The 115343-nt window shown below is 34.5% G+C and carries 101 protein-coding genes and 2 pseudogenes (1 of these 103 only partly in view); 21 read left to right on the top strand and 82 right to left on the bottom strand.

What is annotated here, in order from left to right:
- Positions 1-75: 75 nt before the first annotated feature.
- The 22 genes and pseudogenes from ACSVH9_RS12160 to ACSVH9_RS12055 form a co-directional block, all read right to left on the bottom strand.
- Positions 76-381: a hypothetical protein gene (locus tag ACSVH9_RS12160; protein WP_438063939.1), complete on the bottom strand. Its 306-nt coding sequence runs from the start codon at positions 379-381 to the stop codon at positions 76-78.
- Positions 382-487: 106 nt separating this feature from the next.
- A complete protein-coding gene (locus tag ACSVH9_RS12155; protein WP_438063938.1) occupies positions 488-1663 on the bottom strand; it encodes a molybdopterin molybdotransferase MoeA in 1176 nt (391 codons plus the stop codon).
- A 77-nt stretch (positions 1664-1740) separates the two neighbouring features.
- Positions 1741-1989: a DUF6755 family protein gene (locus ACSVH9_RS12150; protein WP_024980153.1), complete on the bottom strand. Its 249-nt coding sequence runs from the start codon at positions 1987-1989 to the stop codon at positions 1741-1743.
- A 15-nt stretch (positions 1990-2004) separates the two neighbouring features.
- Positions 2005-2520 carry a ubiquinol-cytochrome c reductase iron-sulfur subunit gene (locus tag ACSVH9_RS12145; RefSeq protein ID WP_438063937.1) on the bottom strand — a complete coding sequence of 172 codons (516 nt, stop codon included), beginning with the start codon at positions 2518-2520 and terminating at the stop codon, positions 2005-2007.
- A gap of 210 nt (positions 2521-2730) precedes the next feature.
- Complete coding sequence (locus ACSVH9_RS12140) at positions 2731-3300, bottom strand: 4Fe-4S dicluster domain-containing protein (protein WP_438063936.1); 570 nt, start codon at positions 3298-3300, stop codon at positions 2731-2733.
- Positions 3301-3316: 16 nt separating this feature from the next.
- On the bottom strand, positions 3317-5533 hold the full coding sequence (locus ACSVH9_RS12135; protein ID WP_438063935.1) for a molybdopterin oxidoreductase family protein: 2217 nt from the start codon (positions 5531-5533) through the stop codon (positions 3317-3319).
- Between the two features lie 115 nt (positions 5534-5648).
- A complete protein-coding gene (locus ACSVH9_RS12130) occupies positions 5649-6698 on the bottom strand; it encodes an MFS transporter (protein WP_438063934.1) in 1050 nt (349 codons plus the stop codon).
- Between the two features lie 37 nt (positions 6699-6735).
- Positions 6736-8328 (bottom strand): MFS transporter, encoded by a 1593-nt coding sequence (locus tag ACSVH9_RS12125; protein WP_438063933.1) that lies wholly within the window; start codon positions 8326-8328, stop codon positions 6736-6738.
- Positions 8329-8405: 77 nt separating this feature from the next.
- Positions 8406-9875 (bottom strand): MFS transporter, encoded by a 1470-nt coding sequence (locus ACSVH9_RS12120; RefSeq protein WP_438063932.1) that lies wholly within the window; start codon positions 9873-9875, stop codon positions 8406-8408.
- Positions 9876-9982: 107 nt separating this feature from the next.
- Complete coding sequence (locus ACSVH9_RS12115; RefSeq protein WP_438063931.1) at positions 9983-11251, bottom strand: alginate export family protein; 1269 nt, start codon at positions 11249-11251, stop codon at positions 9983-9985.
- Between the two features lie 140 nt (positions 11252-11391).
- Positions 11392-11683 (bottom strand): annotated as a pseudogene (gene ccsA, locus ACSVH9_RS12110) (cytochrome c biogenesis protein CcsA); the annotation flags it as partial.
- Between the two features lie 420 nt (positions 11684-12103).
- Positions 12104-12643 carry an SCO family protein gene (locus ACSVH9_RS12105; RefSeq protein WP_438063961.1) on the bottom strand — a complete coding sequence of 180 codons (540 nt, stop codon included), beginning with the start codon at positions 12641-12643 and terminating at the stop codon, positions 12104-12106.
- Positions 12644-12765: 122 nt separating this feature from the next.
- On the bottom strand, positions 12766-13536 hold the full coding sequence (locus ACSVH9_RS12100; protein ID WP_438063930.1) for a formylglycine-generating enzyme family protein: 771 nt from the start codon (positions 13534-13536) through the stop codon (positions 12766-12768).
- Positions 13537-13565: 29 nt separating this feature from the next.
- Positions 13566-13886, bottom strand: a pseudogene (locus ACSVH9_RS12095) (c-type cytochrome); the annotation flags it as partial.
- 92 nt (positions 13887-13978) lie between these two features.
- A complete protein-coding gene (gene nirK / locus ACSVH9_RS12090) occupies positions 13979-15463 on the bottom strand; it encodes a copper-containing nitrite reductase (RefSeq protein ID WP_438063929.1) in 1485 nt (494 codons plus the stop codon).
- A 121-nt stretch (positions 15464-15584) separates the two neighbouring features.
- Positions 15585-15833, bottom strand: coding sequence for a cytochrome C oxidase subunit IV family protein (locus ACSVH9_RS12085; protein ID WP_438063960.1), 249 nt, complete (start codon positions 15831-15833; stop codon positions 15585-15587).
- Positions 15834-15835: 2 nt separating this feature from the next.
- Positions 15836-16417 (bottom strand): cytochrome c oxidase subunit 3, encoded by a 582-nt coding sequence (locus tag ACSVH9_RS12080; RefSeq protein ID WP_438063928.1) that lies wholly within the window; start codon positions 16415-16417, stop codon positions 15836-15838.
- 74 nt (positions 16418-16491) lie between these two features.
- On the bottom strand, positions 16492-17457 hold the full coding sequence (locus ACSVH9_RS12075) for a DUF438 domain-containing protein (RefSeq protein ID WP_438063927.1): 966 nt from the start codon (positions 17455-17457) through the stop codon (positions 16492-16494).
- A 143-nt stretch (positions 17458-17600) separates the two neighbouring features.
- Positions 17601-19376: a nitric oxide reductase activation protein NorD gene (locus ACSVH9_RS12070; RefSeq protein WP_438063926.1), complete on the bottom strand. Its 1776-nt coding sequence runs from the start codon at positions 19374-19376 to the stop codon at positions 17601-17603.
- A gap of 182 nt (positions 19377-19558) precedes the next feature.
- Positions 19559-20350, bottom strand: a complete 792-nt coding sequence (locus ACSVH9_RS12065) for a CbbQ/NirQ/NorQ/GpvN family protein (protein WP_438063925.1) — start codon at positions 20348-20350, stop codon at positions 19559-19561.
- Positions 20351-20724: 374 nt separating this feature from the next.
- Positions 20725-22059: a cbb3-type cytochrome c oxidase subunit I gene (locus ACSVH9_RS12060; protein ID WP_438063924.1), complete on the bottom strand. Its 1335-nt coding sequence runs from the start codon at positions 22057-22059 to the stop codon at positions 20725-20727.
- A 104-nt stretch (positions 22060-22163) separates the two neighbouring features.
- The gene (locus tag ACSVH9_RS12055) at positions 22164-22598 is read right to left on the bottom strand and encodes a c-type cytochrome (protein ID WP_438063923.1); all 435 of its coding nucleotides are present in this window, start codon (positions 22596-22598) and stop codon (positions 22164-22166) included.
- Between the two features lie 419 nt (positions 22599-23017).
- On the opposite strand from ACSVH9_RS12055, the gene ric reads away from it, so the two are divergent.
- The 12 genes from ric to ACSVH9_RS11995 all read left to right on the top strand — a co-directional run bounded on the left by ric (position 23018) and on the right by ACSVH9_RS11995 (position 34571).
- On the top strand, positions 23018-23746 hold the full coding sequence (ric, locus tag ACSVH9_RS12050) for an iron-sulfur cluster repair di-iron protein (protein WP_438063922.1): 729 nt from the start codon (positions 23018-23020) through the stop codon (positions 23744-23746).
- Positions 23747-23775: 29 nt separating this feature from the next.
- Complete coding sequence (locus ACSVH9_RS12045) at positions 23776-23916, top strand: hypothetical protein (RefSeq protein ID WP_438063921.1); 141 nt, start codon at positions 23776-23778, stop codon at positions 23914-23916.
- A complete protein-coding gene (locus tag ACSVH9_RS12040) occupies positions 23907-24110 on the top strand; it encodes a hypothetical protein (RefSeq protein WP_438063920.1) in 204 nt (67 codons plus the stop codon). Before ACSVH9_RS12045 ends, ACSVH9_RS12040 begins: the two co-directional genes overlap by 10 nt.
- Positions 24111-24399: 289 nt before the next feature.
- Positions 24400-25557 carry a hypothetical protein gene (locus tag ACSVH9_RS12035; RefSeq protein ID WP_438063919.1) on the top strand — a complete coding sequence of 386 codons (1158 nt, stop codon included), beginning with the start codon at positions 24400-24402 and terminating at the stop codon, positions 25555-25557.
- On the top strand, positions 25554-26003 hold the full coding sequence (locus ACSVH9_RS12030) for a CopD family protein (protein WP_438063918.1): 450 nt from the start codon (positions 25554-25556) through the stop codon (positions 26001-26003). Before ACSVH9_RS12035 ends, ACSVH9_RS12030 begins: the two co-directional genes overlap by 4 nt.
- A 27-nt stretch (positions 26004-26030) precedes the next feature.
- Positions 26031-26465 (top strand): RrF2 family transcriptional regulator, encoded by a 435-nt coding sequence (locus tag ACSVH9_RS12025; protein ID WP_438063917.1) that lies wholly within the window; start codon positions 26031-26033, stop codon positions 26463-26465.
- A 163-nt stretch (positions 26466-26628) separates the two neighbouring features.
- Positions 26629-29136, top strand: coding sequence for a nitrite reductase large subunit NirB (gene nirB, locus ACSVH9_RS12020; protein WP_438063916.1), 2508 nt, complete (start codon positions 26629-26631; stop codon positions 29134-29136).
- A gap of 93 nt (positions 29137-29229) precedes the next feature.
- Positions 29230-29607: a nitrite reductase small subunit NirD gene (nirD, locus tag ACSVH9_RS12015; protein ID WP_438063915.1), complete on the top strand. Its 378-nt coding sequence runs from the start codon at positions 29230-29232 to the stop codon at positions 29605-29607.
- 80 nt (positions 29608-29687) lie between these two features.
- Positions 29688-30275 carry a DUF4202 domain-containing protein gene (locus ACSVH9_RS12010; protein WP_438063959.1) on the top strand — a complete coding sequence of 196 codons (588 nt, stop codon included), beginning with the start codon at positions 29688-29690 and terminating at the stop codon, positions 30273-30275.
- Between the two features lie 6 nt (positions 30276-30281).
- The gene (locus ACSVH9_RS12005; protein ID WP_438063914.1) at positions 30282-32093 is read left to right on the top strand and encodes an ATP-binding protein; all 1812 of its coding nucleotides are present in this window, start codon (positions 30282-30284) and stop codon (positions 32091-32093) included.
- A gap of 102 nt (positions 32094-32195) precedes the next feature.
- The gene (locus tag ACSVH9_RS12000) at positions 32196-32861 is read left to right on the top strand and encodes a response regulator (RefSeq protein WP_438063913.1); all 666 of its coding nucleotides are present in this window, start codon (positions 32196-32198) and stop codon (positions 32859-32861) included.
- Between the two features lie 372 nt (positions 32862-33233).
- Positions 33234-34571: an MFS transporter gene (locus ACSVH9_RS11995; RefSeq protein WP_438063912.1), complete on the top strand. Its 1338-nt coding sequence runs from the start codon at positions 33234-33236 to the stop codon at positions 34569-34571.
- Between the two features lie 575 nt (positions 34572-35146).
- Here ACSVH9_RS11995 and ACSVH9_RS11990 read toward each other — a convergent pair.
- From ACSVH9_RS11990 to ACSVH9_RS11970, 5 genes are all read right to left on the bottom strand, one after another.
- The gene (locus ACSVH9_RS11990) at positions 35147-35953 is read right to left on the bottom strand and encodes an ABC transporter ATP-binding protein (protein WP_438063911.1); all 807 of its coding nucleotides are present in this window, start codon (positions 35951-35953) and stop codon (positions 35147-35149) included.
- 296 nt (positions 35954-36249) lie between these two features.
- On the bottom strand, positions 36250-37137 hold the full coding sequence (gene ntrB, locus ACSVH9_RS11985; protein WP_438063910.1) for a nitrate ABC transporter permease: 888 nt from the start codon (positions 37135-37137) through the stop codon (positions 36250-36252).
- Between the two features lie 360 nt (positions 37138-37497).
- On the bottom strand, positions 37498-38709 hold the full coding sequence (locus ACSVH9_RS11980) for a CmpA/NrtA family ABC transporter substrate-binding protein (RefSeq protein WP_438063909.1): 1212 nt from the start codon (positions 38707-38709) through the stop codon (positions 37498-37500).
- A 137-nt stretch (positions 38710-38846) separates the two neighbouring features.
- Positions 38847-40274 carry an alginate export family protein gene (locus tag ACSVH9_RS11975; protein WP_438063908.1) on the bottom strand — a complete coding sequence of 476 codons (1428 nt, stop codon included), beginning with the start codon at positions 40272-40274 and terminating at the stop codon, positions 38847-38849.
- A 308-nt stretch (positions 40275-40582) separates the two neighbouring features.
- Positions 40583-41287 (bottom strand): Crp/Fnr family transcriptional regulator, encoded by a 705-nt coding sequence (locus ACSVH9_RS11970; protein WP_438063907.1) that lies wholly within the window; start codon positions 41285-41287, stop codon positions 40583-40585.
- 272 nt (positions 41288-41559) lie between these two features.
- On the opposite strand from ACSVH9_RS11970, the gene ACSVH9_RS11965 reads away from it, so the two are divergent.
- From ACSVH9_RS11965 to ACSVH9_RS11955, 3 genes are all read left to right on the top strand, one after another.
- Positions 41560-45072, top strand: a complete 3513-nt coding sequence (locus ACSVH9_RS11965) for a molybdopterin-dependent oxidoreductase (RefSeq protein WP_438063906.1) — start codon at positions 41560-41562, stop codon at positions 45070-45072.
- Positions 45073-45122: 50 nt separating this feature from the next.
- Positions 45123-46562 (top strand): rubredoxin, encoded by a 1440-nt coding sequence (locus ACSVH9_RS11960; RefSeq protein WP_438063905.1) that lies wholly within the window; start codon positions 45123-45125, stop codon positions 46560-46562.
- A gap of 160 nt (positions 46563-46722) precedes the next feature.
- The gene (locus ACSVH9_RS11955; protein WP_438063904.1) at positions 46723-47271 is read left to right on the top strand and encodes an acyl-CoA thioesterase; all 549 of its coding nucleotides are present in this window, start codon (positions 46723-46725) and stop codon (positions 47269-47271) included.
- A gap of 236 nt (positions 47272-47507) precedes the next feature.
- Here the strand turns inward: ACSVH9_RS11955 and cobA are convergent, their stop codons facing one another.
- Positions 47508-48281, bottom strand: a complete 774-nt coding sequence (cobA, locus tag ACSVH9_RS11950; protein ID WP_438063903.1) for a uroporphyrinogen-III C-methyltransferase — start codon at positions 48279-48281, stop codon at positions 47508-47510.
- Positions 48282-48515: 234 nt separating this feature from the next.
- A complete protein-coding gene (locus ACSVH9_RS11945; protein ID WP_438063902.1) occupies positions 48516-49778 on the bottom strand; it encodes an asparagine synthetase B in 1263 nt (420 codons plus the stop codon).
- 280 nt (positions 49779-50058) lie between these two features.
- On the opposite strand from ACSVH9_RS11945, the gene ACSVH9_RS11940 reads away from it, so the two are divergent.
- Entirely contained in the window at positions 50059-50199 is a 141-nt protein-coding gene (locus tag ACSVH9_RS11940; protein ID WP_438063901.1) for a hypothetical protein, read from the top strand.
- 10 nt (positions 50200-50209) lie between these two features.
- Here the strand turns inward: ACSVH9_RS11940 and ACSVH9_RS11935 are convergent, their stop codons facing one another.
- The 9 genes from ACSVH9_RS11935 to tgt form a co-directional block, all read right to left on the bottom strand.
- Positions 50210-50872, bottom strand: a complete 663-nt coding sequence (locus ACSVH9_RS11935; protein WP_438063900.1) for a response regulator transcription factor — start codon at positions 50870-50872, stop codon at positions 50210-50212.
- 2 nt (positions 50873-50874) lie between these two features.
- Complete coding sequence (locus ACSVH9_RS11930) at positions 50875-51666, bottom strand: sensor histidine kinase (RefSeq protein ID WP_438063899.1); 792 nt, start codon at positions 51664-51666, stop codon at positions 50875-50877.
- A 92-nt stretch (positions 51667-51758) separates the two neighbouring features.
- Positions 51759-52247 (bottom strand): hypothetical protein, encoded by a 489-nt coding sequence (locus tag ACSVH9_RS11925; RefSeq protein ID WP_438063898.1) that lies wholly within the window; start codon positions 52245-52247, stop codon positions 51759-51761.
- A gap of 143 nt (positions 52248-52390) precedes the next feature.
- Complete coding sequence (locus ACSVH9_RS11920) at positions 52391-52768, bottom strand: hypothetical protein (protein WP_438063897.1); 378 nt, start codon at positions 52766-52768, stop codon at positions 52391-52393.
- A 121-nt stretch (positions 52769-52889) separates the two neighbouring features.
- Positions 52890-54428: a replicative DNA helicase gene (gene dnaB / locus ACSVH9_RS11915; RefSeq protein ID WP_438063896.1), complete on the bottom strand. Its 1539-nt coding sequence runs from the start codon at positions 54426-54428 to the stop codon at positions 52890-52892.
- Positions 54429-54569: 141 nt separating this feature from the next.
- Complete coding sequence (locus ACSVH9_RS11910) at positions 54570-55523, bottom strand: acetyl-CoA carboxylase carboxyltransferase subunit alpha (RefSeq protein ID WP_159686588.1); 954 nt, start codon at positions 55521-55523, stop codon at positions 54570-54572.
- Positions 55524-55632: 109 nt separating this feature from the next.
- Positions 55633-56523 (bottom strand): DMT family transporter, encoded by an 891-nt coding sequence (locus ACSVH9_RS11905; RefSeq protein WP_438063895.1) that lies wholly within the window; start codon positions 56521-56523, stop codon positions 55633-55635.
- Positions 56510-57601: an LptF/LptG family permease gene (locus ACSVH9_RS11900; protein WP_438063894.1), complete on the bottom strand. Its 1092-nt coding sequence runs from the start codon at positions 57599-57601 to the stop codon at positions 56510-56512. Before ACSVH9_RS11900 ends, ACSVH9_RS11905 begins: the two co-directional genes overlap by 14 nt.
- 93 nt (positions 57602-57694) lie before the next feature.
- Positions 57695-58825 (bottom strand): tRNA guanosine(34) transglycosylase Tgt, encoded by a 1131-nt coding sequence (gene tgt, locus ACSVH9_RS11895; RefSeq protein ID WP_438063893.1) that lies wholly within the window; start codon positions 58823-58825, stop codon positions 57695-57697.
- 380 nt (positions 58826-59205) lie between these two features.
- Here tgt and ACSVH9_RS11890 point away from each other — a divergent pair, with 380 nt between their 5' ends.
- From ACSVH9_RS11890 to ACSVH9_RS11880, 3 genes are all read left to right on the top strand, one after another.
- Entirely contained in the window at positions 59206-59499 is a 294-nt protein-coding gene (locus tag ACSVH9_RS11890) for a rhodanese-like domain-containing protein (protein ID WP_438063892.1), read from the top strand.
- A gap of 1 nt (position 59500) precedes the next feature.
- Positions 59501-59818 carry a rhodanese-like domain-containing protein gene (locus ACSVH9_RS11885; RefSeq protein WP_438063891.1) on the top strand — a complete coding sequence of 106 codons (318 nt, stop codon included), beginning with the start codon at positions 59501-59503 and terminating at the stop codon, positions 59816-59818.
- Positions 59819-60115: 297 nt separating this feature from the next.
- Positions 60116-61246 carry a lipoprotein N-acyltransferase Lnb domain-containing protein gene (locus tag ACSVH9_RS11880; RefSeq protein WP_438063890.1) on the top strand — a complete coding sequence of 377 codons (1131 nt, stop codon included), beginning with the start codon at positions 60116-60118 and terminating at the stop codon, positions 61244-61246.
- Positions 61247-61319: 73 nt separating this feature from the next.
- On the opposite strand, the gene ACSVH9_RS11875 is transcribed toward ACSVH9_RS11880, so the two are convergent.
- The 38 genes from ACSVH9_RS11875 to rfbC form a co-directional block, all read right to left on the bottom strand.
- Complete coding sequence (locus ACSVH9_RS11875; RefSeq protein ID WP_438063889.1) at positions 61320-62711, bottom strand: sugar transferase; 1392 nt, start codon at positions 62709-62711, stop codon at positions 61320-61322.
- 43 nt (positions 62712-62754) lie between these two features.
- Positions 62755-63771 carry a glycosyltransferase family 4 protein gene (locus ACSVH9_RS11870; RefSeq protein WP_438063888.1) on the bottom strand — a complete coding sequence of 339 codons (1017 nt, stop codon included), beginning with the start codon at positions 63769-63771 and terminating at the stop codon, positions 62755-62757.
- On the bottom strand, positions 63743-65083 hold the full coding sequence (locus tag ACSVH9_RS11865; protein ID WP_438063887.1) for an O-antigen ligase family protein: 1341 nt from the start codon (positions 65081-65083) through the stop codon (positions 63743-63745). The genes ACSVH9_RS11870 and ACSVH9_RS11865 overlap by 29 nt, the downstream gene beginning before the upstream one ends.
- A 1-nt stretch (position 65084) precedes the next feature.
- Entirely contained in the window at positions 65085-66155 is a 1071-nt protein-coding gene (locus tag ACSVH9_RS11860; RefSeq protein WP_438063886.1) for a glycosyltransferase, read from the bottom strand.
- Positions 66156-66195: 40 nt separating this feature from the next.
- Positions 66196-67320, bottom strand: a complete 1125-nt coding sequence (locus ACSVH9_RS11855; RefSeq protein WP_438063885.1) for a glycosyltransferase — start codon at positions 67318-67320, stop codon at positions 66196-66198.
- Positions 67320-67874, bottom strand: coding sequence for a serine O-acetyltransferase (locus tag ACSVH9_RS11850; RefSeq protein WP_438063884.1), 555 nt, complete (start codon positions 67872-67874; stop codon positions 67320-67322). Before ACSVH9_RS11850 ends, ACSVH9_RS11855 begins: the two co-directional genes overlap by 1 nt.
- A 6-nt stretch (positions 67875-67880) precedes the next feature.
- Positions 67881-68687 (bottom strand): class I SAM-dependent methyltransferase, encoded by an 807-nt coding sequence (locus ACSVH9_RS11845; protein ID WP_438063883.1) that lies wholly within the window; start codon positions 68685-68687, stop codon positions 67881-67883.
- Positions 68688-68860: 173 nt separating this feature from the next.
- Positions 68861-70030 (bottom strand): glycosyltransferase family 4 protein, encoded by a 1170-nt coding sequence (locus ACSVH9_RS11840; RefSeq protein ID WP_438063882.1) that lies wholly within the window; start codon positions 70028-70030, stop codon positions 68861-68863.
- A complete protein-coding gene (locus tag ACSVH9_RS11835) occupies positions 70031-70681 on the bottom strand; it encodes a CatB-related O-acetyltransferase (protein ID WP_438063881.1) in 651 nt (216 codons plus the stop codon).
- A 5-nt stretch (positions 70682-70686) separates the two neighbouring features.
- Positions 70687-72093, bottom strand: coding sequence for a hypothetical protein (locus ACSVH9_RS11830; RefSeq protein WP_438063880.1), 1407 nt, complete (start codon positions 72091-72093; stop codon positions 70687-70689).
- A 28-nt stretch (positions 72094-72121) separates the two neighbouring features.
- On the bottom strand, positions 72122-72997 hold the full coding sequence (locus tag ACSVH9_RS11825) for a hypothetical protein (RefSeq protein WP_438063879.1): 876 nt from the start codon (positions 72995-72997) through the stop codon (positions 72122-72124).
- A 290-nt stretch (positions 72998-73287) separates the two neighbouring features.
- Positions 73288-74721 carry an MBOAT family O-acyltransferase gene (locus ACSVH9_RS11820; protein WP_438063878.1) on the bottom strand — a complete coding sequence of 478 codons (1434 nt, stop codon included), beginning with the start codon at positions 74719-74721 and terminating at the stop codon, positions 73288-73290.
- 183 nt (positions 74722-74904) lie between these two features.
- Entirely contained in the window at positions 74905-76614 is a 1710-nt protein-coding gene (gene asnB, locus ACSVH9_RS11815; RefSeq protein WP_438063877.1) for an asparagine synthase (glutamine-hydrolyzing), read from the bottom strand.
- Positions 76602-77564 carry an NAD(P)-dependent oxidoreductase gene (locus ACSVH9_RS11810; RefSeq protein WP_438063876.1) on the bottom strand — a complete coding sequence of 321 codons (963 nt, stop codon included), beginning with the start codon at positions 77562-77564 and terminating at the stop codon, positions 76602-76604. The genes asnB and ACSVH9_RS11810 overlap by 13 nt, the downstream gene beginning before the upstream one ends.
- The gene (locus ACSVH9_RS11805) at positions 77546-78235 is read right to left on the bottom strand and encodes a cytidylyltransferase domain-containing protein (RefSeq protein WP_438063875.1); all 690 of its coding nucleotides are present in this window, start codon (positions 78233-78235) and stop codon (positions 77546-77548) included. The genes ACSVH9_RS11810 and ACSVH9_RS11805 overlap by 19 nt, the downstream gene beginning before the upstream one ends.
- The gene (locus tag ACSVH9_RS11800) at positions 78236-79042 is read right to left on the bottom strand and encodes a glycosyltransferase family 2 protein (RefSeq protein ID WP_438063874.1); all 807 of its coding nucleotides are present in this window, start codon (positions 79040-79042) and stop codon (positions 78236-78238) included. It abuts the gene before it with no gap.
- A gap of 12 nt (positions 79043-79054) precedes the next feature.
- The gene (gene neuC / locus ACSVH9_RS11795) at positions 79055-80212 is read right to left on the bottom strand and encodes a UDP-N-acetylglucosamine 2-epimerase (protein WP_438063873.1); all 1158 of its coding nucleotides are present in this window, start codon (positions 80210-80212) and stop codon (positions 79055-79057) included.
- A complete protein-coding gene (locus ACSVH9_RS11790; protein ID WP_438063872.1) occupies positions 80209-81216 on the bottom strand; it encodes an N-acetylneuraminate synthase family protein in 1008 nt (335 codons plus the stop codon). The genes neuC and ACSVH9_RS11790 overlap by 4 nt, the downstream gene beginning before the upstream one ends.
- A complete protein-coding gene (locus ACSVH9_RS11785; protein ID WP_438063871.1) occupies positions 81209-81841 on the bottom strand; it encodes a CatB-related O-acetyltransferase in 633 nt (210 codons plus the stop codon). Before ACSVH9_RS11785 ends, ACSVH9_RS11790 begins: the two co-directional genes overlap by 8 nt.
- Position 81842: 1 nt before the next feature.
- Positions 81843-82862, bottom strand: a complete 1020-nt coding sequence (locus ACSVH9_RS11780; RefSeq protein WP_438063870.1) for a glycosyltransferase family A protein — start codon at positions 82860-82862, stop codon at positions 81843-81845.
- 2 nt (positions 82863-82864) lie between these two features.
- Positions 82865-83767, bottom strand: a complete 903-nt coding sequence (locus ACSVH9_RS11775) for a glycosyltransferase family 2 protein (protein WP_438063869.1) — start codon at positions 83765-83767, stop codon at positions 82865-82867.
- Entirely contained in the window at positions 83758-84687 is a 930-nt protein-coding gene (locus ACSVH9_RS11770) for a glycosyltransferase family 2 protein (protein ID WP_438063868.1), read from the bottom strand. The genes ACSVH9_RS11775 and ACSVH9_RS11770 overlap by 10 nt, the downstream gene beginning before the upstream one ends.
- 19 nt (positions 84688-84706) lie before the next feature.
- A complete protein-coding gene (locus ACSVH9_RS11765; RefSeq protein ID WP_438063867.1) occupies positions 84707-85621 on the bottom strand; it encodes a glycosyltransferase family 2 protein in 915 nt (304 codons plus the stop codon).
- Positions 85622-85636: 15 nt separating this feature from the next.
- A complete protein-coding gene (locus tag ACSVH9_RS11760) occupies positions 85637-86683 on the bottom strand; it encodes a glycosyltransferase family 2 protein (protein ID WP_438063866.1) in 1047 nt (348 codons plus the stop codon).
- A gap of 105 nt (positions 86684-86788) precedes the next feature.
- Positions 86789-87574, bottom strand: coding sequence for a glycosyltransferase family 32 protein (locus ACSVH9_RS11755; RefSeq protein WP_438063865.1), 786 nt, complete (start codon positions 87572-87574; stop codon positions 86789-86791).
- Positions 87571-88512 carry a glycosyltransferase family 2 protein gene (locus ACSVH9_RS11750; RefSeq protein ID WP_438063864.1) on the bottom strand — a complete coding sequence of 314 codons (942 nt, stop codon included), beginning with the start codon at positions 88510-88512 and terminating at the stop codon, positions 87571-87573. The genes ACSVH9_RS11755 and ACSVH9_RS11750 overlap by 4 nt, the downstream gene beginning before the upstream one ends.
- Positions 88512-89645, bottom strand: a complete 1134-nt coding sequence (locus ACSVH9_RS11745) for a glycosyltransferase family 4 protein (protein WP_438063863.1) — start codon at positions 89643-89645, stop codon at positions 88512-88514. The genes ACSVH9_RS11750 and ACSVH9_RS11745 overlap by 1 nt, the downstream gene beginning before the upstream one ends.
- On the bottom strand, positions 89642-90520 hold the full coding sequence (locus ACSVH9_RS11740) for a glycosyltransferase family 2 protein (RefSeq protein WP_438063862.1): 879 nt from the start codon (positions 90518-90520) through the stop codon (positions 89642-89644). Before ACSVH9_RS11740 ends, ACSVH9_RS11745 begins: the two co-directional genes overlap by 4 nt.
- A gap of 30 nt (positions 90521-90550) precedes the next feature.
- Entirely contained in the window at positions 90551-91198 is a 648-nt protein-coding gene (locus ACSVH9_RS11735) for an acetyltransferase (RefSeq protein WP_438063861.1), read from the bottom strand.
- On the bottom strand, positions 91192-92271 hold the full coding sequence (locus ACSVH9_RS11730; protein WP_438063860.1) for a DegT/DnrJ/EryC1/StrS family aminotransferase: 1080 nt from the start codon (positions 92269-92271) through the stop codon (positions 91192-91194). The genes ACSVH9_RS11735 and ACSVH9_RS11730 overlap by 7 nt, the downstream gene beginning before the upstream one ends.
- 5 nt (positions 92272-92276) lie before the next feature.
- A complete protein-coding gene (locus ACSVH9_RS11725; protein WP_438063859.1) occupies positions 92277-93491 on the bottom strand; it encodes a glycosyltransferase family 4 protein in 1215 nt (404 codons plus the stop codon).
- A 7-nt stretch (positions 93492-93498) separates the two neighbouring features.
- Positions 93499-94764: an ABC transporter ATP-binding protein gene (locus ACSVH9_RS11720; protein WP_438063858.1), complete on the bottom strand. Its 1266-nt coding sequence runs from the start codon at positions 94762-94764 to the stop codon at positions 93499-93501.
- A gap of 55 nt (positions 94765-94819) precedes the next feature.
- Positions 94820-95689 carry an ABC transporter permease gene (locus ACSVH9_RS11715; RefSeq protein WP_438063857.1) on the bottom strand — a complete coding sequence of 290 codons (870 nt, stop codon included), beginning with the start codon at positions 95687-95689 and terminating at the stop codon, positions 94820-94822.
- 1460 nt (positions 95690-97149) lie between these two features.
- Complete coding sequence (locus ACSVH9_RS11710) at positions 97150-99000, bottom strand: polysaccharide biosynthesis protein (RefSeq protein WP_438063958.1); 1851 nt, start codon at positions 98998-99000, stop codon at positions 97150-97152.
- 528 nt (positions 99001-99528) lie between these two features.
- Entirely contained in the window at positions 99529-100398 is an 870-nt protein-coding gene (rfbA, locus tag ACSVH9_RS11705) for a glucose-1-phosphate thymidylyltransferase RfbA (protein WP_438063856.1), read from the bottom strand.
- Positions 100399-100600: 202 nt separating this feature from the next.
- Positions 100601-101650 (bottom strand): dTDP-glucose 4,6-dehydratase, encoded by a 1050-nt coding sequence (gene rfbB, locus ACSVH9_RS11700; RefSeq protein WP_438063855.1) that lies wholly within the window; start codon positions 101648-101650, stop codon positions 100601-100603.
- A 224-nt stretch (positions 101651-101874) separates the two neighbouring features.
- Positions 101875-102729: a dTDP-4-dehydrorhamnose reductase gene (rfbD, locus tag ACSVH9_RS11695; protein WP_438063854.1), complete on the bottom strand. Its 855-nt coding sequence runs from the start codon at positions 102727-102729 to the stop codon at positions 101875-101877.
- Between the two features lie 220 nt (positions 102730-102949).
- Positions 102950-103501 carry a dTDP-4-dehydrorhamnose 3,5-epimerase gene (gene rfbC / locus ACSVH9_RS11690; RefSeq protein ID WP_438063853.1) on the bottom strand — a complete coding sequence of 184 codons (552 nt, stop codon included), beginning with the start codon at positions 103499-103501 and terminating at the stop codon, positions 102950-102952.
- Between the two features lie 1213 nt (positions 103502-104714).
- On the opposite strand from rfbC, the gene ACSVH9_RS11685 reads away from it, so the two are divergent.
- Both ACSVH9_RS11685 and ACSVH9_RS11680 read left to right on the top strand, forming a co-directional pair.
- Entirely contained in the window at positions 104715-105470 is a 756-nt protein-coding gene (locus tag ACSVH9_RS11685) for a hypothetical protein (RefSeq protein ID WP_438063852.1), read from the top strand.
- A gap of 1358 nt (positions 105471-106828) precedes the next feature.
- Positions 106829-107563 (top strand): tyrosine-protein phosphatase, encoded by a 735-nt coding sequence (locus ACSVH9_RS11680; RefSeq protein WP_438063851.1) that lies wholly within the window; start codon positions 106829-106831, stop codon positions 107561-107563.
- A 282-nt stretch (positions 107564-107845) separates the two neighbouring features.
- On the opposite strand, the gene ACSVH9_RS11675 is transcribed toward ACSVH9_RS11680, so the two are convergent.
- From ACSVH9_RS11675 to ACSVH9_RS11650, 6 genes are all read right to left on the bottom strand, one after another.
- Positions 107846-110233 (bottom strand): GumC family protein, encoded by a 2388-nt coding sequence (locus ACSVH9_RS11675; protein WP_438063850.1) that lies wholly within the window; start codon positions 110231-110233, stop codon positions 107846-107848.
- 25 nt (positions 110234-110258) lie between these two features.
- Positions 110259-111041, bottom strand: coding sequence for a polysaccharide biosynthesis/export family protein (locus ACSVH9_RS11670; RefSeq protein ID WP_438063849.1), 783 nt, complete (start codon positions 111039-111041; stop codon positions 110259-110261).
- A gap of 598 nt (positions 111042-111639) precedes the next feature.
- Positions 111640-112524: an MraY family glycosyltransferase gene (locus ACSVH9_RS11665; protein ID WP_438063848.1), complete on the bottom strand. Its 885-nt coding sequence runs from the start codon at positions 112522-112524 to the stop codon at positions 111640-111642.
- A gap of 371 nt (positions 112525-112895) precedes the next feature.
- Positions 112896-114020 carry a glycosyltransferase family 4 protein gene (locus ACSVH9_RS11660; protein WP_438063847.1) on the bottom strand — a complete coding sequence of 375 codons (1125 nt, stop codon included), beginning with the start codon at positions 114018-114020 and terminating at the stop codon, positions 112896-112898.
- 54 nt (positions 114021-114074) lie between these two features.
- On the bottom strand, positions 114075-115118 hold the full coding sequence (locus tag ACSVH9_RS11655; RefSeq protein ID WP_438063846.1) for a glycosyltransferase: 1044 nt from the start codon (positions 115116-115118) through the stop codon (positions 114075-114077).
- On the bottom strand, positions 115105-115343 hold the 3' end of the coding sequence (locus tag ACSVH9_RS11650; protein WP_438063845.1) for a glycosyltransferase family 4 protein. The gene runs 841 nt beyond the window's last position; the window shows 239 of its 1080 coding nt (coding positions 842-1080); its start codon lies beyond the right edge, outside the window — the gene reads right to left on this strand; it ends in the stop codon at positions 115105-115107. Before ACSVH9_RS11650 ends, ACSVH9_RS11655 begins: the two co-directional genes overlap by 14 nt.

The raw sequence follows: 115343 nt of genomic DNA, 5'->3' as shown, positions 1-115343 counted from the left end.
TAACTGAAATTTTTTCTCCAATATCCGCATAAAAAAAGCTGCCCTTTTGGACAGCTTTTCATTTAAACTTGAGAACTAAGCCCTAAAAATCATCCCCTTATGATAGTTATACAATACCTTATCGTAAGGCACATACAGTGAAAGAATCTTTTCAGAATCACTATCAAAAGTCATTTGATTGTGCTTTCTAAATAAATAAATCTCTTTTAAGCAATTGGACAAACTTTGATGGATAAAGGTTGTAAACATTGGCAATTGTTTATCCCCTACATACAAATCCAATTGATAATTGGAACTGCTTTTTGATAAATTGTTTCCAACAATTCGTATGGTGAATTTTGTTGGAACACCCTTGTAAGTACCTTGGTATTCTAAAATCATATCGGCTATTTTTTCGGTTATTATTAAACTAACTAATCAATAGTTGTATTGTATTATATTTTACATAAAAGTATAAAAATAGTATCGTTTTTTTGCTAATAAAATACTAATTCTTTAACCAATAAACCGTAACCAATTCATTTTCTTTCAGTTCATAATCACCTTCACCGACATAGACTAAGGCATTGGCCGTTGAAAACGTATTCAACATAGAAGAAGCCTGATGTGATAGAATCGTCACTTTACCATTCGTGACTTTTGCTTTTAAAAATTGAGAGCGACTGTTGTTGACCGAAAAACAATGTCCTAATGGCAAACTATTTATTGCTTCATATTGAGTAAGCTGTCCAGAAATCCGTTGTAAAGTAGGTAGCACATACACATAAAAACAGGTCAAACAAGCAGCTGGATTTCCAGGCAATGCAAAAATCATCTTTTCATTGACTTTTCCAGCAAAAAGAGGTTTCCCTGGTTTTTGATTGACTTTATGAAACAAAGTTATTACTTGTAATTTTTGAAGGGCTTGGGCAACAAAATCATAATCTCCAACCGAAATTCCTCCAGAAACCAAAACCACCTCGTGTTGACTTATTGCGGTTTGAAGGGTGCTTTTTGTGCTTTCAAAATCGTCTTTTACTGAATATAGCGTCACTTCTTGATAAAAAGCATCTAATAAGGCGGCTTCCAACATCACGCCATTACTTTCATACACTTTCCCGTAAGTCAAAGGCAAACCAGGAGCAAGCAATTCGTTGCCTGTTACCACTATACCTACACTTGGCTTTTTATACAATGGTACCCTAGTTATTCCCAAAGCAGCCAAAAAACCTATAGCTGCAGCATCCAACTGAGTGCCTTTTTGTAAGGCCAATTCTCCTTTCTTGATTTGCTCACCAATTGGTCGAATGTTATCCCCAATCCGAGGCTTACTTTGTAGTAGCAGTTCTGATTGCTGTACTGCTACTCTCTCAATTGGAATCATCGCTTGGGCGGTATCTGGTACGGGTGCTCCAGTAAAAATTTTCACGGCTTGACCGGGTTGCAATACAAAAGATTCGGCATCACCCGCTTTGATTTCACCAATAATTTGATAGGTCAAGCTTTCATGTAAACACACCACATAACCATCCATAGCCGATTGTCGGAAAGGAGGCATATTGATTGGTGAAAAGATTGATTGTGAAAGTATTTTTTTTCTCGCCTCCCTTAAAGAGCAAATCTCTTCTTGAGGAGTTGGTATATTATTTTGTAAGATTGAGAAGGCTTCTGAAACGGTAATCATAAAAATAAGTTTTTGATGCTTTCAAAAATACAATTCCGAATTGATTTTGCTGCGTCAGAATGTAACATAAATCGCATTTATTGTTGTTGCTTATTTCCAGACGGTAAATAATACAACCACCCAAAACCGATTAAAAAAAGAATCAATGAGGCAATAAATGCAGGAATTAAAATCTCTCTATTATTTTCTAAGGCATTGTTCAAAGCCGCATACAACAACCATATCTGTATGGTGACATTCAATATCAAAATGAATATCAGCGTAGAAAGAATGTTATTCAGTTTGTTAGGATTGGCTTGATTCTGACTGGTTCTAAAAGTGCTCATATTATTTTTGTTAGTTTAAACTACTTTAGTTTCCTGTTGTCCTGCTTTTACGTAGATATCGTTTCCTTTTAGAAAAACTTCTAGGTTTGGCAATGCTCTTGGCGGCGGACCTGCTAGTACTTCGCCTGTATTGGCATCAAAGGAGCCGTTGTGACACGGACAATAAATGATATCAGTACCGGGTTTATAAAAAACAGAGCAAGACAAATGAGTACACTTTTGTTCATAGGCTTTGAAGTCACCCGATTCTAAATGAATCAAAATATAAGGAATGGTGCTTCCTTCAATCACAAATGCGCGAGTACCTCCTACAGGAATTTCGCCTTTTTTACATACAAAATGTTCGCCTTCTACTTCTTCTTTTGGGAGTATATAAGCCTTAGCAGCTACCAATCCACTGCCTACCATTAGTCCGCCAGAAACCAGCGTAAGAAATTTGGCAAAATCGCGGCGACTCACATTACTCGCTTGTTGTTTGAGAATTGGAAAATCTTTCTTCCAATTTTTATTTAGGTTATCTTCTTTTGACATAAGACGGTTATCTGTTTTCGGTTATCTGTTATCAGTTATGGGTTGTCGGTTATGAGTTATCAGTTATGAGTTGTCAGTTATGAGTTGTCAGTTATGGGTTTTCTGTTTTGCGTTTTCTGTTTTGCGTTGTCGGTTATGAGTTGTCGGTTATGGGTTATCGGTTATGGGGGTTCAACGTGCTTTGAAGTTACCCTTTGGACTTGGGAATTTCTAATAAATGATTAATTCTGTACTTCCTTTAGGCATCATAATATTAACTTTGGTATTGACCACTTCTTTTCCAAATACAAACGTATTAATGGGTGTACTATTGGGTCGCATTTCTTTAATTTCGGCTTTAGTACCATAAAATAATGCTCCACTAGGGCAAACGGTTGCACACATGGGTTTTTTACCAATACTTGTTCGGTCATAACACATGGTACACTTCATCATCAAATCGTAGGATTCCTCTTTTTTGGGCACGCCAAACGGACAAGCCATCACACAATTGGAACAACCTATACAACGTTCAGTATTGGCGGTATGCACGATACCAAACTCGTCTTTTGAGATGGCATCGGCTGGGCAAACATTGGCACACACTGGATCATCGCAATGCATACAAACCTGAACTGTGGTTTGGATTGTCGACGCTCTATCTACATAATTGACATGAATCATAGAGTCCTGTCCATTGGTCTCGCATTCGGCACAAGCCATCTCACAAGCCTTGCAACCAATGCATCGCTGCATATCTACAAAAAACTCCTCATTTGTATTGAAACTGGTGTAATTCATATTTCTTTTTTATAGATTAGACACTAGCATAAGCAGTTGATTCTTTGGGCGATCCGGCTATCTCTCGAAGCGGTTCCAACTGACAAGCACTCACTTTAAACTCGGGTATTTTAGAAACGGGATCCAAAGTTCCTGGCGTTAACTGATTCGCTGATTTTTTTCCTGACCAATGATAGGGTATAAAAACTGTATCCTCTCTGATGGTTTCAACAATATTCGCAGGAAAAATTCCTTCACCCCTTCGAGTAGATACTTTTACTAGTTCTCTTTGTTGGATACCATATTGCTGCGCTAATTTGGGATGAATTTCTAGCAACGGTTCTGGAAATTGGTCTACCAATTTCCCTATACGTCGAGTTTGCGTTCCACTTAAATACTGAGAAACAACTCTTCCCGTTGTCAAAACCACTGGATAATCTGCATCAACTACTTCACCTGGTAATTTATATGGTGCAGGATTAAAATGCGCTTTTCCGTCGGGTGTTTTAAATTTTTTATCTTCCCAAAGTCTTGGAGTCCCGGGATGATCCTCGGTGGGACATGGCCAAAAAATCCCCATATTATCTTCTATTCTTTTATAGGTAATTCCGTTATAATCGGCTGTTCCTCCTTTAGACGCTACTCGTAATTCGTTAAAAATTGCCTCACTATTTTCATAAGTAAATTTATCCTTAGCTCCCAAGCGATCCGCCAACTCTAATAAGATAAAAGTATCCGTTCTCGCATCACCAGGAGGCGTTACTGCTTGACGAATACGGATGACGCGACCTTCTGCCGAAGTAGTAGTACCTTCCTCTTCTTCTTGTAAGGAACCCGCTAAAATCATATCGGCATGACGAGCCGTTTCATTCAAGAAAAAGTCAATACAAACGTAGTATTCTAATTTCTCTAATGCTTCACGTACGTAATTACTGTTTGGTAATGACACTAGAGGGTTGAAACAAATCGAAAGCAATCCTTTAATTTCACCTCGATGAATGGCTTCGATAATTTCATAAGCAGACAAGCCTTTTCCGGGTAAGTCTTTTTCATTGATTCCCCATACTTCAGATATATACTTACGGTGTTCAGGGTTTTCAATATCTCGATTCCCAGGTAATTGATCGCATTTATGACCGTGCTCTCTTCCTCCCTGACCATTTCCCTGCCCTGTTATCGTTCCGTAACCACAATAAGGTTTTCCGATTCTACCTGTTGCCAATACTAAATTAATACAGCCTACAACATTGTCTACTCCTTTGGAATGGTGTTCAATTCCTCGTGCGTGTAATAAAAAACTAGTTTTTGCTTTGCCCCATAATTCCGCTGCAGCTTTTATTTTATTTCGATCAATTCCGGTCACTTCCTCTGCCCATTCTAGAGTATACTCATTAACCGCATCAATGGTTTCTTGAAAGCCAGAAGTATAATTATCAATAAAATCGTGATCCAAAAGATCGTTTGTAACTAAATAGTTTAGCATCGCCCCATATAAAGCAGAATCCGTTCCTGGACGAACATCTAAATGAATATCGGCTGTTCTTGCTAAAGGAATCATCCTTGGATCGACAACAATTATCTTAGCACCACGGTCACGTGCTTTCCAAATCCAATGGGTTAGCGTAGGAAACGTTTCACTAATATTGGCTCCAGCCACAATAATGACTTCGGCATATTCTAAATCAGAATAGTTATTTGAAGCTCTGTCCAAACCAAAGGCCTTCTTATTACCCGCTCCTGCACTCACCATGCACAAACGACCGTTATAATCTAAGTTTTTGGTCTTTAAGGCCACCCTTGCAAATTTTCCAACCAAATAACTTTTTTCGTTGGTCAATGAAACACCTGAGAGCATCGAAAAAGCATCTTTACCATATTTTTCCTGAATACGTTGTATTTCAGAAACCGTTTTACTCATGGCTTCGTCCCAAGAAGTTGGAACAAATCCCTGACCTTCTACTCGTTTAAGTGGCGAAAGTAATCGGTCTGGGTGATTATTTTGCAAATAGCGCTGTACTCCTTTGGGGCACAATCTCCCTTCGTTAAAAGGAAATTCCATCCAAGGTTCAAACCCAACTACTTTATTGTCTTTGACCAACAACTCTATGCCACATTGCATGCCACAAAAGCAGCAATGGGTTTTTACGTTTTTATCGGGTTCATCTCTTCCTGCATAACCATCTTTGGGGGCATAATTCAAATGTGGACCAAACTTGGCGATGATGTTTTCTTCTACTGTAGGTAATTTTGCCATTTTATATATTTTTAGCCCCCTAACCCCCAAAGGGGGAATTAGTGATTGGGATTTTTTTATTTTCTTAAATTCCTTATTTTATCTTCAACAATTCCCCCTTTGGGGGTTGGGGGCTTTATCCAAACAAATTCCCTCCAGCTTGTCTTGCTTTCAAATGAGCTTGTGCCAATCGGGATCTCTTTCCTTCAGGACTCAAGTCCAAGTGAGAAGTACCATCATCATGAGAAAAATCAAAACCTAACTCCTCTGTTACCGTTTTCAAATCTTGAATGTGCAATTTGGTAGCAAATTCTTCCCCTGTATGGGGACAAACCGCCATCCCCATCTTCATACCTTGTTTTTTATAGATATGAGCCCCAATTTGAGCGGGTCTTTGAATGATGTGGAAAAATTTTCCAAACGGAATCCAAATCAAAAACAAAATCACAGTAACAGCATGTAAAACCGCCAAGAAATCAAAGGCAAAACCTTTCATAAATTGATAAGAATACGTCAATCCAAGTCCGGTCACTGAAATAGCTATCAACAAAATTAGCGGTAACAAATCCCCTTCAAAAGACTGTGTTGCAATTAATCCTGGATTGGTTAAACGTCTTCTCAAATAATATAAAGATCCAAAAATCACCAAATACGAAGACCAATTCAAAGCATGAAAAGTTAGAAAAGCCATAATAGAATCTAACTCAAAAGCCATGACTTTAAATCCAAAAAAATAGGCCTCATAGGTAGAAATGGTATTGGGTGCCATAGCAAAGTGAATCCAACCGAAAGTAAGTGGAATCGTAATCAAAAAAGCTGAAGTACATCCTACTGCTATCATAAAATGCGCCACCCAACGGTATTTCCCTCTAGGATATATAAATTTCTGAAAAGCAATATTTTCAACCGACTCTTTGGTCGCAAACCAAAAATGAGAAAACACTTTACCTGTGACCAAATAGGTAATACCTCTTTTGAAATAAATCCATGTGGGTGGGCGTTGCAACCATACAGAGTAACGGTAAACAATTCCAAAAAAAGCAAAAACGGTTCCAAACAAATAGGTAATGAGAGCAGCATCAAAATTTTGCAGCTTTCTAGAGCCAAAAAATACCAAGACAATCATCACTATGGAAAGTGCTGTTGCAATTAGTAATGCTTTAGTATTAAGATTTTTATTTTTCATTGTCTAACATAACAAATTAGTACTTTAGATTTTTTCGCTAACTTGGTTTCTCACATCCTTTTCTATTGTAAAACCACCAATTGATGATAGTAGCTAAGATACAAAAAAGAACAAGCCCTATAAAAAATTGATTTACAGTACCATTGGCTGTTAAGTTACCCCCAATAAGTTTAGAAAAAATGAATGGTCCAAAAGCAGCTATTGCGGCAGTCCACCCGATTACACCAGCAGCTTGGCGTTGATTATCTGCAAAGATGATAGGGTATTGTCTGAAGGTTCCAGCATTACCCACACCAGTGAAAAAGAACATCATAAAAATTACACCAACAAACATTGGGAATTGGTCTAAACTAGTTGGTGCTACCAAACCTTGAGTAATTAAAACAATAGCTCCTCCAATAATACCTAATCCTGTCAGCGTCGTCAATATAGCTCCTCCCACTTTATCGGCTACAAAACCAAAAGCAACACGGCTTGCGGAACCAATTAATGGTCCATAAAAAGCATATACTAGAGGATCGGGAGCATTAGGAAAATCGCCATATAAGAACTTAATCATTAGAGGGAAAGCTGCTGATAGTCCAGCAAAAGTTCCAAAAGTCATCACATAGGTAATCGTGCAATACCAAGTATGTTTGTTTCCGAAAATATCCATTTGTTCTTTTATGGAGGAATGCATCGGGATGCTTCTTAGATAAAACCAACTAACAATTGATAAAATGATTAGAAATGGAACATACCAAAAAGCTGCCGATTGAATGTAAATGGGTTTATTTACCACAGCTTTTGTGGCAGGACTCATTTCATTCATAATTTTTTCAGCCAATTTTGGGTTGGCATTAGCCATTACTTTAGCTTTAGCTTTAGCTGGCAAGGCAACAAATAGGGTAGCATTATCGGTTGTAGCAATTGTTGCTTTTACAGAATCTAAAACAGTAGGTTTTACAGAGGTCAATAAGGCGGTCTGCACTTGTGGTTCAAGTGCGCTAAATACTTCTTTTTGTTTAGCCACCTCAATAGTTTTAAACACTGCTAAAGCTTCTTTAGCATCAATACTAGTAAAAATTGCACTTGCCCCATAAAGGCTAACACCTAAAATAAGTGGAGTAACAAATTGCGCTAAAGACACCCCGAAATTCCCAATTCCTGCTTGGATTCCCAATGCCGTTCCTTTTAACCTTTTTGGAAAAAACAGACTGGTACTTGGCATATAGGAAGAGAAATCACCTCCACCAAATCCACAGGTAAAAGCTAAAATTGCAAATACCCAAAAAGGAGTACTGGTATCCATGACAGCAAAACCAATACCTATTACAGGAATTAACTTAATTAAAGTTGCCCAAGCAACTACGTGTCTTGTACCAAAAATAGGCAAAATAAACGTGTGAATAATTCTAAGAAAACCAGCAGCTAAACCAGGGATAGCTACCAACCAAAAGAGTTCATCTTTTGAAAATTCAAATCCAAGTCCGGGCAATTTAACTGCAATTACACTCATCATAAACCATGAGGCAAAAGACAATATTAATGAAAGTGTTGTTATTGTGAGTGTTTTCCAAGCTATTGCACTACCTGTTGTTTCCCAAAATTCATTATCTTCTGGTTCCCACTTATCTAGCCATGTTTTCATATGATGTTTATTTTATGTTAGTAGTAATTCTAAAATGAATATTTTGATTTGTCTGTTCGGAACTCGCAAAGACATTCTTAATGTTCAATGTGTTTTGAAAATTGAGGGATTTGAACACGAATGGCTTTGATAATCGTTTTATGCATCCAAATCAGGCAAATTGTTGAAATAGCAAAAATGAAAATCCATGAACTTGTCCACAAACCAGTGGTGCTGAGCAAATACCCAAAAATAATAGGCCCAAAAAAACCACCCAAACCACCTATTAATCCTACCATTCCACCTACTACACCCACTTCATTTGGAAAATACTCGGGTATGTGTTTGTAAACTGCTGCTTTACCAATTCCCCAAGAGATTCCAATTAAAACAACCAAAACTACATATACCCACATATTGGCTTCAAACTTAATTTGTGTAATTCCTTTAGCAATGAGCTCCTTCTTTTTAACTGTTTGATTTTGTTGCACTACTATTTCCTGCCACGAAGCTTTTTCTGGCAAAATAGCTGTTTTTTCGTGTTCAATAGTTTTTCGAGGAATTACGGTATGGACTTTATCATCAATTTTGATAGCATTAGAGCTGATTTGGGTAACTACACCATTTTCAGTAGCCAAAACTCCGGGTCCTGCAGTAAAAATTTCCATTTTGGGAAACATCAACAAAAAGCTAATTACAATGGAGGAACCCAATACCCAATACATTACTTTTCGAGCTCCAAATTTATCGGATAGGTATCCCCCAAAAGCTCTAATTACCCCTGAAGGCAAGCTAAAAAGTGTAGCAAACATTCCGCCCATCACTAATGAAGTTTGGTAAACGTTCATAAAATTGGGTAATAACCACTGGGAATAGGCTACAAAGCATCCAAATACCAAAAAATAATAAGCACCAAAGCGCCAAACACGCATGGATTGTAAAGGTTTTAGAAGATTTTTAAGCTCTTTAGCTTCTACTGCAGGTTTTTTATTTTTAGCCAAAAAGATGAAGAGCAATCCCATAATTACCAAAACAATACCATAGGTTATGGGCAACATTTTCCAACCCTCTGTAGGATTATCTTGAGAAAAATTTGTAAGTAAAGTGGGAGCTACAAAAGTTGTGATAGCGGCACCGGCATTTCCCATTCCAAAAATCCCTAAGGCCCTACCTTGCCAATGTTGCGGATACCAAACCGAGGTGAATCCTATTCCTACTGCAAAACTGGTACCCACCATTCCAAAAAGAAAACTCAAAACGGCAAAACTCCAAAAACTAGTAGCAAAAGGCAGCAAAAACAACGGAATTGCACAGAGTACTAACAAAGTAGAAAAAACAATTTTCCCACCAAATTTATCTGTTAAAATTCCGATAGGTAATCTAAATATTGACCCTGAAAGAATTGGAATTCCGAGAAGCCAACCCACTTCAACTACACTCCAGTTGAATATCCCAGAATCAACCAAAAAAGTAACTAATACACCATTGAGCGTCCAACAGGCAAAGCAAATGGTAAAAGCTAATGTATTTAGGAAAAGAATTTTGTGAGATTGCAGCAAATTATTCATAAAAACTTTATTATTAGAGTAGAAAACTAGAATTTTTAGAATCAAAAGAAAAGTGGATTACAACTCTCTAATTTAATCAAAAATTCTGAAAATCAACTATTTGATACTTATTTATTCGTTGTACTAAATAATTTAGGACTAAATGATACCATTAGCCAAGCCCAATTGTTGGCATCTGCTGCATTGGTTACATTCTTGACACGTTCTAGGGTCGAAGAGGTAAAAATTTGCGAAAAACCACCACTCAAAACGATGTCTTTTTGCAAGGCATAAGAGGCGGTAAAGTCAATTTCTGTCCCTAAATAGCTATCCATTTTTTTGCCTTGAGCATCAAATACTTTATTGGGAGCATTAAAAACATGAGGTGTTAAGGTAAATTGCCACTGTTTATTTTTGTAATTCAACTTCAAATAAGCGTCTTGTAGTCCCACATTATTTTGGTGGTTACCTACATAAAAATAATCCATCAGACCGTTGAAAGCGTGATTCGTTCCAAATAAAGGTGTAAAGGATTTTAACTTCGTGTCAGTATCGTTTTGGTCCTTGCCAGAAAGGAATTCATACCCTAAGCCTGTTGAAAAAGTAGCAGTAGCATTGTACCCGATATAGCCTCCTGCATACCAAGCTCCTACTTTTTTATCAGCAGACTGACCAGTTTGCCCATACAAACCTAAATTCATGTCCCATTTTGTATCTTTAAAAGTGATGTAAGTTCCAAAAGTTTGCTTATAATCTGTTTCTAAATTGGTTGCTGTTTTTTGAAATTCATAACCAGTATTTAAAAATAACAAACTCAAATTAAGTTTTGTCCAATTACGATGAAACCATGCATATTGCATAGCTTTATAATTGGTAGTATAAGGCGTTTTAGGTTCCACCAAATTCTCTGCATTCGCATTTAAAGCAAAACCTATATCCAAAAGGGTATTTCCTTTATTATAACTAATTAATGCGGCATCATGACTTTGTCCTTGTTGCAACCAGTCAATTCCTCCCATGATTCTTTCATTATCATACGAAAGTACTTGTCGTCCTACTCGGGTCGACCAATTGTCATTAAAATTATATTTTGCCCAAGCTTCAAAAACAGCCAAACCATTTTTACCAGCAGTAGCAGTTGTGGCAGCATCTCCCCAAGTACGAATATCTTGAACACTTAGTTTAGCCGTTAATTTATCTTGATGAAAAGCAAAATTTAAGCGAGAACGTTGTGCAATAAAAGAAGTAGCATCATCAGAATTGAGTAACGGACTTCTAACCCCATTTCGAAATTCAAAACGAGGTCGTAGTTGAAGGTCTACGTCAAAATTTTGCGCTATTGTACTACCACTAATTCCTAAAACAACAGTTAGCACTATCTTTTTTATGGTTTTCATATCATTCCCTTTTTCGATTATTAAATAATGATTCAAAGATAAAAGACACTTATTTCCTTTATTATGATAAAAATCATTTTATGTTAAATTTATTAAAAAAAAGTAAAGAAAAATATTTTTAGCAGTAATAAAGTGCTCGATTAAGAATTAGTATAAGTATGCACACTATTTTGAACTGTAGGTAGGTAGTTCACTCCAAATCTACAAACTAAGAGAATCAGAAAAGCAATAGCTAAAAAAACATGACTTTTTTTCTTCCCTAGGATGATAAAATCGATAATGTATATAAAGAATATAGCCATTCCATGTTAAAAAAGCCCAAGTTTCTTTAGGATCCCATGTCCAATAATGTCCCCAAGCTTCTTTGGCCCATAAAGCTCCAAATAACAGTCCTAATGTCAAGAATGCAGTACCGATGTAAACTAAATTATCCTTCATCTTATTCTTATTCTCACTAACTACTATAATTTCTCTAATCCTAATGATTTTTTACTACAAATAAAAATAAGGAATAGGAAAAACAATAATATAATCCAAGTGGTGGATACATTCGTCTAATCCATCTTGCTTTCATAATGAGTTATTTCTATAGATGTTCTATGCAACAAATATAATTAGGACACAAATGTCTTTTAATGATAAATATCATAAAAAACAAAAAACTAGAATCCAAACAATTTAAAAATTGTAGATTCTAGTTCCCTAAAATGAATTAATAACTCTAATGAAAAATACTTAGGATGAATATGAAATCAAATCTAAATTAAAAGTGCAAAATAAATAGAACAAACTATTTTACTCTTATCTATTTACGTTTTTAATACCCAAGTAGAAAAATTGATTCTAATCTTACTATTTTGCTTCATCAATTATTTTGTTTACCGTGGCATCTGAATTGACTCCAAGACCTTCCTGTTGAAAAACTAGTTCTCCTTGGGTATTGAATACGCTAATTATATTAGAATGCGAAAAATCAAGTGGTGCAATCTTCTTATAATTCACAGCTAAAACAGCAGCAAATTCTCTTGTATTATCTTGGGTCGATCTTAAAAATTCCCATTGTGGTGCATCCATTTTATTTTCAATTGCAAAAGCTTTTAGGCGTTTTGGAGTATCTACTTCTGGGTCTATACTAATGAGTACCAGTTTTACTCTATCTTTAATTTCCTCGGGCAAACGAGATTCGATATTACGCATATCGGCAACCAATCTTGGACAAGCGGCTTTACAAGAGGTATAAATCATTACCATTACTAAAACCTTTCCTTTTAAATCCTTCATAACAATATTTTTGCCGTCTTGATTTGTCCATTGTGAGGGCAGATTATAGATAGACAAATCTGAAATAGGCCCATCATTGGTCACTTTTTCAGTCTTTACACAGCTTTGCATACTAGCAAAAAGCAATAACAAAACGAAAATAAAAGCCCTTAATTTAGGTTGCCATTTAAAATTCTGTTTCTTATGAGGTATACTATTCATAAATTATGGTTAAATTAATTCTTCAAAACTTTTTAAAAGTCTTTTGCACATCGAAATCCTAGATTTTTTGTAGTATAATTAGCTTTGAGACTTCCTCTAAAAGCATAGCGCATAAAGGCGGCATAATTCATCAAATCGGTGGCATTTACAGAACCACTTCCGCAAAAGAGATTTTTATCGGTTGCTTTGTCTTTTCTGGATTCGCCCGAGAGAAAAATGCTATTGAAATCCGAAGTCCATTCCCAAACTAAACCATGCATATCATAAACTCCCCAAAAATTCTTGAACGTTTTTCCTACTGGATTTAAGTACGTTTTAGGCTTTTCATACCATGTCAAAATGTATTTATTAAACGATTCTTTGGTTCGAGCATCTGAACGATTTTGATCGGCCATAGCTACATACTCCCATTCATCCATAGTAGGCAATCGCTTTCCTTGGCATTCACAGTATTTCTTGGCGGCAAACCAAGAGATATTGGTTACAGGAGCATTACTCTTATTTTGAGAACCGTAATCATCCTCCGCTGCCCAATGATTCAAATAACTTTTATCAGCAAATAATCCTTTTATTTTAGAACGACTATACGTTTTATTCTGCTTAATAAATACTAAATACTGAGCATTTGTTACTGGATAAACATCTAGAGAAAAGGAAGCAATTTTTATTGGTTGCTTTTTGGTAGCCCCATAAAGAGGGACAAAACTTCCCTCTTCGATGGTTACCATTCTTGTTTCTTGGGCAAAAAGAGTACTACTTATACACACGAGAATAAGTCCTTTTATTTGGTTTAGATGAAACATTGCTACTCTTTTTTTCAAATTAAAACGTTCTATTTACGTTGTGCTTTGACCATAGCTGGGGTTACAACGGTTTTATTATTTCCCCAACTGGCATAAACATAAGTCAAAGCATCAGCAATTTGTTGGTCGCTTAAGGCTTGTGCAGGCATTGCCCCAGTATATTTTTTTCCATTTACCGTAATTGGACCTGAGAGTCCTTTAACTACTCCTTTAATTGCGCGACTTACATCTTTGTTCAAATAATCTGATTTTGCCAAAGGAGGAAAAGCCCCTGGAATACCTTGTCCGGTGGGTTGATGACAAGCCACACAAACTTTATCATACACTCCTTTTCCCTTAGCAGCATTTTGGCCAAAGCCATAAGCGCTTAACACTAGCATGAAGCCAGATAATACATACTTTTTCATTGATTGTTTTTTAAGTTATAATTGATTGTAAAATTTTAATGAGATGCCGCTGGTTTTGGCGCTGGTTTAGCTCGAACCGCTTTTACTTTCGCTGGGGTTACCACCGTTTTATTATTCCCCCAACTGTTGTATACGTAAGTCAAAACATCGGCTACTTCTTCGTCTGTTAAGTTTTGACTGGTCATGACATTATTAAATTTTTTACCATTTACCGTTATTTCGCCACTCAATCCGTGTAGTACGGCGCCGATTGCTCTTTCGGGATTGGCGTTTAAGAAATCTGATTTTGCCAACGGAGGAAAAGCATTAGGAACACCCTGTCCTTCTGATTGATGGCAAGCAAAACAAGTTCTTCCGTATAATTCTTTACCTGATTGAATTTGCTCAGGAACGGTCTTAGCTATATTTTTTTTAGTAGTTCCATTTTCTTTTGGCATGTTTTGAATTGTGCCTCCTTCGGGCAAATAAATTCCCTCTTGCGTAGTCCCTGAATAAATGGATTTATTTTCTTCGCCTTCTACTTTCAACATACCTAGAGCGCCTTTATTGAAAGCTCTGAAAATGGAATGATCTACTAAAATAAAAGTCCCTGGTACATCAACTTTAAACTCTACAATGGCTGAACCTCCTGCTGGAATTAGGGTGGTTTGCACGTTTGTATTTATTTTGTCTCCCCCTTCAATATGCACTTTGTCAAATATCTCTCCGATAACATGGAAAGATGATACCAAATTAGGCCCTCCATTGCCCATAAAAATACGCACAGTTTCGCCAACTTTGGCTGTTATTGCTTTGTCACCAGCAACTGCTCCAACTTTTCCGTTAAAAACTACATAATCTGGCTGTTCTTTGATCGCTTTGTTCATATCGAACGGTTGAACACCTTGTTCTCCATAAGCGCCTTTGGTATAAAAATCGCCTTGCATGATGTAATATTCTTTATCCACAGGAGGTAACCCTCCTTCTGGTTCCACTAAAATCAATCCATACATTCCGTTAGCAATATGCATTCCAACGGGCGCAGTAGCGCAGTGGTACACATATAAACCGGGATTAATGGTTTTAAAGTTGAATACTTTTTCATGCCCTGGAGCCACTAATGATGAAGTAGCACCTCCACCAGGACCGGTTACCGCATGTAAATCTATGTTATGTGGCATTTTGTTATCTGGATGATTCTTAAGGTGAAATTCTACCTCATCACCTACGCGGGTTCTAATAAAACTTCCCGGAACAGATCCTCCAAATGTCCAATAGTTATATTTTACACCATCAACCATCTCGCCTTCTTCCTCTTTGATTTCCATATTAACAATCAGTTTGGTAGCGGCTCGATCCCCAATAGGTTTTGGCACAAAAGGTGGTGCTGTTAATTCGGCTTCTTTTTGTCCTTCGATTTTAATTTCTTTATAATCACTCATAGCCTCTCCTTTTTTGGAACAAGAAGAATAAAAGAATAATACTAATAAGAAAAAGGGGAGCCACAAGAATGGTTTTCGACTATCCAATTTTGTTTTCATAATGTTTTTTAAGTTAGGGTTAGACCTTAATAAAAGATATGTTTGTCTTTTATTAAGATCTAAAAGTAAAACAGATAATCGAATTAAAAACTGACATATATCATATTATAAATCTTTTTTTTTAAAGATTTTTTATACAAATAATGATTCCGATGATTAAAAATAATAAAATAATTAAGGCTCGTTTCCAAAAGATATTAGCTTTTTTTAATTCCATAAATTGAAAAGCAATTAACCAAAATTTACAAACACTACTAAACATTAACAGTACTACTTTTGGCTCTATAGTAGAAAAAGAAGTTGCAACGAATCCAGAAAAAAAAGTCAGTAAAATCAAAAAAATATAAGTTACAATTAAATCTGTTTTCATCATTAAAAAAGTAAATAAAGTATTGGAAATAATAACAACCAGATCAAATCGCAAAGATGCCAAAATGCTGCACTTGCCTCTACATCTTCAACAGTAGTAGAAGAATACTTCTTGGTCATACTGTAATTCGTCCAACACAAAATTACTAATCCAACAATCACATGAATAACATGGAATCCTGTCAATAACCAATAAAAAGTATAAAATATATTGGTGTCTAATGAAATACCACTTTCAATTTTTTGATAATACTCTATACTTTTTAGTGCTAGGAAAAAAATACCTCCCAGCATAGCCAACTTAAATAATACCGAAGATTTTTTAATTTCTTTGTACTTATATTGATGCACGCCATTAGCAAGACAAAATCCACTTGTAAGTAAGAAAACAGTATTTAAGCCTCCCAAAAGAGGGTTCAATTCCATTCGTGATTGATGAAAAACAGTCTTGTTTTCAGTTCCATAGTATACAAACGCCACTAAGGCCATACCGAAAGTGAGGAGTTCGAGAAAAATGATTATCCACATTAGAATTCCCCCGGGAGGATAATAGAAATTTTTGTAATTGATTTTTAAACTCTCCATATATTACTTTTTTAATACATCTCAATGTAAAGGTTTCAATTTTTCTGCTCTAAATTCTGCAATCTTAATTCTTTTTACTCCCAATCCAATAATCTTTTTTCTCCTTCAATTTTTTTAATATCAGTAATATCCTGAGACATTTCAATCACACCTTTATAGTTTTTTTGGGCATCTCTAACTGCAAAATAACGGATGTAAATAAGACGGTCTTTATAGTTAATCCAAAAGGAGGATTCGTTTTGAGTTCCTTTTCTGAATTCGTCTAAGATTTTGAGTACGGTGCCCACGCTTTTTGGAGGATGACAAAACTTTACTTCTCGACCAATTATACCAGCACTCCTAGGAAAAACACGCTCTTCGCCTCTATTGTAAAAAATCACTTTGTCATTTTCGTCCACGTAAGTTAAATCCAAAGGCATCGTTTTGAAAAGCAAATTGACTTGCTCCACTGTCATATATCCTTCATCATAATGAGAAGTGTTTTCCAATGAAAAAGACAAATCCCTTTGTGTAAAATCCTGACTTGGATGTATGTATTCCACTTTTGGGAAAGATGGCGGTGTTTCGGCTAACATCCATCCTATTTCTTCTTCGCCTTTGCGCATTTCAATCCAATCGTTTTTGGTTAAGATTTCTAATGCGTTTGGGAATAGTACGTCCTCTTCAACTCCCATTAATCGAGAAATTCCTTCTGTCAAAAAAGGCGTATTGGTTTTAATTTTTTCCGGATTATTCATTTTTAGATAATACTGAATCAATCGGAATTGCTCTCTCAAATTATCATGAAACGACCACATTCCCTGCGATGGCCCCACCCAGCCTTTCTTTTCCAAAAACGGAAAAAGCTGATTCTCTTTGCGGGCAAACCGTTTTTCTATAGTCAGTAATTGATGAAATATGTTGGTGTATTTTGGCAAATCTACCAATGGATTTACGGCTTTAAGTTCTTCCAAAAGGCTATTGATAATTTCTTTTTCCTGAAAGTAAATCCAAACGGGATGTCCTTCTTGTAATTCGGGTATTTGAACTGTTTTTGTCATTTCAATTAAATTTTAAACCATTTAGGTAGTTTTTAATTTAACCCTGTAAGAAATATAAGAACATTTAAGCTTTACTTATATTGACTTATATTTTTTATAAGGTTAAAATTTCCATTTCAAAATTGATTCCTTTATGGTCATTCTTATTTCTGGTGTTTTATCTTTTCGTATAATTTGACTAACGATTGCAGTAACTCAACGGGAGTCGTTAGGATTTGATAGTGGTTTTGCCCAAACATTTGGGGCAGATAATATTTGGCTTCGGCTTCGATGGCTAATGCGTACGAGTTTATATTTTTCGAATTGAGTTCTCGAAGGGCTTGTTTTACGTCATTGATTCCATATTTGCCTTCGTATTTATCGTAATCGTTGGGCTTTCCGTCAGAAATCAGGATTACCCATTTGTTTTTAGTACTTCGTCTGTCAAGGCGAACACCTGCGTGCCGTAAAGCGGCACCAATCCGGGTATAACCGCTGGGTTCCACAGCTCCCACTTTGTGTTTGGCGGCATTCCAATTTTCGTCAAAATCCTTAATTGTCAAATAAGTGGAGTAATTTCTGGTTTTGGAATAAAAACTGTCTATCGAAAAATCGATATTGAACTCGTTTAGAATTTCACCAAACAAAATAGAAACTTCTTTTTCTACATCAATCACTCTATTTCCGGCTGCGTAGCCATCGCTTGAAAGACTGATATCCAGCAGCATCAGAATAGACAAATCCTTTTCTTTTTTCCGATTCGAAATATAAATTTTATCCGAAGGCGTTCTTTGGGAATGCACATCGACATACAAATCGGTGATGGCATCTATATCAAATTCATCGCCTTGGGTTTGCCTTTTTTGCTGTTGCATTTTGTTATTGACATTCGTCAGCATTTTTCGCAAGCCCATTAATGTTGATGCATTTTTTACTAATGTCTTTTTGTAATAATAGCTATCTGTTTGTAGCTGTGATTTTGGATATACTTTACAAAAATTTTCTTTGTAACTATTTTTGCTACAATCCCATTCATCGTAAGAAAGATGAAAACCTTTTTCATCCACGGCAGCACTCTCGGAAATGGTAGTGTTTTCCATAAAATCCGCTTGGTAAACCGAATGTGCTGTATCATCCACACGAACGGTGTATTTCATATTCAATTCTTCCAAGGCGTCTTGATGGTCTTCCAATTCATCCGAACCATCAAAATCGCGCCAGTTTCCGTTAAAATCCTCGGCGGTTTCTACCTTTTCAAAATTATGAAGTAAGACGTAATCTTCTTGCTGCTTTTTATCGAGTTCGACCATAATCACTTCCTCTACCGCTTTTGCTTTGAGGGTGGTTAACGGCTGCATTTCATTCGGTTTTTTAGTTTTATCCGAGAAGTTTTTCAGTTCTGCATCTTTATCGACTTCTACTTCATTTTTCATCCATTTGCCAAACAGCCAAGAAAAGTCAGGTTCCTTTTTAGCAACAGATTTTTGGATAAAATGATTCTTGGCATTGGCCAAAAACGCTCTGTCAATCGAAAATTCTTCAAACAAAACCGAAAGAATTTCATCAGAGGTATCCAATGCTTTTTGTTGGGAAAGAATTAAAGTCGGTTCTGTTTCTTCAGAAGTCCAATTGTAATTCAAGCGCTGTTGCACGCTTAGATACAAAATTCTAAAATGATAAAAAGTAAGATTCTCTTCCAGCGTTGGGAATTCAGCAAAGGAAATTGGGAGGAAAAAGTTATTATTTTTGTATCCTCCTTCCCTTTCGGCAGGAAATATTTCGATGGGCTTTCCTGTTATGGCTCTAGCCAAAATAGTCACGCGGGATTTAATTTCGCTCAAAAGAACCGTTCTGGCCTCTATTTCTGGATTAGTTTTTTTTCTGCTTTTTAAATGCTTGAAAAACTTCCCAACTAAGTATTCATCTATCTCGAAACCCATAATAAGCCCCCTAACCCCCGAAGGGGGAACTCCTATTAGGGGTCAATAGGAATTTACATTACTAAAAACTTTATCAATTCAACTAATCTATACCAGACTTTCTTTCCTTTATTGGATTAAAAGGCATGGAATTAATAATTTATTTCTCGCTCTCTTAATCCCCCCTTCGGGGGTTAGGGGGCTTATATCATCAAATTACACAAATCCTTCAGAGCTTCCAATGTTTGCAAATCATCCGTCAATGGTTCCACTACGGCGACATGCACAGATAATCGTTTTGGCAATCCGCTGTGAATGATTTTGGCAGCATCGACCAACAATCGTGTCGAAACCGTTTCGGTCAACCCTAATTCGGTAAGATTTCGTATTTTGTTACCAATAGCGACTAGTTTTTTGGCAGTGTCATTGTCAATATTGGTTTCGTTAACCAAAATTTCAGTTTCAATTTTCGGCTCCGGATAGTCAAAAGAAACTGCAATAAATCGTTGGCGCGTTGAGGGTTTCAGTTCTTTGAATCCTCTTTGATAACCGGGATTAAAAGAGGCTACTAACATAAAATCATCATGTGCTTTTATAGTTTCTCCCAATTTGTCAATAAAAAGAACACGTCGATGATCTGTTAAGGAATGTATCGCTACAATTACATCAGGTCGTGCTTCTGCAATCTCGTCCAAATAAATTATTGCTCCTTCTTTTACGGCAGTGGTCAAAGGCCCGTCCAACCAAACCGTTTCGGCTCCTTTGATGATGAATCGGCCGATTAAATCGGTTGAAGAAGTTTCTTCGTGGCAACTGATGGTAATGAGTTTTTTATCCAATTGATGCGCCATATATTCAACAAAACGGGATTTCCCTGTTCCAGTAGGCCCTTTTAATAAAAAAGGAATTTTATTTTTATAGGAATGCTCAAAAACTTCGACTTCTTTGCCTACGGTTTGGTAATAAGGAGCTTTTATTAAAGTATCTACTAACATATTTTTTATTTTTTAAAAAAAACCGAAACGCAAAACAATTGTTTTTATGGAAATGGAGGTTAAAACTATTGCCTAAAACGTTCCGGTTAAAAAGGCTCGGTTAGTTATTTTTCTGTTTTCCTGTAAGGACTTTTTTGGAACTTGCAGGTATCATATATTTGGTAATCATCCCTAAAAGGTTTGGAATAAAAACTTGCAGGACAACAAATAACAGAATGTTCTTGAAATTTGTGAAGCTGCGTGAGGGATAGAAACTAGCTACCGAAGTAGCGTGGATAGCCCGACCGCATTGAGCAAAGGGGGCAAATAAGCGGTTGCTAAAGTGGCCCCCTTTGCTCAATGTGGTCACGCCCAAATAATTTGAACTGAATGCATTATTTTGTTTCCAAAGCTTCATCTGTTGGCCTACCGTATTTTACGAAATCATAAATAAACAGACCAATACCTGTGGTGAACATCGTAGCGCAAATTAACAATACCACAAAGTGGATACTTATCTCGTTTTGCACAACCATAAATTCCATTTTTAGTTTTCTTTCTAAATACACTTGTACCACACCCGCTACACCAAAGGCTACCGTCATTCCTAGCATACCAATATTGGATAACCAAAAAGCTGCCATTCCAGTAGGACTTTGGTATCGTTTTCGGCCTGTTACGTTTGGCAAGGCATAGCTGATAATCGCCAAAACAATCATTGCATAGGCACCCCAAAAGGCATAATGTCCGTGCATAGCGGTAACCAAAGTTCCGTGAGTGTATAGATTGGTTTGTGGCAAAGTGTGAGCAAATCCAAGCAATCCAGCACCTACAAAAGATACTATTGCAGAACCAATGGTCCAAAACAAGGCAATTTTATTCGGATGACTTTTTTCTCCTTTTCGATACATATTGACCGCAAATAAAGCCATCGCTAAAAAAGCCAAAGGTTCTAATGCCGAGAAAATACCACCTACAATCAACCAAATTTTGTTTACCCCGATATAATAATAGTGATGACCCGTTCCTAAAACACCTGAAAGAAATGTTAAACCAACAATGACATACAACCATTTTTCAATGACCTCTCTATCCACACCAGTTAGTTTGATTAATAAATAAGAAAGAATACCTCCCATTATCAATTCCCAAACACCCTCAACCCACAAATGAACTACCCACCAACGGAAGAATGAATCCATAACCTGGCTATCAAACCAAATCATTCCTGGTAAATACAATAAAGCAGCAAACAATAACCCCATAGACAAGACCAATGCGGTCGTTGTTCTTCGCTTGGCTTTAAATAAGGTCCCCAAAATCAACCCTAAAAACAGTAATACATCTATTACCACCAGAAAATCCAGTTCTCTAGGTATTTCCAAAAATTTTCTTCCTTCCCAATGATTCAAGTGAAATCCGACAATCGCTACGACCCCAACAAGGGCTAGTGAAATTAATTGAACATAGGCCCATTTAACACTGATGAGTTCTCGTTGCGCTTCTTCGGGAATAATATAATAAGCTGCGCCCATAAAACCAGTTAATAACCAAACAACTAGCAAATTAGTATGCACGGCACGAGCAACATTAAATGGTATAATATCATGCAAACCTTGAATACCGATACGATCAAAGCCCATGATAAAACCATAGACAATCTGCAGTGAAAACAATAGCATACATAATGCAAAAAACCAGTAGGCTACTTTTTGTGATTTATATTTCATAATTCGTAAAATTTAATTATTTGAGGTCAAATATGTTATCGCTTTATGGTCAAGTAGAGTAAACAAATACAATCTTTTAGTAATGCGATTTCATTTTTTATTTTTTAATTATTCTCTTTGGCTAAAGGGGATACCACTCTATCAAACCCATTCAAATCAATTTTTCCAATCCATTTAAAATAAGCTACCATTGCGTTGGCATCTTGTTCGCTCATATTATAAGCAACCATTTTTCTACCATTAGGAGACCAAGGCACTGGTGACATTAAGGCTGCTTTAACGTATCCTTCTCCTCTACGTTCTAATACCTTGGTTAGTTCTGGAGCATAATAACCTCCTTCACCCATAATGGAATGACAGCCCATACAATTGTTTTGTTCCCATAGTTCTTTTCCTCTCACCACTTGTTTGTCTATAGACTTGTAGTTGGTTTGATCATTTCTGGGCATGAATGAATAAATAGTCAATCCGATAAAGATTAAAAAAGTGACTAAAGTACCTCCCAGAAAAAATGCTCGTGCTTGAGATTTTGAAAGCATAATAATCTGTTTTTTGTTAGTTAATAAATATTATTTTAAATAAAAGATATTTTTGTCTTTTATTGAAACGCAAATATAAAAGATAAATTTGTCTTTTATCAAATTAATAGTGATTTATTTTCAAGTAAATATTTTTTGTTTAAAATCGTAACTCAAAACTCCCTAATATATTAATCAATCTTTTACCAATTTTTATGAAAAAATACACTAAACAAATTGTGGAACAATTCATAAAACCCTTGTTTTGACATAAAAAGAATGATATAGTAACTTATCCCCTCTAAAAACGAGTAGTATTGCATTACTTTAATTTCCAAACACTTGAACAAAACAAAAAAGCAATTTTAATTAAGGATATATTTGTCTTTTATTTAAATAATACCTATTTTTGCACTATTATAAAATGAAAAAAAAATATTATGGAAACTTTAAAGCAAACAACAATAGGGCAATATGTAGCACAAGATTTTAGAACAGCAGCATTATTTTCAAAATATGGCATTGACTTTTGTTGCAATGGTAATAGAAGTGTAGAGGAAGCCTGTCAAAAAAAAGCAGTGAATCCTACTGATTTATTGCAAGAAATTGAAGCTGTTTTATCATCAAAAAGTGATGCTGGAATTGATTTTAATTCATGGCCAATCGATTTATTAGCCGATTATATCGAAAAAACACATCACCGTTATGTTGCTAAAAAAACACCAGTTTTGCTACAATTCTTGGATAAATTAAGTAGAGTACATGGAGCCAATCATCCAGAACTGCTGGAAATAAATGAATTGTTCAAAGGATGTGCTGGAGAATTGGCACAACACATGAAAAAAGAAGAGCTGATATTATTTCCTTTTATCAAAAAAATGGTTGATGCCACGATTACTGATAAATTAATTGAGCAGCCTCATTTTGGAACAGTCGAAAATCCTATTGCTATGATGATGCATGAACACGATGCTGAAGGAGAACGTTTCAGAAAAATAGCGGAGTTAACGGCTAATTATACCCCGCCTGCAGATGCCTGTAATACGTACAAAGTAGCCTTTGCGATGCTACAAGAATTTGAACAAGACTTACACAAGCACATCCATTTAGAAAATAATATTTTGTTCCCAAAAGCTGCCAAACTCGAAAAGGAATTTTCGGCGCAATGATAACAAAATAACTACTTAAATCAACTACTATGGATAACTACGTTTTCAAAAGGAATGGAAAATACAAACCATTTGAAAGTTTTAAAGTTAAAGATGCTATCGAAAAAAGTTTTAAAAGTGTAGCCATAGCAGTTGATAAAAGTGTTGTTGAAAGTGTAACTTGCAACTGAAAAATAAACTCGTTTGGGCAGTAGAAGAGATTAAAGATTTAATAGAAAAAACGCTTTATAACGAGGAATATTCTGATGTAATTCACTCGTTTATATACTTTAGGCTTACTCCAAAATTACAAAAAGAACATGTTGCAGGTTTGAATGATGCTGCTACTATGTTGACTGTACATAAAAAAAAGTTGAATATATAGAACAAACGAATTGTAACATCAATACCAACACCAATACTTCTTGCTCTAACAATTTATTAATCAATTTTAGACCTGAAAAAGCCTACAAGGCGAGGAATTTCGAATTAAGAAAAAAAAGGTAAATCTAGGAAATCCACTTTTCAAAAATTTGCTGCCATGTCGCAAAAAAAATGTAAGATGTTAATAAAAGAAATAGCGCAACCTTGATAATTAAAGTAAATAGAGAAGAATATTCATGAGGAGAAGTTGGATTTTGGTCTGTTTTTTTAATTTTTTCATAGCTTCACTGATGGGGTTATTGCTTCGTTGGATGTATGTTGCTCCAATATCAGGAGTCAATTTTCAGTTTTTGATGCACGGGCATTCACATGTTGCCATGTTGGGCTGGGTGTATTTGATGTTGTACTGTTTGATTTTTCATTTTTTTGTTCCAAAACAAGCGCAAGAAAAACCGGCTTACAACCGATTATTTTGGGTAACAGAAGTAGCCGTATTGGGTATGATGATTGATTTTCCAGCTCAGGGATATGCGTTTGCTTCTATTCTCTTTTCAACTGCCCATATTTTTTGCAGTTACTTTTTTTGTTATTTAATTTGGAAAGATGCTCAACCCAGCACGCTTCCTGAAAAGAAAATGTTGCATACGGCTTTGTTTTTTATGATTTTCTCTACATTGGGCGTCTGGTGTCTCGGTCCTGCAGTAGGATTGATGGGAAAAGCTAGTGCTTTTTACCAAATTGCAATTCAGTTCTTCCTGCATTTCCAATTTAATGGTTGGTATCTTTTTGCGGTTTTGGCACTATTTTTCAAACAGTTCCATTTAAAAATCGACAAGGTAAAATTTAACACTTTTTATCATTTGTTTGTTAGCGCTACACTTTTGACATTAGCTTTACCTATTAGCTGGTCACTTGCAAACCCAATTTTCTATTGGATTAATGCAATTGGAATTGTCATTCAATTGATTACAGCATTGGCTTTTATACATATTATTCGCCCGCAATGGCAAGCGTTCTTCGACTCAATGTCATGGCCAGAAAAAACAATTTACTTTTTAACCTTATTTTCATTAGCACTAAAAATTATTATTCAATTAGTAGTTTTAGTACCCGAACTAGCGCAAATTTCTCACAATATTAGAAATTTTGTCCTTGGATACGTTCATTTAACTATGTTGGGAATTATAACCGGTTTTTTGTTTGGATTAGCCTTTCAAAATCATTTTTTAAATGCTAAAAAATCAATTCTTAAATGGGGAACTTTTCTTTTTTTCTCAGGTTTTTTGATCACTGAATTTCTTTTATTCCATCAAGGCATTTGGTTTTTTATGCATAAAGGAATAGCTACAAATTACTATCTGAATTTATTTTTATCAAGTATGCTATTGCCTGCTGGCCTTTTGCTAATAATCATTGCTATTTTTAAACAAAAATCAAAATTGATATGAATCATCATTTATTATTAATCATTCATCTATTGTCTGCCGCGATTTGGGTTGGTGGTCATTTATTGCTGGTTTTTGGTTATTTACCTACAGCTCTCAGAAGCAAAAATCAACATATAATTCTCGACTATGAGCGAAAATACGAACCAATCGGAATGACTGCATTGATTTTACTTGTAATCACAGGTGTTTTAATGGCATATAAATATGGTGTAAGCATAGAACATTGGTTTGATTTTACAAGCTCGATAGAGAAAGTAGTTTCCATAAAATTACTTTTACTATTGATTACAGTACTTTTTGCATTAAGTGCCCAATTTAGAGTTTTACCAAAACTAAAAACCAATCCCAACAAATTACCTGAAATGACCTTCCATATTGTTGTCGTGACCGTAATCGGAGTTTTGATGCTTATTTTAGGTTCTTTTATTCGATTTGGTGGCTATTAAATTATAAATTTGCAAAAACCCATTATTATGTTTTCTAAAACCTGTGAATACGGTATTCGAGCCGCCATTTTCATTGCATCAGAATCCTACCAAAATAAACGTTCAGGATTAAAAGATATCGCTAACAAGATTGATTCTCCTGAAGCTTTTACAGCCAAGATTATGCAAACTTTGACTAAGAACAAACTTATAGACTCTGTTAAAGGAGTTGGTGGCGGTTTTGAAATTCCAAAAGAAAGAATGGCAAGCATCAAACTTTCTGAACTCGTAGATGCCTTAGAAGGCGACCGTGTCTTTAGGGGTTGCGGATTGGGACTTGCCAATTGTTCCGAAGAACATCCTTGCCCTATGCACGATAAATTCAAATCTATCCGAAACGAACTCACACACATGCTAGAAACCACCACTTTAGAAGAATTAGCTCTTGGTATAAAATCAGGAGACACCTTTTTGAGGTATTAGACCCTATTGTTTTTTTTTGTAAAACTGTTGTTTTAGGGTGTCCAAAAACAAATACAATACAACCAAGTATATTTCAAAAAAACTACGTAAAAAAAATTAAGTATTTTATTTTTAATTAAGTATTAATACTTATATTTGCTTTGTAATACTTAATTCTAAAGTTATGATCAAAGTAATTGTAGTCGGGAACGGCATGGTAGGATATAAATTTTGCGAAAAATTTGTGTCGAAATCAGGAAGCGAAAATTATGCCATCACAGTATTTGGAGAAGAACCAAGAAGGGCTTATGATCGCGTCCACTTGAGCGAATATTTCAATGGAAAAAGTGCTGATGAACTATCATTATCCACAACGGATTGGTACAAAGAACACAACATTACTTTAAACACTTCAGAGTTAGTTACTGCTATCGATACGTCTAATCGTAACATTACCACCCATAACGGGAAATCTTATACGTATGATTACTTAGTATTAGCAACAGGTTCTGCTGCATTTGTCCCTCCCATTAAAGGAGTAGAAAAAGAAGGTGTATTTGTATATAGAACCATTGAAGATTTAGACGCCATAATGGCCTATGCCAAAAAAATAAAAGCCAAAGGAGCTACAGAAGCCGCCGTTCTTGGCGGTGGACTATTGGGACTAGAAGCGGCTAAAGCAGTGCGAGATTTGGGACTCAACCCACATGTTGTTGAGTTTGCACCACGCTTAATGCCAAGACAATTAGATCAAGGTGCTAGCGATATGCTACAAGCTAAAATAGAAGCACTCAATATAGGAATTCACCTTAACAAAGCAACCCAATACATAGATGGAGATGACAGCATCAAAGGGATGATGTTTGCCAATGATGAACTACTTAAAGTAGACATGCTTGTCATATCTGCTGGTATTAAACCTCGTGACGAACTCGCAAGAGTTGCTGGATTAGTTGTTGGTGATCGTGGTGGAATAGTAGTCAACAATCAAATGCAAACATCCAATCCTTTTGTGTATGCCATTGGTGAAGCTGCTTTATACAACAACATGATTTATGGCTTGGTTGCACCCGGCTATGAAATGGCCGATGTGGCAGCCGAACAAATCTTAAATGGTTCAAAAACCATGAGGGAAACCATCGATATGTCAACACAATTAAAGCTAATTGGTGTTGAAGTTGCGAGTTTTGGTGATCCGTTTATAGAAAACGACAGTGTAACCGCTATTGTTTATGAAAATAAATTTAATGGTATCTACAAAAGAATCAATGTTACCAAAGACGGCAAGACCTTACTTGGTGGCATACTTGTAGGTGATTCCTCTGATTACAATAGCTTATTCCAAATTTACAACAATGCCCTAGCCTTACCTACTAATCCAGAAGAGTTGATTTTGGGCTCTCGTGGAGGAGAAAGCAGTGGTATGGGTAATGTTATGGATTTGCCCGATACTGCAGTTATTTGTTCTTGTGAAAATGTCACCAAAGGTACTATATGCTGCTCCATCACCGAAGGAAGTTGTGAAACACTGTCGGACGTAGTCAAACTCACCAAAGCCACTTCTGGTTGTGGTGGTTGTAAACCTATGGTAGTAGATTTGGTAAAGGCCGCTCAAAAATCTATTGGCAAAGAAGTAAAAGAAAACCTTTGCGAGCATTTTCATTACACTAGACAAGAACTATTTGACTTGGTGAAAATCAATAAATATGTTAATTTCTACGATGTAATCGATCATCATGGTACTGGAGATGGGTGTGAGATTTGCAAACCCGTGATTGCCTCTATATTCTCGAGTATTTATAATGATACAGCTAACAAACATGTCACTACACAAGACACTAATGATCGCTTTTTGGCTAATATTCAACGTAACGGCACTTACTCTGTTGTACCCCGTGTCGCAGGAGGCGAAATAACACCCGAAAAACTAATAGTTATTGGTGAAGTCGCCAAACAATTCAACTTATACACCAAAATTACTGGGGCGCAACGAGTAGACTTATTTGGCGCCCACGTAGGCGATTTACCCGAAATATGGAGAATTTTAATAGAAAATGGTTTTGAAAGTGGTCATGCATATGGCAAATCCTTAAGAGCAGTTAAAAGCTGTGTAGGCAATGCTTGGTGTCGCTACGGTATGGACGATAGCGCTGGCTTTGCTATTGAACTCGAAAACCGATACAAAGGCATTCGTGCACCGCACAAACTCAAAGGAGGCGTTTCGGCATGTATTAGAGAATGTGCTGAAGCTAGAGGCAAAGACTTTGGAGTCATTGCAGTAGAAGGAGGTTGGAATCTCTATATCTGTGGCAATGGAGGTGCCAATCCTAAACATGCTGTATTACTAGCCGAACAAATAGATAAAGCAACAGTCATAAAATACTTAGACCGTTTCTTGATGTACTACATCCGCACCGCTGGCCCACTAGTACGAACTGCTACCTGGCTAGATAAGTTGGATGGAGGTTTGGATTACTTAAAAGAAATCATCATTCACGATCGTATTGGAATTTGCGAAACCTTAGAAAGCGAAATGGAAGAACTGGTAGGCACCTTTGAATGCGAATGGAAACAAGTACTTGAAAAACCAAGACTTTTAAAGCGTTTTAGTCATTTTGTGAATACTGACGAGAAAGATGATGCCATAGAATTTGTTCCTTTAAGAGATCAAAAAATGCCAAGACCTTGGTAAAAAACATAAAAAATAACGTTTCCCTTTAACGCTACCTCTTTCCTCCCTCCTTTCAACTAGGAAAGAGTATAGCGTTATTTAAATCAAAAAAATATGGAAGAATTATTAAATCAATACGAAACAGTAGCTACCGAAAATGTAAAAATTTGGTTCAAAGCAGGAAACACTAAAGATTTTCCAAGTAATAGAGGTGGCTGTATTAAATACAAAAACAAACAAATTGCTGTTTTCAATTTTGAAAGAAGAAATGCTTGGTATGCTTGCCAAAATGCTTGTCCACACAAAATGGAAATGGTCTTATCGAGAGGAATGACCGGGTCTGCTGACGGCGTTCCAAAAATAGCCTGTCCAATGCACAAAAAAACCTTTTCTCTTATTGACGGGAGCAACCTAAACGGAGACGATTACAAAATTGCCACATACCCAGTAAAGATTGAAGGTGACGAAGTATTCGTTGGCTTTTTGGATTAAATACGTATATTTGGTTGATAAAAAATAATGCTTTTTCTTATTTTAAGCCGATTAAAAAAGCGTCTGTAACTTCCTTTTCAATGAATGTGAATCGTTTTCAAAATGCCCTACAGCGCATTGATGCTGCCAATGCAAAAGACCCTAATAAAGTTGTAATTGATGATGCCATAGTTGCAAAAGAATTATTGTATTCTGATAGAATGCTAAACCGCTTGATGGATTTTGCTCCCGATGCATCTGAAGCCATTCAAATTGCCGCCAAAGGGCAGCATATTTGCCGTTGGGAAATTGCTAGAAACACCTATCCGATGGATCGTGTGGGCTACTTAAAATGGAGAGAAGCACTCAAAAAATTTCATGCTTCGAAAACTACTTCAATCCTTGAAGAAGTGGGTTATGAATCTTCGTTCATTGAACGCGTTTGCTTTTTGATTGAAAAAAAATTACTCAAAAAAGATGCTGAAACCCAATTACTCGAAGACGTAATTTGTTTGGTCTTCCTTGAATATTATTTAGAAGAGTTTATCCTAAAACACGACACTGAGAAGCTCAAAAATATTATTGTAAAAACCTGGAATAAAATGTCTGAAAAAGGGCAACAAACAGCCTTGACCTTATCTTTTTCAACGGCAAGTTTACAACTCATAAAAGAGGCGTTAGACTTATAATTAACTATGAGTAGTTCAAAAAACGACACCACAATAGACTCCATTTCCTTCAAAAATTTAAGGAGATTGTATCTCTTTGCACTATTAACAATTGCATTGACTGTTTTGGTAAGTCAGTTTATTCTACAATACAATCTCAACCGTCAATTAAGTGATTCCAAAATCATCAACACTTCTGGAAAACAAAGAATGTTAAGCCAAAAGTTGACTAAAGAACTTTTAATCCTTCATTCTGCAACAGATCCCTCCAAAGTTGAAATGGAAAAAAAAAGAATTGATTCTATTCTAAATAAATGGAAATTTAATCATAATGCTTTAGTGTATGGCAATGAAAAACTAGGTTTTCCTAAAGAAAAAAGCGCGCTATTGAACAAATTGTATCAATCGATTCAACCCAATTTCGAAGCCATAATAGCCGCGAGCCATCAGTATTTACAAATTAAAATAAACGAGAAAAATCCTGAGAAGCTACAGCAATTGATAACTATTATTTTGGACAATGAACGTATTTTTTTGACCAAAATGAATCAAATTGTTGAACAATATGATCAAGAAGCTTTAGAAAAAGTAACGTTACAAAGCAAAACAGAATATGGCATACTGCTTTTTACCCTGCTGGTATTGGTTTTAGAATTCCTTTTTATCTTTAAACCAACTAATAAAAAGATTGAGATACTAATTTCAAAACTGTTAACCTCAGAAAGAAAAGCACTTAAATTAGCCTACAATACCGAAGTTTTGAGTGAAATAAAAGAAAACTCTGTAAAAGAACTCAAATCTTTAAATTATGCTATGGAAAACACACTACTTTACTGTAGAGTAGCACCTAACGGAACTTTAATTCACATAGGAGAAAAATTTTCCAAATTATTGCACTATAATAAATCCACCACTGAACAACGTTTTTCACAAGTACTTACCGCTTCAGAAAAAGAACAGCACGGCATTGACCGTATCATTGCAGAAAAACATAGAAGCGGTTGGCAAGGAGAAATTACCTTTACAAGTAAAGAAGACACTACCATTTGGCTAGACTTATCTATGGTTCCTGTAACTATAAAAAAAGGAGCATCTGAGCTGTTGATTATCTGCTTTGATATAACGGAAAGAAAAAAAGCACAACAAGAAGTGGAGCGCCTTAACATTGAAAGCAGTGAGGCAAAAATCAATCAGCAAAAAATAATTTCGAGTAAAATTATCGAAAATCAAGAAAACGAACAAAATCGCATTGCCAAGGAAATTCATGACGGAATAGGCCAAATGCTAACGGGCCTTAAGTTTAGTCTTGAGAGTATCAATCTAGATGATAAAGAAAAGACCTCCCAAAAAATGGAATACCTCAAACAACTTTCTTTAGACATCATAAAAGGTGTTCGAACAGCTACTTTCAACTTAATGCCTCCCGAATTGAGCGATCATGGCATCGTTTCATCTTTGTCTAAGTTATGCCAGGAACTATCCAAATTAACTGGAAAAAATATTGTTTTTTATAATAAAAGTCAGTTTGAACAGCGTTTGGACTCACTAACGGAAATTAATATATATAGACTTTCGCAAGAAGCCATAAATAATGCTATCAAATATGCTGATTCAACACACATTATTGTTCAATTATCGCATAGCACTAGCATTTTAAGTATCACGATTGATGATAATGGCAAAGGATTTGACCTACAATCTGTAGAAAAAAAGCGCAATAGCACATCTGGAATGGGGCTTGTTTTTATGCAAGAACGAATACAATACATCAACGGGCGTATTTTTATTAACTCAATTCCTGGTGAAGGTACTCGAATTACCTTCAATATTCCTATATAGGAATTCGCTCTTTATAGTTTTGATATATGTATTTCACATAATTACAAAATACGTATCTTAGCCCCAAGATTAGTTAATTTTACTTAAAAAAAATCAATACTTATGAATCATCCCATTCGAGTAGTATTAGCAGATGATCACGTGTTCGTTCGTGATGGTATCAAATCACTGTTAGAGAATGAAAATAACATCATAGTTGTTGGGGAAGCTACAGATGGACAAGAAGCCTTAACTATAGTAGCCTCTGAAAAACCTGATTTACTTATCGTAGACATTAGAATGCCTCACTTTACTGGCATTGAAGTGGTTGAAAAAATACGTCAAGAGAACACCCCACTCAAGATTGTAGTACTATCCATGCACGAATCTGAAGAATATGTATTAAAATCTATAAAAGCAGGCGCGGATGGTTACTTGCTTAAAGGATCTAGTAAAGAAGAATTCTTAAAAGCATTGCACACTGTTGCTAATGGTGGTAAATATTTTAGCGGCGATATTTCCTCTATTTTAATTAACCAACTTACTAATGGCAACGCACCACTCACTACTGAAAAAAAACGACAACTAGACGAAGAGCTAGTTATAACCAAAAGAGAAAAAGAAATTTTGCAGCTTTTATTATCAGGAAAAGGCAATAAAGAAATTGCAGAAGCCCTTGAAATTAGTAAACGAACAGCAGAAGTGCATCGCTTTAACTTGATGAAAAAACTTAAGGTTAAAAATTTAATTGAATTAGCAAATAAAGCAAAAGAGTATTCGCTGCTCTAGTGTTTATTCAAAAACTTATTGATTCAATGCGTTCAAGTGGTAATTTTACCACTTTTTTTTTGCTTTATAAAATCCTAAATGAGCTATCCCTCCTACATTCCCTACAGTTTACACCAAATGCAACGCTACCATAAAAACGATTAAAAAAGTCTTTTTTAAACTATTAGTTAGTTCTTCAGCTACCGAAACAACACTTTAAGCAAAATACTTATAAAAATTAAGTATAAATACTTAATTATTTTTCAAAAACTGCGTTTTGGCAGGTTTTACTCCGTCATTCGTCATTATTTTTGCCATAAAAGTACATGAAATACTTAAAAAAAGGATTTCATCTACGTATTAAAATAATGTAAAATAACTAACCTATCGAACATGAGCTCAATTTCAACCCATCAACCGCTTACTAGTTTAAACATTTTCAGCTTTAAAGGCGTTCAAATGCGAACTTTCCATATTACATGGCTTACCTTTTTCTTTAGTTTTTTTGCCTGGTTTGGTATGGCGTCACTGATGCCATTGGCAAAAGAACAGTTACACCTTACCAAAGATCAATTGGGTAATATTCAAATTGCCTCTGTTTCTGCAACAATAATAGCTCGATTACTAATCGGTCGACTAGTAGATGCCTACGGCCCACGATTAGTGTACACTTGGCTACTAGTACTATGTGCTGTACCGGTTTTGTTAATAGGAACTTCACAATCGTATGAAAGCTTTTTACTGTTTCGATTAGCCATAGGTGTAATTGGAGCTTCTTTTGTTATTACACAATTTCATACTTCTGTAATGTTTGCACCTTCAATAAAAGGAACAGCAAATGCTACAGCTGGAGGGTTTGGAAATGCTGGTGCTGGCTTAGCAAATAGCACAATGCCATTAATTGCTGCTGGCTTTGTAGGATTAGGATTTTGCACACACGAAGATAGTTGGAGATACGCAATGATAGTTCCTGGAGTTATACTATTAATTTGCGCCTTTGTCTATGTTAGATATACAAAAGATTTACCCAACGGGAATTACAAAGAATTAGGAATTGCTAACGAAAACAAAGAAAACACCTTTATGTTAGCCGTAAAAGACTACCGCACTTGGGTCTTAACGGTTGCCTATGCAGCTTGTTTTGGAGTTGAAATTACTATTGATAATTTCGCCCCAATTTATTTTACAGATACTTTTGGTGCCAGTCTAAAAACAGCTGGATTATGCGCAGGAATCTTTGGCATGATTAATATTTTTGCTCGACCCTTAGGAGGAATTGTAGCCGATAAAGTGGGCAAGATATATGGTTTTTCTGGAAAAAACGTATTGCTTGCTTTGCTATTAATTGTAGAAGGAATTGGAATCATTTTCTTTGGTTTGACAGAGCAGCTGGGGCTTGCTATCTTTTTAATGTTTCTTTTTGGAATGAGTTTAAAGATGGCAAACGGAGCCACTTATAGCCTTGTTCCTTTTATCAATCCAAAGGCTGTTGGTAGTGTGGCAGGGATTGTTGGAGCCGGAGGAAACATAGGTGCTATGCTAATTGCGTTTTTATTTAAAGCAAAAGCAGTTAAAGTAACAAAAGACGTAATCGATACTAATGGCCTTTCTCAGACAAAAGAATTAATTGATTATACTGATGCTTTTTACACACTGGGAATCATCATCTTTATTACAGGAATCATTGTTTTGGCAGTAAAATATGCAATCAAAACAAAGGATAGTGAATAAGTACTTCCGCTTTGGGTAACTAGCACTTAAATAAAGAGGGAATGAAATTATACCAGCAGTTTTGGATATACTTTCATTCCTTTTTGTACTTGTTTACGTTCCTGTATAGCTCGGGAATGATGCAAAGCAGTTTCGTAAATCAAGAATTGAAGTAAACAATTATATCTAACAGTGGTGGGGATAATTATTAAATAGGCTTTAATCGAAATTAGGGGAGATTTTGACTAAAGCCTTTTTTGAATCTCATTTTAAAGAATGGGCTAAAGCCCATCCCTATTCAAACTTCACAAAAAAAGAGCGTGCCAAACATTGCTGTTCAAATACCACATTAAAAACAACAAAAGAATAAGCTAAACTCATCCCTATTCAAACTTTACAAAAAAGAACAGGCTAAACATTGCTATTCAAATACCACATTAAAAACAACATTAGAATGAGCTAAAGACCATTTCTATTGAAACTTTACAAAATAGAACGATACACTCATTCCTATTGAAAAGCTACTTTAATTCAAAAAAAATCCTTGCAAATTGCCGAAACAACGCAAGGATTCTTTCCACCAAATTGAATTGAAATTAATTCTTATAGGTCATTCCCATATCTTCAATAGAAAATGCATCGGTCAATAAGTGGAGCAAACGATCTCTTAACTCAATATATTCGGGCATTTTTACTATTTCTATTTTGTTTCTCGGTCTTGGCAAATGCACTTCTTCAATTTCTCTGATAGTAGCCGAAGGACCATCTTTTAAAACCACAATTCTGTCCGATAGAAACAACGCTTCTTCAATATCGTGTGTAATCATAATGATGGTTTTATCGCGATTATTGAGATTCCAAAGTTTCAACACTTCCAACTGCATAGAACTCTTGGTAAAGGCATCTAAAGCTCCAAAAGGTTCGTCCAAAAGTAGTACTCCAGGATTGATGGCGAAAGCTCTTGCAATGGCAACTCTTTGTTTCATTCCTCCAGATAACTGGCCTGGCAATTTGTCTCGATGTTCTAACAAGTTGACCATTTTAAGGTTGGCATCTACAATCTCGTGTTTTTCTTTTTTGGAACAATTCATTACTGAATCTACGGCTTGAAAAATATTTTCGTGAACCGTTAACCAAGGCAATAAGGAGTAGTTTTGAAACACTATTCCTCTGTCTGGCCCTGGTCCTTTGATGGTATTTCCATCTAACTCAACTGTTCCTCCTGAGGGTGTTAGCATTCCAGCGATGGCATTCATAATTGTTGATTTTCCACAACCTGAATGGCCAATGATAGAAATGATTTCGCCTTTTTTTATGGATAAATTGATGTCACGAACAGCTGTATATTTTCCTTTAGGGGTTGGAAAGGAAATTTCTAAATTTTTGATTTCTAAATAGCTCATAAGATGTTGGGTTTAGGGTTGTGAGTTGTTTAAAGTTTAACCGCAAGGTTCGCAAAGGGTTACGCTAAGTTCGCAAAGGTTGATGGTTTGTGGTTAACAGTTAAAAAATTAACCATAGGATTAACGAAGGGTGATGATGTACAACAAAATCCATCTTTGCGTAACGTGTTTTTTGCATGAGGGATGGTAGTGGAGCTCTTTTTGAGCATTTTTCTTGCTCAAAAAAGCGGGAACGTACAGCCCGACCCGACCTACTGAGCCTGTCGAAGTATCGGGAGGGACATGCCCAAATGCTACTACCCCTTGTAAGCAACTTTGTGCTCGATGTAAGTAAAAATCCTATCGAAAAGTAGTCCTACCAATCCAATGATAATGATGGCCGATATTACTTTTTCGAGGCTCAAGGCATTCCAACTGTCCCAAACAAAGAACCCAATTCCGGCACCTCCAGAAAGCATTTCACCTGCTACTATTACCAGCCAAGCCACGCTGATACTGAGTCGCAATCCAGTTATGATGTGTGGTAAGCTGTACGGAATTAGGATTTTTGTCAGGTAACGCTTTTTCGAAAAACCAAAGGCTTTGGCTACATTTTTATGGTCTTGAGGAATTGATGCTACTCCAAAAGAAGTATTGATGAGTGTGGACCACAATGAGGTAATGAAAACAATAAATATGGTGGCCATTCCAGTGTCTTTAAAAACCACCAAACCTATAGGAAACCAAGCCAAAGGCGATACTGGTTTTAATAATTGCACAATAGGATAAAAGATTTGTTTGCAAATGGTACTAGCTCCCATTAGTATTCCGATAGGAATGGCAAACAACGAACCAATCAAAAATCCAGAAAGTACTGTTTTAATTGAAGTGAATAGCTGTAACCCGATTCCTTTGTCATTAGGACCATAATCATAAAAGGGATCACTTAGCATTTCTTTAAGAACGGTAAGTGTGGCTACTGGACCTGGCAAGGCTTGTTCTGTAAAATAACTTATGAGGCTCCAAAATCCCGAAAATAAAAGTATTCCAACTAACGCGAATAGCGTCGATTTTGATTTTCTTAGGAGTGAATTGAATAGTAGCTTCAACCTTGGATTTCCGAAATCACTACTTGAAGCGATGCTAAGCTCTTGACTACTTTCTGTATTCAAAGCGTCTATTGTAAGGGTGTTTTTATCTGACATGGTATGCTTATTTAAATTGCTATTTTTTTTATTATTTTAAACATATAAGTCATAAAAGTATTAGAGTAAAATTGTGTGTGTTTTTGAACCATATAAGGAATTGAAGGACATGTAAGATTTAGCAAAATCCGTTTAATCCGTAAAATCCGTGGCTAAATTCAACCACACAGGAAGCATTGAAGATTTAATTTAAACAAACATTTAATTGTTTGTCTTTTTTTACTTTCAAAAGACTAACACTTGTACTTTTACTTTCTAATATGACTTAAATGTTAATATTATTTTTTTAAACATGTAAGTCATGTAAGTTGTCTATTGCAATGCTATGCTGATTTCTAAAATGACTTAATATGTTTATTATTACTTTTTAACCACCTTTAGGTAAGCCGCAGGATTGGAAGGATCAAATACGGTTTTATCCATCGTTAATGCAAAAGGTTTCATATCGTCGTTGGGTACTTTTACATTCATACTTTTGGCAACTTCTTTGTATAAATCATCCAGAATAAGTTTATCAGCAATGGCGGTATAATTGGGCGCTTCCTTTAAGTAGCCAAAACGAACAAACTGTGCCATGGCCCAAATAGCATGCGATTTTCTAGGATAATTGACCATTCCGCCTTTATGAAATAGCATGTAATCCTTATCATAGATTTCTACTCCTTGGTTACAACCTAAATTGTAATCTCCCATAAGTCTTGCCTCGATAACATCAGCTGGTGCATTTACATAAGGTGCTTTACCAATAATGGCGGCGGCTTTTTTTCTGTTGGATGGGACGTCAAGCCATTTGCAAGCTTCCATAACGGCTTTCATTACTTTAACTAAGTCACTTCTACGTTTGGCACTGAATTCTTTATTAACTACTAAAGCTTTCTCAGGATGGTCTTTCCAGATGTCTTGAGAGGCTACTTGAGTAAAACCTATTCCTTGTTTTACGGCTACTCCACCCCATGGCTCTCCTACACAAAAGCCGTCCATATTCCCTACTTTCATATTTGCAACCATTTGTGGTGGTGGAATTGTGATGATTTTAACCGCTTTTTGATTCAAGCCCGCTACAGACATCCAGTTGCGCAACCATAAATCGTGTGTTCCTCCTGGAAATGTCATAGCAAAAGTGACTTCTTTCTCAGCTTTCAATTTGGCCGCAACTACTGGGGTCACTTTGTTCATTTGTTTAAAACCAACTTTGCCACAAAAATCATTGGATAAAGTAACGGCTTGACCGTTTACGTTAAGCATCATAGCAATCATCATTTCTGAACCTGCTTTTCCTCCTACCCCTGTGTAAACAGAGAAAGGCATAGAATATAAGCAATGAGCACCATCGAGTTCGCCTGTTAAAATCTTATCACGAACATTGGCCCAAGAAGATTCTTTGGTCACTACTACCTCAACACCATACTTTTTAAAAAGTCCCAATTCTTTGGCCATTACGATTGGAGAACAATCGGTTAAGGGAATAAATCCTAATCGTACAGGATCATTTTGTGCCGCAATGGATTGAAAAAAAGCGACAGCTACAATCATAAAAATAGATTGTATTGCTTTGTTTATTGATGTTTTCATATTCTTTGTTTTATCGTTTATAGTTTAATGTTCGTGGTTTATGGTTTGTGGTTTATAGTTTATAGTTTGTGGTTCGTGGTTTGAAATAACACAATTATCAAATCACTAATACACAACACCTACTACCCACCATTGAATTACTTTTTAGCTAAAAAATTAGGGGTAATATTGAGCATAATATATCCAAAGTGAGGCGTTAAGTCAGCATTAGCAACGTTTTTTACAGCTGCAGAAGCCATAGTATTGGTAGCTTGCATATAAGAATAACCGGCCTCTAAATTGATCATTTTAGTCAAACCATATTTTACAGTAACATCTAATTCGGTACCAAGATATTTGTTAAGGTTCCCTGCTAAGGTATTGGCCGATTCAAATCCGTGAAGATCAAAAGTGAAACTCAAATTATCTTTAGCATTGTATTTCGCTTTTAAGAAATAATTCAACAACCCTTGGCTTCCAAAACCGCTAGCTACATAAAAATAGTCCATGTATCCCCAAAATTTGTGTGGTGTTCCATACAAAGGATCAAAGCGATTGCTCTTACTTGTTGCAGTCACTGCTTTAGTTCCGTCATTTCCAGAAAGGTAATCGATCCCTGGACCTACAAACCATTTGCGCCCCATTTGATAAGTAGCAGTAACAGACGCTAAATTTGCATAAATAGAGCGACCGTCTTTGTCTTTACCTCCTTGGTGATAGACGCTTCCTGTAAGGTTCAATTTTCGAGTAAAAAAAGTATTGAAGAAAAACCCAGTGGTGTTTCGGCTCCAAACGCCTTCTGTATTCACTTTTGTAACCACTGCTGGTGTTCCACTAGTTACAGTGGTATACTTATTAAAGTCGTCTTTAAAGAATAAAAAGGAAATGTCTCCAAATGAAAACTTTTTGTCAACATATAAGTACTGAAACGATTTGTACATCGTCCCAATTCCATTAGTACCAGCACCATAAGCAGGATTAGTACCATTATAAATTGTTCCTGAACTAAGTTCTTTGTTTTGATTAAAAGCTACCCCTACATCGGCAATCCATCCTTTGTTGGCATATTTAAAAACAATGGCATCGTGGCGACGTCCTTGTTGCAACCAATCCAACCCCCCTAATACTTTTTGATCATCATAAGAAATTTGTTGACGACCAATCTTTACTGACATATTTTGAATAGTGCTTAGTGTATCTATCAAACTTATTTCTCCCCAAGCTTCGTGTAACAAAACACCATTATTCACTTCGGTAGTGGTTCTATTGATTGAGGAAGCATCCTGCCCCCAAACTCTCACGTCTTGTAGTGCCGTAAAAACTTTGAAACGGTATCCAGAATAACCCAAATTTAATCTGGCTCTTTGTGAATTGAACAAGGCCGTCTTCTCTCCCTTCTTTTGTAAAGTTCCAAATCCTGCTCTAATTTCTGTCCTTTCTCTGATTTGTCCTGTTGCCGTTAATTGTGCTTTAGTGGTGTTTACAGAAAAAAGAGTAATCACTCCGGCTAGTAAAGCGATTTTGCTTCCTTTTGTTGATGAACTTACTACTTCTTTTTTAAATGAATGTTTTTTGTTGGTTAACATAGTTTTCGGTTTTGATTAGTACACTACAAACTTAATTAAGTATTTATACTTACGTATTGTAATTTTACAAACAAAAAACTCTTTTTACCCCTTCTTTTATAGTACTAAAAAGCGGGCTATTTTATGCGTTTTCGCAATAAAAAAAGTAGAATCCCAATAAAAACAGCCCTTTAGCACAATACCAATACTTAGATAATTACCACTAGTTCACAACAAAACAACGCTATAGTATACAAATGCATAAAAAAAGCCTCATTAAAGAGGCTTTGCGTGCTACATTTCAAATAAATATGGTATACTATCTAAATTTAAATATATTTATGATCCATAATTTCGGTTCTTAGCTTAGCTATATTTAACAATCCTATTCTTTTTCCAGTAGTTTCTATTAATTGTTCTTTTTTCAAACTAGAGATCATTCTGGTCACTTGTTCCTCTGTGGTACCAGCAAAATCTGCTATCTCTTTACGGGATAACGCTATATCTATAGTGCCATCTGTTTGACCAAATTTTCTATGGATGTACAATAAAGAGTCAATCACACGTTCGCGAACATTCATGTGTGCAATTTTCCGAATATTATTTTCACTTTTATTGAGTTCCTCTGCATAGAACAACATTAAATCATAGGTAAATTCTGGAACAGTATGCAAAATTTCGAGCATGACTTCATTACTAAAATTACACAAAACAGTATCCTCTAAGGCGTAAGCCCCAATCAAATAGCGTTTACTGGTACCAAATCCTCGAAAACCTATGGTATCACCGTCTTTGGTAAAGCGAACAATTTGCTCTCTACCATTAATACCCGTTTTTATGGTTTTAACTTTCCCTTTTTTTATGAAATACAACCCTTGCATGGGAGCACCCTCAATTATAAATTGATGACTTTTTTTGCATACAAAGCTATTTTTTTTATCCAAAAAAGGTTTCATCTTATCCAAATGCAAATGCTTTTTTATAAAACAGTTTTCATTGTTACAACTATTGCAATGTACTAAGGCTTCCTTCATAATTGTATCTTTTTAAAATTAAATTCAAACTTTACATAAACAATTAACTGTCACGATTTCCTGCATTATTTTGCTTTTACCACGCTATAAATTGTAGTATTCTAAAAAATGAGCTTGGGATTTATCGTATCTCGAATTTTTATTCAAACTTAAGAAAAAAAATAAATTACATACGTATTTTTACGTAAAAATACTTATTTTTACAACTGAATTATCGAAATACAATTTTAGATAATCATTATAAAGAAAAGTGTAAATAAAGAAGTGTAATAATGCAAAATTCTGAAATCAAAACTACATGCTCCTACTGCGGTGTGGGTTGCGGCATCATCGTTACCAATGATTCCAAAAAAGGAGTAAGCGTAAAAGGAGACCCTAATCACCCCGTAAACAAAGGAATGCTTTGTTCCAAGGGCATGAATCTTCATTATGTAGCCAATGATACATCAGATCGTATTCTCTATCCAGAAATGCGTTGGAGCAAAGAACAGCCACTAGAACGAGTTAACTGGGACCAAGCCATTGAGCGAGCTGCAGCGGTTTTTTCTACAATTATAAAAAAATATGGCCCTGATAGTGTCGGTTTTTATATCTCGGGACAATGCCTAACAGAGGAATATTACTTGATTAACAAATTGGTAAAAGGCTTTTTAAAAACAAATAATATAGACACCAATTCTAGATTGTGCATGAGCTCAGCAGTAGTGGGCTACAAAAAAACATTTGGAGAAGATAGTGTTCCTGTTGCCTATGATGATATTGAACTCGCTGACACCTTTTTGATAACGGGTGCTAACCCTGCTTGGTGTCATCCAATTCTTTTCAGACGAATTGAATTGCACAAAGAGAAGAACCCAAAAGTTAAAATAATTGTTATTGACCCTCGCAAAACCGATTCTGCATTGAATGCTGATTTGCATTTACAAATTATACCCGGAACCGATATCATTTTGTACCATGCCTTAGCCAAAAGAATCATAGAAAAAGGGTATGTCGATCACGATTTTATAAAAAATCACACCGAGAATTTTCAAGCCTATAAAACATTAGTGGGAGCGAGTTCTTTGGAAAAAGCTTCAAAACTATGTGGCATTTCTGTTAATGACATAAAACTTGCTGCAGACATGATTGGCAAGGCCAAAGGATTTCTTTCACTTTGGGCTATGGGATTGAACCAAAGTGCAATTGGTGTCGATAAAAACACTGCCTTACTAAATCTTTCATTGCTCACTGGACAAATCGGAAAACCTGGTTCAGGACCTTTTTCCTTAACGGGTCAACCCAATGCAATGGGAGGAAGGGAAGTTGGCGGTATGGCCAATCTATTGGCTGCCCATAAAGAGTTAAGTAACCCAATCCATCGCAAAGAAGTAGCTGACTATTGGGGGGTAACAGAAATCAAAGAACAACCTGGACTCACAGCAACTGAAATGTTTGACGCATTGGCCTCAGGTTCTATGAAAGCCATTTGGATAGTTTGCACGAATCCCTTAGTTAGTTTACCCGAATCTCGAAAAATAGAAAAGGCTTTGCAAAATGCCAAGTTTGTGGTAGTTCAAGATATTTCGCACCGCTCCGACACAACTAAATATGCCGATCTCCTTCTTCCAGCTGCTGGCTGGCTTGAAAAAGAGGGGACTATGACCAATTCAGAACGAAGAATTACTTATTTATCAAAAGGAATTAACCCACCAGGCGAGGCGCTGTCTGATATCGAAATCATCACACGATTTGCAAAAAAAATGAACTTTAGCGGGTTCGATTATGCTTCTACGGAAGAAATTTACAGAGAACATGCTTTGCTGACCAAAAACACGACTATAGATATCTCATTTTTAAACTACAATCGATTACAAAATGAAGGTTCCTTTCAATGGCCAGTTCCTGATTACGGTCATCCAGGAACACCTAGATTATTTACCGATAAAAAGTTTTATACTCCTTCACAAAAGGCGATTTTCAATCTGCCAACTACTATAGAAAACACATCAGAAGCTCCTGATGCTAAATACCCTTTCATCCTTACCACAGGACGCATAAGAGACCAATGGCATACTATGACCAAAACAGGTAAAGTGTCACGATTGATGACTCATATCCCTAGCCCCGTTTTGGAAATGAACCCGATTGATGCTTACAAGGCAGAAATAGAAACGGGCGATATTGTTACTGTAAGCAGCAAAAACGGTGCTGTAAGAGTCAAAACAAAAGTAACCAATGCTACCCGAGAATCTGTTGTTTTTTTACCCATGCATTGGGGCAAACAATTGGATAATGATTTGAATCGTACCAATAACTTAACCAATACATTGGTAGATCCGCTTTCTAAGGAACCTGATTTTAAATACACTAGTGTTGCTATTGAAAAATACAAAAAACCAACCGAAAAAATTGTCTTGGTAGGTGCAGGAGCAGCTGCATTTCGATTCATACAAAACTACAGAGAAATCAATACGCAAGATGAAATAGTAGTCTTTTCAAATGAAAAAAATCCATTTTATAACAGAGTTTTACTTCCTGAATACGTTACCGCCGAACTCTCTTGGGAGCAACTTTTAAAAATAAAAGAAGAAGCCTTAGCCAAACTGAATATCACCTTACAATCTGAAGTTGCTATCAACCATATTAGTACAGACGAAAAAAAGATAACAGATAGTAATGGTGTTATTCATCATTATGACACGCTAATTCTTGCTACTGGGAGCCGTCCTTTTGTCCCCGAAAACGCACAGCTGCATCTACCTGGCCGATTTACTATAAGAAAAAAAGATGATGCTGATCGATTGCGTAACTATTTAGAGCAAACACAATTGCCTCCAGAAGAACAACACGTTGTGATAGTAGGTGGCGGATTGTTAGGGCTTGAATTGGCCGCAGCACTTAAACATAAAAAAGTAAAAATCACCATTATCCAAAGAGCATCCCGTTTGATGGAACGCCAATTGGACCGTATTTCGAGCAAATTACTAGCTGAGGAAGTACAGCAAAGAGATATTCAAATTTATTTTGACAATGAAGTAAGTACTGTTTTTAGTACCAATCGAGCCCATGAATTAGAAATAGCTTTAAAAAGTGGTAGAACCCTAACTGCCAACGCCATAGTTTACACAATAGGAACAATACCGAATATTGAGGTCGCCAAAGAAGCTGGGCTTACTTGTGCCCGTGGTGTAAAGGTGAATCAGTATTTGCAATCCTCTAATCCTTCCATATTTGCTATTGGCGAAATAGCCGAATTTAATAATCAACTTTTTGGTATTACTTCAGCAGCAGAGGAACAAGCCGATATTCTTGCTAATTATCTGGCAGGCGATATTAGTAGCCATTACAAAGGTTCTGTTTTAATGAATATTTTAAAGCTAGAAGATATCAATTTATGCAGCATTGGCGAGATTGAAGTACCAGAAAACGATGACTCGTATGAAGAAATTGTTTTTTCTGATTTAGGCAAACGCTATTACAAAAAGTGTATCGTTAAAAACGACTTGTTGATTGGCGCTATTTTGATGGGGGATAAAAATGAATTTGCCGAATTCAAAACCATGATTGAAAGTAAAATCGAACTTTCTGATAAACGAAATACATTATTAAGAGGAAGCGCTACTGCAAAACCTATTCTTGGTAAACTCGTATGTTCTTGTAGCCAAGTTGGAAGCGGGAACATAGAAGCCACCATCAAAAGCGGCGTTACGGACTTTACCACTCTATGCAAAACCACTGGAGCAGGTTTAGGCTGTGGAAGTTGCAAAACAGAGGTAAAAGAACTATTAGCAAAAACAAAATAACGATTCACAACAGCCCAAGGTGCTACCACAAGGCTACAAAACTCATATCGATGGATTTAACACGTTTGATTATTAAGGGCGGAGTGCTTTCTCCAGGAGAATTAAAAGAAATTGTAACAATGGCGTTAGAACAAGGTCTAAAAGCTATTTCATTTGGTTCGAGACAAGATATTATTTTTCCAGTAGGATTTAGTCCACTTCATTTAGAAAACAATAAATTGTTTCATTTTGTATATCCCAATGAAAAAAGCGGAAACAATATCGTCTCTTCTTATGTTTCAACAGATATTTTTAGAAATACGCCTTGGGTTACTGGTAATAAATTCTTGTACATACTAGAGCAATTTAAAGAAAATCCGAGATTAAAAATAAACATAACCGATCCCAAACAACAACTTGTTCCTTTATTTACTGGTCAAATCAACTTTGTAGCATCTGAACATGAGGACTATTGGTTTTTATACGTTCGATTGCCTCAATGGGATAAAATGGAAATGTATCCTGTACTCATTTATAGTTGGAATATTGCAGCAGTTTATTATGCAATTGAGTCTATACTAACTGAAGAGCCAACAAATGCAGAAATGATTTTTCAGTTAGTCAATGATAAACTAGATACAAACAATCGTACAATAGACAAACCATTGCATGTTCCGTTTTATCCTTTCCCATATTATGAGGGAATGAATAGACTAGGAATTGACCAATATTGGCTAGGTTTATACTGGAGAAATAACTTGTATGATTTGGCATTTTTAAAAGAAATGTGTGACCTATGCTTTGATTGTAAAATTGGAAAAATTTGTATTACGCCATGGAAATCATTTATTGTAAAGGGAATACCTAAAGAGCGAAAACTCGATTGGGAAAAATTCTTAGGAAAGAAAGGAATTAATGTTAGGCACTCACTTTTAGAACTGAATTGGCATTTACCCGTAGCTGTAGAATGGGCGCTAAATCTGAAAACCTTTTTGGTAAGAACTTTGGACCAGTTTGACATTAGCACTTACGGCCTTACCTTCGGATTGTCCGACTACAACAGGGAAGGTCATTACTTTACCTCTATAGTGATTGAAAGAAATGATATTCCAAAAGACCTTGAGTCGATAAAAATACGAGCTACTTTTAATGTCTTGTATGCCAAAAATTTTGACCCGAATACTAAGGAATATATCGTACACACACAAGACGTAGACAAATTAGAACTCCCCACTATATTGATTGAATTAAGTAAGAAATACTTTGAAGAGCTTGGCAATTCTATCCTAGAAATTAGCACCAATACCTCTGAAAAGGAACCTGTCATAGAAGAATTGTACCAGTGCCAGGATTGTTTAACACTATACAACCCTTTGTATGGTGACCGTTCACAAGGAATTCAAGAGGGAGTTCACTTTACTGCATTGCCTGAGCACTATTGTTGTTCTCTATGCGATGCTCCTAAAGAACGCTTTAAGCAAATCTCTTCCAAAAAAATAGTAGTAAAATAACAAGCCCATTTATACAATAAAAAAACAGGCTGCACTCCGCTTTACTTGAGAGATTGCATCGCTCTTTCAATGGAAAATGAGAACGTACAGCAGGCACCAGATGGTATGGAGGCATGACCTAGACTTAGGCATATCCAAAAACAAAAACAGCATTATCTTTATGGAAACTACTTTTAAAACAGTGAGTTCATCACATGTTATCATTTCGGAACTAATGCTTCCGTCCCACACTAATTTTAGTGGCAAAATTCATGGTGGTTATATTTTGTCTTTATTAGATCAAATTGCGTTTGCTTGTGCCTCTAAGTTTTCGGGGAATTATTGTGTCACCGCTTCTGTTGATACCGTCAATTTTTTGATGCCAATTGAAGTGGGTGAATTGGTAACAATGAAGGCCAGTGTCAATTATGTAGGCAACAGTTCTATGATTATAGGCATTAGAGTTGAGGCCGAAAATATACAAACTGGCGTTATTAAACATTGCAACTCTTCTTATTTTACAATGGTTTCCAAAGATAAAGAAGGAAAAAACGCGCCTGTTCCTGGTTTATTACTAACCACACTAAAAGAAGTTAGCAGGTTTGAAAACGGTGTGCGACAAATTGCCTTAAAAAAAGAAAGAGACTATCAAAAAAGCATTGCCACTTTCGGCACGATTGAATCAATTTTGAAATCCAATCAATACAAAGTTAAGGTAGCTTTGGAGTAGGAAATAGTTTAGTACTTAGTGGGTAGCCCTTAGTAGTTAGTTCATTAAAAAGACATAAAGCGTTTGAATATAAAAACTTCAAATGCTTTATAAAATTCACAGATCTATTACTAAGAACCAATTACTAGGAACTAAAGACAAGAAACTAAAGACAAGAAACTAAAGACAAGAAACTAAAGACAAGAAACTAAAGACAAGAAACTAAAGACTATGGACTATGGACTATGGACTAAAAACTATGAACCGCTCTCTTTTATACCTATGGCCTTCAAATAGTGTTTATCAAGACTAGCATGTCTAACGGTTTCACCAATAATGATGATGGCGGGAGAGGAAAGTTGGTTTTGTTCTACTAACTGACTTATGGAAGAAAGGGTGCCGATTACTTTTTTTTGATCGCTTTTGGTTCCGTTTTGAATGATAGCAATAGGTAAATCGTCATCCCTATGACTTTTATAAATACTAAGAATTTGTTCCAATTTATTCATCCCCATCAAAATAACAACTGTAGCAGCAGATTGTGAGGCCAAAGTAACATCTTTAGATAATTCATGATTGGATGTTGTACCAGTAATTACCCAAAAACTCTCGGCAATATGACGCTGTGTTAAACTAATTCCATTGGCAGCAGGAACTCCCAAAGCTGAAGAAATTCCGGGCACTATAGCTGTAGCAATACCGTGTTGTTCTGCATAATCAATTTCCTCTATTCCTCGTCCAAAAACAAATGGATCACCACCTTTTAAGCGGACTACGTGTCCATATTTTTGAGCCATTACCACTATTAACTCATTGATTAGATCTTGAGTATAGGCATGGCATCCAAAACGCTTACCAACAAAAATCACTTCGGATGCAGTTGTATATTGCAATAAATGCTCATTTACTAAAGCATCATACAAAACAACATTTGCATTTTGTAATGCTTTGATGGCTTTTAAAGTAATTAACTCTTCGTCTCCTGGACCAGCACCTACGATGGTTAACAGAGGTTGTACTGTTTGGTTCATTTGCTATAATTTTTAAAATAAGAAAAAATACTTATTTCAAATATAAGTATTTATACTTAAATCAAAAACAATGTTCTTCATTTTATTTTATCAAACAAGAAAATCATTTTAAGTTAACAAATAATATCGACCCTTTTCATTTACTACTTAGTAACCTATCCTTAATTGAAACCCCAAATAGTAACACAGAGGAAAAATAAACAAAAGCCCTAAATACAAAAAATATTTTGTTCTTTATGTCTTCAACTTTTTCTTTTTAGCCGCAGGAAACAAGACATTGTTCAAAATTAAACGATAGCCAGGCGAATTAGGATGAAGGTCCAATACTGTGGCGGGATCACCTACTTGGTGTTGAAAATCTTCGGGATCATGTCCGCCATAGAAGGTAAACATTCCTTTGCCTTTTTGACCATGAATGTAACGCGCCTCTCCATTGAGTTCACAACTTCCCAACAGCAGTATATTGGATTTTACTAATTCCGCGTCAAAAGCAGTGGTTTGTCCCATAAAACCTTTGATTAACTGGGTGTGATTTTGACACAGCATACTGGGAATAGGGTCCCATTTGGCTGAGAATTCCATCAAGGTAAAGTAATCTTTCTCCATAGGAATTTTTCTTCTTCCTGTCATGTCGATATTGGAGAATTCATATTGTTCGGGGCGACGTTCCAGGGTAAAATTTTTGAAGGCAAACGATTTTGAATAATCCAATTGTGCTTGGTAATTGGGACTACTTGCATCACCATCAAACATGGTCTCACAGATGTCGATTCCTTGAGCAGCCAAGGCGATGTCAAAACTATCGGTCGCAGAACACATGGCAAACATGAATCCACCACCAATTACAAAATGACTAATTTTCTGTGCTACAGCCCCTTTCTCATCGGATACTTTGGCAAAACCAAGCTTCTTTGCAAGAAGCTCAGCCTCTTTTTTTTGTTCAATATACCAAGGAGTATTTTTATAAGTACCATAAAATTTGCCATACTGTCCCGTAAAATCTTCGTGATGCAAATGCAACCAATCATAAAGCAGCAATTGATCAGACAAGACTTCTTCGTCATAGACAGCTGTAAAAGGAATCTCAGCGTAGGTTAAAACAAGGGTGACTGCATCGTCCCAAGGTTGTTTCCCTTTAGGAGTATACACCGCAATCTTAGGCGCTTTCTCTAACAAAACCGATTCCATATTTTGAGAAGGACTTGCTATAAGGTTTAACAACTCCGCTTCTTCACTATCCGATACAATCTCAAAACTTACGCCCCGAATCTGACACTCTTTTCTAATTTCTGGAGCATCGGGCAACAAAAAAGAACCTCCTCTGTAATTGAGCAACCAACTGGCTTTATACTTTTTATCTAAACACCAATAGGTAATTCCATAGGCCTTTAAATGGTTTTGCTGGGAAGTTTCATCCATAGGCAACAAAATAAATCCAGCCTTTGCAATAGTCGACACAAAAAATAGGAAAAGGACACAAAGATTTTTTGGTTTCATATATGTAAATTATATTTTTTATAGGTCATATATGGTATCGCCTTTTACTTATTGTTTTTTGTTTGCAACAGACCTATTGTTAATGGCGATTTCATAGCATCACTTATTGTAGCTCAAAGATAATTGTTATGAACAACTTACAATAGTATAATCAAAAAAACTGTTCTTATTAGATTTAATAAAAAAATGAAGATTTACTAACATTAATGCAAAAAACACGTAAAACTACGTGTTCTCATTTGACACAAGCCTTTTACATTTGTATAAACAATTGATAATTATGAGATTCACCGTTAATTACACTACTGAAGAAAATAAAACCCTTACTCATTATTCATTAGTAAAAAAAATTGCAATGGGGGTAGTACTTGTTTTAGTTATCCTATTTTATGCATTATCCTTTGATTTTTTATTGAGTTAATCCATAAAACTCAATCCAAACTTATCAAATCATTTTGCAAGGCAAAAACCACTAATCCAGCCACATTTCTTGAGTTGGTTTTTAGCAATAAATTGGTTCTGTGTCCTTCAACAGTTCTAGGGCTTATAAATAAGTAGTCCCCTATTTCTGCAGCATTTTTTTGCTTGCAAATCAGTTTTAAGACTTCAATTTCACGCTCCGAGAGCATGCTTTTGTCCAAACAACTTTTTAGCTTACTTCCGGAAAGAGACGCTTCTTTAATTACATTAACTACTTCATCCGAATAATAAAATCCCTTGCAAGCCACTTCGTTGATGGTTGCAATCAATTCTTCTGGAGAAGCATTTTTTAACAAATAGGAAGACGCACCAACATCTATCATATTCGCAATAAATGCCTTAGAATGATAACTTGTTAGCGCAATAATTTTTATTTCGGGAAACTCTTTATGAATAATCTTGGTGGCTTCTACACCATTAATAATGGGCATTTTTAAATCCATTATTACAATGTCGGGAAGCTCGTAGGTACTTCTAAGAAAAGCAATCAATTCTTGTCCGTTATTGGCCTCGTGTAGTATTGAAAAATTGGGCTCTCTACTTAAGATAAATTCTAAACCTTTTCTAAAGAGCTCTTCATCGTCTACTAAAATAATTTTGATCGTTTTGGTCATAACTAAAAAACAAATTCTACTTGTACTCCTTTCGATACCTCAGAATAAAAAGACAGTTTGCCTTTTAAGAATGAGATCCTACTTTCGATATTTTTTAATCCTAAGCCCTTTTGATGTGTACAATCGCCCGCATCAAATCCGATTCCGTTATCAGTATACATGCATTTGGTATACTCCCCTTCATTGAGAAAGGTCACCGTTATAATCGTTGCTTTTCCATGACGAATGGAATTATTAAGTAACTCCTGCAAAATTCTAAAAACGTGCAGTTGTTTTCTAATTTCAGATTCTTCAAAAGCTACTTCATTTTCATAAATAACTTGTACCCCTTTTGCGGAGCTAAACTCCATACACAACTCTTCTACCCCTGCATCTAAACCAAATTTCTCCAAAACAGGAGGCAATAAATCATGCGCAATCTTTCTCGAATTCTCCAATGCCTTACCTGTTAGTGTAATTACATTGGATTTAATTTTCTCTAAATCAGTAGTTGAAAGATTAGGAGTAGCCAACAAATGGGCGTTTAAAGCCACTACATTCAACTTTGAACTAATATCATCGTGTAAATCTTGAGCAATTCGCTTTCTTTCTGCTTCTTGCGTTTCAATTACAGCCTTTAACAGCTCTTTTTGATGAAAAATTTCAGCATCTTTCTTTTCAATTTCTTTTTGAATAATTTTTTTTCTAGAAAAATAGAAAAAAACAATGAGTACCACTGCCAGAATTATAAAAAAGAAGGAAGTGTACAAAATAACTAGAACAATTTCTTTCTCTGTAATGGAAGTTGCATCCATGTATTATGTGGTATTATCTATTTGGGGACTTTAGTGGTATCAAAAATAGCTTAATTTATTATAAACCACAAAAATTAACTAAAAAAAAGGCTTTAACGCTTTTTTTTACCTAAAAAACTTACTTTCCAATCGTATAAAATAAATAAATAATAAACAATTACTAAAAAAGAGTTAAAACTCCAAAGGATAAATTTTACATTATTATTTAATTTTATATTAATATTTCCTACAATAAAAATCAATGTACTAGCTAGTAAATACAAAATAAGTCCTATGGTAAAATAGTAGTATTTTTTTTCTGAAGTCAGCATATTATACAAATGAAGAACAGCAAATACAATGACACTCAAATTAGTAAGCACTATCACCAAAAGATTATATTTAAAAAATTGTTCATAATCCAACCAACTTTGAACCCCAATAGCTACTGCATTCAAAGCCATTGTAGTATAAATGATTGTTTTTTGACTCCTTGAATTGGTCAACGAACCATAAAAAAGCCCTAACATCATCATTTGCCCGATAAAATACATATTCATCAAAAATAAATTACTTTTATGCAAAAGATAAAATACTTCCATACTTAATTGTATTATACTGATAAAGAGTATGTATATCAAAAAAAAACCATTAACCTTTTCTTTTTTGAAAAAGCTAATGGTATATACAATCAAATTTAGCAATAAAATACTATAACATAAATATATTAAAAAGTCATCCATTTTTAATTATTCATTGGACTATTGGGATCCCCATAAGGAGGACATGGTCGACTTGCATCGTAAACAATCTCTTCTTCTTTTGCAACTTCTGAATTCAATGCCTTAGGAAAAACATCTTCATAAATTCCAGTCTTTACGTTTAAACGCGTCCCTACTAACATTAAGGTTTGCTCGCCTAAGTCGTTTATTCCAACATAAGCCCTAACGGCATCTATTTTTTGTTTCATAACCCCTTGAAGGGATTCGATAGGAATAAGATACCCATCAATTTTTTTAGCTCTAGATTCCAACTCAATAGCCGTTTCTTTGTATTTTCTCACCCATTCTTGAGCAGTTGGCAAGGTAATTTCAATTTCTTTAGGTAATTTTTCTTCACTCATAACTTTAATAAATAATTGGTTAATAATAGTTTAAGCTAAGCTAGTCAATTTTTTATTACAAAATAAAAATTTATGAAAGAATTATCTTTCTAAGAATTGAGCTTTTCGTTAAAGCTGAACATTAAAAAGGAACATCACTGTCATCCTCTGGATCATTATTAAAGGTGCTACCAAAAGCCTCATTCGCCGTAGGCAAGTTTCTTGTAAAATCCTCCTGATTCATACTAGAAGGCAAATCGTCATAACCACTGCTGTAATCTTCTAAGTTGTCAAATTTACCAAGGCTACCTACGAACTTCAATCTAACATTCTCTAAACCACCGTTCCTGTGCTTAGCGATAATAAATTCTGCCTGACCTGCGGTTGGAGATTGCTCTTCATCATCCCATTCTTCAATTTTGTAGTATTCAGGACGATAAATAAAGGAAACGATATCCGCATCCTGCTCAATCGCACCCGATTCACGAAGATCCGAAAGCAAAGGACGTTTACTAGAACCACGAGTCTCAACGGCACGAGATAACTGTGAAAGCGCAATTACAGGAACATTCAATTCTTTAGCCAAAGCTTTTAAGTTTCTAGAAATGGTTGAAATCTCCTGCTCACGATTTCCACCCCCTTTTCCATTTCCTCCTGCAGTCATTAACTGCAAATAATCGACGATAATCAATTTTATACCATGCTGTGAAGCCAAACGACGGCATTTCGCACGCAAATCAAAAATAGAAAGCGAAGGAGAATCATCTATAAACAAAGGTGCTTTTTCCAAGTTTTTCACTTTGGTACTCAATTGTTCCCACTCAAATTTTTCTAACTTTCCTGTACGCAATTTCTCAGAAGACAAGCCTGTTTCAGAAGAAATCAAACGCGTAATTAACTGTACAGATGACATCTCCAAAGAGAAAACAGCTACAGGTTTTTGAAAATCGATAGCAATGTTTCTAGCCATAGATAACACAAAAGCCGTTTTACCCATACCCGGACGAGCCGCAATAATAATTAAATCTGAAGGTTGCCAACCCGATGTTACTTTATCCAACTTTTCAAAACCAGTTGCTACACCACTGAGTCCTTCCTGTCCGGCAATTTCTTCGATTCTTTTTTTAGCTTGCAAAACCAAACTCTGAGCGGTTTCAGAACTACGTTTTACGTTACCCTGCGTCACTTCATACAATTTTGACTCCGCTTTGTCTAATAAATCAAAAACATCGGTGGTTTCGTCATACGATTCTTCAATAATTTCAGAAGAAATACGAATCAAACTTCTTTGAATGTACTTTTGAAGAATGATTCTAGAGTGAAATTCAATATGTGCAGAGGAAGATATTTTTTGCGTTAATTGAATCAAGTAAAAATCACCTCCTGAAAGGTCTAATTTTCCGTTTTTTCGAAGCTGAGCAGAAACTGTTAATAAGTCGATGGGTTGCGACTCTGTAAACAGCTGAACAATAGCCTCAAATATGTGTTTGTGTGCTTCTTTATAGAAAGCATCCGGTTGCAAAATATCAATAACCTCATCAACCCCTTTTTTATCAATCATCATGGCTCCCAAAACCGCCTCCTCTAATTCTAGGACTTGCGGTGGTAACTTTCCTTTTTCTAGGTTAATTATTGTGGATTTATCCACTTTTATAGGGCTTATTGATTTAAAATTTTCCATAAAGCGAATTTAAAAAAAAATAGAGAGTGTAGCGTCTAGAGTTATTACAAATAAATGTTTATAACTCGTATATTTTTGTTGATAACCATAAAAAAAGTCCGAAACCAAACGGCTTCGGACTTCAAAATAGTTTGTAGGATTTTATTCTTTAAAATGCCCCATTTTACTGTATTTATCCATCCTTTGAGCGATTAATTCACTTGTTGATAAGTCTTTCAATTCATTGAAACCTTTCAAAATATAATGCTCAACAGTTTTGAAAGTCGTTTCTCTGTCATAATGTGCTCCACCAAGTGGCTCAGGAATGATATCATCGACTAATTTTTGCTTTTTCATATCAGCTGAAGTCAATTTTAATGCTTCTGCTGCTTGCTCTTTGTACTCCCAACTTTTCCATAAAATAGAAGAACATGATTCAGGAGATATTACAGAATACCAAGTATTTTCAAGCATGTATACGCGATCGCCAACACCAATTCCTAAAGCTCCTCCAGAAGCTCCTTCACCCACAATAATGGTGATGATTGGCACTTTTAAACGCACCATTTCGAAAATATTTCTAGCAATAGCTTCTCCTTGACCTCTTTCTTCTGCTTCTAAACCAGGATAAGCACCAGGAGTATCTACTAATGTCACAACAGGAATACCAAATTTTTCAGCCATTTTCATCAAGCGCAATGCTTTTCTGTAGCCTTCTGGGTTGGCCATACCAAAATTACGGTACTGACGTGTTTTTGTATTGTATCCTTTTTGTTGTCCAACAATCATAAACGATTGTCCTCCAATTTTACCCAAACCACCAATCATTGCTTTGTCATCTTTGAACCCACGATCACCGTGCAATTCTAAAAAAGTATCACCGCAAAGAGCACGAATATGGTCTAATGTATAGGGACGATTGGGATGTCTGGATAACTGAACACGTTGCCAAGCGGTAAGGTTTTTATAGATGTTTTTTTTGGTCTCCACTAACTTCTTGTTAATTTCTTTACAAGTTGGGGTAACATCAACATCCGACTCTTTCCCGATAATGACGCATTTTTCTAACTGCTCCTCTAGTTCTTTAATTGGAAGCTCAAAATCTAAATATTCCATAGGATTTTTGCGTTTGTATTATTTTGCAATTCTGGATGTGCAAATGTAAAAATTTAAAATCGTTTCGAAAGATTATTTTTTATTTAACTCGAAATTAAATCCAATTTAACTACTCCTTTTTCGATTTTTCCATATAGTGCTTGATGATGCCATTTAAGATGACCGTAATCACAATAATCAAGGCTCCAATATAAAATTCGGTACTCATTTTTTCTTTACCACCAATGATAAAATACGCCAAAACAATTCCATAAACTGGCTCTAAATTCGTAGTAAGCATCACAGTATAAGGCGACAAGCGACGCATTACTTTTACCGAAGCCGTAAAGGCATAAGCCGTACAAATGGAAGCCAATAGTAAAATTAACAGCCAATTTTTAGGAGTCAAAACAAAGGATTCCACAGTAAATGAACCTTTAAAAAGGAAATAAATACTGATAAAAAGGAAGCCTGCCAAAAACTCATAAAAGGCAATTACCGAAGGTTCATGATGTGCGATTAGTTTTCCGTTGAATAACGTAAAAACAACTCCTAAAACAATGGAAGCCAAAGCCAAAAGCATTCCGTGTAAGTAATTGATTTCTACTTGAAGAATCAATGCTAATCCAGCTATGATTATCAATCCAAAAAACACTTCATACCACAATACTTTTCGTCCGTAAAAAATAGGTTCCAAAATAGAGGCAATAAAAGCACCCAAAGAAAAAACAGATAGGGTGATAGAAACAGTAGCCACCTTAATGGATTCAAAAAAAGTAATCCAATGCAAAGCAATAAGCAAGCCTACAAAAACCAACTTTAAAACAGCACTAAAGGAAATTTCGAATGGAATTTTCTTAATCAATAAAAAAGTCCCTAAGAAAAGTGCAGCAAAAAGCATTCGATACCAAACTAAAAAATCGGCATCGATGGTAATTAAGGCGCCTAATATGGCAGTAAAACCCCAGATAAAAACAATTAAGTGAAGATTTAGGTAACTTTTTAAATTATCGTTTGGCATTGCGTAATAAATAAATGGCTAAAATTCCGAAAAAGATATTGGGTAGCCATACGGCTAATAATGGTGAAAAAGAAGATTTTTCGGCTATGGTGCCAAAGATTTTATCAAAAAAGACAAATGCAAACGCAATGGCGATTCCGATAGCTAAGTTTGTCCCCATCCCTCCTCTTCGTTTCATTGCCGAAACTGAAACCGCAATTATCGTAAGGATGAAGGCTGAAACAGGTACGCTGTATTTTTTATATAACACGACCAAATAAGTGTTAATATTGGAAGAACCTCTTTTGCGTTCTTTTTCAATAAAGGCATTCAACTGGGCAAGATTCAAGGTTTCTGCAATATACACTACAGGAGTTAAATCCTCTAAATCAAAGGCAAAAACAAATTTTTTCTCAGAAGCTTTCTCGATTTTATCTCCCATTGGTCCCAAAGTTCTTTTAGTGTAATCATAAAGTGTATAGGTACTGTCCTTGGGATTCCATTTGATTCTACTTGCGGTAATTTTAGAAACCAATTGCTCTTTTTTAAACTTCTCCAGCGAAAAATTAAAAGCCATTTTAGTGTCTGGATTAAAACTATTCACATATATGAATTCGTGGTCATTGATTTGTCGGTACACATCTGTATTGTCCCCACGCATGGCTTCTTTTCCACCTCCTTTTAGATAAGTATACCTAAAATTATTGAACCCCTCACTTGCGGAAGGAACAAGAAAAAAACCCATCAACAACACCAAAACCGACACGATAGACGCGCCTATAATATACGGACGTAAAAATCGAGTAAATGAAATTCCTGAACCTAAAATAGCAATGATTTCTGTATTATTTGCCAATTTAGAAGTAAACCAAATGATAGACAAAAACAAGAATATCGGAAAAAGGGAATTGGCAAAATAAATGGTAAAATTGTAGTAATAGGTTGCTATCTCCCAAAATGGAATTTTATTTTCCAGCATTTTATTGATTTTCTCCGAAACATCAATTACAATTCCAATCGGGATAAACAACAATAACATTACTGCAAAAGTCGCCAAGTAGCGTTTCAGAATGTATTTGTCTATTATGGTCAATTTCATTTCTTAAAGTTTGAGGTTTGAAGTCAAAAGTTAGATATCATAAGGTCGTCGCTGAACTCACTTCAAATCTCTAACTTCTAACTTCCTATTTTTTTATAATCTTTGGCTCATATTTTTGACCATCATTTCTTTCCAAGGTCTAAAATCGCCCGCTAAGATATGTTTTCTAGCCTCACGAACCAACCACATGTAAAAACCTAAATTATGTATGGTAGCAATTTGCTTTCCAAGCATTTCATTCGAAGCAAACAAATGGCGCAAGTAAGCTTTGGTATAAAAAGTATCTACATAGGTAATTCCCATTTCATCAATTGGTGAAAAATCCGCTTCCCACTTTTTATTTTTAATATTGATGGAACCATTAGCGGTAAACAACATACCGTTTCTAGCGTTACGCGTTGGCATTACGCAATCGAACATATCGATTCCTAAAGCAATATTTTCCAAAATATTAATTGGTGTTCCTACCCCCATCAAATAACGAGGCTTGTCTTCGGGTAAAATCTCGCAAACCACCTCAGTCATAGCATACATTTCTTCAGCTGGTTCCCCTACAGAAAGTCCACCAATGGCATTTCCTTGTTGCCCAGCATTAGCAATATATTCTGCCGATTGACGACGCAAATCTTTATACGTACTTCCTTGTACAATAGGAAAAAATGTTTGCTCATATCCATATTTATAAGGCACTTTTTCTAAATGATTGATACAACGATTCAACCAACGGTGTGTCATGTGCATTGAACGTTGTGCATAGCGATAATCACAAGGATAAGGCGTACATTCATCAAAAGCCATAATAATATCGGCTCCAATAGTTCGCTGAATCTCCATCACATTTTCAGGGGTAAAAAAGTGGTATGACCCATCAATATGCGACTTGAACTTTACTCCTTCTTCCTTAATTTTTCGATTGGCCGATAAAGAATACACTTGATAACCTCCTGAATCGGTCAAAATATTACGATCCCAATTCATGAATTTGTGCAAGCCTCCCGCTTTTTCCAAAATATCGGTTTGGGGACGCAAGTACAAATGGTAGGTGTTTCCTAAAATAATATCGGGATTAATATCGTCTTTCAATTCGCGTTGATGCACCCCTTTTACCGTTCCTGCTGTACCTACAGGCATAAAAATAGGGGTTTCAATTACCCCATGGTCTGTAGTAATACTTCCCGCTCTGGCTTTAGACTGTGTATCTTTTTGTAATAAATCAAATTTCATGGCTCTCTTTTTTCTCCCGACCGTTCGGGACGGCAAAGATAAATTATTTCAGATTTACGAATTAGGATTTAGGATTTTATTTAACAATACTATCTTTTGGGCGTATCACCACCTCCGCAAGCTACGGTGCTGTCGGGCTGTACGCTATATCTCTTGAGGCGAACCCGGCCTCAAGAGGATGCCACTTCCATCCCTTACGCATCTACAAAAAATCTAAACATAAATTACAATATACTACTAATAGAGACAATTTACAAACAGGTCGCAATTTATCCCTACGGGAATCCGAAAATTATTAGATTGTGTAACAATTGTTACTCAAAAACCCATTTTGTACCTTTACTTTTGCCTAACTCAAACAAAAACAAAATTGCATTCTTATGACAGTAGAACATTTCATTAAAGAAAAACGCGGTACCATTGTAGACGTAAGAACCCGAGAGGAATTTATGGGAGGACACGTAGCCACTTCTATTAATATTCCCCTAAATGAAATCCCAGAACGCTTAGAGGAAATCAAAGCCTTGGCTAGCCCTCTTATTTTGTGTTGTGCTTCTGGTGGACGCAGCGGTCAGGCAGCATATTATCTTTCACAGCAAGGTGTAGAGTGTCTGAATGGCGGTTCCTGGTTGAATGTGAATTTTTATCAATCCTTACAAAACAAAATCGATTAATATGCTTACTCTTTTAAAACGTCTTTTTGGCCTTGGCCCAGCCATTAATTATAAAACATTACTTCAGCAAGGCGCTATAATCATCGATGTGCGCAGCAAAGGTGAATTCCGAGGAGGTCACATCAAAGGTTCCCTTAATATCCCCGTTGATGTACTGCGTCAAAATTTAAATCAATTACAAAATAAAAATCAAGTCATTATTACTTGCTGTGCCTCTGGAATGCGAAGCGCTTCTGCCAAAAGCATTTTAAAAGCAAGTGGCTATACTGAAGTATACAATGGCGGAGGATGGAGTAGCTTGAATAGCAAACTCTCGTAACACTTTAACATAAAAAAACTTATTAGTCACAGTCAAAACTATTCCTTTTCTGTGACTGTAATAGAAGAAAGCTAGTACACAATAAAAAGGCGATACCACTAAACCTTGCATCGCCTTTTTGCTTGTTCATAACATTAATCTAGTAAAAAAATCAAAAACGCGTTCATCAAAAGAATGAAATGCATAAAAAATGAGCTTAAAAGACAAACTGCTTTTGCTTCTTTTTAAAATTAATTTTGAAGTAAACTCAGCAGAATGCCTTATTTTTACGCCTGAAATCAATTCAAGCGCACTTTTATGCCAATCATAACTTTTCTTGCAAGACTATGCAAAATAAATCTATCAGTACTTATTTTTTTATGGAGCATTGTTGTTTCCGCTCAGCTAGCACCGCTTTCACCAAAAGCAACAGTAAGTGTATTAACCTGCGCTACAGGAAACGAATCGTATTCCCTTTTCGGGCATACCGCAGTACGTATTACTGACCCAGAACAACTCCTAGATGTCGTTTATAATTATGGCGCATTTGATTTTTCGACACCTAATTTTGTAGCTAAATTTGCAAAAGGAGATTTACAATACTTTGTGGTAGCCGACTCGTTTTCGGAGTTTATAGGACGATACCAATACGAAGGAAGAAGTGTTTACGAACAAAAGCTTCGCTTATCACTTCCCTTAAAACAGCAGCTTTTTGATCAACTTAACAAAACATTACAGTCAGAAGAACGCTTCTATACCTATAAATTTATTGATCGCAATTGTACAACTATGGTAGTCGATTTGCTTAACGAAACAATTGGCACAAAAGCAATCACAAAAAAAGACGCTACTGAAAAGACCTACAGGGAGGTATTATTCCCCTACTTCAAAAATCATTTCTACGAACAATTGGGTACAAGTAGTATTTTTGGAACCAAAGTAGATCAAAAAGCCACTACCCTATTTCTTCCGTTTGATTTATTAGAAAGTCTTAAAATCACTAAGTACAAAAACGAACCGCTTAGTGAACCAGTTGTGTCACTTTTAACGGTGGCTCCCACAACACCTCACTCTTGGTGGAATAATGCCTATACTTATGGTGCCTTTTTATTACTGCTTGTCTTTTGGAAAAAAAGAAGTGTTGGGTTGCTATTTTTGACGGTAATGGGCATCTTAGGATTGTTCTTTCTTTTTATGGGATGGTATTCTTTACATGCTGAATTGGCCAACAATTACAATGTATTATTATTCAATCCTACCTTGTTAGTATTGGTGTTTTTTGTACTTCAAAAAAATAGCAAAGCCATAAAATGGCTAAGCTACGTTAACTGGGGATGCTTCCTGCTATACACTATAGTATTGATCAATAAAGCGCCATTTTGGTTTCTTTTACCTTTGATTGGAGTCACTTCATTCATCGTCTATCGAATAAACAAGGAGAATCGATAAATTTTGGATTGAGGATTTGGAATTGAGGATTATAGGATTTGAGATTGAGGATTTGAGATTGGAATTTTTTACTTTACTGCCCTCGATAAAAAATTACTGTTGAAATGGTTTTAAAAACAATGCTAATATCGATAAAGACACTACGGTGCTTGATATAGTACAGATCATACTGTAATTTCACCAAGCTCTCTTCAATAGATTCTCCGTAATTGTAGTTCACTTGGGCCCAACCAGTAAGTCCAGGTTTAATGATATGTCGGGTTTCATAAAAAGGCATAATTGCTGAAATTTCTTCAACGAACATAGGTCGCTCAGGGCGTGGACCTATTACCCCCATATCGCCTTTTAAAATATTTAAAAATTGAGGAATTTCATCTATACGGGTTTTTCGCAAGAACTTCCCAAATGGCGTCACTCTAGTATCGCCAATTTTAGAAAAAACGGCACCATTAGCTTCAGCATTCTCAACCATACTCCTAAATTTATAGATTTTGAATAGCGCTCCATCCTTTCCTACACGTTCTTGTGTATAAAACAAAGGGCCTCTATTCCAAAACCTATTGGCTACTACCAAAAAAGGAACCATAATAGCACCTATTAGAATACCTGTTATAGAAAAAAGAAGTTCAAAAAAGCGAACTTGATACAAATACAATTTGTTTTGATTGCTCCTACTAAAAGGAAAAAAGCGATAAAAATCCTCTGCGATTTGATGGACAGGTATGCGTTGGGTTTTGTTTTCATAGACATGAACGTATTCCCGAATACTTTTTCCTGACTCTAACAAATGAAGTAATTGCTGGTACAATTCTGTTGTAATCCCATCTGTTTTTTGGGAGGCAACCACAATCTCAGAAACCCCAAACTTACTTACAAATTTAGTCAACTGGTCTACTGGAATTTCCTTTTTGAGTTTGTAGGCTATCTCCTCTTTATTCTCTTTATCTGAGTTCACATATCCAATAATTCGATAATAAGGATCCGCTTCTTCGAGATCTATCACCAATTGTTCCAACTGCCCTTTATCACATATTAAAATTACATTTTGAACAAAGCGATTCGAGGCTAAAAATTTTACATAAACTATGCGCCACAGGTAGAGTGCAAAAAAAATCGTACCATAAAACACCAATAACTGCAGTCTACTTTTAGGCAATTGGGGAGAAAGGAAAGGGGTCAACAAATACAACAAAACCGTAGCCGAAGTAGTAAGTAAAATACTTTTGAGAATTTGAAAAGGATTACCTGCAACTTGAAGGCTGTACATTTCAAAAACGCCTCCAAGAAGCAGTAAATAAATAGAAAAAACGATAGGCCGGTAAAAAGTGTCTTTTGAAAATTCAAAATAGGGAAAATGGAATACTGCTGTCATCAGATACAAAGATCCAAGCACTACAATGAGATCTACTAGACGTAATAAGAACTTTCGTTCTGAAAGTTCAAAATGCATTCTCTTCTTATTCATATAACTGTGGTATTCTGTCGCAAGTTACTGAATTTTAAGCATACTAGGTGTCGTTATTAAAAATTAAGAACCATTTATCTTTTACCTGATTCCATTCAAAAAAACTGGCTTTTATTCTGGCTTTTTTTGTGATTTTGATAAATTTTGAAGGATTTTTCAACAAAAAAAGTAAGGCATCATGCATGCCTTCTATGTCATTATCAGCTACTAAAAGACCATCTTCATCATTATTTATTAAAAAAGGGAGGCCACCAACATTAGTAGACACCACAGCCAAGCCTAAGCTCATTGCTTCGATGACACTAACTGGGGTATTATCAAAATGCGTGGTATTGATGAAGAGATCATAGTTTTGCGCCAGCTCCGTCCATTCCTTTCTGGTTAGTTTTCCTTTAAAATCCACTTGAACTCCTAAGCTTTCTGCTAACTTTCTTGCCTTTACACCACTTCCGTCTTTATCTGGTCCTACCATACAAAGTTCAGCATTTGGAAAGGTCATTAGTAGTTTATTAAAAACATGAATGGCCATTTCTGGATTGTATAGTGCTGCAAATGCCCTTACCCATAGTATCTTTGGGTTTGCCAAAGGACGCTCTTTATAATTATACTGCTGAAGGTTTATTGCATTGGGAACATGTACTAAATTTGGACACCCCACATTTCCAAAAGCCTTCATCAAATAAAGAGAAGGACAAACATTACGATAAGCATGATAAAAAATACGTTGACAACTTTTGGGATGCGTCTGCCATCTATTGGGTAAATTACCACCATGTAAAATAGGAATATACTTCAACCTTCTAAGGCGACATAACTGACTTACCCAATAGGCATACCAAAAATTGGTGGTGCTGTAGGTATCAATCAAAACATAGTCTATATTTCTAGCAAAGCAAGTCGCGAACAGCATCTCCAAGAAACGAAGTAGTTGATTGCGTTTTGTAGAAGCGTAGATGATTTGGTATCCTTCTTGCTCCAAAAGAGGTCCTAAGACATCTATTCCTGTTGGATTGCCTCCATTATTAGCAAGCTTATTTCCTATGTATAGCAGGTGCTTCACGATATACTTTTAAAAGTGACAAAGCGTAGATAAAAGCAGGCGCTGATAACCGCATCGCTGCATGATTGATGGTTAACAGCCAAAATACAAAAAAAGAAAGCGCTAGTATATTTTGTCTGTCAACTGCAAATAAATAAAGTGGTGTTATCAATAAAATCAATAAACCAACTATGCCTAAGGTTCCGTGCTCGGCCAACATACGACTCATCTCATTGTGTGAAGCGGCTTGTATGCCTGTTTCTGTGGCTCGCAATTCTTTGTTTTTTCCAACACCCACTCCTAGAATAGGATTTTCATAAAACATGTTCAATTCCGAAACTATTAAAACCTCTCTTCCTGTAAGTTGACTTTCTTTCTCCCTTCCCGCAGCATCCTGGTTGGCGTAGCGTTTGCCTAACAACCCATTGGTTTTTATAGAACTGTAGCTCCAAACTGCCAAAGTAGCTAAAAAGGATAAGACAATAATCCCAGCAATTTTTGGTTTGGTTTGAAAATTAGCTTGAAAATACAAAATCGCCAGTAACAAAAGTACCATTGCAACACTTGTATAGATTCCTCCTCTAGAAAAAGTAACCAAGCCTCTAAAAGCAAAAACCATTACTAAGGCTCCATTGACTATTTGCAACAATCCATTAGAGGAATTAAGCATCAATTGTACAAAAAAGATAAAGATTCCCAATCCCAAAATGGTAGAAACTTGATTAGGCCCAAATCCTCCTGAAGTTTCAAAATTGGATTGTGTCCCAGTAACCACATCTTGAATGTTGGGGGTGTAAAAATACAGATAGGTGACTAAGCAGAGTAGAGGCAATGAAAAAGCAGTGATTATCCCAAGCAATCGTTGAAAAGTGAGTTCACGCTTGAAGCAATAAATAGAAGAAATTCCAAGACAAACTGGTCCTGACATATTAAAAACGATAGCTTTCTTAACATCGGTTGTAATATCTAAAGTTACGGTTGAAAGTACCACACTTGGTACTAAAAAGAACAAAAACAACCAATAGACCAAAGCATTCCTTGAAAAACCCGAAAAAAGCATTCCTAAAAAAAGGAAAAGCACAACTAGGTACTTCCCATACTCATTCACAAAAGTACCACCTGTCATCCGGAGCATAATTTCGGCACTTACTGCATAAGCAGCCATTAATAAGGCTTCATTATTTTTATTCTTCGATTGCGTAATGTAATAAACTCCAAAAACCAATATTGCAATACCATACACTTTACTAAGAAAAGGAAGGAAAAAAAATACAAAGCCTAAAAAAGCATGTAGGGCTACTAAATAAAGATAAACGACCTCTTCTTTTTTCATTTTATAAACTTTCTAACCATTGTATGTATTTTTGCAAAACACCCTTTGAGGAATATCCTTCTGAAACCGTTTGTTGTAAAGCCAATGCCATACTATTTCCCATTGAGGGATTCAAAATTAAAGTAGTTAAAGCCTTGTAAAAAGACATAGTGTCATTCGAAGGCACTAGCCAACCATTGACACCATTATTTATGATATTTGGCAATTCGCCTACCGCTGTAACTACTACAGGCAACGGTTGCGTCCCAAACTCCAACAAGGCTACAGGCAAGCCCTCTGAAGCAGAAGTCAAAATTCCAATACTACTCTGTTGCATGATAAAACCAATATCCATTCTTGAGCCGTACAAAAATACTTGATTTTCTAATTGTAAAGCGCTTATCTTGTTTTTTATTGCAAGAGAATAATCATCATTAAAATCTTTACCCACCAAGTGAAAGGTCCAATCCGGATGTGACAGCTTCATTTGAGCTGCTATATCCAAAAGCAAAAAATGATTTTTATCTGGTCTCAAATTTGCTAAAGATAGTATTCGCTTATCTTCAACACCAAAAAGATTTGTTTTGTTTACCTCTTTAGTCGTAGATGTAAAATTAGGTAAATAGATAACATTTTTAGATTTTAACTGATTCTCAATCCAAATTTTCAGGTTTTGATTCACTGAAATCACTCCATTAAAAAAGGGGAGTATCAACTTGAAAATAAAAATTCTTATATTTGATATTCCTTTTTTATTCCCATAATGGTAATGCCATACCAACTTAAGAGAGGGGCAACACAATTTCAATAGAAAAGCAATAAAAAATGAAGAACTATGCGCATGAACATGAGTAATGGCATGTTGCAAAACAAAAGAACGCAAACGCCATAAGGCTCTAAAATCGAGCTTGCTTTTTTTATTCAAAAAAAAATAAGTCACTTTAGAATCCATTTGCTCAAGCAATACCCCTTCTTTTCGAGTAGCTACAAGCGCTGAAAAGCCAAGGGTATCCACAAGCGAATTGGCATAATTTACAGCCATACGCTCTGCACCTCCTGCTTCTAAAGAATCTATGAGTTGTAAAATGCGCATAAAATAGTATTCGTTTAATAAGACAAGAAACTAAAGGTAATCACTGCGATCTAGAAACTATTCTTTCTATTTCATTTTCAAAAACATCCAAAGTGTAGTGTCGAGACCAATCGGATGCTTTTTTTCTTTTTTCAAAATAATCTATCTCATCGCTCAAAATGGCAATTACTTGCTGAACATCTTGTTCAACTTCAGTAGTCAATATAACTCCTCTATTGCCATAATCCAACATAAAGGGAACGCAAGAAATTGAAGTCGCCAGTGGAACACATCCCCAAAACATCCCCTCCGCTATGGCTTTAGGCCAACCCTCACTTTTAGAAGGCAGGAGTACAAAATGACTGTTCTGGTATGCAGACTTGATGATTTCTTTTGATTGATTCCCTTTCAGTTCAATAAAGCTTTTCAAATGATTCTTTTCAATATAGTCTTCCAGTACAATTCTTTCTTTTCCTTCTCCATACAGCTCCAATTGAACAGCATACCCTCTTTTGGACAAAGCTTCAACCAAAGCTATGGCATACATCGGACGTTTTCCTTCAGACAAAGTTCCTACAAAAACAAATCGAATGGAATTAGCAAAGTTAAGAGGTTTTAGTGGTGCTTTTTCCGTTTCCCAATAGGTAGCGGTAAAAAAAGGATGAATATTTTTACTACTGCCTTCCCATTCCCCATACACCAATACTTGCATGTTTCGGGTTAGAAAAGGATTACTCAAGAGCCATTTTTGCAACCGATAGCTCCAAGGTTGCTTCGCTTTAGGATTCCAGTTGCCAGCATATTTGGCAGTTTTAGGCTTCAAAGGAAATAAAATTTGAATTATACATCCTATCAAACCAATATTACCAGGACATCGCAAGTGAATGTGATCGGCTTGATACATGGCTTTGAAAATAATCAAACCGTTCCAGAAAGCATAAAAAAAAGCTTGAACTGCATTTGTAAAACTATTCAAGTTTAACTCAATTAATTTATAATGCTGCTTTATTTCAAATGAAATTTCTTCAACTAATAACCCATTTTGATTTTGCCAAACTGGACAACAAAATGATATCTCATTGACAGATTCTTTCCAAATGACCAACTCTTTTACATAGGGACTATAAGCAAAACACTTTTCATCCTTAAAAATGAATGGAGCGGTTGAAACAATGAGTAATTTCATTAGATATATCCTTTAGATCCCTTTTGAGAAATAATTACTGCGGGAACTCCTAAAACCACCGAACAATCTGGAATGGATTGGTTTACTAAAGAACATGCCCCTATCAAAACTTCATATCCGATGTTTACATTTCCTGAAACAACTGCATTGGCACCCACATAGACTTTATCCCCTAAAATTGGAGTCCCTCTTTTTTCTCCTCTTCCTCCCACACCAATGGTAACTCCTTGTGAAATATTACAATCATTCCCAATAATAACATTAGCATTAATGATAATTCCTCCAAAATGTCCAATATAAAATGAATGCCCAATTTTTGCAGAAGCAGGAATTGAAATTCCAGTGGTAATTTCAATAATTTTTTGCCATAAAAGAAACAACATTAAAAACAGCAATCGAAAAGGTTGCCATTTTATTCTGCAATAACAAAAATGAGCTAGTCTGTATTGAAAAACAGCCCAGAATCCTTGCGTAAAAAATACAATTCCTAAAAAATGTCCTCCATATTTTTTATGCTTACTATAGTCTGACAATATGAGTTGCAGTAAATTCATTCAAGGTTATTTTTTTTGCATTAATAAGGTCAAATGCATACAACTAAACAAAACGGAGTCGCTGGTGCTAGATTTTTCCCAATCTTCCTTGTGCCACTTTTGTCCTAATTTTGTTTTCCAACTTTCAGAAAACGGCAACAATGAGAGTAAAGCCATCCATTTGGTTTTTCCTAAAAGTCCATGTCTTTCTATAATTTCGAAGGTATCTTTATACTGATTATACACTTTTTTAGTAAATGGCCATTCCCACGCAGCATCGGATTGAAACGGACGGTATAGTAATCGGATTATTTTAATGGGTAAACTTGTTTGCAAAGGGTCATAACTTATAATTTGCCCTTTTGGTGCTAATTTTTCATTAAGCTTATCAATTATGATTTTTGTACTTTCAAAGTGATGTAAAACACCATAGGCATAAATTAAATCAAAGTCCTTTTCTTTAAATTCCGATGATAAAAAATCAATGGCTAAAGCACTCGCATTGGGAAAAGCGATTAAACGCTGACGTAATTTTTCGATGGCAACATCACTCAAATCGATTCCCATGTATTCTTTTGAATGCTCAGCTAAGTACATTGACCAATAATTTCCAGAAAAACATCCTAAATCCAAAACTCGTTTAGAACTCAAATCACCAAACCATTCCTTGTGTTTCAGATAAGCCTGATCTTGTATACCAACACCTTTTTTTATCCTATTCAAAGTGCCATTTCTAAATTTTGACCAAATCTGAGTGATCCAATTTTTCTTTTTGGTGTTGTAAAATTCCGCTTGCTTTTTATTTATGGCGACGGTTGACTCTAGTGTTTTCATTGTTTCTCTTTTGGTATATTAAAAATCAAACTCCACCAACCAATCATTTTTAAGAAAGCTACAGATATACAGCTTTATATTTATTTAAAGTAAAGATATTGCTAAATCAAATAAAATTCAAAACTAATAAATTACTTTTAACTCTCTCGCTGAACTGAAATAAAGTTAATTGTTTAACTATTTTTTTTCAAACATAATTGATTGAAAAAATCATAGTTTTGATTAACAATTTTCTGTAAATCAAGCTTATCAACAACAAACTTCCTTCCCATTTCACCAATTTTTTTTGCTTTTTCTTTGTTAGATAAAACCCAAACTATTTTTTTAGCAATATCATCCGGATTAAATGGATCACATAACAGCCCTGTTTCATAATCAACAATAGTTTCAGGCCCAGGACCTAATTTTGTAAAAACAACTGTTTTCCCCATTGCCATCGCTTCTGGAGCCACTAATCCCTGAGTTTCCATATGGGATGGAAATACACATACAGAAGCTGTTGCATATGCATCTGGAATATCAATAAACGGAATTGCTCCGTGAAAATTAATATCATTAGCAAAAGCACCTAATTTTGGTAGTTCTTTAAGCTTAAGCATTTCTATATACGAAGACCCATCGAAAAAAAACCAATCCCTTCCATATATTTCAAGTGTTGCGTTAGGAAATTGTTTTTTAACAAATGAAAATGCCTGTACTAGCTGACGAATTCCCTTTTTCTCGCAAACCGTGCCAACAAAAACAATTCTATTTTCAGGTCCAATTTCACATTTACTTTGAAGTTCAGACTTTAAAAAAACAGAATTAATAGGATTACATATATCTGCAATTGGTTTACCATTATAACTTAAGTACTTTCCAGTATGTATTTTTACATATTGAGAAACAGCAATAAAGGCATCCGCTTTTTTAAATGATCTTTTTTCTTGAAAACCTTTCCATTTATTAATCTTTCGTTTTTCACTTTCCGCAAAAAAATGATGCCCTCCATGTAGCCTAATTACGTATTTTATTTTTTTAATTTTTGAAATAAATGCAAAACCCAATTCAGGTGATTCAATTATTTGTATTGGGTTGTTTTTATGAACTTCTAAGATTTTTTTATTAATAGCTTTTGAATTAAAATACCAAGATAACCCTTTTACAATACTTTTCTTTAAGCGATAAATAGCAACTCCATCAATATATTCCGTTTCATCATTCAACGTATAATTCATACCTATAACAGATACTTTGATTCCTTTTTTTACAAATTCTTGAGCTATTGTTTTCACAAAACTCCCCACTCCACCATGAGGGAAACCTTCTTTCGGGAATTCATTTGTTAAGAAACAGACGTGCATTTATAAATGTTTTTTAATAAAAATTTCAATCGGCAAATAGAAATCGTTAATGTTACGTTTAATTTTCTCTTCAGACCAATCCCACCAACTAACTTTATTTAGTGCATCTATAATTTCTTGACTATGCTTATATTTAATTATTTTTGCTGGCACACCACCAACAATTGCATAATCAGGAATATTTTCAGAAACAATAGCTCCAGCCAAAACCGTAACTCCATTTCCAATAGTAATACCAGGTAAAATTGTAGCGTTCATACCAATCCAAACATCATTTCCTATTACGATATTTGATTTATAAGGTTTTATCTTGTCTTTTATTTCATTAACCTTACACGATTCATCATTGATTGTTATTTGATTATTTTTACCCAAAATTTCAAAAAATAAAGGAAAAGTGGTAACTTGACTTTCTGTATGAAAACCTGAATCACATATAAAATTCACATCATTTGCAATAGAACAATATTTTCCAATTTTTAGGCTAGAATTTTTATACCATTTCCAAACATAAGCTCCATTATCATAGGTTCTGTTTCCAACTTCAACCCAATTGGCATCTTTTAAATATAAATGATTTTTACCTTTTAAATAATTATAGTAGTTGATTCCTAATATCTTCCAAAGAATTTTCCTTATTAATAGTAGCATGACATTTAATTTTTATGACTATTTGTAATCATTTCATTAATATTTACAGAAGCACTAATCTCTTTACTATCAAGAATAACATTAAACCATTTTTTCATAAAGCTATCTGAATAATTATTTTCATTAGGGATAACTTTTTCGATAATCTCCTCTTTACTATTTAGCCAAATTACGGATTCTTTATTTGGCATACTCCTAAAATGCTGAAATTGATAAATTGTTTGTACAGACCAATCTTCACTATTTTTGGCTGATTGATCATAATTTATAAATACACATGGTTTATTAAACATTGTAAAATCAAAAGCCATTGTTGATCCAACATTAACTACTACGTCAGAATAAAAAGCTGTACTTACCAATAATTTAACATCATCAACAGAAGGATAAACAGCACTCCATTCCTTTGAAGAATTAAAGTGCCATAGTGGAATGGCTTCTTTTATTAAATCTTTATATTCATTTACAACTTTTTCAAATCTTCCCGAAAAATCTACGGGACATCTTCTCAATAAAATCTGATATTTGTCTTGTAGCTTAGCCTTTATAATTTCATTTGCTATATCTCTTAAATAGCTTGGGTCATCTGGAGATGTTAAAGTATCATCACCTGAAAAGCAAATAATTTTTTTGTTTGGATCTAAATTGTATTTTTTATAAAAAACAGCTTTATCAATAATATTATTTTCATCACGATAAAACTCAAACTGAGGACTACCTGTGACGTGAATTTTTTCTTCAGGAATTTCGGGATAATACAATTCCATTTCTTTCTTCATATAATTTGACCATACCAAATAATTGTCTGCAGAAAGAGCCATACGAGCCTTTGGCAGATTATCCCATGAATATATTACTGTAGTAGTTTTAATACCTAAATCTGTAGCTGCAGCGAATATAGTTGCTGCTTTTAAAGAACGCTGATGAGAGCAAAAAACAACTCTTGGATTTACTTTTTGTAAAATATCTTTAACCTCAAAATAAAAAGGATTTCGACGAATTTCTAATTGGTATTTTCTTTCTAATTTTAATATCTTGGAATAGTCTTTTGTGAAAGGAGCTATACATTCAATTAGTCTATAAAATATTTTTTTTGAAAATGTTTTTTGATTCCATTTCCAATAGGCTAATATTGAATTATTTTCAACTCTGTCAGCATTGTAATATAATCTAGATAGACATATCAATTCACGTAAAAACTTCTCTTTAATAGACTCGTTGTAAATAGGTATAATTAATGAGTCACTAATTGAAGTGTTTTTACTAATCGAACTAACTGTTTTATAATCAAAATTATGAAACAAAACCAAATTATTTTCTAAACCTTTAAACACTCTTGAATAAAGATAGTTTCTGATACCAACTCCATCAGGAAATAGCAATACTATCTTACCTTCATTTTCTTTAATCATACCTCTATTTGACTAAATAATTCTTAATTTAAAAAAAGTCTTTAATTATCTTTGCTGTAAACAATCTCGCTCCAGCATCATTGAGATGCCCACAAGATGAAAAGTACTTATCCTCAAGTACTGCATTTTCATAATTGTGAATTTCCGGATATAGCTCCTTTACTTTATCAAAATAATCCATTCCTTTGGTGTTTTCACACATTGGGGTCATTATGGCGATAAAATTAATACCTTTTTGTTCACAAAGTTGCTTAATTTCATAATAATATTGATTCTTTAGCAAAGGGTTCAAATTCGCAATATTATTCTTCATATTAGCATTAGGCTTTTTACCTAGAGGATAGTAGCCATTATTGTCTAACAAACTCGTAGGTTTATTTCTATAAGTATCCCAAACCTCGCGAACCCCTATTTTGGCATCGTATTTCACATATCGGTAAAAAGGGATATAATACAGTTCCATAAAATCGGATTCGTTTTCAAAATGCCTTCTTATGGTTTCGGACTCGTGAAGAAACGGCAAGTATTTAGCCGATATCCCTTCGGCTTGATGGTCGTTCGACAAATTCAAGTCGGCTTCTAAAATCACATTTTTAATTTGATAATTGCGCTCTATCATTAGTTGTAACAACAAGGAAGCTTCAAACAAATGGCCGCCACTCATCCCGTAGTTAAAGGTTCTCAACCCTTTGTCTTCAAACATTGGCGCCACAAAATGATTGTTCGCTCTTGAGGATCCTAAAATTACTACATCATACTTTTCGTCTTTGGAATTGAAAACTTTTTCAATTTTTCCTCTACTCGTGGATTGCAAAAAAACTTTGGTGTAACCAAAATCCAATACCACAGCGATAACTATCGTGAATAGTAGTATTTTTAATGTATATAGTAAAAATTGTTTCATTTGTGATTCTTGTGATTCTATCTTATTCCTATGTTATTTTATGCTCTATGTCAGGACGAGCGCAGTCGAGACCCAATGTATTGACAAATTTCTTTTTAAGCAAACAATCTCGACTGCGCTCGATTTGACAACAAAAACCCTCAACTCAAACTGTCAGGTCGAGCGCAGTCGAGACCCTTTTAAACAGCAATTTTTCTTTATAAACTACAATCTCGAATGCGTTCGGTTTGACAACAAACGATCTCGACTCAAACTGTCACGTAGAGCGCAGTCGAGACGCTTTATTACTCTTAAAACTGAAAATAAATAAACTCCTTATAATCCGAAAAAGTGCCTAAAGCCATAATCGCAGCAATGGCTAAACCAAATTTAAGAAGACTATAGCGTCCTGATAAGGGCTCTACTCTGTTTCTGTTGTTCCATTCTACCACTACAAAAGCACCAATCAAAAGGAGTATTTCGTAGTTATACCGTTCATTAGACAAATATTGCGAACTAAAATCACCATTATAAACCAGTTGCTTTAAATACAAAACCGCATCGGTTATGGATTTCGCTCTAAAAAAGACCCACGCAATTGTACTTAAAAGAAAAGTAATCAAGATGTTTACTACAGTTTGTAATCCCTTCCAATCGAAGTCAACTACTACAGGACCTGTATTGTTCCTGTTTTTTTGCAATACCAATAAAGGCAGAAAATAAACGGCATTCAGTAATCCCCAAACGACATACGTCCAATTAGCGCCGTGCCAAAAACCACTCACTAAGAAAATGATAAAGGTATTGCGAATTTTGAACCACATACCCCCTTGACTACCTCCTAGCGGAATATATAAATAATCCCTGAACCAAGACGATAACGAAATGTGCCAGCGTCTCCAAAATTCGGCAATGTCTCTTGAAAAATAGGGATAATTGAAGTTTTTCAACAAATCGATTCCAAATAGTTTTGACATCCCTAAAGCCATATCCGAATAGCCTGAGAAATCCCCATAAATTTGAAATGCAAAATAAATAGCGCCAAGTATCAAGGATAAAGAATTCATAGAAGAATAGTTATCAAAAACTGCATTGGCATACGTTGCGCAGGTATCTGCGATGACCACTTTTTTGACCAATCCCCAAACGAATTGGGCCAAGCCTTCTTTTGCATTTTCCAAATCGAAGCTACGTTGTACTTTGACCTGTGGCAACAAATGCGTCGCTCTTTCAATGGGTCCAGCCACCAATAAAGGAAAATAACTCACAAACAAAGAATAATCGACAAAGTTATACTCCGCTTTGATGCGCTTGTAATAAATATCAATTACATAGGACAAACCATGAAAGGTGTAAAAAGAAATTCCTACCGGAAGAATCACATCAAGCAGTATTGGACTCGCTTTAAACCCAACAGAAGTAAGTAGGTGTGCCAACGAATCCGAGAAGAAATTGAAGTATTTAAAAATCCCTAAAAATCCTAAATTAACCAAAATACTGAGCCAAAACCAAAACTTTCGCCCTTTCTCATTAGTACTTTTTTCGATTCGTATACCTGTATAATAATCCAAAAAAGTAGAAAACACCAAAAGGAATAAAAAACGCCAATCCCAACAGGAATAAAAATAATAACTGGCTAGTATCAGTAAAGCATTTTGTGTGTTTTTTGTTTTATTAAAAACAAACCAATACAAGAAAAAGACAATTGGTAAAAAAATGGAAAACGCCAACGAATTGAAAAACATAAAAGAAAATGGGAAATGAAATTTAAAAATATAAATTAATAATTTGAAATATTAGAGTGCTTCACCGCATCAGTTTTTGATGTATTTAAAGTCAAATTATTTTAAATGCCAAAATTATTCTTTTTAAACTAAAAAAGAACTAATTATTTTGAATTTCTAAATACCCATTTTAAATACCCTTCATTAAGAAAGAACCAATCCATTCACCCACTGCCAAATATAAAAACTATTATCCTGCTTCCCATCACAGTAGTCTTTCCATAAGACTTTTATTTGTTTGCCATCCACAAAATCCATTTTGGAAAATTGTTCTATTTTTTCAGAGAAATAAGGTTTTAATTCTTGTGAAATCCATTCCCTTTGAGGGGTTTGCAATGCCCGTTTTGGAGCCAATGCAATAGTATTTCCCAAATAATCTTTTACTAAATCCCTTAACAGCCATTTGGTTTGTCCATTTTGGACTTTCATTGTATCACTTTGCGCAAAAGCCAATTCTATCAATCGATAATCCAAAAATGGCTCTCGTAACTCCGTGCTGTGCATCATACTGATTCTGTCATTAAAACGTAAGGCTCTTGGAATTTTGGTATAAAACAAATCACGGTATTGTAAATTCTGTAAATCATTATCAAAAGGTCGTTCATACACTTCCTTTTGTGCCATATTTCTAAATTCAGTTACCAACGCTTCTGGCCGAACTGGACTCGAGGTAATACCTTGAATCACATTATTGCTTTTGTCATGATAATAATCATATCCCGCCCAAGCTTCATCCATGCCCTGTCCATCCAGAATTACTTTAACTCCTTTTTCCCTTGCTGATTCAAACAATAAACTGTACGCTAAAGTTGGAAATCCGCCAAAAGGTTCATCTTGATAGAAACTTACTTTTTCAATCAGATCTGGAACTTCTTTATAATCTAAAAGTACTTTATGAAGCGGATAAGCTGTTTCTTTCATTAACTCATTAACCCAAGGCAATTCATCATACTTTTCATCATTTGAATAAAAAGTAAAAGCTTGGATATTTTTTTGAGAAGGCAAATTTCGGGATACTAGATTGATCAAAGTCGATGAATCCAAACCACCACTAACATTCATTCCTAAAGGAACATCTGCTCTAAAACGAAGTTGAATTGAGTCTTTCAGCAAAGCTTCATAACATACTTTTAATTCATCTTTGGACAGCTGTTTAATTTTCGAAATTCTTTCAGGAAAATTATACCATTGTTTTGTTTTTACAACACTAAAATCTAGATTCTTTTCAAAAACAATTTCAAAAAAATGCCCCGCTTTTAACTGCTGTATACCCTCGAAAAAAGTTTCATCCAGTAATCCATAGGTTCCAAAAGTATAATAGTTTGCCCAAACTTTTTGGTTTTTCTTTTTTGGAATTCCAGCGGCAAAAAGTGCTTTTATTTCACTTGAAAAATAGAGCTGATTTTCAAAAAAAGTAAAATAAAATGGTTTAACACCAAATCTGTCACGACCTGAAAAAAGAGTATTCGATTTTTTATCCCAAATTGCAAAACTAAACATCCCGTTGAGTTTATCTAACGTTTTGGTATTCCATTTAATGTAAGCTGCAAGTAAAACCTCAGTATCTGAATCAGTTACAAAATCATATTCTTTTTCTAACTCTTTTTTGAGTTCAAGATAATTGTAAATTTCGCCATTAAAAACTATAACATAATTTCCACAATTGCTTATCATGGGCTGGCTAGCACTTTCAGACAAATCAATTATACTTAAACGATTATGACCTAAAGCCAGTTTTTCATCATTCCAAAAATGCAAAGCGTCTGGACCTCGATGTTTTTGTGCTTCGGCCATAAGTTTAATGGTTGAAACATTTTTAGGATTTACACCTAAAATTCCTGCTATTCCGCACATTTAGTTATTTTTATAAATTTTTCTACAATAAAATTCTCTGTCATCTCCATTGATTCATAACTTGCTCCTGCAATATGAGGTGTAATAATTAGATTATTATTTTCTTTTGCTAATTTTATTAATGGATTAATAGCTATTGTCGCCTTATCAAATTCATTTTGTAAAACATCTGTTGCTATTCCTTTTATTTTCTTTTTTTTCAATAAGTCTGCAATGACATTTTCATCCCATACATTTCCTCTTGAGGTATTAATTATAATCGCATTTGGATTGCAACTTTGCAAAAGCAACCCATCGACAAAATTATGATTTTCAGAATTGTATGGAATGTGAATGCTTACAATATCAGCCCAAGCTAAAAGTTCGTTTGGAGATGTAAAACTTTGAAATTTAGATTTAACGAAATCGGTATCAAAATAGCCGACATTCATTTGAAAAACTTCGGCGAAATTTGCTACTTGTTTCCCTACTCTTCCCAATCCTAATATTCCAAAATTTTTACCTTTTAAATTATTTCCTTTAAAATTATCTCTGTTCCAATTTCCTTTTTTTACATCATCAAATGCAGAAGGGATTTTTTTTAGCAAAGCCATTAATAATGCCCATGTATGCTCAGCTGTTGATGGTATTGATCCTAAAAACTCGGTTTCTCCTCTGAGTGAAATTATTATTCCTCCAATACTTTCAAAATAGTCAACATCTATATGATCTAAACCTGTCGTTGCCGTTAAAATATATTTTAATTGAGGCGCTTTTTCGAGAATTTTCTTGGTTAATTTAAATCGGAGTCTAATAAACAAAACATCAAAATCGGGTATAATTTCTGTTAATTCTTCTTCAAAATTGAAGTTGCGCTTTGTTACATCAAAATACTTTTCAAGTTCATTAACAGCATCTTGACTAAAGTCTTCCGATTCTGTAATTAAAATTTTCATTTTTCCGTTCTCCATTCTTCATAAATTATTGATGCAATTTTGAAATCTCTTGGAGTATCTATATTAACAAGCCATTCAGCATCCATAATATAGGCTTTTTTGTTTTTAACCATAAATGACTTTTCAGTAAAAAATGATTGACTCTTTACAGCATAAAAACATCCATTTCTATAGTAAACTGGCTCTAAATCTTGCCTTCTCATTGATTCAGAATCTTTTATAAACGGAATCAATTCATTATTTGTTCCTAAATTATACATTCTTGCTGGATGCAAATCATCAAAAGGAACAACACTAATGACTCCATCCAGCTTAGTGTCCCTTTCAAACATTTCAATAATGTTATCCAAATCTTTTCCAGTTCTTAATGGAGAGGTAGGCTGAAGCAAAACAATTATATCAAAATCTTCATTCAACGTTTTATAAGCATGTTCAACTGTTAGTACAACATTACTTGTATCACTTGCCAAATCGTTTGGTCTTATCATCACTTCACAGCTGTTCTTTTTTGCAATTGCTGCAATTTCTTCGCAATCTGTTGAAACAATAATTTTTGTAACTCTTGATGACTCTTTTGCGCAATTTATAGCGTGAGCAATTAAAGGGATTCCTCCTAATAATTTGACATTTTTCTTAGGGACTCCTTTTGAACCTCCTCTGGCTGGAATGATAGCTAAAACTTTCATTTAATTATATTTTCCTTTTTCAAATTTTCGAGAAATCCTTGAAAATTCCCAATTAAGATGATTAGTCTGATACCATCTGTCCCAAGCAATCTTCAGAGCCCAAGGAATAGATTTAAAAAAAATCCATATAAATCGTGAAGTTTTAAGTGGTATTATTCCATCAACTTGATATTTTGAAATATGATCCCTTATATCAACCTTATAATTATTTTTTCTATTGTATAAGAAATAACACGATACATTTGATTTTAAACTGTATCCCTTTTCCATAACTTCAAGTGACCAGAGTTTTTCTTCATTGGATCTAATAGTTTCATTGAAAGGAATTTCAATTGCAACGCTTTTACGAATGGCTGAGCAATTAGCAACTATAAGATTTTGCCAATCCTTTTCGTGAACGTAATTATTTTTATTAATTGTCAGATCACTTTTAACAGACTGCAAAATTTGTTTTGTATTAGAAATGGGTATGCATCTAACAGCTGCCACGGAAGGATCACTAAAATAATGAACAAAATTTTCAAAAGAATCACTTGATAAAAGTATATTATGAGAACTCAGCAATAAAACAATTTCGTATTGGCAATGTTTAAGTCCAAAATTCAATGCATATCCATAAGTGAATTTTTTATCTAATTTCACCACTTTACAACCAAATTCATTTGCCACTTCTATAGAATTATCAGTAGAAGCATCATCAATAATAACTATTTCATAAGGCAAATCAAATTTTTGTTTTTTTATACTCAGCAAAGCATTTATTAAAGAATTTGCTTCATTTTTATTTCTTATTAATATAGAAATCATATTCCTTCTTATTTAATACATGATGGTTTTATGAAACTGCAACGGTATTTTTACTAACAAATCAGCTATGGATGAACCTGCGTTTCCACCTCCGTAGACAGCTGAAGTTTCTGATTTCCCATTTTTCAAAACTGTATGGACAGCATCTATTATTTCGTTTTTATTATAATCTACATCAATTACATTATGACCACGATCGCGTCTATTTTGTCGGGAGCCAATATTAATAACTGGAACCCCAAGATAAGCACACTCTCGAATTCCCACACTGGAATTACCCAGCAGGGCTTTGGCATTATTCAATAAAACCAAAAAATCATCGCCTTCCATATTCTTAAAAAAATGAACATTCTTAAGCTTATGGTATTCCCGAAAAGCTCTAATTCCTGCAGAAGTCCCATCCGCACCTGCATCAACATTCGGCCAAAACCAAAGGGTAGGCAAATTCAATTCGTTTACGGCTTCAAGTGTTTCTTCAATATGTTTTCTGGAATTCTGATATTCTGTCGTAACAGGATGTTGCATGACTACAAGATAGCCATTAGATAAATCTGGGTCAGACCCAACTCCTCCATATTTTTGATACGGATTAAAATTCAATCCTTTTATAGTATTAATTTTCGAAGCAATATCAATAGAAGGACAACCTGTATTGAAAACAAAATCAGGATTTTCACCTAATTTTATTACTCTCTCTTTTGCACTTTCTGAAGCAACAAAATGATAATCTGCTAATTTGGTAATCGCATGTCGTACTTTTTCATCAATATTTCCAGTAACTTCTCCTCCTTGAATATGAGCCAGTGGAATATTCATATAAGAAGCCGCAATAGCTGTTGCCATGGTTTCAAAACGATCAGCTACAGTCACAACAATATCAGGTTTCAAATTGTCAAAAACTGTAGACAATTCCAAAATTCCAATACCAGTGGTTTTAGCCGCAGCTGTCAAATTTTCTCCTTCTAAAACATTAAATACTTTTGCTGCAATAGCAAAACCATCTTTTTCTATATAGTTTACAGCAGATCCATAGCGATCCAATAAAGCCGAAGCGGCCACTACCAATTGCAATTCTAAATCAGCATGTTTTTGAATGGCAGATAAAACTGTTTTTACACGGCTGTAAGAAGGACGCGCCGTTATGACTACCACTATTTTTCTTCTACTCATTGTATATCTTCTTCATTTAAAAAATCCCATTTATTTTTGTCAAAAGTAAGTCTTTTGCCAACAACATCCATAAATTTTGCTGCGTCAATTCCGCATCCTTTTGGTTTTTTTGCTTCTAAATCGTCAATCATTAGTACATTTCCTTGAGGCAGTTTTTTATTTACAGCCAACGATTTTTCAAATATTTGTTTTAACGCTGTAAAACTTTCATTGGAATTTTTATCTATTGGATTATCAAGAGCACGTTTAATATTTCTGACACTTATTACCAGATTTTGAATCTCCTCAATGGTTAAAGAAGATTTTGAATCAGGTCCAAAAAGCTGTCTATCAAAAACAGCATGAAATTCGAGTATACTTGCTCCTAAAGCAGTGGCAGCAATACATGTTTCAATTTTTGCTGAATGGTCTGAAAAACCAATAGGTACATTATAACGATTTTTCAATTCCTGAATCACATTCAACCCGTATTGTTCAGGTTCTGTAGGATAGGCAGTAGTACATTGCAAAATAGAAAAACTGACATTTCTTTCTTTCAAAAATGCAACAGTCTGGTCTAATTCTTCGTAAGAACTCATTCCTGAAGATAAAATCACAGGCTTCCCAGTTTGAGCTATTTTTTCTAAAATCAAAAAATTATTCACTTCCCCTGAACCTATTTTATATTGTTCTATTCCTATTTCTTCCAGCCAATCAACTGCCAAATTACTAAAAGGAGAACAAATAAAATCTAATCCAACTTCATCACAATGCTTTTTGATTCCTTTCCATTGTTCCAGAGAAAAACCTATCCGTTTCCAATAATCGAATCGTGTCTTATCCTCTAATGAAAACTTAACTCTAAAGGGTTCTTCTAAACTGCTTTCTGCTTCGGCAATATGCATTTGAAACTTCACTGCATTAACCCCAGTGTGAGCAAGGGCATCTATATAAGAATATAAAATTCCTAAACTCCCTTCGTGTGCCTGGCCAATTTCGGCAATGATATATGGTTTATCATTCATAGATGGTTTCCTTATTTGTGAAATTTTTTAAAAAAAGTGGTTTTATATTTTCCAGTTCTGATTCGGATAAATCCCACCATTGTAAAGTTTCAATTTCTTGAATGATGGAGTCCGAAAAACGTTTCCCAATTGGCTTTGCAGGAACACCAGCGACTATGGTGTATGGAGCAACATCCTTAGTAACAACTGATCCCGCTGCTAAAATTGCTCCATTTCCTATATTAATATTCCCTACTATAATTACACCATGACCAATCCAAACATCATTTCCAATAGCAATCTTATTCTCCTCTTTTAATTCTTGAAGCTCTCCTTGAAATAAATTAGTATTGATATAAGTTGTCATTGAAGAAATAGGGTGATTAGTAGCGTGCAAAGCTACATCAGCTCCCAACTGGCAATACTTTCCAATACTTATATTTCCGCTTAAGATATTATTATATCCTAATGTTGTTGCATAGCCAATTTCAATATTACCGGAAAAATTACATCTGTCCGGTACTGCATTTTTTCCCTCAAAGACTACATTTTGTAATCCTCGTGAAAAACCAGACACTGTTACTTTTTCATATTTTGTAACTGTATTTAAAAAATAAAACAAAATTTTCTTTATAAATTGTCTCATATTAATATTCTTTGGCCTCCTCTTTTGTCAATCCTTTATACCTTAAAAATAATTTCCAAATTGCTCTTTGGCTCATTATTCTAAACAAAAATACTGCAAAAGGTCTGAAGTAAGTATTGGGTTTGTTGGTTAAATTACTTGGGATATTAATCTCCGTTTTGTTTTCTTTAATTGTAGAAAATGTTTCGAACATCCAATCTTCTAATACATTTCCCATATGGTATGCATAATTCCCGGCAGTTGATAATCTCCAATATCCTTTATCTTCGGCTGGTTTATCCAATAAAATCTTCTCGCTGTCACCTCCAAGGCTATAATATGAAAACCGATTCTTTATACCATCAAAACAATTACCCTTATAAGTCGCTATAAAATGTCCTGCACCAATTACAGCACATATACTATCATCAGAATTAGAAATAGTCAAATTTTTATTCAAATGAATATCTTTATAAAAACCTATATTCCCAATACTTGAAGCAAACATCTGGAGACTATTTTTATCTTTTGCTTTAGTAAATTTCAACCGTTTAGAAAAGAAATTATCTAAATAAATATTTCCTGTAAATTGTTTTAACATTTTTGAAGAAGGAACCGGACTAACTACACCTGCCTTTTTGAAATTTTCAAAAACAGTATAAGTTTCTTTTTGCCAATCATTCAAAAATAACACATCGGCATCGCTAATAGTAACCAAATCAAAATTATGACCAGCAAGCCCTTTTAAAATGGCATTTAATTTCCCTATGGGCGAAGTATGAATCAGTTCATGAATTTTCCCTTGCTGATATAAATCATCTAAGTAATTTATCACTTCAATACAGCTTCCATTATTTACAAGTACTATATAGGTTTTTGAGTGAGACGTTTTAAGAAGAGATTCCAAACATAGTTGCAATATCTTAAAGCTATCTTTAAAATAACCCTCCTGATTGGGAATATGTACAGGAATTATTACCTGATGATAAAAATCATTTGGCTCTTGGAGTCTATCTTTATTGGGATTAAAACCTATTCTCATTTTTATTTTTTAAATAAAAGAATATAAACCAATAATTTGCAGTTACTTACTTTAAAAAACCAAAAAAAATCCAAGATATATAAATTTTTAAACGTTTTAAAAAAACCTTTATCGATCATTTTAATCTGCATTTTACTTAAGTTAGTTAAAAGTAAGTTATATTCTTTCTTGTTAATTCTTTTAATGGATAATTGATTTTGTAAAATGCTTTTCATAAATAAAGGTAAGTAGAAATAATTCGGATTATCCTTCGAAATATTATTAGAGTGGACCCTATATTGCACAAGTGGTTCATCTAAATAGAAAAACTTGCCAGCAAAAGAGCAACGTGTCCAGTACTCAATATCCTCTAACGCGGGTGGAATAATTTCATTAAATAACCCTACTTCTTTGATGATTTCTCTTCGAATCAATGGAGTAGGCATCATTAAAGTCCAATTGCCCATCATCCTCATAGAAACATCACCATGTTTTACATCCAAAGAACCTGGTCTTCCTATGATTTCCTTTTTTTCTATGCCGTTCTCATCTATGACCTGACAACAACAGTGAACCAATCCAAAATCTGGATTATTTTCTAAAACTGCTACCTGTTTTTCCAATTTATTGGGCATCAACAAATCATCATCATCCACAAAAGCGATATACTTTCCTTTTGCCTCGCGAATTCCTACATTCCTCGGTTTGGCAGGGCCTCCCGAATTTTCAATTTTAATATATTTTACTTTTTCAAATGTTTGACACAAAAAAAAGTTGTCATCATTTGGAGTTCCATCATCGATAACTATAATTTCAAAGTCCTTAAAAGTTTGATTTAAGATACTCTGAAGTGTCAGTTTTAAATAATCAGTTCTTTTATATGTTGGAATAATAACTGAAATAATCGGCTGGTTATTTAATTCCATTTTGATTTTATTTTTAACTGTATAAATTTTATAATCGATTGAAAATATTTTATATCAATTTTATCAATTCCTTTTATCTTTTTCAAAAATTTATAATTAAAAACTTCTTTCTTATTAGACCAAACAAAATGCTTTACATAATGATCTAAAAAAAATTGAAATTTATAATTTTGTTCAAAAAAATTTAAATATTTAAGTGCTTCTTCATAAACAATCTTCTTTGAGGATATACTCATCTTAGTTGTTGTTGAATTCTCATGCCTTCTAAAAAAATTTAGGTTTTTATTCAAAAACACAAATTTCCTGTTTTGAACCAAGAAGCTCCACAAAAAAAGATCAGACAATTGTCTATTATTAAATAGTTCAACATTCATTTTCTCTTTTGGCTTTCTAAAGACTACGCTGCTTCCATTAGTTATATACGTATTGAAAGGCATTTTACTCAAAAAAACATTATCGCCTACTATTTTATATTTCCCAAAATCTACCTCTAGATCTTTTGTTCGATTTGTAGAATCATAAATAATTTTAGAATCTTCAATATAATTACTTCCACAAAAAGCAAGTGCTACATCTTCATTATGATCTAAAATCTCGACTAACTCTTGTAAAAAAGTTGGTTCAGAATAATCATCGGTTTCTGCTATCCAAACATATTCTGTTTCTGCTAATTCAATTCCTTTTTTCCAAGAATTATAACCGCTTCCTGAATTTTTATCGTTCACAATAAAATATTTGACTCTAAAATCCGAATTTACTTTTAAAAAGTCCTTAATAACCAGCACACTATTATCCGAAGATTGATCATCAATTATAATAGCTTCCCAATTTTTAAAAGTTTGATTCAAAATGCTATCAAGCCTATCTTGCAAAAATAGAGCATGATTGTAACTAGGTATTATTATAGAAACTTTGGACATTATTTACTTAAAATTAAAACTATGAAGACTTAAATCTTAAAATGAATTTAAAAATTGTCCTAGCTGGTTTTATCAAACCTATTGCATATACTATTTTTCGAATCAGCAAACCCGCTTGATAGGCATTTGATTTTTTTACTAATTCCAAATTATTTCTAAATAATTTGTTAGACTCCGAATATCGGGTCAACATATGCACTGACAATCGATGATATTCATCATATGTAAGTATTTCCTTGAAATTGTCTAAAACTTTTAGTTCATTATCACCAATACCGATTGTCTCCATTCGGCTAGATGGGTTAATCCTATAATAAGCCAGCGGTAAATCTATAAAAACACAATTTGTAGTTTTTAAAACCTGAATCCAAACAATCCAATCTTCCTGAGCAGATAAATTTTCAGGGAATTTAATAGTTTTAAATAATTTCGCATCAAAAAATCCGCATTGCATCTGTACAGAAAATGTAACATTCCACTTAAACAGAAAATTTTCCAATGTAAATAGTTCAGCATCAAGTTTACAAAAGGGAGGTATGACTTCTTTTGAATCTGATGAAAGCATTTTAAAATTAGATACAACTATTCCTGTCTCATTGCTTTTATCTTCTTTTAATTTATCAATAGAAAACAGTATTTTTAGTTTATCCAAAACATCATCAGAATCTAAAAATTGGAGATACTTACCTGAAGATTTTGAAATTCCAAAATTCCTTGTACTGCTTACTCCACTATTACTTTTATAGAAATACTTATATCTGTTGTCCCTGGCTACCCACTGTTGAGCAATAACTTCTGTATCATCAGTACTTCCATCATTGACAATGATACATTCCCAATCTGTATAAATCTGGTTATAAACAGAATCTAAAGCTTCATTCAAAAAAACACCTTGATTATAACAAGGAACTATTACTGATACTAGTACAACCATAAAATCATTAATTTTTTAAAATCGCATTTTATTAAACTTGCTGATTACTTTAGTTTTCATAATTTCACTTGCCTTCCCTTTTATCACAAACAATAACTCTTCAATAGGCAAATAAGCAAGAGCCTGCAAACGCCATTTTTTGTCTAAACCTATAGAAGTCTTCTCGAAATATAATTCAAAAACCAACCTTCGCTTTATGATTTGCAAAACATCATTTAACTCTTTTTGAGAATAAATTTTTAGTTTTTTATTTTGAAGAGCCAGCTGTTTTATCCACTTAAAAAACAAAACTAAATCATTCATCGAAATCTTTTGGGTCATCCAAAGCATCCTTGCAATTAAATCATCTTTAAAAACTTCATCATCATAATTCAGCTTTTTAAATAAGAACAATTTAATATCTATGTCACCCTTTCTTTGAATATCATAATACAGCTTTGTTACCTGTGTGTCATGGGATCTATAATGATACAAAACTTCTTGTATGTTATACAACTTACATATCCAGGAAACCCGGGCCCAAAAATCATAATCTTCTACATGCTTTTTATTTTCATCAAAAGGGTAACTTTCTAAAGCTTTTTTTTCAAACATCACAGCTCCTAAACTCATTGAGCACTGCATTAATAGCTCAGCTACAATTTGCTCATGAAATTCTTTGTGTTTAATTATTTTTCCATGATTCCCAAATCTCTGAAGCCAACACCCACAAACTTTTATTTCAGGATTAGTTAATAGAACATCTAATTGTTTTTGGAAACGATCAGGAGTGCTAATATCATCACCATCCATCCGTGCAATATACTCCCCTTTTGCGAGCCTAATACCTAAATTTAAACTATCTATCAGTCCTAAATTTTTAGGTTTCTTTATTAACTCTATTCTAGAATCTGAAAACTCCAAAATTTGGTTTACAGTAGCATCAGTAGAAGCGTCATCAATAATTAGCAATTCAAAATCATAGTAACTTTGATTCAAAACACTTTCTATAGCCTCTTTTATATAAGAAGCTACATTATATACTGGCATAACAACCGTTATCATTGGGTCTTTTTTGTCCATATAAAAAATGTTTTATAACCTTATTGTCTTTTGATTATATCAATAATTTGTTTGCCTTAAAAAATACAATTGTGACATTTAGAAACAATCATAGTTTACAAAAATTCACTTAATTAAAGTGCTTTTTATTGTCGCTGCTATTCTTCTAAAATATACATACTTAAACTCTCGGCTTTTATAAAGATGCTGGATCATTTTACAAAAGCCCTTAAAATACTCTCTATTTGCAAAATATTGAAATTCAGAATATTCAACCCAAGAAGAACTCCATAAATGTACCGCAACGGTTTCATTACTAATATAACTTTTATAATTATTTATTTCGTTTTTTTTAACAAATGGTAGCGGATAAAAAAAATTAAAAGGATAAATTTTAATTCCTTCCAAAGCAATAATTTTATCGAATTTGTAATTGTAACTATACAAATCCCTAAACTTTTTGGTCACCAATTTTGGAATTGTAATTTCCCCTAAATTTCTATCCTTTTCTATTGTTAATGAATCATATAACTCTATGCATTCCCTAATAAATTGATTTCCTGCAAATGCCCCAATTACTGCAACATTAACAAAATCAGCATCTTCTGCTCCAGCAAAACATTCATCTTCTAAGAATTCTTCAAATTTTTTTAAGACCATCATATCTGTATCTAGATAAATCCCTCCATATTCATAAATCTTTTGCAATCTAATATAATCGGAGACAAAAGCCCATTTTTTTTTCTTATACATTTCCTTGACAAATGGATGTGATAAATCTGAATTTGTTTCATTCCATTCTATAATCTGATAATCTGATAAATGTTTTTTCCAAGAAGCGATACAATCTCTAACCAATTTTGGCTTTTTCTTTTCCCCATACCAGCAATAATGAATCACTTTAGGAATCATATATGTTTTTTTATTTTATTAAAACCTCTTTTTAAAATCAGTTTAATGTATAGTTTATAAAAAATAAATTTAAAACTTAATGGCAAATCAACAGAATGATTTTTTTTAGCAAAATACTGTCCCGTGTTTTGAAATATAGAAATCCACAAATCAATCAACCAACTATAATCTTTGGAATAATTTGTTTTAAAATTCAGCATTTTATTAGCATAGTTAACCACTTTGACATTCTCATGTAGTTTCTTAACATAATTATCTTTTTTATCTGAAGTAGCAGACAGATTATGAATTCTAATCATATTCAATGGTTTTGCAATAAATGCAACCTTCCCTGTCATAAAAACATCAATCCAAAATTTCCAGTCCCCACAGTATCTATAATCAAAAGGATAAAAATTTTCTTTTATACTATCTTTTCTAAAAACTGCCGAACTTACATTTATTACGGGACATTTAAACCGCCCAAACTGGCTCAAAATATACTTCCCATCTTTCACATAGTTTGATTTCCAATTATCACTTTTGAAAGAGTCCCACCAATGATTAGGTCTAAATTCATTATTTATGTAGTATAAACTATTTGTATGCACTAAGACTGCCTCACTATCTTCTAATTTTGAAATGGTTTCTGCCAAAAAGGAATCTTCTGCCCAATCATCACTTTCAGCAATCCAAATATATTTGCCTTTAGCTTTCTCTATACCGTATTGCCATAAACCAAAAGGAGAACCAGAATTTTGTTTGTTCAAAAGGATATGAGAAACTTTATCGTTATTTTTATAATTATTAATAATCTTCACACTTGTATCATTTGAGCCATCATCAAGTAGAATGAGTTCAAAATCCTGAAAGGTTTGACTTAAAATACTGTCTATCCTTTTTTCAAGATATGGTGCATGATTATAATTGGGTACTATTATGGAGACTTGGGGAAACATTAAAAGTGTTTTTGAATAACTGAAAAAAGTGATGGACAAATTAACTCTGGTGTAAATTGATTGAAAGCCGTTTTATTCATCGCACCATGTTCTTTTTTTAAATCAGGGTTTTTATAATATTGCATTACTTTATCCGCCATAGCTTCTATGTCAAGATAAGGAACAATAAATCCACCCGCTTTTTCTAATACTTCATTTGTACCTACTGCTTTTTTAAAACTAACAATTGGTTTTCCCATCATACCAACCTCAATACAAACCAAGGGAAAAGGATCTTCTCTTGAGGTCATCACAAACACATCAAAATCAGAATAATGAACCGCTGGATTTTCTACTTCTCCAATAAAGCTAACTGTATCAGCCAAACCTAACTTTTCTAAATCCTCTTCTATTATATAATTCTCCTCTCTTGAAATTCCCCCAACCCAAACAAATTTAAAAGAGATTTCAGGATGAAATTTACAGAGATAACGAGCGAGTTGAATAAAAACATCCTGCCCTTTTCTCCAATTTACAGTTCCAGATGCTCCAATAACAAATTCTTTAGACTTATTAGAATTAATTTCTAATAATGTTTGTATTTGTGCACATTCATAAATCACCTCTACTTTATGTTCTGGCACTCCCCAATTACTAATTAAATTTTGCTTTACCATTTGGGCAGGAGTAATATATTGGTTTATTACAGTAACATATTTATCAAAATCAGGCAATAATAATTTTATAATTGTATTCAATTCATGAAGATGTACTATTGCTTTTGTATACTTCATTTTAGCAAGTAAATCACATACAAAAGGCACACTTATGATAGTATTCGCATAGATCACATCATAGCTGTTTTTACTTAAGTCCAAAAACAAATTTCCCTTTAGATTCGGACGCTTAAAGCAGCCTAATTTTAATAAAATACGTTGTTTAATATTTAATTTTTGAGGTTGACACAAAGCTTCGTAATCATAGTAATTATGAGTAACTTTTTTAAATTCTGTAACTAACCCTCCTCTTTTTAAAACTAACAAATCGGCTTGTATTTCAGTCTGATGCTCTTGAAGCCATCTCAAAAAATGAAGCAACACCATTGGCGCTCCAGTTCTTGATGCATCATGTGATATGAATAGAATTTTTTTCATTTTTTCTTGTACAAAATAATTTGTTTTAATTTTAAAATGACATAAATTATTTTAAATTTATAATAATATAAAACATTATTTTTCTTATATAAATCCTTAATAATTCTATATACAGTTATTTTCTTATTTAAAATTTCTTTTGAAAATTCCTTTCTCAAAAACATTTCCTTATCAATTATTGCAATAAAGTCCAAATGCATTTTGTATGCTTTTACAAGCGAATTATTGTCTTTTTTTAAAGAACCATGAACACCACCAGGATGAATCCTATACACACCCATAAAATCCTTAAGTATCATCATTCTTTTATTTGAACGATGAAAAATAAAAAGCATTAAACCCAAATCACCGAACTTTATTTTATTAAACCAATGCGGTAAAGTTTTTAAATATTCTGTTCTAAATAATAATGAACAAGTAGCGGTTAAATTATTAGCTATATAATCTTGAATTGTTTTTGTGGTGTTTTCATTTATATTTGGAAATAAATGCTCCATATTATTAATTACATTTACTTCTTTAGCTACATGTGTACACATCGAATACTCCTCATTAGCCTCCAAAAAATCAACCTGCTTTTGCAATTTTAAAGGATAAGTCCAATAGTCATCTCCTTCACATAAAGCGATGTATTTACCCTGACATTCCTTTAATGCAAAAATAAAATTAGGCATCATCCCAAGATTACTATCGTGCTTAATGTATTTAATCCGAAAACCTTTTGGATGATTTGTAATGATATCTTGAATAACACTGTCTGTTTGATCTGGAGAACAATCATTGGCCACAATAAGTTCTACTTCAAAATTACATTCTTGCATCAAAACTCCTTCTATCGCTTCACGAATGAATTTTTCGTGACCGTACGTAATCATGCACACACTAACTTTAGGACTATTCATTGGTTAAAATTCAATAGGTTTTAATTCTTTTAGAACCTTTGCAGGAACTCCAACAACCATTGTGTTATCAGGCACATCTTTTGTAACCACCGAACCAGCACCCACAATCACATTTTTTCCAATTACTAAATCTGGCAATATAGTAGCATTGGAACCTATTTGAGAATAAGCCCCCACAGTTGATCTTCCTAATAGATTTACACTTGGAGATATTTCTACAAAATCACCAACTACACAGTCATGGGTAATTATAGAATTAAAATAAATAATACATCCTTTTCCTATTATTGAGCTATTGGAAATAACAACGCCAGCAAGTATATTGGACCCAGAACCTATTACAATATCATATGACCCAATATTTGCTAGTGGACTAATGGTAGAACTAAAAATTCCTCCTAATGAAATAAATTTATCATATAGCTTTTTTCGCAAGATTGGATTTCCAATTCCAATAGTAAATCTATTATCAACCGTTTTAAAATAATCTTGAACTTCTTTAGTTGTTTTTAGAATGGGAAATTTACCAAATAAAGGGCCTCTAACCTCATCATTCAAATCATCATAAAAAACTAGATTTGCTAATTCATCCAATTGAAGTACTACTTCTAAAACTTCTTTAGCAAATCCTTTGGCTCCTGCAATTAACATCTTAATTTATTGTTTATTATTGAAATTATAGTTGATAACTCTTGCTCTCTTAATCCAACATACAAAGGCAAACACAAAACACGAGAGGATATACTCTCTGAAATTGACATAGTCTTTCCTTTTGAATATTCGATAGTGTTTAAAGAAGGATAAAAATAACGTCTCGGAAAAACATTTGCTTCATTTAAATCTTTCTGAGCCTGCAGTAATTGTTGCTCATTTTCAAAAATTATAGGATAATAACTATAATTCCAATCCGTTTTATCTCTAATTTTTAAAGCTTGTAAATTAGAAAAATCTAAATTCTCATTATAAAAATCAACTACTTTTTTTCTTTCAGCTAATATCGTTTCGATATAAGGAAAAACAGTCAATCCCAGAGCGGCTTGCAATTCAGACATTTTCCCATTAATTCCCAAACCATGAAAAGCTAAGGGTCCATCGTGTCCAAAATTATGGCTATAAAACAACTTAGCTTGCAAATCAGAATCGTTGGCAAACATAGCTCCTCCTTCTCCCGTATGAAACAACTTCGTGGCATGAAAACTACAAGTACTGATGGTGCCATAGTCAAAAATTGATTTTCCTCTGTATTGCACCCCAAAAGCATGTGCGGCATCATAAATCACATACAATTGGTGTTTTTTTGCTATCGCCTCAATAGCTTCTAAGTTACAAGGATTCCCAAAAACATGAGTCGCTAAAATGGCAGTAGTTTTATCCGTTATCGCTTCTTCTATTTTACTTTCATCAATCGTTAAATACTCAGGGTGAATATCCACAAAAACAGGAGTGCAATTTTCCCAAACTATTGCTGCAGTAGTAGCTACATAACTAAAAGGGGTTGTTATAACCTCTCCTTGATTTCCTAATAATTTTAATGCAATCTGTAAAGGCACTGTCCCGTTATTTGTTGCAATTACATTGGAAATTTTTAAAAATTCTTTTAATTTTTCTTCCAATTCCAAAACCAATTCCCCACGATTAGTTAGCCATTCATTATCCCATGCGCGCTGTACCTGCTTGTTGTATTCTTCTATAGGTGGGAGAAAAGTCTTGGTTACGTTTATCATATTAATTATTTTTTTGATATTTCATTTTGCAACAAAATAATTCTTGGCATCATTTGAATTTTATTTGAATAAACCTCAAGAAATTTTTCCTTCCCATTTTGTGAAATCGAATATAATTTTTCAGGACTATTAATCAAAGCAATAATTACTTTTTTAATAGAATTTATTTCGCTTTCTATTAAAATTAAATCAACATCTGGAACAAAAACATTATTTTGTTTAAGTTGGTCTGTAATTAACACCACTACTCCATTCAAAACAGCTTCAACAACAGTACCTAATGGAAATCCGTCAAACGCACCTTTACCTAAAATGAAAGGTTTATTCGGTGAAATCAACACGTCCATCTTTTTATAAATCGCTCCTAAAGATTCGAAATTTTGATAACCATAAAAATGAATTCTATCTTTTATAGTTGAAACATCAATGTCGCCCTCGGTAAACCCCCCTACAATATGAAATCTGATAAAATCATATTCATTGGCTATCATGTGTGCAAAATCTATAAACACATCATATCCTTTGTCTACTCCTCTTGGAGTGTATTTTGCTGCACAAAAACAAATATCAAATGTAGGCTTATCGATTAAATAACTTTTTTTGTTTGTCAAATCTTTATTCAACGATATTTGCGGCACTACACCACCAAAAACAAATTGGATACTCTGTGATTTACAAAAATTATTATTTATTAAGTAATCTTGAGTAATTTTTTGAGTTACAATAACATTCCGGAACATTGGTGAAGCAAAAACTTTTTTTAATTTATTATCACTTAAAGTTTCATTCAATTGAAAACCTCCTCCTGGATATAGAGTAAAAACAAATGGAATTTTATACTTTTCAATCCAATGTATATTATTGAAAATATTATTTAAAAAAATACAATAAAAAAGCTTAGCATTGATATTAACATATCCTTTTTTAAGTCTTAACTTACTTTTTAAAGATTTATTTTGATCTACAAAATCTTTAACATGATTTTTATGATCTATTACAGAAGTGTTAACAACTGGATATGCTGAAGGTGACATTATTATTTTAGATTTCTTAAAAGAAGAAAGTAGTACCGCAAATTCTTCATAACGAAACCCTGAAACTGGATGCGGAAATATATCATCAAAAATTAATAAATCAACTTTCTTAAATCCTTTGTAAGGGATAAAATTTTCTCTTTTTATTAGTTTTTTTAATTTGTTCTTAATTTTAAAAAGTATCATCTCAACATTATTGTATTCGAACGTTCTCCCAATTCAAATATGGCCTTACAACTCCTCCCCAATAACCAAAATACCCCTCTCTACCTCCTCCTTCTTCGTCTAATTCAACGGCAACTATTTTATCTAATTGTGCAATAATTTCAAAATTATTCCCTACCAATAAAACGGTACAAAAATATTTTCCCTTATTCAAAAAATTTGCTGGAACCGTACAAATACTTTTGTACTTGCCTTTCTCTAAAGGAATTCTTTTTAAATTAGGTGAAGCTAATACATATACATCTTTATCATCAAAAATTGAAATCGACACATTTACTGAGTGATTATCTATAAAATTAACATACTCAACTTCAATATTTATATCATTTTCAATATTAAAAAAATCTCCCCCTGGGTTAATTTTTATAGAGGTAATCTTAGAGTTACTATTTCCTGGTGCACTTTCAAGACTCCAATTCACATTGGACACAGAATCATTAGAATCTGAATTATATACATGCAGAGCTTCATCTATGCCCCCATCAAATTTCACTATCCCATTCTCCATCACAATCCCCCTTGTACACAAACTCTTTACAGCTGCCATGTTATGACTCACAAACAACACCGTTCTCCCTTCGCCTTTGGAGATGTCTTGCATTTTACCGATGGCTTTCTTTTGGAATTCGGCGTCACCTACGGCTAAGACCTCATCAATCACCAAGATTTCAGGTTCTAAGAATGCGGCTACGGCAAAGGCTAAACGCACGGTCATTCCGCTACTGTAGCGTTTAACTGGAGTATCTATATAACGCTCACAACCCGAGAAAGCTATGATTTCGTCTAACTTGGCGGTGATTTCTTTTTTGGTCATCCCTAAAATGGCTCCATTCAAATAGACATTTTCCCGTCCGGTCAGTTCGCCATTAAAACCAGTTCCTACTTCTAGCAAGGAAGCAATTCTCCCTTTCGACTTAATACTCCCAGTCGTCGGTGCCGTTACTTTAGATAAAATCTTCAGCAAAGTGGACTTACCAGCGCCATTCTTGCCAATAATACCCAGCACTTCGCCTCGTTGTACCTCAAAATTGATATCTTGCAAGGCCCAAACATAGTCGGACTCCCCTTTTGTTGTTCGGTCATTAGTCTCCCCAATTCTCAAATACGGATCTTCTTTTCCTCTTATCTTGTGCCACCAACGGTTTAAGTCGTGACTGAGCGTACCTGTCCCAACGGTACCTAAACGGTATTGCTTGGAGATGTTTTCGGCTTTTAAAATAATATCTTTACCCATTAATTATCGCACTATAAATCAACTGACTACTAAAAACTGACTACTGAACACTAAACTACACCGTATCAATAAAACTTTTCTCAGTTCTATTAAAAACGAGCAGTCCAGCAAAGAAAACAAAAATCGTAACTACAAAAGTAAAAAGTAGCCCCTTTACAGACAAAGTTCCCACATTCAATAACATATAACGTGACGTTTCAATGATATAAGCTAATGGATTGTAATGCACTAGCCATCCGTACTTGGGTAATTTTTCTTCAATAAGTGCTAATGGGTACATCACAGCCGATAAATACATCAACAGCTGTACTCCAAAACCAATTAGATGGGTAAAATCTCTATATTTAGTAACCAAAGAAGAGATAATCATTCCGAGTCCCAAACCTAAAATTCCCATAAGTAACACTAAGAATGGGAAAAAAACTGCCGTCCAATGGAAACCAACTTCTGCCCCTTGAACATAAAAATAAGCATAAAAGACTAGAAAAATAAGGATTTGAATACCCAACTTTAACAAATTGGACACAACGATAGAAATGGGAGTGATGATTCTAGGGAAATACACTTTTCCAAAAATACCCGCATTAGCTCTAAAGGTATCCGAGGTACCATTCAAACAGGCCGTAAAATAATTCCAAACTGTAATCCCAGCCATATTGAATAAAAATGGCGGAACGACTCCTGTTTCGATTCCAGCAACGGAGTTAAAAATAATGGTAAAAGTAATCGAAGTGAATAAGGGCTGAATCAAATACCACAAGGGTCCTAAAACAGTTTGTTTGTAAACTGTTACAATATCTCGCTTCACAAATAGGAACAACAAATCACGGTACTGCCAGACCTCTTTCAGAGGCAGCGAAAAAAAGGAATTCTTGGGTGTTATTTCAAACAACCAATCTTCATTTTGGGTAGGTGTGGTATTCATTTTGGGTGCAAAAGCTATATTTAAAAATCACTAGTTAAGGATTTTTAAATTTGTTTACTACAAAGATAGCTATAATCTTTCAATCCTTTACAACGAAAATCCCTTTCAAGTGCAAGACACTGAAAGGGTTTACATTTCTTAGATTATCAATAATAAATGTTAGTCGACTTTAAGTAGCTTGGTTACTTTAAAATTCAACAGCAAAGTCTGCAAAAAGTTAAACAAAGATCACTAAGCAAACGTCAATTTCTTAATTACAATTGTCACCTCGAGCGCAGTCGAGAGGCCTGTCCAACCTATGCATGTTATTTTCGGCTCCCTTTAGGGCTGGGGCAAAACGAAAACTTACATAGGCACTTATTTTTCTAGTTCCTGTAGTAAGTAAAAAACCCTAAAACTTACTTGGTCACTTTAAAAATTTAACAGCAAAGTCTACAAAAAGTTACACAAAGATCGCTAAGCCAACGTCAATTTCTTAACTGCAATTGTCACCTCGAGCGCAGTCGAGAGGCCTTGTCAACCTATATTTCTCGTTTTCGGCTCCCTTTAGGGCTGGGGCAAAACGAAAACTTACATTAATAACAAATAAAAAAATATCCACAAGACTATCAAAGACTTACACAATTGAACGCAAAGTTTTTAAGGGAATTAAAATTATTAAGATTAGCATGAACCTAGGCAGAAGTTACTTTTTCTTGTCCCCAACCCTAAAGGGAGGAAAAAGTAACAAGGACTAAAGTTGAAGGTAGGGCGTTTTTGCTCTTTTATATTGAAGCTCAACGTATAGGATGAATTATCTGCTTCTAAACAATCTCGATTGCGCTCGACTTGACAATTGTCTTTGATCTTTTCAAACAATCAAGTTATGCGTCAAAACGGCTACAGTGATTACCTATACCGAAGCACTCAGGAATGTAAGTCGTTTACAGTCTTTGCGGTAAAACTTTTGGAATTAGGATTTTTTTATTGAAATTTTACTTAGCAATCTTCGCACAATCCTTGGCGAACCTTGAGGTTAAACCATTGAAAGTTAGCATAGCGTCCTTGGCGTAGTCCTTGGCGAAACTTGCGGTTAAACCATTGAAACTTAGCCTAGCCTCCTCAGCGTAGTCCTTTGCGAGCCTTGCGGTAAACTATTGGGACTTAACATAGCATCCGTTACGTAGTCTTTGGCGAACCTTACTGTTAAACTTTTGAAACTTAGCCTAGCGTCCTATGCGAACCGTGCAGTTAAACTTTTGGAATTTGAAATACAAACTACTATATTTTCTCTTTTTTGGTATTCTTTAGAATTGAAAACAAAAAGAAACCCTTTCAAAGCACAAGGAGCTGAAAGGGTTGTATTTCTTAAAAATAGTAATAGTGTTTTAGTGCTCTTCGTGTCGACTTAGTGCGCTTCGTGGTTAAAACAAAACGCATAACCTATTAACAATTAATCTTTAAACGATTAAACAAATCAATTAATTATCCAAAAACTGAAAGGCAGAATTCATACTTTTAAATTCAGGCACAATTTTTTTCATCTTAGCTACTATATCTTCATTACTAAAGAAGGTAGACATTCCAATTAATTCTTCAATTTCATGATGCAAATTTTCAAATTCATCCTGAATTTCCTCAGCTATCATGATTTTTTCGTGATAGGTTGGAATGGTTTTAGAAGTATCATTCAAAAGTTCTTCATACAATTTCTCACCCGGACGCAATCCAACAATTTTGATTGGAATGTCTTTATCTGGGATAAAACCGGCTAGTTTTATCATTTTTCTAGCCAAATCAATAATTTTCACGGGTTTACCCATATCAAAAATATAGATTTCTCCACCTTTTCCCATAGAACCTGCTTCCAAAACCAACTGACAAGCCTCTGGTATCGTCATAAAGTAACGAATGATATCTTGATGTGTAATGGTAACAGGACCACCAGCAGCAATTTGCTTACTAAACAAAGGCACTACTGAGCCATTAGAACCCAATACATTTCCAAAACGAGTAGTAATGAATTTGGTTCCTTTGCCATTATTCTCTTTAACACTTCTCAATTGTAGCGATTGCACATATTTTTCAGCAATTCGCTTACTTGCTCCCATGACATTACTCGGATTAACCGCTTTGTCAGTAGAAACCATGACAAACTTTTTCACTTTGAATTCACATGCTAAATCCGCAACGTTCTTCGTGCCTTCCACATTAGTTTGAATGGCCTGTGAAGGATTTTCTTCCATCAAAGGAACGTGCTTATATGCGGCTGCATGATACACCACTTGTGGAGAATACGTTCTAAAAACTCTTCGCATTACTTCTTTATTGCGAACATCAGCAATAACACTGTGTAAATTCGAATCGGTAACAATAGTTTCTAATTCTAAGGTCAATTGATGCAATGGAGTCTCTCCTTGATCCACTAAAACTACCGAATAAGGCTTGAACTGAAGTACTTGACGAACAATTTCGCTTCCTATAGAACCTGCAGCTCCTGTGATTAAGATGGTTTTATCTTTTAAATCCTTTGAAATGGTTTTGTTATCCAAAATAATAGGATTACGCTCCAAAAGATCTTCTATCTGAATGTTTTTTACCTTCTCGGAAATCTCTTTTTGATTTTCCCAATTAGAAATCAAAGGCACGGTATACACCCTATAATTGAACTCCAAACACTTATCTACAATTTGGAGTTGTTCATCCTTAGTTAGTGACTTATCCGCTATAATAATAGCCTCAGCACCAACAGATCGCATCAAGGTGGGTAACTTTTTCTTTTGAACAAGTATAGGCAAATCCAACATTCGTTTATTCGAATTCATATTGTTCTTATCCACAAAACCCACAATCTTAAATCGTGTAGGGGTTTCAAACTTCAGGGCATTGGCTACTGAAATAGCATTAGCATCCGTTCCATAGATAATAGTACGAATCAATTTGTTGGTACCGTGATCCGAAAAATACAGCTCAAATGTTTGTTTCACCACCACGCGGTACAAAAACAAACCACAAAAGGACAAAACCACATTGATAAACAAAGCGGTATTCAAAATGGCCTTCTCACCTGTATTTACCTCGAAAAAAAAGTTAGCTACTAAAAAAACAACCAATACAGACAACTGTGAAAACAATAGTTTTATCGCGTCAATATAAGAAGAGTGTCGAATAATCCCTGAATACGTTCGAAACAGCCAAAAGAAAAAAACATTTACAGCGATTAACAAAGTAATATACACCATATAATGTGGGGTAAGTACATACTCAAGCCCCGTACCTTTAAAGATCAGTACGGTAAAGAAAAAGGAAACATTCAAAACCATCGTATCCATCAATACAATAATCCATCTGGGCAAATAACTCAGGTTATGAATATTTAATCTTAAATTAGATCTTGATAAAAAATGTCGTAGATTTAGATTCAAATTTATTTTTCTTATAAATTAGTTAAAGCAAAAATACAAATTATTCGGAAAAGAAGTACTAGACAGATGTTAATAAAAGCAATTGAAAACACTTATTTGAAACATTTAATAACTAAAAAACAAATTATTAAATACCAAAAATAGTATTTTGCCAATTTTTTCCTTAATTTTTTGAATAGTAAAATTGTCAAAAAAAACAGCACGCAACTCTATTAAACTTGTACTGCTTTAACAATAGTAGCTTTTTAGTAATTGACCTGCTTTAATTTATGATTATAACCAGCACTTACGCATAAAAGTTGTTTAATGCTTCGTTTTAATTTACATTTCAACCAAAGGCTTACTTCTAGCAAGTAAAAAAGCCAACCAATTTACCTTTAACAGATTAAAGCCTTAAATCCTTAAACTTTTAAACAACCTTAAACAATTAACCGATTAACCTCTCTGCTTCAACAATCCAAACAAATACTCTCCATAACCAGATTTACGCAAAGACTCCGCAATATCTTGCAATTGTTGACTTGTAATAAATCCTTGTCGCCAAGCAATCTCTTCAATACAACCCACTTTCAGTCCTTGACGCTCTTCTAACACTTGAACAAACTGCCCAGCTTGCATCAAACTATTAAAGGTACCCGTATCCAACCATGCTGTTCCCCTACTCAGTATTCCTACTTTGAGCTTCCCATTGGCTAAATACACTTTATTCACATCGGTGATTTCATATTCCCCTCGAGCACTTGGCTGAATATTTCTAGCTATTTCCACTACCGAATTATCATAAAAATACAAGCCAGGAACCGCATAATTGGACTTAGGATGTAGCGGCTTTTCTTCTATTGAAAGTGCTTTCTGATTTTCGTCAAATTCAACAACCCCATACCTTTCAGGATCCGAGACATGGTACGCAAAAACTACCCCTCCATCTGGATTGGTATTCGATTGTAATAATTCATGCATGTTGGCTCCAAAAAAGATATTGTCCCCCAAAACTAAGGCTACCGAATCCCCACCAATAAAATCAGCACCAATAACGAAAGCTTGCGCTAATCCGTTAGGCACCGCTTGCTCCGCATAACTAAACTGACACCCAATTTGACTACCATCACCCAACAACTTTTTAAAGTTGGGCAAATCATGCGGAGTAGAGATAATCAAAATCTCATGTATACCAGCCATCATCAAAGTGGATAACGGATAATAAATCATCGGTTTATCATAAACAGGCATCATTTGCTTGCTCATAGCGAGCGTAAGGGGATGCAAACGGGTACCGGATCCTCCGGCTAGTAGTATTCCTTTCATAGATTTTCGGTTATCAGTTTTGAGTCGTCTGTTATGGGTTGTGAGTTGTGGGTTATGGGTTATGGGTTATGAGCTAAACTATAAGTTATCGATTATGAATTATTATTACTTGTTAAAACCTAAAATTTAACCCATAAATTACAACTTCTAATCTCTAACTTCTAATCTCTAACTTCTAATCTCTAACTTCTAATTTCTACCTTTAATTCGTGTACTGTTTCTCATAATAACTAGCGTACGCACCAGAAGTTACATTTTCTAACCATGCTGTATTCGCCAAATACCAATCGATTGTTTTCTCTAAGCCTTGCTCAAATGTAACGGACGGTTGCCATCCTAATTCTTTATTGATTTTTGTAGCATCAATAGCATAACGCAAATCGTGCCCTGGGCGATCTTTTACATAAGTAATCAACTGTTCTGAGGTGCCTTTTTCACGTCCTAATTTGGTATCCATAATTTGGCACAATAGTTTTACCAAATCGATATTTTGCCATTCGTTAAACCCTCCGATATTGTAGGTGTCGTGATTCTTTCCTTCATGAAAAACCAAATCAATAGCCACGGCATGATCCTCAACAAACAACCAATCCCTCGTGTATTTACCGTCACCATAAACCGGCAAAGGTTTATTATTAATGATATTATTGATGAACAAAGGAATCAATTTTTCAGGAAAGTGAAAAGGACCATAATTGTTAGAACAATTGGTCAAGACATACGGCAAACCATAGGTTTCGCCATAAGCTCGTACAAAATGATCCGAACTGGCTTTAGAGGCCGAATAAGGTGAATTAGGGTCGTAAGGAGTAGTCTCTGTGAACAAGCCTTCAGCCCCTAATGTACCGTAAACCTCATCGGTACTGATGTGATAAAAACGTTTGCCCTCAAAATTACCTTGCCATTGCTTCTTAGCTGCATTGAGCAAAATCATTGTTCCAAAAACATTGGTCTTTACAAACGCCAATGGATCTACAATCGAACGATCCACATGCGATTCTGCCGCAAGGTGCACTACCCCATCAAAATCATGAGTAGCAAATAAATCAGCAATAAAAACTTCGTCTGTGATATCGCCTTTTACAAAAGTGTAATTCGATTCGTTTTCAATATCTTTAATATTTTCCAAATTCCCCGCATAGGTCAAGGCGTCTAGGTTAAAAATATGGTACTGTGGATACCTTTTCACAAAACGACGCACTACATGCGATCCAATAAATCCGGCACCACCGGTGATTAGTATCTTTTTCATTGCTTTTATTTACAAAGTTAAAATGTTTATGGGATAATTCGGTTATCAGTTGTGAGTTCTCAGTCCTCGGTCCTCAGTCCACAGTTATGAGTTATCGGTTATTAGGTTGTACGGGTTATCGGTTATGACTTATGGATTAATCGGTTAAACGAATAAACACTGAAACAAATAAACTATCCAACAATTAAACGATTAAACAGTTAAACGCTTAAACGAATAAACAATTATACAAGTAATGCCATACATTTCTTCAAACTCTCTTTGTACTCTGGAACCGTAACACCAAAAGTCTCTTTTATTTTGGTTTTATCCAACAAGGAATATTTAGGTCGAGCGGCAGGTGTTGGATACGCCGAAGAAGGAATTCCATTTATCATACAATCAAACCCTCCTATTTCTTGTATTGCCAAAGCAAATTCGTACCAACTGATTTCGCCTTCATTTGAAAAATGATAAAGTCCTGCCTGCCAATATTGATGATTGATAATCGTAACAATGGCTTTTGCTAAATCTGCAGCATACGTTGGACTTCCAATTTGGTCGTTGACCACATTCAAACTCTCTCGTTCTTGCATCAACCGCGACATTGTTTTAACGAAATTGGCTCCAAAACTAGAATACACCCATGAGGTGCGGATAATAATGGCATCCGGGTTTTCATTCTTACAAGCTTCTTCCCCTGCTAACTTGGTTTTTCCATATACATTAATCGGTCCAGTTGCAGCGGTTTCGGTTAATGCTTTAGAAGAGTTACCATCAAAAACATAATCTGTTGAAATATGAATGAACTTTGCCTTATGCTCCTCACACCAGTTAGCCATAACAGCCACTGCCTGATGATTGAGTATGTCCGACAAGTGTTCTTCATTTTCTGCACGATCCACAGCAGTATGTGCCGCGCAGTTGATTAGGTAATCTGGCTTTATTTCTGACAGCCGCCATGGTAATTGCTCTAGTTGGCACAAATCCAATTCTTGGTAATCGGTGAATATCCATTCGAAAGCCGACTCGTTTTGAGCCACTACTCGCAGTTCGGATCCCAATTGCCCATTAGCGCCGGTGATTAGTATTTTTTGCATATCTATTTTTTACTTTAAGAATTTGGAGACTGTTTGGTTTTCGCTTATTGGTTATCAGTTGTCAGTTATCGGCTAAAGATTAACCGGTTAACTGTTTAAAAGTTAGGGATTTAATTCGTTGACGTATAAGTTTAGAAGCCTATCACCAAACAATTAACCAATTGAACAGTTAAACAACTTTAAACCATTAACCAATTAACCAGTTAAACGATTAAACTACTCAACAAAATTCCCAATCAATGGACTCAAAACTAGGCAAAATCAAATCTTTCTCAGAAACGATAATTTCCTCAGGAGTTAGTTGCCAATCGATGTTCAAAGTAGGGTCGTCATAACGTATGCCACGTTCACTATCTTTATGATAGACTTGATCCACTTTGTAGAGCACCGAAGCAGTTGCACTTAAAACTGAAAATCCATGGGCAAATCCGTGGGGCACCATTAATTGCTTTTTGTTAGTTGCGCTCAAAATCACAGAAAAATGCTGACCATAGGTAGGTGAGTCTTTTCTTAAGTCGACAGCAACGTCCAAAATTTCCCCTTCTAAAACCCTTACCAACTTTGCTTGAGCAAAAGGATTGATTTGTAAATGCAAGCCGCGAATCACGCCGCGTTTGGAGAACGATTGATTGTCTTGGATAAAATTGTAGTGTATTCCTTTTTCATTAAACTTCCCCTGATTGTACGCTTCAAAAAAATACCCGCGTTCATCTGGAAACTGGGTAGGCGTTATAACTACTAAATCTTTTATAAAGGTTTCTTCTATATTCATAGTGCAAATTTATGCTTTAATTCAAGAAGTGAAAAAATTTAATCGGTTAAAGTTTAATCGGTAAATTGCTTAAAGGTTAATTAGTTTTTGGTTATCAGTTGTGGGTTATCTGTTATGAGTTATGGGTTGTGGGTTATGAGTAGAGGTTGTCATTCTAGCCTAAAACTTTAAGTAGCACCCTGCGGGAAGTCGTAGAATATTATCCAACTAGACGTCTTGTTTTCGGCTCTCTTTAGAGCTGGGGTAAAACAAAAACTTAGCATAACAATCGACAAAAACTAACTGCAAGGTTCACGGTTAAATATTGCAGTTTGGAATTTAATCATTGGAATATTCCCTAGCACCCCTTGCGAAATCCTTTGTGCTCTCTGTGGTTAAATTTTGGAATTTGGATTTTATTTATTGGAATCTTTCCTAGCGTACTTTGCATACTTCTTAGCGAACCTCGCGGTTAAATCTTAAACAGTTAAACAACTTTAAACAACCTTAATCAGTTAACCTATTAAACTTTTAAACAACCTTAAACAATTACTCGATTAAACAATTAACCCAAAACACATAACCCAAAACAAATAACCGACAAAACATAACTAACAACACATAACTGACAACACATAACCCATAACTGATAACCCACAACTCACAACATATGACCGATAACAGACAACTGATAACTCACAACTCACAACAATTTTGTCACTTCGAATAGTTTATAATGAACAAAATCGAAGTACAATCTAGAAGTCTTGTCTACTCATAGATCTTGTTTTCGGCTATCTTTAAGACGTAGACAAAACACAAACTTACAATACCCTACAATAACACACCCCCAGCCCCTCTCAAGAGGGGAGTACCCCCCTAAATCGAGTCTTGTTTTCGTGGAGTTAGGATTTATTAAATTAGGATGCATACTAGAGAAGCTTCCAAACCACTTTACTAACTCCAGCGTTCAACCTTAACCTTTTAAAAAAACCTATACAATTAACCGATTAAACAATTAAACCATAAACTCTTAAACAACCTTAAACAATTACTCGATTAAACAATTAACCGACAACACATAACCCATGACCGATAAACCAAGACCGATAACTGATAACAGATAACCCACAACTCACAACACATAATCCACAACACATAACCCATAACCGATAACTGATAGCCGACAACTGCTATCCGACAACATTTTTTTATATATTGCAATAAAAATCCTATGGCAAAAGTAATAGCACCCTTTCAAATAGAAGGCACTATTGACGATTTAAACTTTTATATGGATGAAAACAACGTCAATCGTGTGCGTATAAAAGCAAACTCCACTATGACAACCGAAAAATTTCGAAATGAGCCGGCCTTTCATAAAATGAGAATGCACAACCAAGAATTCGCACAATGCACAACTATTGCAAAGACGTTCCGTTTAATAGCGGAAGTATTCAATTCAAAGGCCAAAGACGGCAGCTTTGCCGGTAGGGTAAACAAACTACTATTCGAAATTTTACAAGAAGACAAACATAACGAACTAGGGTCTCGTCAATTTAAAGAAGGGATAAAAACCAAATTCGGTCAAGAACTGCTATTAGGTTTTGAAAGCAACAAATTACGTCCCATAGCACAAGTGCTTAAAAACAAAAAATGGAAAATCAAAAAGTATACTTTCAATTTCCCAAATTGCTTCCCCCTTATCGATATCGATTGGCCTGAGGAAGCAACACACGTAAACTTTAACTTGGCAATAGCCAATTGGAACACAGAAAACAATACCTTCAGAACCCAGTATGGAACTCCATTTATTTTTTCAAAATCGGATGCCGAGCAAGATATCACACTACAAGGCTTACCTCCAAACGAATACCACCTTCACATCGTTTTCTTATTCATAGGCTTTTCCAAACAACGCGGCAGTCATCACATACCACTGCATAGGAAATACAATACCACTTCCATTATAAGTTATTACAAACATTAATCATCCTTATAAATAGACTTTCACGAATTGAATACGATAAATAACAAGGAAACAAATCAACTGTATTTAATACTTCCAAACAGTCTCGACTGCGCTCGACTTGACAATCAAGTAGAGAACTAGGTTAAGGGGTTAAAGGTTAATTAGTTTTCGTTATGAGTTATGGGTTATCAATTGTGGGTTATGTATTGCAAGCAGAGGTTCTAATTCTAGCCTCTAACTTTAAGCACCACCTCGAGGAAAGTCGAAGAATATTGTCCAACTGCACGTTTTGTTTTCGGCTAACTTTAGGGACGGGGCAAAACGAAAACTTAGTTTAACAATCGACAAAAACTAACCACAAGGTTCACGGTTAAATCTTGGAATTTAATCATTGGGATTTTCCCTAGCGCCCCTTGGGAGATCCTTTGTGCTCTCTGTGGTTAAATTTTGGAATTTGGACTTTTTTTATTGGAATTTTCCCTAGCGTCCCTTGCGAAATCCTTTGTGCTCTCTGTGGTTAAATTTTGGAATTTGGACTTTTTTTATTGGAATTTTCCCTAGCGCCCCTTGCGAAATCCTTTTTGCTCTTTGTGGTTAAATTTTAGAATTTGGATTTAATTTATTAGAATTTTTCCTGGCGTACTTTGCATACTTCTTAGCAATCCTCGCGGTTAAATCTTAAACAGTTAAACAATTAATCAACTTTAAACAACCTTAAACAATTACTCGATTAAACATTTAACCCACAACACATAACCGATAACCGACAACTGATAACTCACAACTCACAAGAATTTTGTCACTTCGAATAGTTTATAATGAACAAAATCGAAGTACAATCTAGAAGTCTTGTCTACTCATAGATCTTGTTTTCGGCCATCTTTTGGCCTTAGACAAAACACAAACTTACAAGATCATACAATAACACACCCCCAGCCCCTCTCAAGAGGGGAGTACCCCCCCCCTAAATCGAGTCTTGTTTTCGTGGAGTTAAGATTAATTAAATTAGGATGCATACTAGAAAAGCTTCCAAACCACTTTACTAACTCCAGCGTTCAACCTTAACCTTTTAAAAAACCTTAAACAATTAACCGATTAAACAATTAAACCTTAAACTCTTAAACAACCTTAAACAATTAACCAGTTAACACACAACCCACAACTCATAACTCATAACCCAAAACAAATAACCGACAACACATAACTGATAACACATAACTGATAACACATAACTGATAACACATAACTGATAACACACAACTCATAACCTACAACCGATAACTGACAACCGATAAATTTATCCACATACTTTCATAGTTCCTTCTGCTGCTTGTTCTTTTTTTTGTTACTTTGTATTCAATATTTAAAAAAAAATCGTGTTGCTATTTTCATCCAAAAAACCATTATTACGAGATTTACTTCCAACTAATTTTGTAGACATACATTCACATCTTCTTTATGGTATAGACGATGGTGCCACTACCCCTGAACACAGTATTGGTTTAATAAGAGAAATAAAAAAATTAGGTTTTACCAAAAGTATTACCACTCCCCATGTCATTCAGTATGTTTGGGAAAACACCCCAGAAAAAATCATAAATAGATGGCAAGAAACTAAGCATCTACTAGATAACAATGAAAGCTACCCCTTACAAGTTGCTGCAGAATACTTAATGGATGAGTCGTTTTTAAAAAAAATTCAACAAGAAAAATTGTTGTGTTTAAGAGACAACTACATCTTAGTAGAAATGTCCTATCTCAACCCTCCCATTCAGTTGTATGACATTCTTTTTGAATTGCAAATTAATGGTTATAAACCCATTTTAGCCCACCCTGAACGCTATCTTTTTTACCATAAAAACCCGAATGAGTTTCAAAAGTTAAAAAAAGCAGGCTGTCTTTTTCAACTCAATCTATTATCTACAGTAGGCTATTATGGATCAGATATAACCAAAACAGCTGATGATTTGCTTCAACAAAACGCCTATGATTTTGCAGGAAGTGACATTCACCATGAAAAACACATTGCAAGTTTCAATTTACCTATAAAAATCAAAAAACAGCAAATACTTGAACAAGTGATAGCCAACAACCAGTTTTTTGACTTTTAAAAGAACAAGACCTTAAAGTTTCAAAAAAAATAAAGGATAATAAGCCAGCCGCCATTAAAAAAAAGAGAGCTTTTTCATCTCTTATGCCTGGTTATAATTGAAGTGATTTAAAAAAAGTAGCCCTAACACTTTTGACTATTAAACCTTAAATAAACTCCATCTATTCCAGCCTTTTAAAAACATAAAAAGAGCGAAAACATACCGTTTCCGCTCTTTTTTTATTCCAATTTTACCTTTCAAAAGCACAAAGTCATTACCATAAACAACTTTGTTCTATTTCTATTATCGTTTAAAATTCTTGAATTTGTTAAAAATTTTATCCGACCAAGTCACTTCTTTTACTTGATTCACTCCATAGCCATAACCGTAACCATAGCCTTTCGTAGAATCTGTATCGTTCAACAACAGACACATATTAGGTAATTTTTTCTCTTTGTTCAACTGATTTGGAATCTGAAGCATTTGTTTATCCAAGAAATTAGCACGAGCCACATACACAAAACAATCCGCATGGTGCGCAATAATCAAGGTATCCGTTATTAACGAAACAGGTGCTGTATCTACGATTACATAATCAAAATCCTTTTTTAATTGTTCAAAAAGCAGATTGACTTTATTACTCATTAACAACTCGGCAGGATTTGGAGGGATAACTCCCGCTGGCAAAATATAGAAAGAGTCATAATCTGGATGCTTATAAATCAAATCCTTTAGTTCTAAAGTATCAGAGGCCAAATAATTGGTTACCCCTTTACTTGGCAAGTTAATATAATCGTCTATCCTTGGATTTCTGATGTCTAAACCTACTAAAACAACACGCTTCTTAGAAAAAGCAAAAGTGGCGGCCAAATTAACCGAAACAAATGTTTTTCCCTCTTTTGGAAAAGTAGAGGTTAAGAAAATAGTTTTAGCACCTGTACCAAAAACACTGGCAAACATGAACTCCAAATTGGTTCTAATAATACGAAGCGCTTCCGCTGTACTCGACCTGCTTTGAATTTGCATCAATTCATGCGGTGTCAATGAGGTTGGCAAATCTCCAATAAACGGCATGTTTGTTTTCCCTTCTAAATCGAGACGACTTTTTATTTTGGTATCCAACAAATCGTGCAGATAAATAATAACAAAAGGGATCAAAAGCCCTATCAACATGGCTGCTAAATACAGTATACTTTTCTTTGGGCTAACTGGCGTATCTGAAGCTAGAGCGTTATCAATAACCCTTGCATTGGCCTCAGTAGCCGATAAAGAAAGTGCCGTTTCTTCTCTTTTTTTCAACAAGTACAAATACAATTCCTCTTTGACTTTTTGCTGTCTTGCAATGACTCTAAACTGGCGTTCTTGCAATGGAATTTTATTTATTTTTTGATTAAAAACACCTTCATTCGCCACTAAATTTTGCTTTTGTATGTTTAAAGTCGCCTTTAGTCGTTGCAAACTGGATTGCACATTCGCTTTAAGCGATGCAATTTGTTGATCAAGAGCAATAATCGTTGGATTAGCAGCACTTGCCGATTTAACCAAACGATTTCTTCTTAGCACAAGTTCGTTGTAAGAAGCGATTAAACTACTTGCTTCCGCTTCATTTGGAATAAGCGTAGCTGGCAATAAGTCAGATGGTGCGCTAGTTTTGAGAAAATCCAGCATCGAGACAACTATATTCCATTGAATGGCTGCTTCGAGGCTCTTTTTATTGTATTCTCCCGACCCTTCCACAAATAATTTGGCTTGCGATTCAATATCTGTCAAATCATTTGCTGTTTTAAATCGTTCCACATCCTTTTCAACCCCATCCAATTCTTCTGTAATTAAAGCCAAACGTTTGTTTATAAATTCAGATGTTTTGAGTGAAATCGTATTTTTATCGCTAACCGCATTGTCATTATAGATACTGATCAAATTATCCAAATAATCCTCCGCTTTCTTCTGTATAGGGTCTACCAAAGACAATTCTACCACACTACTGGTTTTGCTCAAAGGCGACACTTTCAATCGCTTTCTAAAACTATCCGCAACATTCTTTAACGACCTTATATCAATGGTTAGTATAGATTCCTCACTCATCGCTTGAAGTCCATTTGGTTCTAATACATAAACCATAAATACCCCTAACTTGGACTGAATCGGTTTTCCATACTCAAAAAGGGTGTTTTTTGTCAATAGCACCGGTTCCTTTACTACATCATCTTCAACAGCTTTTAATTCAAAGGTATTACTTGTCATTGGCTTAAAAGTCCATGACGCACTTTGAATATAGAATTCAGGGGTCTTGCTCAAAAAACGAATCGCTATTGGTGCTTTAGAGTATAAATCGGTAGCCACAACTTTACCATGGCTTATGATTGACACGTTAAGCTGTAGCTTCTTCACCGTGTTTTCAGCTAAAACCCTAGACTTTAATATTTCTATTTCGTTATCAACATTGTTTTTTAAACCTGTCCCTAAACCCATATCTGCAAAAGCAGATAATTCCGAAGAAATACCGCCTCTTTTTTCATCTTTTACTAAAATAGTAGTACTCGCTTGAAATTGGGTTGGAGCATATCGCAAATAAATGTAAGCAATGGTTACACAAACCAATACAGATACCAGAAACCATTTCCAATGCACTATATATTTAGTCACTATAGCTTTAAAATCTAGGTTCTCTTCGTTGTCTTCTTGTAACATTGGGGGTAATTTTATGATTAAGAATTTATCGAACTAATAGGGCAATTAAAGTAATTAGCAAAGAAGTAGCAGATATAATAACACCGGTATTCGGTCCAACAGCCGAAGAATTAACCCTTACTTTATTGGGTTCTACATACACTACGTCATTTTGAGCGAGGTAATAAAAGGGAGAGTGCACAAAGTCGGCTTTGGTAAGATCGATACGGTTAAAGGTTTTCACTCCATCAAGCTCACGAATCACCAACACATTGTTTCTTTTACCATAAATGGTCAAATCACGTGCTTTGGATAAAGCTTCTATTAAAGTAATACGTTCTGTATCTACTGTATAAGTCCCCGGAGCATTGACCTCGCCTTGCAAGGAAACTTTAAAATTATTTAGTCGTATCGTAATGATTGGATTTTGAATGTATTTTCCAATCTTATTTTGTAGGTCTTGCAGCAATTGTGTACGCGTTAGTCCAGCTACTTTTACAGCGCCCAATACTGGAAATTGAATGTTACCATGTACATCCACCAAATACAATTGCTGAGTTTCTTGACCTATGGCCAAATTAGGTTGTGCACTAGACCGCACATTGACAGTAGTTAAATTAAAAGGTGCCGCCACTTCTTGATTTTCTGCACTCACTACAATCATCAACAAATCATCCGGTTGAAAGGTGATTTCATATGATTTTGAGGCTATATTTTGGGGGACTGTATCACTATCTTGATAATACAACACTTGTTTATTGGAACTACACGAAGATAAAAAAAGAACAATAAGGAATAACATTCCTCTTATGATAGGCGAAACGCTCATAAACTAGTACATTTGGTTTGGTCTGCAAATATAGATAAAATTCTTAAGATTGGACACTCTTTTCTCACAAGACAAAATGCGCTTACTTTTAAAAAAGGATAGCAATTGACAGAAAGCTATGACCACTTCTTAAAGAACATATTTTTGTTGCTCTAAGAGATGCAAATTGTCAGGATTGCTTATTCATTTTAGTCACATCGAGTACAATTGAGAGGCGATATGGGTTGTAACATTTTGGTATTTACTATTTCACTAGCTTTCTTCTGTGATCTTTTAACAAAAAGGCTATCAAAGAGTTACACAAGTGAAGGCTACAATTTTAAAGTAACAATCACTTTAAGTAGAATTTACTTTTTGTTTTCCCCAACCCTAAAGGGTGGAAAAAGCAACAAGTTTTAGACTCAAAACTTAAAACACACCCCCAGCCCCAACGTGTCTAGAAGTAGTCCCATAAATTGAAACTCGTTTGATGTTTAGTTTGAACTATATTACTTGCAATTTTTTTAACGTTATTTGGGAAACACATTGCAAACTTCACGGTTAAACTTTAAACAATTAAACGAATAACCAACTTTAAATCTTAAACTTTTAAAATCGATTAAACCTCCTTCGTCGCCCAACGTCTCACCATCAAATATACCCCAATCATCACAACTAAAATCAACACGCCAACGGCTGTTGTCAAGACTTCTTCTTCAATTAAACATACTGTCAAACAATTCACAGCTAATTGAATTGCAGCATAGCCCAATGCCACTCCCACGTGAGGGAATCGCTTTTCATTAGCCAAATACTGGTACAGGTGGGAACGATGCGCTTCTAGAATGTTTTCTTTTTTGCGTAAGCGATTAAAAATGGTAAGTAAGGCATCGATTCCATATACAGCAAAGAAAAGCAAATACCCTATTTGTTGCGTTGTACTTATCAGTTTGACCATATAATAGCCCAAAAACAACGCCATAGCCACACTCCCTACATCACCTGCAAAAGTTTTAGCTCGTTTTCTTAGATTAAAGAAAGTAAATACCAGACAAGCAATACTCATTACATCCAGCATAGGAATACTAGTAACCATTTCAGGTAAAAAGCGAAAAGTTACCAGACTCACTAACGCATACAAGACAGTAATCCCATTAATCCCATCCATAAAATTAAAGGCGTTGGTCCATCCAATTAACAAAATGGCTACTATAGGCAACCACCACCAACCTAAAATTACAATCTCTAGATCATATAGCACTAAACAAATAGCCACAACATGAGCCAACAAGCGAGGCAACTGTGATAATGGACGTATATCATCAACAAAGCTAACAACTGCCACCAATACAATAGCTAAAGTCAAACTCAAACTCACATACCCCATCACAAAACCAATTACTACAGCTATAGGGAACAAGATGCCTCCTCCTCGCAAGGTAATCTGGGTATGTGACGAACGCAAATTTGGTTTATCAATAATATTGTACCTATGAGCAATCATAAAATAAAAAAGTTCAGCAAGAAGCAGAAGCAAAAAAAATAAAAAATGTATCATTATTTTAAAAAAACCTTAGAAATCAACACAAATCTAATAATATTTGTATCTATCTAATCTAAACAAAATAAAAACTTAACTATGTAAGTCATAGACTAAAAGTAAATCAACATAAAAAAAGAATAGCACTAACCCTAAATATATGAACAATGAGCAATAAAAAACGTCTATTTGTTTCTCTTAAAAAACTACAAATTCATCGATACTATTCAGTGCTAAGGCATCAAAGTGTTGTAAAAAACAATTTCAAATAATACATTAATGATTAATTGAGGTAATATTTTCTATTCATTTTAAAATTATGCCTAGCGCCTAACTTACACTTTTAAGCTATTGTTTACTAGAGAAAATATTGCTTTTTTATAATGCTGAATTATTATCTGTTCATCAAAAACTTTTATCGCCCTTTCTCTAGCTTTACATCCCATTTCTTCTCTTTCTTTAGCGGAAAGCAACAACATCTTTTCCATTTTCTTTGCCAAGTCCACGCTATTTTTCACTTCACACAAAAATCCAGTTTCTTGATCAACTACAACATCTTTACAACCTGGTACGTTAGTGGTTACAATCGGCAATCCCATACTAGATGCTTCAATTAAAACCTTTGACAAACCTTCTCTGTAGGACGGAAGAACAACACAATGAGCAATTTTCATTACCTCTTCGACATAATCAGTTTGTCCTAAATAGTTAATTTCTTTATTCTCTAACCATCCATCTAATTTCTCTTGTGTTATTGCAGTAGCATTATTTTTATATAATGGTCCTAAGATATTAAATCTAACTAAAGGGTACTTACTTTTTAATGATAGCGAAGCTTCAATATATTCCCTTATTCCCTTATCATATATTAATCTACCTATAAATAAAAACTGAAAAAAGCTATCACTTGTATTATAATCGCTGGAAACAAATTTTGTTGTATCAACTCCTGATCCAGGAATTACTTGTGTTTTTGCCACATTGATTAATCTATTCCTAACAAATAAATTTAAATCATCGTGATTTTGAAAAAAAATTTTACTTGCTTTTCTTTGAGAAAATCTATATAAAAATTTTGCAACCTTAGTAGAGAAACTTTGTTTAATAAAAAGCGTTCCTAAACCAGAAATATTATTAATTGTTGGAATATTTAATAATCCTGCTGCTATAGTTCCATAAATGTTTGGTTTTATCGCGTTATGACAAATCAAATCAGGTTGAATTTTTTTATAAATTTTATAATAATCATATATAGTTTTTAGATCATCTAAAGGATTTATTGAATTATTATTCAGATTAATAGCCTCAAAATTAAACCCTTCATCAATTAACTTTTCTGTGTATTCATCCTTAGAAGCAACTGTATAAATCTCACAACCATCTTGTTGCAAAGATTTCAATAATTTCATTCGGAAATTATATATGCTCCAAGAAATATTTGAGGAAAAAATGATTTTCATTCCTATCAATTTTAATAATAAATTATACTCTTAAATTGGTATTTAACAAAAAAATCAAAGTGATAAATAAATTTCTAAATGTTTATCAACAATATACTTTAAATCATATTGAGCATATATTCTAGCTTGTAATGTTTCACCTTTTATAATAGCACTTGAATATTCATAATAAACTTTTCTCATCATTTCAACAAATCCATCCAAGTCAACTAAATAACCATTTGAATCATCAATCAATTCGGGTATACTACCCACTGGAGTTGAGATCACCGGTAAAGAAGAAGCTCCTGCCTCCAATAGTGAAATTGGAAGTCCCTCCCATAATGAGGGCATAACGAATACATGCGATTGATTACAAACTGTGTTAATATCACTTCTATATCCTAATAACTTAACCACCCTTTCTAATTTATTTTGGCCAATATAGCTAACAAGTTCTTCTTTCAAGACTCCATCACCGATTATGTGAATTTGAAAATTAAATTCTTTTTGTAATTCTAAAGCAGCGTCAACTAAAAACTTATGATTTTTAACTTTTTCAATTCTTCCAATACTCAAATAAGTAAAAGTATTACTTTTTTGAACACTTAATTTATATAGAGAAGTATCTATTCCGTTTGGAATTACTACTGTATTATTCTTGTATATATATTTTTTCATTTTTTCTGAAAATACTATATCTGCACTTCGAAAATTTTTTAGTAAATAAATGATAATTTCACGCAATTTTGAACCCAAATTAAAATTATGTGAGGTAAAAACAATTTTTATTCTTGGATTTAAAATCTTGATAAAAAATGCCATAATCAAACTATGAGTCATATGAGCATGAATAATTTTAATATTATTCTTCTTCACAAATGACCTTAAAAAAATAAGCCCTTTTATGAAGGAACTTATCTTTTTTTTAACACCTAATACTTGTACATTTATTCTTGCATCTTGAAACATCTTAACTAGAAAATTCTTTTCACTTATTCCAACAACATATACATTATGACCTCTAATTTCCATTTCCTTAGACAAATCGTATACCACTTTTTCTGCTCCTCCAACATTTAAACCAGTAATTAAATGTAAAACTTTAACTTTTCTCATAAAAACATTCTTTGGTTAAAACAGTAATCCTTTCTGCAACTATCTCCCATTTGAAATTTTCGGAAATGTCTTTATTATTCCAATAAATTTTTTTTCGCAACTCAATATTATCTTTAATTAGTTTAAGTTTGTTTACATAGTTTTGTTTCTCAAAATTATGTATAACATAGCCGTTGACACCATCAGTAATTATATTGTTTATACCTCCTGCATTGGATGTAAGAA

The sequence above is a fragment of the Flavobacterium sp. RSSB_23 genome (assembly GCF_051547145.1).
Taxonomy (GTDB): Bacteria; Bacteroidota; Bacteroidia; order Flavobacteriales; family Flavobacteriaceae; genus Flavobacterium.
This window is presented reverse-complemented; position numbering and strand designations above follow the sequence as displayed.

Coding starts and splice junctions, on each gene's coding strand:
- ACSVH9_RS12160 (WP_438063939.1), bottom strand. CDS start 381: ATGATTTTAGAATACCAAGGTACTTACAAGGGTGTTCCAACAAAATTC.
- ACSVH9_RS12155 (WP_438063938.1), bottom strand. CDS start 1,663: ATGATTACCGTTTCAGAAGCCTTCTCAATCTTACAAAATAATATACCA.
- ACSVH9_RS12150 (WP_024980153.1), bottom strand. CDS start 1,989: ATGAGCACTTTTAGAACCAGTCAGAATCAAGCCAATCCTAACAAACTG.
- ACSVH9_RS12145 (WP_438063937.1), bottom strand. CDS start 2,520: ATGTCAAAAGAAGATAACCTAAATAAAAATTGGAAGAAAGATTTTCCA.
- ACSVH9_RS12140 (WP_438063936.1), bottom strand. CDS start 3,300: ATGAATTACACCAGTTTCAATACAAATGAGGAGTTTTTTGTAGATATG.
- ACSVH9_RS12135 (WP_438063935.1), bottom strand. CDS start 5,533: ATGGCAAAATTACCTACAGTAGAAGAAAACATCATCGCCAAGTTTGGT.
- ACSVH9_RS12130 (WP_438063934.1), bottom strand. CDS start 6,698: ATGAAAAATAAAAATCTTAATACTAAAGCATTACTAATTGCAACAGCA.
- ACSVH9_RS12125 (WP_438063933.1), bottom strand. CDS start 8,328: ATGAAAACATGGCTAGATAAGTGGGAACCAGAAGATAATGAATTTTGG.
- ACSVH9_RS12120 (WP_438063932.1), bottom strand. CDS start 9,875: ATGAATAATTTGCTGCAATCTCACAAAATTCTTTTCCTAAATACATTA.
- ACSVH9_RS12115 (WP_438063931.1), bottom strand. CDS start 11,251: ATGAAAACCATAAAAAAGATAGTGCTAACTGTTGTTTTAGGAATTAGT.
- ACSVH9_RS12105 (WP_438063961.1), bottom strand. CDS start 12,643: ATGCAAAGCTGTGTAAAGACTGAAAAAGTGACCAATGATGGGCCTATT.
- ACSVH9_RS12100 (WP_438063930.1), bottom strand. CDS start 13,536: ATGTTTCATCTAAACCAAATAAAAGGACTTATTCTCGTGTGTATAAGT.
- nirK (WP_438063929.1), bottom strand. CDS start 15,463: ATGAAAACAAAATTGGATAGTCGAAAACCATTCTTGTGGCTCCCCTTT.
- ACSVH9_RS12085 (WP_438063960.1), bottom strand. CDS start 15,833: ATGAAAACAGATTTAATTGTAACTTATATTTTTTTGATTTTACTGACT.
- ACSVH9_RS12080 (WP_438063928.1), bottom strand. CDS start 16,417: ATGGAGAGTTTAAAAATCAATTACAAAAATTTCTATTATCCTCCCGGG.
- ACSVH9_RS12075 (WP_438063927.1), bottom strand. CDS start 17,457: ATGACAAAAACAGTTCAAATACCCGAATTACAAGAAGGACATCCCGTT.
- ACSVH9_RS12070 (WP_438063926.1), bottom strand. CDS start 19,376: ATGGGTTTCGAGATAGATGAATACTTAGTTGGGAAGTTTTTCAAGCAT.
- ACSVH9_RS12065 (WP_438063925.1), bottom strand. CDS start 20,350: ATGTTAGTAGATACTTTAATAAAAGCTCCTTATTACCAAACCGTAGGC.
- ACSVH9_RS12060 (WP_438063924.1), bottom strand. CDS start 22,059: ATGAAATATAAATCACAAAAAGTAGCCTACTGGTTTTTTGCATTATGT.
- ACSVH9_RS12055 (WP_438063923.1), bottom strand. CDS start 22,598: ATGCTTTCAAAATCTCAAGCACGAGCATTTTTTCTGGGAGGTACTTTA.
- ric (WP_438063922.1), top strand. CDS start 23,018: ATGGAAACTTTAAAGCAAACAACAATAGGGCAATATGTAGCACAAGAT.
- ACSVH9_RS12045 (WP_438063921.1), top strand. CDS start 23,776: ATGGATAACTACGTTTTCAAAAGGAATGGAAAATACAAACCATTTGAA.
- ACSVH9_RS12035 (WP_438063919.1), top strand. CDS start 24,400: ATGGGGTTATTGCTTCGTTGGATGTATGTTGCTCCAATATCAGGAGTC.
- ACSVH9_RS12030 (WP_438063918.1), top strand. CDS start 25,554: ATGAATCATCATTTATTATTAATCATTCATCTATTGTCTGCCGCGATT.
- ACSVH9_RS12025 (WP_438063917.1), top strand. CDS start 26,031: ATGTTTTCTAAAACCTGTGAATACGGTATTCGAGCCGCCATTTTCATT.
- nirB (WP_438063916.1), top strand. CDS start 26,629: ATGATCAAAGTAATTGTAGTCGGGAACGGCATGGTAGGATATAAATTT.
- nirD (WP_438063915.1), top strand. CDS start 29,230: ATGGAAGAATTATTAAATCAATACGAAACAGTAGCTACCGAAAATGTA.
- ACSVH9_RS12010 (WP_438063959.1), top strand. CDS start 29,688: ATGAATGTGAATCGTTTTCAAAATGCCCTACAGCGCATTGATGCTGCC.
- ACSVH9_RS12005 (WP_438063914.1), top strand. CDS start 30,282: ATGAGTAGTTCAAAAAACGACACCACAATAGACTCCATTTCCTTCAAA.
- ACSVH9_RS12000 (WP_438063913.1), top strand. CDS start 32,196: ATGAATCATCCCATTCGAGTAGTATTAGCAGATGATCACGTGTTCGTT.
- ACSVH9_RS11995 (WP_438063912.1), top strand. CDS start 33,234: ATGAGCTCAATTTCAACCCATCAACCGCTTACTAGTTTAAACATTTTC.
- ACSVH9_RS11990 (WP_438063911.1), bottom strand. CDS start 35,953: ATGAGCTATTTAGAAATCAAAAATTTAGAAATTTCCTTTCCAACCCCT.
- ntrB (WP_438063910.1), bottom strand. CDS start 37,137: ATGTCAGATAAAAACACCCTTACAATAGACGCTTTGAATACAGAAAGT.
- ACSVH9_RS11980 (WP_438063909.1), bottom strand. CDS start 38,709: ATGAAAACATCAATAAACAAAGCAATACAATCTATTTTTATGATTGTA.
- ACSVH9_RS11975 (WP_438063908.1), bottom strand. CDS start 40,274: ATGTTAACCAACAAAAAACATTCATTTAAAAAAGAAGTAGTAAGTTCA.
- ACSVH9_RS11970 (WP_438063907.1), bottom strand. CDS start 41,287: ATGAAGGAAGCCTTAGTACATTGCAATAGTTGTAACAATGAAAACTGT.
- ACSVH9_RS11965 (WP_438063906.1), top strand. CDS start 41,560: ATGCAAAATTCTGAAATCAAAACTACATGCTCCTACTGCGGTGTGGGT.
- ACSVH9_RS11960 (WP_438063905.1), top strand. CDS start 45,123: ATGGATTTAACACGTTTGATTATTAAGGGCGGAGTGCTTTCTCCAGGA.
- ACSVH9_RS11955 (WP_438063904.1), top strand. CDS start 46,723: ATGGAAACTACTTTTAAAACAGTGAGTTCATCACATGTTATCATTTCG.
- cobA (WP_438063903.1), bottom strand. CDS start 48,281: ATGAACCAAACAGTACAACCTCTGTTAACCATCGTAGGTGCTGGTCCA.
- ACSVH9_RS11945 (WP_438063902.1), bottom strand. CDS start 49,778: ATGAAACCAAAAAATCTTTGTGTCCTTTTCCTATTTTTTGTGTCGACT.
- ACSVH9_RS11940 (WP_438063901.1), top strand. CDS start 50,059: ATGAGATTCACCGTTAATTACACTACTGAAGAAAATAAAACCCTTACT.
- ACSVH9_RS11935 (WP_438063900.1), bottom strand. CDS start 50,872: ATGACCAAAACGATCAAAATTATTTTAGTAGACGATGAAGAGCTCTTT.
- ACSVH9_RS11930 (WP_438063899.1), bottom strand. CDS start 51,666: ATGGATGCAACTTCCATTACAGAGAAAGAAATTGTTCTAGTTATTTTG.
- ACSVH9_RS11925 (WP_438063898.1), bottom strand. CDS start 52,247: ATGGAAGTATTTTATCTTTTGCATAAAAGTAATTTATTTTTGATGAAT.
- ACSVH9_RS11920 (WP_438063897.1), bottom strand. CDS start 52,768: ATGAGTGAAGAAAAATTACCTAAAGAAATTGAAATTACCTTGCCAACT.
- dnaB (WP_438063896.1), bottom strand. CDS start 54,428: ATGGAAAATTTTAAATCAATAAGCCCTATAAAAGTGGATAAATCCACA.
- ACSVH9_RS11910 (WP_159686588.1), bottom strand. CDS start 55,523: ATGGAATATTTAGATTTTGAGCTTCCAATTAAAGAACTAGAGGAGCAG.
- ACSVH9_RS11905 (WP_438063895.1), bottom strand. CDS start 56,523: ATGCCAAACGATAATTTAAAAAGTTACCTAAATCTTCACTTAATTGTT.
- ACSVH9_RS11900 (WP_438063894.1), bottom strand. CDS start 57,601: ATGAAATTGACCATAATAGACAAATACATTCTGAAACGCTACTTGGCG.
- tgt (WP_438063893.1), bottom strand. CDS start 58,825: ATGAAATTTGATTTATTACAAAAAGATACACAGTCTAAAGCCAGAGCG.
- ACSVH9_RS11890 (WP_438063892.1), top strand. CDS start 59,206: ATGACAGTAGAACATTTCATTAAAGAAAAACGCGGTACCATTGTAGAC.
- ACSVH9_RS11885 (WP_438063891.1), top strand. CDS start 59,501: ATGCTTACTCTTTTAAAACGTCTTTTTGGCCTTGGCCCAGCCATTAAT.
- ACSVH9_RS11880 (WP_438063890.1), top strand. CDS start 60,116: ATGCCAATCATAACTTTTCTTGCAAGACTATGCAAAATAAATCTATCA.
- ACSVH9_RS11875 (WP_438063889.1), bottom strand. CDS start 62,711: ATGAATAAGAAGAGAATGCATTTTGAACTTTCAGAACGAAAGTTCTTA.
- ACSVH9_RS11865 (WP_438063887.1), bottom strand. CDS start 65,083: ATGAAAAAAGAAGAGGTCGTTTATCTTTATTTAGTAGCCCTACATGCT.
- ACSVH9_RS11860 (WP_438063886.1), bottom strand. CDS start 66,155: ATGCGCATTTTACAACTCATAGATTCTTTAGAAGCAGGAGGTGCAGAG.
- ACSVH9_RS11855 (WP_438063885.1), bottom strand. CDS start 67,320: ATGAAATTACTCATTGTTTCAACCGCTCCATTCATTTTTAAGGATGAA.
- ACSVH9_RS11850 (WP_438063884.1), bottom strand. CDS start 67,874: ATGAATTTACTGCAACTCATATTGTCAGACTATAGTAAGCATAAAAAA.
- ACSVH9_RS11845 (WP_438063883.1), bottom strand. CDS start 68,687: ATGAAAACACTAGAGTCAACCGTCGCCATAAATAAAAAGCAAGCGGAA.
- ACSVH9_RS11840 (WP_438063882.1), bottom strand. CDS start 70,030: ATGCACGTCTGTTTCTTAACAAATGAATTCCCGAAAGAAGGTTTCCCT.
- ACSVH9_RS11835 (WP_438063881.1), bottom strand. CDS start 70,681: ATGCTACTATTAATAAGGAAAATTCTTTGGAAGATATTAGGAATCAAC.
- ACSVH9_RS11830 (WP_438063880.1), bottom strand. CDS start 72,093: ATGATTAAAGAAAATGAAGGTAAGATAGTATTGCTATTTCCTGATGGA.
- ACSVH9_RS11825 (WP_438063879.1), bottom strand. CDS start 72,997: ATGAAACAATTTTTACTATATACATTAAAAATACTACTATTCACGATA.
- ACSVH9_RS11820 (WP_438063878.1), bottom strand. CDS start 74,721: ATGTTTTTCAATTCGTTGGCGTTTTCCATTTTTTTACCAATTGTCTTT.
- asnB (WP_438063877.1), bottom strand. CDS start 76,614: ATGTGCGGAATAGCAGGAATTTTAGGTGTAAATCCTAAAAATGTTTCA.
- ACSVH9_RS11810 (WP_438063876.1), bottom strand. CDS start 77,564: ATGGAGAACGGAAAAATGAAAATTTTAATTACAGAATCGGAAGACTTT.
- ACSVH9_RS11805 (WP_438063875.1), bottom strand. CDS start 78,235: ATGAAAGTTTTAGCTATCATTCCAGCCAGAGGAGGTTCAAAAGGAGTC.
- ACSVH9_RS11800 (WP_438063874.1), bottom strand. CDS start 79,042: ATGATTTCTATATTAATAAGAAATAAAAATGAAGCAAATTCTTTAATA.
- neuC (WP_438063873.1), bottom strand. CDS start 80,212: ATGAGTAGAAGAAAAATAGTGGTAGTCATAACGGCGCGTCCTTCTTAC.
- ACSVH9_RS11790 (WP_438063872.1), bottom strand. CDS start 81,216: ATGAATGATAAACCATATATCATTGCCGAAATTGGCCAGGCACACGAA.
- ACSVH9_RS11785 (WP_438063871.1), bottom strand. CDS start 81,841: ATGAGACAATTTATAAAGAAAATTTTGTTTTATTTTTTAAATACAGTT.
- ACSVH9_RS11780 (WP_438063870.1), bottom strand. CDS start 82,862: ATGAGAATAGGTTTTAATCCCAATAAAGATAGACTCCAAGAGCCAAAT.
- ACSVH9_RS11775 (WP_438063869.1), bottom strand. CDS start 83,767: ATGGAATTAAATAACCAGCCGATTATTTCAGTTATTATTCCAACATAT.
- ACSVH9_RS11770 (WP_438063868.1), bottom strand. CDS start 84,687: ATGTCCAAAGTTTCTATAATAATACCTAGTTACAATCATGCTCTATTT.
- ACSVH9_RS11765 (WP_438063867.1), bottom strand. CDS start 85,621: ATGGTTGTACTAGTATCAGTAATAGTTCCTTGTTATAATCAAGGTGTT.
- ACSVH9_RS11760 (WP_438063866.1), bottom strand. CDS start 86,683: ATGGACAAAAAAGACCCAATGATAACGGTTGTTATGCCAGTATATAAT.
- ACSVH9_RS11755 (WP_438063865.1), bottom strand. CDS start 87,574: ATGATTCCTAAAGTGATTCATTATTGCTGGTATGGGGAAAAGAAAAAG.
- ACSVH9_RS11750 (WP_438063864.1), bottom strand. CDS start 88,512: ATGTTTCCCCAAGTCTCCATAATAGTACCCAATTATAATCATGCACCA.
- ACSVH9_RS11745 (WP_438063863.1), bottom strand. CDS start 89,645: ATGAAAAAAATTCTATTCATATCACATGATGCATCAAGAACTGGAGCG.
- ACSVH9_RS11740 (WP_438063862.1), bottom strand. CDS start 90,520: ATGATTACGTACGGTCACGAAAAATTCATTCGTGAAGCGATAGAAGGA.
- ACSVH9_RS11735 (WP_438063861.1), bottom strand. CDS start 91,198: ATGTTAATTGCAGGAGCCAAAGGATTTGCTAAAGAAGTTTTAGAAGTA.
- ACSVH9_RS11730 (WP_438063860.1), bottom strand. CDS start 92,271: ATGATAAACGTAACCAAGACTTTTCTCCCACCTATAGAAGAATACAAC.
- ACSVH9_RS11725 (WP_438063859.1), bottom strand. CDS start 93,491: ATGATACTTTTTAAAATTAAGAACAAATTAAAAAAACTAATAAAAAGA.
- ACSVH9_RS11720 (WP_438063858.1), bottom strand. CDS start 94,764: ATGGGTAAAGATATTATTTTAAAAGCCGAAAACATCTCCAAGCAATAC.
- ACSVH9_RS11715 (WP_438063857.1), bottom strand. CDS start 95,689: ATGAATACCACACCTACCCAAAATGAAGATTGGTTGTTTGAAATAACA.
- ACSVH9_RS11710 (WP_438063958.1), bottom strand. CDS start 99,000: ATGGATACGATGGTTTTGAATGTTTCCTTTTTCTTTACCGTACTGATC.
- rfbA (WP_438063856.1), bottom strand. CDS start 100,398: ATGAAAGGAATACTACTAGCCGGAGGATCCGGTACCCGTTTGCATCCC.
- rfbB (WP_438063855.1), bottom strand. CDS start 101,650: ATGAAAAAGATACTAATCACCGGTGGTGCCGGATTTATTGGATCGCAT.
- rfbD (WP_438063854.1), bottom strand. CDS start 102,729: ATGCAAAAAATACTAATCACCGGCGCTAATGGGCAATTGGGATCCGAA.
- rfbC (WP_438063853.1), bottom strand. CDS start 103,501: ATGAATATAGAAGAAACCTTTATAAAAGATTTAGTAGTTATAACGCCT.
- ACSVH9_RS11685 (WP_438063852.1), top strand. CDS start 104,715: ATGGCAAAAGTAATAGCACCCTTTCAAATAGAAGGCACTATTGACGAT.
- ACSVH9_RS11675 (WP_438063850.1), bottom strand. CDS start 110,233: ATGTTACAAGAAGACAACGAAGAGAACCTAGATTTTAAAGCTATAGTG.
- ACSVH9_RS11670 (WP_438063849.1), bottom strand. CDS start 111,041: ATGAGCGTTTCGCCTATCATAAGAGGAATGTTATTCCTTATTGTTCTT.
- ACSVH9_RS11665 (WP_438063848.1), bottom strand. CDS start 112,524: ATGATTGCTCATAGGTACAATATTATTGATAAACCAAATTTGCGTTCG.
- ACSVH9_RS11660 (WP_438063847.1), bottom strand. CDS start 114,020: ATGAAAATCATTTTTTCCTCAAATATTTCTTGGAGCATATATAATTTC.
- ACSVH9_RS11655 (WP_438063846.1), bottom strand. CDS start 115,118: ATGAGAAAAGTTAAAGTTTTACATTTAATTACTGGTTTAAATGTTGGA.